General features: G+C 72.8%; 97 protein-coding genes, 1 tRNA gene and 1 pseudogene (1 of these 99 cut by a window edge). 50 read left to right on the forward strand and 49 right to left on the reverse strand.

Annotated features, from left to right (window positions below):
• Window positions 1-188: 188 nt before the first annotated feature.
• The 3 genes from ABZ924_RS00820 to ABZ924_RS00830 form a co-directional block, all read right to left on the reverse strand.
• Window positions 189-1496 carry an extracellular solute-binding protein gene (locus ABZ924_RS00820; protein ID WP_361901852.1) on the reverse strand — a complete coding sequence of 436 codons (1308 nt, stop codon included), beginning with the start codon at window positions 1494-1496 and terminating at the stop codon, window positions 189-191.
• Window positions 1497-1798: 302 nt separating this feature from the next.
• A complete protein-coding gene (locus ABZ924_RS00825; protein ID WP_361901855.1) occupies window positions 1799-2437 on the reverse strand; it encodes an SMI1/KNR4 family protein in 639 nt (212 codons plus the stop codon).
• A gap of 69 nt (window positions 2438-2506) precedes the next feature.
• Window positions 2507-2905: a DUF192 domain-containing protein gene (locus tag ABZ924_RS00830; protein ID WP_361901858.1), complete on the reverse strand. Its 399-nt coding sequence runs from the start codon at window positions 2903-2905 to the stop codon at window positions 2507-2509.
• A gap of 189 nt (window positions 2906-3094) precedes the next feature.
• Here ABZ924_RS00830 and ABZ924_RS00835 point away from each other — a divergent pair, with 189 nt between their 5' ends.
• Window positions 3095-3829: an A24 family peptidase gene (locus ABZ924_RS00835; RefSeq protein ID WP_361901861.1), complete on the forward strand. Its 735-nt coding sequence runs from the start codon at window positions 3095-3097 to the stop codon at window positions 3827-3829.
• 142 nt (window positions 3830-3971) lie between these two features.
• On the opposite strand, the gene mgrA is transcribed toward ABZ924_RS00835, so the two are convergent.
• Window positions 3972-5018, reverse strand: coding sequence for an L-glyceraldehyde 3-phosphate reductase (mgrA, locus tag ABZ924_RS00840; protein ID WP_361901864.1), 1047 nt, complete (start codon window positions 5016-5018; stop codon window positions 3972-3974).
• A gap of 129 nt (window positions 5019-5147) precedes the next feature.
• On the opposite strand from mgrA, the gene ABZ924_RS00845 reads away from it, so the two are divergent.
• From ABZ924_RS00845 to ABZ924_RS00865, 5 genes are all read left to right on the forward strand, one after another.
• Window positions 5148-5909, forward strand: a complete 762-nt coding sequence (locus tag ABZ924_RS00845) for an isoprenyl transferase (RefSeq protein ID WP_361901867.1) — start codon at window positions 5148-5150, stop codon at window positions 5907-5909.
• Between the two features lie 405 nt (window positions 5910-6314).
• Window positions 6315-7631 carry a PhoH family protein gene (locus ABZ924_RS00850; protein ID WP_361901870.1) on the forward strand — a complete coding sequence of 439 codons (1317 nt, stop codon included), beginning with the start codon at window positions 6315-6317 and terminating at the stop codon, window positions 7629-7631.
• Between the two features lie 407 nt (window positions 7632-8038).
• Window positions 8039-8755 carry a transglycosylase SLT domain-containing protein gene (locus ABZ924_RS00855; protein WP_361902358.1) on the forward strand — a complete coding sequence of 239 codons (717 nt, stop codon included), beginning with the start codon at window positions 8039-8041 and terminating at the stop codon, window positions 8753-8755.
• Window positions 8756-8870: 115 nt separating this feature from the next.
• Window positions 8871-10250, forward strand: a complete 1380-nt coding sequence (locus ABZ924_RS00860) for an AI-2E family transporter (RefSeq protein WP_361901872.1) — start codon at window positions 8871-8873, stop codon at window positions 10248-10250.
• A complete protein-coding gene (locus tag ABZ924_RS00865) occupies window positions 10234-10914 on the forward strand; it encodes a hypothetical protein (protein WP_361901875.1) in 681 nt (226 codons plus the stop codon). The genes ABZ924_RS00860 and ABZ924_RS00865 overlap by 17 nt, the downstream gene beginning before the upstream one ends.
• Before the next feature lie 109 nt (window positions 10915-11023).
• Here ABZ924_RS00865 and ABZ924_RS00870 read toward each other — a convergent pair whose 3' ends face one another.
• Window positions 11024-11563: an alkyl hydroperoxide reductase gene (locus ABZ924_RS00870; protein ID WP_361901878.1), complete on the reverse strand. Its 540-nt coding sequence runs from the start codon at window positions 11561-11563 to the stop codon at window positions 11024-11026.
• A gap of 3 nt (window positions 11564-11566) precedes the next feature.
• Window positions 11567-12121 (reverse strand): peroxiredoxin, encoded by a 555-nt coding sequence (locus ABZ924_RS00875; RefSeq protein ID WP_361901881.1) that lies wholly within the window; start codon window positions 12119-12121, stop codon window positions 11567-11569.
• A gap of 135 nt (window positions 12122-12256) precedes the next feature.
• On the opposite strand from ABZ924_RS00875, the gene ABZ924_RS00880 reads away from it, so the two are divergent.
• The gene (locus ABZ924_RS00880; RefSeq protein ID WP_361901884.1) at window positions 12257-13204 is read left to right on the forward strand and encodes a hydrogen peroxide-inducible genes activator; all 948 of its coding nucleotides are present in this window, start codon (window positions 12257-12259) and stop codon (window positions 13202-13204) included.
• A gap of 152 nt (window positions 13205-13356) precedes the next feature.
• Window positions 13357-14862 (forward strand): DUF2079 domain-containing protein, encoded by a 1506-nt coding sequence (locus tag ABZ924_RS00885; RefSeq protein ID WP_361901887.1) that lies wholly within the window; start codon window positions 13357-13359, stop codon window positions 14860-14862.
• 12 nt (window positions 14863-14874) lie between these two features.
• Here ABZ924_RS00885 and ABZ924_RS00890 read toward each other — a convergent pair whose 3' ends face one another.
• Together ABZ924_RS00890 and ABZ924_RS00895 are read right to left on the reverse strand one after the other, a co-directional pair.
• Window positions 14875-15216, reverse strand: a complete 342-nt coding sequence (locus ABZ924_RS00890) for an AT hook motif protein (protein WP_361901890.1) — start codon at window positions 15214-15216, stop codon at window positions 14875-14877.
• Window positions 15162-16070, reverse strand: coding sequence for an SPFH domain-containing protein (locus ABZ924_RS00895; RefSeq protein ID WP_361901893.1), 909 nt, complete (start codon window positions 16068-16070; stop codon window positions 15162-15164). The genes ABZ924_RS00890 and ABZ924_RS00895 overlap by 55 nt, the downstream gene beginning before the upstream one ends.
• 233 nt (window positions 16071-16303) lie before the next feature.
• On the opposite strand from ABZ924_RS00895, the gene ABZ924_RS00900 reads away from it, so the two are divergent.
• Window positions 16304-18553, forward strand: a complete 2250-nt coding sequence (locus tag ABZ924_RS00900) for a transglycosylase domain-containing protein (protein ID WP_361901896.1) — start codon at window positions 16304-16306, stop codon at window positions 18551-18553.
• Between the two features lie 115 nt (window positions 18554-18668).
• On the opposite strand, the gene ABZ924_RS00905 is transcribed toward ABZ924_RS00900, so the two are convergent.
• The 3 genes from ABZ924_RS00905 to ABZ924_RS00915 form a co-directional block, all read right to left on the reverse strand.
• Entirely contained in the window at window positions 18669-20720 is a 2052-nt protein-coding gene (locus ABZ924_RS00905; protein ID WP_361902360.1) for a SpoIIE family protein phosphatase, read from the reverse strand.
• A 695-nt stretch (window positions 20721-21415) separates the two neighbouring features.
• On the reverse strand, window positions 21416-22114 hold the full coding sequence (locus tag ABZ924_RS00910) for a DUF402 domain-containing protein (RefSeq protein ID WP_361901899.1): 699 nt from the start codon (window positions 22112-22114) through the stop codon (window positions 21416-21418).
• 115 nt (window positions 22115-22229) lie between these two features.
• Complete coding sequence (locus ABZ924_RS00915) at window positions 22230-23645, reverse strand: class II fumarate hydratase (protein WP_361901902.1); 1416 nt, start codon at window positions 23643-23645, stop codon at window positions 22230-22232.
• A gap of 107 nt (window positions 23646-23752) precedes the next feature.
• On the opposite strand from ABZ924_RS00915, the gene ABZ924_RS00920 reads away from it, so the two are divergent.
• Window positions 23753-25315, forward strand: a complete 1563-nt coding sequence (locus ABZ924_RS00920; RefSeq protein ID WP_361901905.1) for a ricin-type beta-trefoil lectin domain protein — start codon at window positions 23753-23755, stop codon at window positions 25313-25315.
• A 123-nt stretch (window positions 25316-25438) separates the two neighbouring features.
• On the opposite strand, the gene ABZ924_RS00925 is transcribed toward ABZ924_RS00920, so the two are convergent.
• On the reverse strand, window positions 25439-26194 hold the full coding sequence (locus tag ABZ924_RS00925) for a glycerophosphodiester phosphodiesterase family protein (RefSeq protein ID WP_361901907.1): 756 nt from the start codon (window positions 26192-26194) through the stop codon (window positions 25439-25441).
• A 124-nt stretch (window positions 26195-26318) separates the two neighbouring features.
• Entirely contained in the window at window positions 26319-27986 is a 1668-nt protein-coding gene (locus ABZ924_RS00930; protein ID WP_361901910.1) for a fumarate hydratase, read from the reverse strand.
• A gap of 149 nt (window positions 27987-28135) precedes the next feature.
• Here ABZ924_RS00930 and ABZ924_RS00935 point away from each other — a divergent pair.
• A pseudogene (locus tag ABZ924_RS00935) lies at window positions 28136-28824 on the forward strand (DUF1707 domain-containing protein).
• 236 nt (window positions 28825-29060) lie between these two features.
• Window positions 29061-29390: a WhiB family transcriptional regulator gene (locus ABZ924_RS00940; RefSeq protein ID WP_361902363.1), complete on the forward strand. Its 330-nt coding sequence runs from the start codon at window positions 29061-29063 to the stop codon at window positions 29388-29390.
• A gap of 124 nt (window positions 29391-29514) precedes the next feature.
• On the opposite strand, the gene glpX is transcribed toward ABZ924_RS00940, so the two are convergent.
• Window positions 29515-30546, reverse strand: coding sequence for a class II fructose-bisphosphatase (gene glpX, locus ABZ924_RS00945; protein ID WP_361901913.1), 1032 nt, complete (start codon window positions 30544-30546; stop codon window positions 29515-29517).
• A 213-nt stretch (window positions 30547-30759) separates the two neighbouring features.
• Between glpX and ABZ924_RS00950 the strand changes: the two genes are divergently transcribed.
• Window positions 30760-31278: a DUF4245 domain-containing protein gene (locus tag ABZ924_RS00950; RefSeq protein WP_361902366.1), complete on the forward strand. Its 519-nt coding sequence runs from the start codon at window positions 30760-30762 to the stop codon at window positions 31276-31278.
• Between the two features lie 168 nt (window positions 31279-31446).
• Here ABZ924_RS00950 and ABZ924_RS00955 read toward each other — a convergent pair whose 3' ends face one another.
• On the reverse strand, window positions 31447-32475 hold the full coding sequence (locus ABZ924_RS00955; RefSeq protein WP_361901916.1) for an ADP-ribosylglycohydrolase family protein: 1029 nt from the start codon (window positions 32473-32475) through the stop codon (window positions 31447-31449).
• Window positions 32476-32692: 217 nt separating this feature from the next.
• Between ABZ924_RS00955 and ABZ924_RS00960 the strand changes: the two genes are divergently transcribed.
• The 3 genes from ABZ924_RS00960 to ABZ924_RS00970 all read left to right on the forward strand — a co-directional run bounded on the left by ABZ924_RS00960 (window position 32693) and on the right by ABZ924_RS00970 (window position 39825).
• Window positions 32693-33424 carry a VIT1/CCC1 transporter family protein gene (locus ABZ924_RS00960; RefSeq protein WP_361901919.1) on the forward strand — a complete coding sequence of 244 codons (732 nt, stop codon included), beginning with the start codon at window positions 32693-32695 and terminating at the stop codon, window positions 33422-33424.
• Window positions 33425-33821: 397 nt separating this feature from the next.
• The gene (gene gltB, locus ABZ924_RS00965) at window positions 33822-38369 is read left to right on the forward strand and encodes a glutamate synthase large subunit (RefSeq protein ID WP_361902369.1); all 4548 of its coding nucleotides are present in this window, start codon (window positions 33822-33824) and stop codon (window positions 38367-38369) included.
• Window positions 38362-39825 carry a glutamate synthase subunit beta gene (locus tag ABZ924_RS00970; RefSeq protein ID WP_361901922.1) on the forward strand — a complete coding sequence of 488 codons (1464 nt, stop codon included), beginning with the start codon at window positions 38362-38364 and terminating at the stop codon, window positions 39823-39825. Before gltB ends, ABZ924_RS00970 begins: the two co-directional genes overlap by 8 nt.
• A 243-nt stretch (window positions 39826-40068) precedes the next feature.
• Here ABZ924_RS00970 and ABZ924_RS00975 read toward each other — a convergent pair whose 3' ends face one another.
• Together ABZ924_RS00975 and ABZ924_RS00980 are read right to left on the reverse strand one after the other, a co-directional pair.
• Window positions 40069-40503, reverse strand: a complete 435-nt coding sequence (locus tag ABZ924_RS00975) for a hypothetical protein (RefSeq protein ID WP_361901925.1) — start codon at window positions 40501-40503, stop codon at window positions 40069-40071.
• Window positions 40504-40550: 47 nt separating this feature from the next.
• Entirely contained in the window at window positions 40551-41528 is a 978-nt protein-coding gene (locus ABZ924_RS00980) for a helix-turn-helix domain-containing protein (protein WP_361901928.1), read from the reverse strand.
• A gap of 112 nt (window positions 41529-41640) precedes the next feature.
• Between ABZ924_RS00980 and ABZ924_RS00985 the strand changes: the two genes are divergently transcribed.
• The 3 genes from ABZ924_RS00985 (at window position 41641) to ABZ924_RS00995 (ending at window position 44945) form a co-directional block, all read left to right on the forward strand.
• Window positions 41641-42567 carry an NAD-dependent epimerase/dehydratase family protein gene (locus ABZ924_RS00985; RefSeq protein ID WP_361901931.1) on the forward strand — a complete coding sequence of 309 codons (927 nt, stop codon included), beginning with the start codon at window positions 41641-41643 and terminating at the stop codon, window positions 42565-42567.
• Window positions 42568-42779: 212 nt separating this feature from the next.
• Window positions 42780-44207, forward strand: coding sequence for a DUF1906 domain-containing protein (locus ABZ924_RS00990; RefSeq protein WP_361901934.1), 1428 nt, complete (start codon window positions 42780-42782; stop codon window positions 44205-44207).
• A gap of 330 nt (window positions 44208-44537) precedes the next feature.
• Complete coding sequence (locus tag ABZ924_RS00995) at window positions 44538-44945, forward strand: TipAS antibiotic-recognition domain-containing protein (protein WP_361901937.1); 408 nt, start codon at window positions 44538-44540, stop codon at window positions 44943-44945.
• A gap of 365 nt (window positions 44946-45310) precedes the next feature.
• Here the strand turns inward: ABZ924_RS00995 and ABZ924_RS01000 are convergent, their stop codons facing one another.
• On the reverse strand, window positions 45311-45853 hold the full coding sequence (locus ABZ924_RS01000; RefSeq protein WP_361901940.1) for a pyridoxamine 5'-phosphate oxidase family protein: 543 nt from the start codon (window positions 45851-45853) through the stop codon (window positions 45311-45313).
• A 36-nt stretch (window positions 45854-45889) separates the two neighbouring features.
• Window positions 45890-46645, reverse strand: a complete 756-nt coding sequence (locus tag ABZ924_RS01005; RefSeq protein WP_361901942.1) for a VWA domain-containing protein — start codon at window positions 46643-46645, stop codon at window positions 45890-45892.
• A gap of 768 nt (window positions 46646-47413) precedes the next feature.
• Between ABZ924_RS01005 and ABZ924_RS01010 the strand changes: the two genes are divergently transcribed.
• On the forward strand, window positions 47414-48178 hold the full coding sequence (locus tag ABZ924_RS01010; protein ID WP_361901945.1) for a class I SAM-dependent methyltransferase: 765 nt from the start codon (window positions 47414-47416) through the stop codon (window positions 48176-48178).
• Window positions 48175-48690: a hypothetical protein gene (locus ABZ924_RS01015; protein ID WP_361901948.1), complete on the forward strand. Its 516-nt coding sequence runs from the start codon at window positions 48175-48177 to the stop codon at window positions 48688-48690. The genes ABZ924_RS01010 and ABZ924_RS01015 overlap by 4 nt, the downstream gene beginning before the upstream one ends.
• 580 nt (window positions 48691-49270) lie before the next feature.
• Here the strand turns inward: ABZ924_RS01015 and ABZ924_RS01020 are convergent.
• Both ABZ924_RS01020 and ABZ924_RS01025 read right to left on the reverse strand, forming a co-directional pair.
• On the reverse strand, window positions 49271-50263 hold the full coding sequence (locus ABZ924_RS01020) for an acyl-CoA dehydrogenase family protein (protein ID WP_361901951.1): 993 nt from the start codon (window positions 50261-50263) through the stop codon (window positions 49271-49273).
• Complete coding sequence (locus ABZ924_RS01025; protein WP_361901954.1) at window positions 50263-51408, reverse strand: acyl-CoA dehydrogenase family protein; 1146 nt, start codon at window positions 51406-51408, stop codon at window positions 50263-50265. Before ABZ924_RS01025 ends, ABZ924_RS01020 begins: the two co-directional genes overlap by 1 nt.
• Before the next feature lie 153 nt (window positions 51409-51561).
• Here ABZ924_RS01025 and ABZ924_RS01030 point away from each other — a divergent pair, with 153 nt between their 5' ends.
• The 5 genes from ABZ924_RS01030 (at window position 51562) to ABZ924_RS01050 (ending at window position 56524) form a co-directional block, all read left to right on the forward strand.
• Entirely contained in the window at window positions 51562-52380 is an 819-nt protein-coding gene (locus ABZ924_RS01030) for an SDR family oxidoreductase (protein WP_361901957.1), read from the forward strand.
• A gap of 102 nt (window positions 52381-52482) precedes the next feature.
• Complete coding sequence (locus tag ABZ924_RS01035; RefSeq protein ID WP_361902371.1) at window positions 52483-53070, forward strand: TetR/AcrR family transcriptional regulator; 588 nt, start codon at window positions 52483-52485, stop codon at window positions 53068-53070.
• 45 nt (window positions 53071-53115) lie between these two features.
• Window positions 53116-54273 (forward strand): acetyl-CoA C-acetyltransferase, encoded by a 1158-nt coding sequence (locus ABZ924_RS01040; RefSeq protein WP_361901960.1) that lies wholly within the window; start codon window positions 53116-53118, stop codon window positions 54271-54273.
• A 200-nt stretch (window positions 54274-54473) separates the two neighbouring features.
• Window positions 54474-54677 (forward strand): cold-shock protein, encoded by a 204-nt coding sequence (locus ABZ924_RS01045; protein WP_008743912.1) that lies wholly within the window; start codon window positions 54474-54476, stop codon window positions 54675-54677.
• Between the two features lie 101 nt (window positions 54678-54778).
• Window positions 54779-56524 (forward strand): DEAD/DEAH box helicase, encoded by a 1746-nt coding sequence (locus ABZ924_RS01050; protein ID WP_361901963.1) that lies wholly within the window; start codon window positions 54779-54781, stop codon window positions 56522-56524.
• A gap of 92 nt (window positions 56525-56616) precedes the next feature.
• Here ABZ924_RS01050 and ABZ924_RS01055 read toward each other — a convergent pair whose 3' ends face one another.
• Genes ABZ924_RS01055 through ABZ924_RS01075 form a run of 5 tightly spaced genes read right to left on the reverse strand, consistent with a single transcriptional unit; the run spans window position 56617 to window position 61076 of the window.
• On the reverse strand, window positions 56617-57573 hold the full coding sequence (locus ABZ924_RS01055; protein ID WP_361901965.1) for a tyrosine-protein phosphatase: 957 nt from the start codon (window positions 57571-57573) through the stop codon (window positions 56617-56619).
• A 30-nt stretch (window positions 57574-57603) separates the two neighbouring features.
• Entirely contained in the window at window positions 57604-58680 is a 1077-nt protein-coding gene (locus tag ABZ924_RS01060) for a nitronate monooxygenase (protein ID WP_361901968.1), read from the reverse strand.
• Between the two features lie 4 nt (window positions 58681-58684).
• Window positions 58685-59428: a CoA-transferase gene (locus tag ABZ924_RS01065; protein WP_361901971.1), complete on the reverse strand. Its 744-nt coding sequence runs from the start codon at window positions 59426-59428 to the stop codon at window positions 58685-58687.
• Window positions 59425-60330 (reverse strand): CoA-transferase, encoded by a 906-nt coding sequence (locus ABZ924_RS01070; RefSeq protein WP_361901974.1) that lies wholly within the window; start codon window positions 60328-60330, stop codon window positions 59425-59427. Before ABZ924_RS01070 ends, ABZ924_RS01065 begins: the two co-directional genes overlap by 4 nt.
• Window positions 60327-61076, reverse strand: a complete 750-nt coding sequence (locus tag ABZ924_RS01075; protein WP_361901977.1) for an enoyl-CoA hydratase family protein — start codon at window positions 61074-61076, stop codon at window positions 60327-60329. The genes ABZ924_RS01070 and ABZ924_RS01075 overlap by 4 nt, the downstream gene beginning before the upstream one ends.
• Before the next feature lie 69 nt (window positions 61077-61145).
• Between ABZ924_RS01075 and ABZ924_RS01080 the strand changes: the two genes are divergently transcribed.
• Both ABZ924_RS01080 and ABZ924_RS01085 read left to right on the forward strand, forming a co-directional pair.
• A complete protein-coding gene (locus ABZ924_RS01080; protein WP_361901980.1) occupies window positions 61146-61925 on the forward strand; it encodes an SDR family oxidoreductase in 780 nt (259 codons plus the stop codon).
• A gap of 61 nt (window positions 61926-61986) precedes the next feature.
• The gene (locus ABZ924_RS01085) at window positions 61987-62889 is read left to right on the forward strand and encodes an SDR family oxidoreductase (RefSeq protein WP_361902374.1); all 903 of its coding nucleotides are present in this window, start codon (window positions 61987-61989) and stop codon (window positions 62887-62889) included.
• 56 nt (window positions 62890-62945) lie between these two features.
• Here the strand turns inward: ABZ924_RS01085 and ABZ924_RS01090 are convergent, their stop codons facing one another.
• On the reverse strand, window positions 62946-63425 hold the full coding sequence (locus ABZ924_RS01090; RefSeq protein ID WP_361901983.1) for a MarR family transcriptional regulator: 480 nt from the start codon (window positions 63423-63425) through the stop codon (window positions 62946-62948).
• Window positions 63426-63546: 121 nt separating this feature from the next.
• On the opposite strand from ABZ924_RS01090, the gene ABZ924_RS01095 reads away from it, so the two are divergent.
• On the forward strand, window positions 63547-65109 hold the full coding sequence (locus ABZ924_RS01095; RefSeq protein ID WP_361901987.1) for an MFS transporter: 1563 nt from the start codon (window positions 63547-63549) through the stop codon (window positions 65107-65109).
• A gap of 178 nt (window positions 65110-65287) precedes the next feature.
• Here ABZ924_RS01095 and ABZ924_RS01100 read toward each other — a convergent pair whose 3' ends face one another.
• The gene (locus ABZ924_RS01100; RefSeq protein WP_361901990.1) at window positions 65288-66175 is read right to left on the reverse strand and encodes a hypothetical protein; all 888 of its coding nucleotides are present in this window, start codon (window positions 66173-66175) and stop codon (window positions 65288-65290) included.
• A gap of 144 nt (window positions 66176-66319) precedes the next feature.
• On the opposite strand from ABZ924_RS01100, the gene ABZ924_RS01105 reads away from it, so the two are divergent.
• The 5 genes from ABZ924_RS01105 to ABZ924_RS01125 all read left to right on the forward strand — a co-directional run bounded on the left by ABZ924_RS01105 (window position 66320) and on the right by ABZ924_RS01125 (window position 73700).
• Window positions 66320-67093 (forward strand): serine protease, encoded by a 774-nt coding sequence (locus tag ABZ924_RS01105; RefSeq protein WP_361901993.1) that lies wholly within the window; start codon window positions 66320-66322, stop codon window positions 67091-67093.
• A gap of 390 nt (window positions 67094-67483) precedes the next feature.
• Window positions 67484-67810, forward strand: a complete 327-nt coding sequence (locus ABZ924_RS01110; RefSeq protein WP_361901996.1) for a chorismate mutase — start codon at window positions 67484-67486, stop codon at window positions 67808-67810.
• Window positions 67811-67854: 44 nt separating this feature from the next.
• Window positions 67855-70374, forward strand: a complete 2520-nt coding sequence (pepN, locus tag ABZ924_RS01115) for an aminopeptidase N (protein WP_361901999.1) — start codon at window positions 67855-67857, stop codon at window positions 70372-70374.
• 498 nt (window positions 70375-70872) lie between these two features.
• Window positions 70873-72294, forward strand: coding sequence for an aminotransferase class V-fold PLP-dependent enzyme (locus tag ABZ924_RS01120; RefSeq protein WP_361902001.1), 1422 nt, complete (start codon window positions 70873-70875; stop codon window positions 72292-72294).
• Window positions 72291-73700 (forward strand): SidA/IucD/PvdA family monooxygenase, encoded by a 1410-nt coding sequence (locus ABZ924_RS01125; protein ID WP_361902003.1) that lies wholly within the window; start codon window positions 72291-72293, stop codon window positions 73698-73700. The genes ABZ924_RS01120 and ABZ924_RS01125 overlap by 4 nt, the downstream gene beginning before the upstream one ends.
• Before the next feature lie 76 nt (window positions 73701-73776).
• Here the strand turns inward: ABZ924_RS01125 and ABZ924_RS01130 are convergent, their stop codons facing one another.
• Window positions 73777-75597, reverse strand: a complete 1821-nt coding sequence (locus tag ABZ924_RS01130; protein ID WP_361902006.1) for a 5'-nucleotidase C-terminal domain-containing protein — start codon at window positions 75595-75597, stop codon at window positions 73777-73779.
• A 130-nt stretch (window positions 75598-75727) separates the two neighbouring features.
• Between ABZ924_RS01130 and ABZ924_RS01135 the strand changes: the two genes are divergently transcribed.
• The 3 genes from ABZ924_RS01135 (at window position 75728) to ABZ924_RS01145 (ending at window position 78872) form a co-directional block, all read left to right on the forward strand.
• A complete protein-coding gene (locus ABZ924_RS01135; RefSeq protein ID WP_361902009.1) occupies window positions 75728-76435 on the forward strand; it encodes an SIMPL domain-containing protein in 708 nt (235 codons plus the stop codon).
• Window positions 76436-76568: 133 nt separating this feature from the next.
• Window positions 76569-77996, forward strand: coding sequence for a pyruvate kinase (gene pyk, locus ABZ924_RS01140; RefSeq protein WP_361902012.1), 1428 nt, complete (start codon window positions 76569-76571; stop codon window positions 77994-77996).
• A 168-nt stretch (window positions 77997-78164) separates the two neighbouring features.
• The gene (locus ABZ924_RS01145) at window positions 78165-78872 is read left to right on the forward strand and encodes a hypothetical protein (protein ID WP_361902015.1); all 708 of its coding nucleotides are present in this window, start codon (window positions 78165-78167) and stop codon (window positions 78870-78872) included.
• An 8-nt stretch (window positions 78873-78880) separates the two neighbouring features.
• On the opposite strand, the gene ABZ924_RS01150 is transcribed toward ABZ924_RS01145, so the two are convergent.
• From ABZ924_RS01150 to ABZ924_RS01170, 5 genes are all read right to left on the reverse strand, one after another.
• Window positions 78881-79072, reverse strand: a complete 192-nt coding sequence (locus tag ABZ924_RS01150) for a hypothetical protein (RefSeq protein WP_361902018.1) — start codon at window positions 79070-79072, stop codon at window positions 78881-78883.
• A 52-nt stretch (window positions 79073-79124) separates the two neighbouring features.
• Entirely contained in the window at window positions 79125-79898 is a 774-nt protein-coding gene (locus ABZ924_RS01155) for a MerR family transcriptional regulator (RefSeq protein WP_361902021.1), read from the reverse strand.
• A gap of 38 nt (window positions 79899-79936) precedes the next feature.
• Window positions 79937-80704 (reverse strand): helix-turn-helix domain-containing protein, encoded by a 768-nt coding sequence (locus ABZ924_RS01160; protein WP_361902024.1) that lies wholly within the window; start codon window positions 80702-80704, stop codon window positions 79937-79939.
• 94 nt (window positions 80705-80798) lie between these two features.
• Entirely contained in the window at window positions 80799-81545 is a 747-nt protein-coding gene (locus ABZ924_RS01165) for a transcriptional regulator (protein WP_361902027.1), read from the reverse strand.
• 111 nt (window positions 81546-81656) lie between these two features.
• Window positions 81657-81729 (reverse strand) — tRNA-Leu (locus ABZ924_RS01170).
• A gap of 126 nt (window positions 81730-81855) precedes the next feature.
• Between ABZ924_RS01170 and ABZ924_RS01175 the strand changes: the two genes are divergently transcribed.
• Window positions 81856-82482: a response regulator gene (locus ABZ924_RS01175; protein ID WP_361902377.1), complete on the forward strand. Its 627-nt coding sequence runs from the start codon at window positions 81856-81858 to the stop codon at window positions 82480-82482.
• 73 nt (window positions 82483-82555) lie between these two features.
• On the opposite strand, the gene ABZ924_RS01180 is transcribed toward ABZ924_RS01175, so the two are convergent.
• The 8 genes from ABZ924_RS01180 to ABZ924_RS01215 all read right to left on the reverse strand — a co-directional run bounded on the left by ABZ924_RS01180 (window position 82556) and on the right by ABZ924_RS01215 (window position 92353).
• A complete protein-coding gene (locus ABZ924_RS01180; RefSeq protein ID WP_361902030.1) occupies window positions 82556-83272 on the reverse strand; it encodes an ABC transporter ATP-binding protein in 717 nt (238 codons plus the stop codon).
• Complete coding sequence (locus tag ABZ924_RS01185; RefSeq protein ID WP_361902033.1) at window positions 83269-84384, reverse strand: ABC transporter ATP-binding protein; 1116 nt, start codon at window positions 84382-84384, stop codon at window positions 83269-83271. Before ABZ924_RS01185 ends, ABZ924_RS01180 begins: the two co-directional genes overlap by 4 nt.
• 5 nt (window positions 84385-84389) lie before the next feature.
• Window positions 84390-86114, reverse strand: a complete 1725-nt coding sequence (locus tag ABZ924_RS01190; RefSeq protein WP_361902380.1) for a branched-chain amino acid ABC transporter permease — start codon at window positions 86112-86114, stop codon at window positions 84390-84392.
• 5 nt (window positions 86115-86119) lie between these two features.
• Complete coding sequence (locus tag ABZ924_RS01195) at window positions 86120-87052, reverse strand: branched-chain amino acid ABC transporter permease (protein WP_361902036.1); 933 nt, start codon at window positions 87050-87052, stop codon at window positions 86120-86122.
• Between the two features lie 128 nt (window positions 87053-87180).
• Window positions 87181-88416, reverse strand: coding sequence for a branched-chain amino acid ABC transporter substrate-binding protein (locus ABZ924_RS01200; protein ID WP_361902039.1), 1236 nt, complete (start codon window positions 88414-88416; stop codon window positions 87181-87183).
• Window positions 88417-88953: 537 nt separating this feature from the next.
• A complete protein-coding gene (locus ABZ924_RS01205) occupies window positions 88954-89364 on the reverse strand; it encodes a hypothetical protein (RefSeq protein WP_361902042.1) in 411 nt (136 codons plus the stop codon).
• A gap of 187 nt (window positions 89365-89551) precedes the next feature.
• On the reverse strand, window positions 89552-90028 hold the full coding sequence (locus ABZ924_RS01210; protein WP_361902044.1) for a hotdog fold thioesterase: 477 nt from the start codon (window positions 90026-90028) through the stop codon (window positions 89552-89554).
• A gap of 54 nt (window positions 90029-90082) precedes the next feature.
• Complete coding sequence (locus ABZ924_RS01215) at window positions 90083-92353, reverse strand: FdhF/YdeP family oxidoreductase (protein WP_361902047.1); 2271 nt, start codon at window positions 92351-92353, stop codon at window positions 90083-90085.
• A gap of 137 nt (window positions 92354-92490) precedes the next feature.
• On the opposite strand from ABZ924_RS01215, the gene polA reads away from it, so the two are divergent.
• Entirely contained in the window at window positions 92491-95211 is a 2721-nt protein-coding gene (gene polA / locus ABZ924_RS01220; protein ID WP_361902050.1) for a DNA polymerase I, read from the forward strand.
• 93 nt (window positions 95212-95304) lie between these two features.
• Here polA and ABZ924_RS01225 read toward each other — a convergent pair whose 3' ends face one another.
• Window positions 95305-96162, reverse strand: coding sequence for a DUF4184 family protein (locus ABZ924_RS01225; RefSeq protein ID WP_361902053.1), 858 nt, complete (start codon window positions 96160-96162; stop codon window positions 95305-95307).
• A 232-nt stretch (window positions 96163-96394) separates the two neighbouring features.
• Between ABZ924_RS01225 and ABZ924_RS01230 the strand changes: the two genes are divergently transcribed.
• The 3 genes from ABZ924_RS01230 to ABZ924_RS01240 all read left to right on the forward strand — a co-directional run bounded on the left by ABZ924_RS01230 (window position 96395) and on the right by ABZ924_RS01240 (window position 98756).
• A complete protein-coding gene (locus tag ABZ924_RS01230; protein ID WP_361902056.1) occupies window positions 96395-97558 on the forward strand; it encodes a lytic transglycosylase domain-containing protein in 1164 nt (387 codons plus the stop codon).
• A gap of 78 nt (window positions 97559-97636) precedes the next feature.
• Window positions 97637-97780, forward strand: a complete 144-nt coding sequence (locus tag ABZ924_RS01235) for an SPW_0924 family protein (RefSeq protein ID WP_361902059.1) — start codon at window positions 97637-97639, stop codon at window positions 97778-97780.
• Window positions 97781-97793: 13 nt separating this feature from the next.
• On the forward strand, window positions 97794-98756 hold the full coding sequence (locus ABZ924_RS01240) for a DUF3068 domain-containing protein (protein ID WP_361902062.1): 963 nt from the start codon (window positions 97794-97796) through the stop codon (window positions 98754-98756).
• Here ABZ924_RS01240 and ABZ924_RS01245 read toward each other — a convergent pair.
• Both ABZ924_RS01245 and ABZ924_RS01250 read right to left on the reverse strand, forming a co-directional pair.
• Complete coding sequence (locus tag ABZ924_RS01245) at window positions 98746-101841, reverse strand: ATP-dependent helicase C-terminal domain-containing protein (protein ID WP_361902065.1); 3096 nt, start codon at window positions 101839-101841, stop codon at window positions 98746-98748. The genes ABZ924_RS01240 and ABZ924_RS01245 overlap by 11 nt on opposite strands.
• A 3-nt stretch (window positions 101842-101844) precedes the next feature.
• On the reverse strand, window positions 101845-102705 hold the full coding sequence (locus tag ABZ924_RS01250) for a class I SAM-dependent methyltransferase (protein ID WP_361902067.1): 861 nt from the start codon (window positions 102703-102705) through the stop codon (window positions 101845-101847).
• A 342-nt stretch (window positions 102706-103047) separates the two neighbouring features.
• On the opposite strand from ABZ924_RS01250, the gene rpsA reads away from it, so the two are divergent.
• The 4 genes from rpsA to ABZ924_RS01270 all read left to right on the forward strand — a co-directional run bounded on the left by rpsA (window position 103048) and on the right by ABZ924_RS01270 (window position 107000).
• Complete coding sequence (gene rpsA, locus ABZ924_RS01255; protein WP_361902070.1) at window positions 103048-104553, forward strand: 30S ribosomal protein S1; 1506 nt, start codon at window positions 103048-103050, stop codon at window positions 104551-104553.
• A 247-nt stretch (window positions 104554-104800) separates the two neighbouring features.
• Window positions 104801-105739 carry a PAC2 family protein gene (locus ABZ924_RS01260; protein WP_361902073.1) on the forward strand — a complete coding sequence of 313 codons (939 nt, stop codon included), beginning with the start codon at window positions 104801-104803 and terminating at the stop codon, window positions 105737-105739.
• A 102-nt stretch (window positions 105740-105841) separates the two neighbouring features.
• Window positions 105842-106456: a dephospho-CoA kinase gene (gene coaE / locus ABZ924_RS01265; RefSeq protein WP_361902076.1), complete on the forward strand. Its 615-nt coding sequence runs from the start codon at window positions 105842-105844 to the stop codon at window positions 106454-106456.
• Between the two features lie 154 nt (window positions 106457-106610).
• The gene (locus ABZ924_RS01270; RefSeq protein WP_361902079.1) at window positions 106611-107000 is read left to right on the forward strand and encodes a tetratricopeptide repeat protein; all 390 of its coding nucleotides are present in this window, start codon (window positions 106611-106613) and stop codon (window positions 106998-107000) included.
• A 144-nt stretch (window positions 107001-107144) separates the two neighbouring features.
• Here the strand turns inward: ABZ924_RS01270 and ABZ924_RS01275 are convergent, their stop codons facing one another.
• Window positions 107145-107402: a DUF6343 family protein gene (locus tag ABZ924_RS01275; protein ID WP_361902082.1), complete on the reverse strand. Its 258-nt coding sequence runs from the start codon at window positions 107400-107402 to the stop codon at window positions 107145-107147.
• Between the two features lie 178 nt (window positions 107403-107580).
• Between ABZ924_RS01275 and ABZ924_RS01280 the strand changes: the two genes are divergently transcribed.
• Both ABZ924_RS01280 and ABZ924_RS01285 read left to right on the forward strand, forming a co-directional pair.
• Complete coding sequence (locus tag ABZ924_RS01280; protein WP_361902383.1) at window positions 107581-110481, forward strand: DEAD/DEAH box helicase; 2901 nt, start codon at window positions 107581-107583, stop codon at window positions 110479-110481.
• Window positions 110478-111692 carry an SWIM zinc finger family protein gene (locus ABZ924_RS01285; protein ID WP_361902084.1) on the forward strand — a complete coding sequence of 405 codons (1215 nt, stop codon included), beginning with the start codon at window positions 110478-110480 and terminating at the stop codon, window positions 111690-111692. The genes ABZ924_RS01280 and ABZ924_RS01285 overlap by 4 nt, the downstream gene beginning before the upstream one ends.
• On the opposite strand, the gene ABZ924_RS01290 is transcribed toward ABZ924_RS01285, so the two are convergent.
• On the reverse strand, window positions 111673-112221 hold the full coding sequence (locus tag ABZ924_RS01290) for a hypothetical protein (protein WP_361902087.1): 549 nt from the start codon (window positions 112219-112221) through the stop codon (window positions 111673-111675). The genes ABZ924_RS01285 and ABZ924_RS01290 overlap by 20 nt on opposite strands.
• A 127-nt stretch (window positions 112222-112348) precedes the next feature.
• Between ABZ924_RS01290 and ABZ924_RS01295 the strand changes: the two genes are divergently transcribed.
• A complete protein-coding gene (locus tag ABZ924_RS01295; protein WP_361902090.1) occupies window positions 112349-113038 on the forward strand; it encodes a chaplin in 690 nt (229 codons plus the stop codon).
• A gap of 49 nt (window positions 113039-113087) precedes the next feature.
• Here ABZ924_RS01295 and ABZ924_RS01300 read toward each other — a convergent pair whose 3' ends face one another.
• Window positions 113088-113840: a DUF2293 domain-containing protein gene (locus ABZ924_RS01300; protein WP_361902093.1), complete on the reverse strand. Its 753-nt coding sequence runs from the start codon at window positions 113838-113840 to the stop codon at window positions 113088-113090.
• Between the two features lie 151 nt (window positions 113841-113991).
• Between ABZ924_RS01300 and ABZ924_RS01305 the strand changes: the two genes are divergently transcribed.
• Complete coding sequence (locus ABZ924_RS01305; protein WP_361902095.1) at window positions 113992-114393, forward strand: cupin domain-containing protein; 402 nt, start codon at window positions 113992-113994, stop codon at window positions 114391-114393.
• Here the strand turns inward: ABZ924_RS01305 and ABZ924_RS01310 are convergent.
• A protein-coding gene (locus ABZ924_RS01310; RefSeq protein WP_361902098.1) for a WGR domain-containing protein crosses the window boundary here: on the reverse strand, window positions 114357-114763 show its final stretch. 1039 nt of this gene lie beyond the right edge of the window; only the last 407 of its 1446 coding nucleotides appear in the window; its start codon lies off the right edge, out of view; its stop codon occupies window positions 114357-114359. The genes ABZ924_RS01305 and ABZ924_RS01310 overlap by 37 nt on opposite strands.

Below are 114763 nucleotides of genomic sequence, written 5' to 3' on the forward strand. Positions count from 1 at the left end.
AGGAGTGGTGAGAGGGGAGGCCTGCCGTCCCGCGCACCTTGTGGGTGCGCCGCGGGCGGCCGGCCGCGGCCTTGGATCAAGGGCCGTAGCAGCCATTCTGTCGCACCGGGTGGGCGGCGACAGGGGCGAAAGTCCCTTTCGCAGAGGGACGTTGGGCAGGGGACGCGCCCGTACGGAGGGCGCAGGCGTCAGTGCTTCTTCTTCTCGGCCTCGTTGGCCTTGGAGGCGATGTCCTCCAGGACGGCCTTCGGGTCGCCGTTCGGTTCCACGGCGCGGCCGATGTTGCGCTTGATGGTGTCGCTGACCGTCACCCAGGTCGGGTCGTTGACGGGGTAGAGCTGGGCGCCGCGCAGGGCGGTCAGGAACTGCTGGTCGTTGCCGTCGACGCCGCCGCCCGCGGGGGTGCGGGTGGCCGTGAGGGTCGAGGGCAGCAGGTGGTAGCGGCCGGCGAACTCCTTCAGGTTCTTGTCCTGGTAGATGAACTCCAGGAACTTGCCGATCTGCGTCCGCTTGCCGTTCTGCTTGAACGCCATCATCCAGTCGGCCACGCCCACGGTCGGCGGGGTCTCCCCGGCGCCGAGCGTGTCCGAGACCGGCATGGTCACGGCGCCGACTCCGATGCCCTTCGCGCGCGCCTCGTGCAGGAGCGAGGGGTAGCCGTTGACCATGCCGACCTCGCCGCGCAGGAACGCCGCGAAGGCGTCGGCGCGGTTGAGCTGGGACGGCGGGACCGGGCCGGTCAGCCCCGGGGCGACCAGGGAGTTCTTGATCCAGGTGAAGGTCGCGATGTTCTGGTCGGAGGCCAGGTTGTAGTTGCCGCTGCTGTCCGCGTAGCCGCCGCCGTTGCTGAGCTCCCAGATCATCGCCTCGGCGTGCGCCTCCTCCGGGCCCAGCGGCACCGCGACCGGCGTCGGGACGCCGGCGCCCTTGAGCTTCTTGGCGGCGGCCTGGAGGTCGCTCCAGCTCTTGGGCTGCCAGCCGCCCGCGGCGCCGCGGCTGATGACGCCGGCGTCGGCGAGGAGCTTCTCGTTGTAGAAGAGCAGGCGGCTGCTCGCCACCCACGGCAGGCCGTAGAGCGTGTTGCCGACCGAGCCGGCCTCGACGAGCGGCTGGAGGAAGTTCGCCTCGGTGCTCACCGAGAGGAGCTCGTCCGCGGAATACAGCTTTCCCTGGGCCGCGAAGTCGGAGTACGAACCCATGAGCGCGATGTCGGGTGCGTTTCCGGCCTTCACCATGCGGGAGACCTCGCGGTCGATGTCCGCCCACGGCAGGAGTTGGACCTGGACCTTGATGTCCGGGTTGGCCTTCGTGAAATCGGCCGACACCCTGTCCCAGAAAGCCTTGGAACTGGCGGCCTGGCTGTCACCGTATTCCGCGGCCACCAGACGCAGGGTGCCGCTGTCGCTCGCGCCTCCGTCGGAACCGCATCCGGCCAGCGGGATCAGCAGTCCGAGCACAGCCGCGGCCGCGGTCGTGCCGAAGATTCTTCGTTGCACGGGTGTAGTCCCCTGAATTTCTTTCGATTCCCGTCACTGCTTATGAGTCACTCCGGGCCGGGGTGTCCGTCCATGGCCCGTTGGCCGGAATTCTCTCCTGTGCGAGGGCGGTTGGTTCCATTGGGGCGGAACTTGTGGTGATTGCTCCAACCGGTGCTTTTCCGGCTGGTGTTTTCCGATATGTGATCGACAATTCTGACGCGCGTAGACATACCGAAAAGCCCGTTTCCGGCGGATGCGGGCCGGGAAACGGGCTGAGGGGGTGGTTCAGGTCAGGACGCGGGTCAGGGTCAGGGTCAGAGTCAGGGCCTGTCCTGGTCGGCGAACTCGCCCGCGTACGGATCCGGGTCGCCGGTCTCGGGGTTGCGGCCCTCCTGCCAGCGGCGCTGGGCCTTGCGCCAGTGCACGAAGCTGAGCCGGCCGCCGTCCCAGAAGGTGAGCCCGACGGGGCTCACGTCGAACTCGTCCGAGCACAGCCGCAGCAGGAACTCCGCCATGCCGTACGGGTACACGGCGAAGGCGTCGGCGGTGTGCCGGCCGATGACCAGGACCGGCCAGCGGTCCGGGTCGGGGTCCGAGGCCAGCCAGCACAGGATGTCCGCGCCGCCGGTCACGCCCCACGCGATGATCGACTCGGGGTCGGCGTCGAAGGCGGCGCGGCCGCCCTGAGAGGCCCACAGCTGGCGGGCGTTGTCGGTCTCCTCGGCCATCTCGGCCGGATCCCACTGGAGTCCGGGCTTGGGCAGCGGCAGCAGGATGCTCGCCTCGCCGTTGATGGAGCCCGCGCCGAAACGGCCCATGAACGCGACGTAGTCCGCGGGGAACCGGGTGTTCCAGACGGCCTCGGCCGCCTGCCAGTCGATGTCCTCGTCGGCGCCGTGCGTTGCGGGCATGAGCTGCTCCAACTGCTCCAGCGCCGCCACCCGCGTGTACTCCGTCATGCCGCCGCCCGCTCCCCTGACACCACCCCAGCCCAACCGCACCAACCTATCGCCGGGGGCGCGTGCCGCCTAGCGCGAGGTGAGACGGTTCGGGCTGCCGTCCGGGGGGTCCAGGCAGAGGGTGAGCGCGGTGCCGGTGCGCAGGCCCCAGGCGGCCATGGCTCCGGCCTCCGCCTCCAGGACGTGGCGGGCGCGCAGGCGGGGCCGGCCCAGGCGGTTCGGGGGCATCGTGGTCACGGCGATGACGCGGAGGGCGCGGTCGAGATGGGCGACGTCTATGGGGAAGCGCATGCCGAAGGTGTGGACGGAGGTGGCCGGGGTGAGGAGCAGGGCTCCGGTGAGGCCGGGGCGGCCCAGGAGGCCGCGGGTGCGGGCCCGATAGGAGGCGGCCACCTCGAGGGGGACCGCGGGGCCCTCGCCGCCGCCCGCCTGCAGCGTCCCTGTGCCGTCCCGCCACCGTCGTCGCATGCGCGCCACCCTAGGGCTGCGCCGGCGGGAGCGGAGCGGTTCCGGCCACCGGGCCGCTGTCGGCTGCCGCGCCGTGGGCGCCGGCGATGCCCTGCGGGGCAACGGCAGACGGCAGCGGCGCGGCCGGGTGGGCGGGCGTTGGGTCCGGGGGCCCGTGCCCGGTGGGAGCCGGGTGTTTACATTCGGGCGATGGGTTGGGTGCTGATCGTTCTCGCCGGGGGGTACGGGGCCGTGGCCGGGATGGCGGTGCCGCGGGTCGTCCACCGGCTCTCCGTCGGGGCGGGCGAGCCGTGGCGGGGCGGGTGTCCGCAGGGGCATCCCGTGGCGGGGTGGTGGGGCGCCGCCCGGTGTACGGGGGGCGGGGACGGGCCGGGCCACTGGTACGGGCCCCGCACCGGCCGCACCGTCCTGGCGGGCGCCGCCGTCTGCGCGGCCCTCGCCGCCGCCGTGGGGGCGCGGCCCGAGGCCGCGGTGTTCGTCGGGCTCGCGCCCGTGCTCGTCGTCCTCGCGCTCGTCGATCTGGCCGTGCACCGGCTGCCGGACGTGCTGACCCTCCCCCTGGCCGCCGCCACCGCCCTCGGGCTCGGCGCGGCCGCCCTCGCCCCCGGGGCCGGCGGCTCCTGGCGGCTCGCGCTGCTCGGCGGCGGCGCGCTCGGCGGCGCGTACCTGCTGCTGTTCCTGATCAACCCCGCCGGCCTCGGCTTCGGCGACGTCAAGCTGGCGCTCGCGCTGGGGGTCGCTCTTGGGTGGTACGGGTGGGGGGTATGGGCCCTCGGGGCCTTCGCGGGCTTCCTCTACGGGGCCCTGTACGGCCTCGGCCTGGTGCTTCAGGGCCCGGCAGGGCGGAAGCAGGCGTTCCCCTTCGGCCCCTTCATGGCGACCGGAGCCCTCACCGGATTGCTGCTGGGCGGTTTCGGAGCGTAATCATTCCGCGCTGATGCACGCATCACGCTTTACGAAGGGTTATGGTGGAACCCCCCCCTCGGGCCGGTCCGTATCCCCCCCACGGACCGGCCCGTTTTCCTTTTCCCCCGTTCCCCCCTCACCCCCGCAGCAAAAACGCAGGTCAGCCGCGCTGCCCGCGCTGCGCCCAGAGGTTGGTGCCCGGGGTCGACACGGCGAAGGAGTCGATCTCCTTCAGCTCCTCCTCCGACAGCGGCGCACCCGCCAGCGCGGCCACGTTCTCCTCCAGCTGCTTCACGCTCGACGCGCCGATCAGCGCCGACGTCATCCGCTCGTCCCGCAGTACCCACGTCAGCGCCAGCTGCGCCAGCGACTGCCCGCGCCGCGCAGCGATCTCGTTCAGGCCGGTCAGGCGGCGCAGCACCTCGTCGGAGAGCAGCTCGGGGTTGAGGGACTTGCCCTGGGAGGCCCGGGAGCCCTCGGGAATGCCGCGGAGGTACTTCCCGGTCAGCAGGCCCTGCGCGAGCGGCGCGAAGGAGATGCAGCCCATGCCGGCCTCCTCCAGGGTGTCGAGCAGCCCGTCCTCCTCCGTCCAGCGGTTGATCATGGAGTACGAGGGCTGGTGGATCAGCGGCCGCACGCCCATCTCGCGCAGGATCTGCGCCGCCTCGGCGGACTGCTCCGCGGTGTACGAGGAGATGCCGACGTAGAGCGCCTTGCCCTGCTGCACCGCGGACGCCAGGGCGCCCATCGTCTCCTCGAGCGGGGTCTCGGGGTCGAAGCGGTGCGAGTAGAAGATGTCGACGTAGTCCAGCCCCATCCGCTTCAGGGAGGCGTCGAGCGAGCTCATCAGGTACTTGCGGCTGCCCCACTCGCCGTACGGGCCGGGGTGCATCAGGTAGCCGGCCTTGCTGGAGATGATCAGCTCGTCGCGGTACGGGGCGAAGTCCTGCGCGAGCAGCTTGCCGAAGTTCAGCTCGGCCGAGCCGGGCGGCGGGCCGTAGTTGTTCGCCAGGTCGAAGTGGGTCACGCCGAGGTCGAAGGCGCGGCGCAGGATCGCCCGCTGGGTCTCCAGGGACTTGTCGTCGCCGAAGTTGTGCCAGAGGCCCAGGGAGATCGCGGGGAGCTTGAGGCCGCTGCGGCCCGTGCGGCGGTACTCCATGGAGTCGTAACGTGCGGGCTCTGCCCGATAGGGATTGTTATCAGTCACGATGTCCTCCCTATCACGGACTTGTGACAGACCGAGTTGGGTACCCGATCCCGCCGCGCAGTAATGTGGCGCCCTCGGGGGAGGGACCGCATTTCGCACGGGGGCATTGCACGGAGGGGCTGGAAGATCGTGAAGCTGCGCGACCTGGTGTACAAGCTCTATGCACGCCGGGTGGAAGGCCGCCTCGACCATGCTGCGTCGCCCAAGCACATCGGTGTGATCCTGGACGGCAACAGGCGCTGGGCGAAGGCGTCCGGAGGCACCACCGAACAGGGCCACCAGGCCGGTGCCGACAAGATCTCCGAGATGCTGGGCTGGTGCACCGAGACGGACGTCGAGGTGGTCACCCTGTGGATGCTGTCCACGGACAACCTGGACCGGCCGGAGGACGAGCTCCGCCCGCTGCTCAACATCATCGAGAACACCGTCCGCGGCCTCGCCGCCGACGGCCGCTGGCGCGTCCACCACGTGGGCAACCTCGACATCCTGCCGGCGCAGACCCAGACGGTGCTCAAGGAGGCCGAGCAGGCCACCCACGACATCAAGGGAATACTGGTCAACGTCGCCGTGGGCTACGGCGGCCGCCAGGAGATCGCCGACGCGGTCCGCTCCCTGCTGCTGGAGCACGCCGAGAAGGGCACCTCCTTCGAGGAGCTCGCCGAGATCCTCGACATCGACCACATCGCCGAGCACCTCTACACGCGCGGCCAGCCCGACCCGGACCTGGTGATCCGCACCAGCGGCGAGCAGCGCCTGTCCGGATTCATGCTGTGGCAGAGCGCGCACTCCGAGTACTACTTCTGCGAGGTGTTCTGGCCGGCCTTCCGCAAGGTCGACTTCCTGCGGGCGCTGCGCGACTACGCCGCCCGCCACCGGCGCTACGGGACCTGAGGCCGCGCGGGGGCGTCGGAGGGCGTCGGAGGGCACCGGCGTTTCTGACGCCTCCTCGGTCGGCCTCCCTGCGGCGCCCCTTCGGAGGGCTCCTCGTCCCACTCGTCACCCCCGGCACACCCTTCACCGCCGCAAGCCCTTCACCTGGGCTTCACCGAGCGTCCGTCATATGCCATGGCATGGCCGTGCCTGATCGGGGAATACCCCTTTCAGGTCGATGCCCGATCCACGGGTGTCGAGTCTCAGCGGGCGGCATGGGGCCGTCCGCCCGGGAGGCCCTTTGCACCAGGACGCACGTGCGGTTCGCACGGACGGAGTGGGAGGGCCGGAATCGGCCCCTGCAGGGGTGCCGATGACCGGTCCGGTCTTCATGGCCCGACCTCTTCCGAGGGGGTACGTCCTTCCGTGGTGACCAGCACAAAGCGCCGCCTGCCCGACAGGCGGACCTACGTCCTCGACACCAGCGTCCTGCTGGCAGACCCCAACGCGATCACCCGCTTCGACGAGCACGAGGTCGTGCTCCCGATCGTGGTGATCACCGAGCTGGAGGCCAAGCGCCACCATCCCGAGCTCGGCTACTTCGCCCGCCAGGCCCTGCGCCTGCTGGACGACTTCCGGGTCCGCAACGGCCGACTCGACGCCCCCATCCCGGTGGGCGACCTGGGCGGCAGCCTGCGTGTCGAGCTCAACCACTCCGACCCCGGCGTCCTGCCGGCGGGCTTCCGGCTGGGGGACAACGACTCGCGGATCCTCGCGGTCGCCCGCAACCTCCAGGCCGAGGGCTACGACGTCACGGTCGTCTCGAAGGATCTCCCGCTGCGCATCAAGGCCTCCTCCGTGGGGCTGCTCGCCGAGGAGTACCGCGCCGAGCTCGCGATCACCGACGCCGGCTGGACCGGCATGAGCGAGCTCGCCCTCTCCGGCGAGCAGGTCGACCTCCTCTACTCCGAGGAGCGGCTGTACGTGCCGGAGGCCTCCGAACTGCCCGTGCACACCGGGCTCGTCCTGCAGTCCGAGCGCGGCAAGGCGCTGGGCCGCGTCACCTCCGACGGCAGCGTGCGCCTCGTACGGGGCGACCGCGAGGCCTTCGGGCTGCACGGCCGCAGCGCCGAGCAGCGCATCGCGCTGGACCTGCTGCTCGACCCGGAGGTCGGCATCATCTCCATGGGCGGCCGGGCCGGCACCGGCAAGTCGGCGCTGGCGCTGTGCGCCGGCCTGGAGGCGGTGCTGGAGCGCCGCCAGCACCAGAAGGTGATGGTCTTCCGGCCGCTGTACGCGGTGGGCGGGCAGGAGCTCGGATACCTGCCCGGCGACCAGTCGGAGAAGATGAGCCCCTGGGCGCAGGCGGTCTTCGACACCCTCTCGTCCGTGGCCGGGCGGGAGGTCATCGAGGAGGTGCTGAACCGCGGGATGCTGGAGGTCCTGCCGCTCACGCACATCCGCGGCCGCTCGCTGCACGACGCGTTCGTGATCGTCGACGAGGCGCAGTCCCTGGAGCGCAATGTCCTTCTGACCGTTCTGTCCCGAGTCGGGGCGAATTCGAGGGTCGTTCTGACCCACGATGTCGCCCAGCGGGACAACCTGCGGGTCGGCCGGTACGACGGAGTCGTCGCCGTCATCGAGAAGCTGAAGGGGCATCCGCTGTTCGCCCACGTGACGCTGACGCGTTCCGAGCGCTCCCCGATCGCCGCCCTGGTCACGGAGATGCTGGAGACCCTGTAGTCGCAAGCAGGACCAAAACGCCCATAGCGGGATGGTGAGTTGGCGCCGCCCGGCAAAGGCCCGAGAGCCTAGCCGGGCGGCGCCGTGCTGCACAGGTCTTTGGCCGAACCAACCGCGACATGCCAGGTGTGACCTTTCCCACGCAACGCAGAATTGCCTTGCGGTGTCGGGGTCCGGCAGAGTCTGTTTTCCGTCAGGCCCCGCATACGGCACACCTGTACCTCCCGTTGGATCCTTGGGAAGTACAAGCAGCACCACAACTCCACAGTCGTTCGCCGTATGCCGCCCGAGCACCACGCGGCAGTCCCCGCAAGGGGGTTGCCCACGGGCCAGCGCCTCCAGTGACCGCAGCTCAACGGAGGCCAGTGTCGAGGGGCACTCTTGCGCCCGCCCGGTCACTGCGGACGCTGCTGGAAGGACATCGTGTGAGCCGGATCTCGGTCCGGGGATTTGCAGTGGCCTCGGCCACCGCGGTCACCACCGTCGGCGCAGTCGTGGGTGTTGCCGCAGGCGACCCCTCCTCGAACGATCTCGAGACCACCGCGTCCGGGGCGACCCTCCTCACTGACATTCCGGTCGGCGAGCAGGCCCAGGTCCAGAGCGCGTCCCTGACGCAGCAGGCCGACGCCATCGCCGAGGGCGCCGACACCGACGCCCGCCGCTCGGCCGAGGAGGCCGCGCGCGTCCAGGCCGCCGAAGACGCCAAGGCCAAGAAGGCCGAAGCGCAGAAGGCGGCGGACGAGAAGGCGAAGAAGGAGCGCGAGGAGAAGGAGCAGATCGCGAGCCGCTCCGCGACCCGCGACGCCTCCGACTTCGCGGTCCAGGGCTCCTACACGGTCGCGCAGGTGAAGGACATCGCCCGCCAGATCGTCCCGTCCGGGCAGTTCCAGTGCTTCTCGAACATCGTGAACGAGGAGTCCACCTGGAACTACAAGGCCGTCAACTCGTCCTCGGGCGCGTACGGTCTGGTCCAGGCGCTCCCGGGCTCGAAGATGTCCTCGGTCGCCTCCGACTGGCGCACCAACCCGGCCACGCAGATCCAGTGGGGCCTGAACTACATGAACGACCGCTACGGCAGCCCGTGCGGCGCCTGGAGCTTCCACCAGGCCAACGGCTGGTACTAGAAGCCGGCGGCCCGTACCGCTCAACCCCGGGGAGCCCCGCACCGTCCTACGGTGCGGGGCTCCTCGCGTGTACGGTCTGTCGAGGCGTGTCCACGGGCGGGGGGAAAGGATCGAGATGGGGAAGACCGCAGGCTGGCTCGGCCGGCTCGGGAGCAAACTGAGCCGGATGGAGGCCAGGCTCGCCGCACGGCGTGCCGTGGTCGAGGCCGAGACCGCCGGCGTCGGCCCGGCCCCCACGGTCCCACCCGTCCCGCCGGCCGCCCCCGTACCGCCGACCCCGGCGCCCGGGACCGCCGCCGCGGTGCCCGGCCACCCGCACGCGCAGCACCCCGGCCTGCCCGAGCGGCCGCACCCGGCCAGCGTGGTCCCGTGGGGCATGCGGGTCGCCGCCGAGGTCAGCTGGCGGCTGCTGATGCTCGCCGGGATGCTCTGGGTGCTGATGAAGGTGATCAGCGAAGTCCGCTTGGTCGTCCTCGCCTTCGCCGCGGCCCTGCTGGTGACCGCGCTGCTCCAGCCCTTCGTGGTCCGGCTGCGCCGGCTCGGCCTGCCGCGCGGCCTCGCGACCGCCGTGACCGCGGTCCTCGGCTTCGTCGTCATCGGACTGGTCGGCTGGTTCGTGGTCTGGCAGGTCATGGAGAACCTCGACGACCTCTCCGCCCGCGTCCGCGACGGCATCAACGAGCTCAAGCTCTGGGCACTGGACAGTCCGTTCCACGTGACCGAGAAGCAGATCAACGACATCGCGAAGAACCTCACCGAGACCATCGGCACCAACACCGAGCAGATCACCTCCGCCGGCCTCCAGGGCGTCACCGTCCTCGTCGAGGTGCTCACCGGCATGCTGCTGGCGATGTTCTCGACGCTGTTCCTGCTCTACGACGGCGCGCGCATCTGGGGCTGGGTGCTGGGCCTGGTCCCGGCCGCGGCCCGCCCGGGCGTCGCCGGCGCCGGTCCGCGCGCCTGGCGGACGCTGACCGCGTACGTGCGCGGCACCGTCCTCGTCGCGCTCATCGACGCCATCTTCATCGGACTGGGCCTGTACTTCCTCAAGGTGCCGATGGCGGTGCCGCTGGCCGTCTTCATCTTCCTGTTCGCCTTCATCCCGCTGGTCGGCGCGGTGGTCTCCGGGGCCCTGGCCGTGGTCGTCGCCCTGGTGACCCAGGGGCCGTGGACCGCGCTGCTGGTGCTGGGCGTGGTGCTGGCCGTGCAGCAGATCGAGGGCCACGTGCTGCAGCCGTTCATCCTGGGCCGGGCGGTGCGGGTCCACCCGCTCGCGGTGGTGCTGGCGGTGGCCGCGGGCGGGATGGTCGCGGGCATCGGCGGGGCCGTGGTCGCCGTCCCGCTGGTCGCCGTCACCAACACCGTCGTCGGCTACCTGAAGGCGTACTCGCGCGACCAGCTCCTGCACGGGGCCACCCCGATCGGACCGGGCCCGCACGGGGCGACCGCGATCGAGCAGGCCGCCCGGGAGGCCGGCAGTGATCAGCGAGCCTGAGCTGGCGGGGGAGTGGGACGGGGACCGGCCGCAGGAGCCGGCGCGTCCCGACCGGCCGGAGGCCGCCGTACCGGGGCAGCGCGCCCCGTGGCTGTGGGGGCTCGCCGGGGTGGTGCTGGCCTCGGCGGTGTGGACGACCGTACCGGCATTACAGGAACGTTCCTCTGCCGCGCCGCGCATCGAGTACCGGCACACCGAGAACCTGTGCAAGGACGGGCGGCTGAACACGCTCCTGAAGGTGACCGCGCCCGCCATGAGCGACCACCCGACCCACCGGGAGAGCCCGGCCCTGGACTGGTCGCACTGCGAGTACTTCACCGAGTGGGGCGAGGGGGGCACCTCGTACCAGATGCAGACGATGGTCGAGCTGCACAAGAAGACCGACCCGCAGGCCGAGTTCGGGACCGGGCCGGGCAGCTTCATGGACGCGCTCCAGGCGCCCGCCGACGTGGCGCAGGTGCCCGGGCTGGGGGAGAAGGCGCTGATGACCGGCCACTTCGCGGGCGGCGGGCCGCGGCTCCAGGTGCTCGACGGCGGCGCGGTGTTCACGCTGTCGGTGGGCTGGCTCGGGGACACCGACGGGGCCGCGCAGCCGGACGAGGACGCGGTCAAGACCGCGATGATCGAGGACATGCGGGTCCTGATGGGCCGGCTGCGCAAGTAGGCGGGGGCGGCCGTCGGGCAGCCGACCACGGGCGAGGGCCCCGCTGCCGGGAACGGCGGAGGGGCCCTCGTCGTCGTGCGCGTACGGGGCGTGCCCGTACGGGGCGGTGCTACTCGGAGGCGAGGGCGTCCTCGGCGTCGAGGGTCACCGCGACGGCCTGGATCACCGAGGCGATCTTGAAGGCCTCCTGGACCGTCTCGCGGTCGACGCCGGCCTTGCGCAGGACCTGCTCGTGCGAGTCGAGGCACTGGCCGCAGCCGTTGATCGCGGAGACCGCGAGCGACCACAGCTCGAAGTCGACCTTCTCCACGCCCGGGTTGCCGATGACGTTCATCCGCAGTCCGGCCCGCAGCGTGCCGTACTCCGGGTCGGAGAGCAGGTGGCGGGTGCGGTAGAAGACGTTGTTCATCGCCATGACGGCGGCCGCGGACTTGGCGGCCGTGTACGCCTCGGGCGACAGGGCGGCCTTCGCCTCCGGCTCCAGCTCACGCAGGACGCGTCCGGAGCGGGCGGCGATCGCGCAGGACAGGACCGTGCCCCACAGCTGCTGCTGCGAGAGGGTGTTCTGGTTGCCGATGACCGAGCCGAGGTTCAGCTTCAGGTCCTTGGCGAAGTCCGGTATCGCGGACTTGAGGGAGTCGAGGGACATCCGTCACTCACCGGCCAGCAGGGCGCCGGCGTCCAGGGTGTCCTCGCCCTTGTTCCAGTTGCAGGGGCACAGCTCGTCCGTCTGCAGGGCGTCGAGGACCCGCAGGACCTCCTTGGGGTTACGGCCGACGGAGCCGGCGGTCACCATCGAGAACTGGATCTCGTTGTTCTGGTCGACGATGAAGACGGCGCGCTGCGCGAAGCCGTCCTCGCCCTGCACGCCGCAGGCCTGCATCAGCTCGTGCTTGGAGTCGGCCAGCATCGGGAAGGGCAGGTCACGCAGGTCGGCGTGGTCCTTGCGCCAGGCGTGGTGGACGAACTCCGAGTCGCCGGAGACACCGAGGACCTGGGCGTCGCGGTCGGCGAACTCCTCGTTCAGCTTGCCGAAGGCGGCGATCTCGGTCGGGCAGACGAAGGTGAAGTCCTTCGGCCAGAAGAACACCACGCGCCACTTGCCCTCGTAGGTCTTGTGGTCGATCTGCGCGAACTCCTTGCCGGCCTCGAGCGAGACGCAGGCGGTCAGATCGTACGTGGGGAACTTGTCACCGACAGTGAGCACGTGCTCTCCTTGCGGACAGGAAACTGCCCCTTTTGGGCAGTTTCCATGAGGGTTGGACGGATCTCACATGCTGACACAGCTGCATTGATTGCGGAAATAGCTAGTCTTGTGGCGGGTGATCGGAGGTACCTATCAGTGGCTGTCGGTAATAGGGGAGCGAAGCAGGCGACGCTGGCGCAGCTGCGCGCGTTCGCGGCAGTCGCCGAGCACCTGCACTTCCGGGACGCGGCCGCCGCGATCGGAATGAGCCAGCCCGCGCTCTCCGGGGCCGTCTCCGCGCTGGAGGAGGCCCTCGGCGTACAGCTGCTGGAGCGCACCACCCGCAAGGTGCTGCTCTCCCCGGCGGGCGAGCGGATCGCCGGCCGGGCCCGGGCCGTGCTCGACTCCATGGGCGCCCTGCTGGAGGAGGCCGAGGCGGTCCGCGCCCCCTTCACCGGCATCCTGCGGCTCGGCGTGATCCCCACGGTCGCCCCGTACCTGCTGCCGACCGTCCTCGGCCTCTTCCACCGGCGCTACCCGGGCATGGACCTCCAGGTCCACGAGGAGCAGACGTCCTCGCTGCTGGACGGGCTGGCCGCCGGCCGGCTCGACCTGCTGCTGCTCGCGGTGCCGCTCGGCGTGCCCGGGGTCACCGAACTCCCCGTGTTCGACGAGGACTTCGTCCTGCTCGCCCCCCGCGACCATCCGCTCGCCGGGCGCCGGGACGTCCCGCTCGAGGAACTGCGCGGACTGCAGCTGCTGTTGCTCGACGAAGGGCACTGCCTGCGCGACCAGGCGCTGGACATCTGCCGCGAGGCGGGGCGCACCGACGGGGCCGACGTCACCACGACCGCCGCCGGGCTGTCGACCCTCGTACAGCTGGTCGCAGGGGGACTGGGCGTCACCCTGTTGCCGCGCACCGCGCTGCGCCTGGAGACCGCCCGCAACGAGTACCTGGCCACCGGGTACTTCGCCGAGCCGGCGCCCTCCCGGCGGATCGCCCTCGCCATGCGGACGGGCACCGCCCGGCAGGAGGAGTTCCGGGCCATCGCCGGCGCCCTGCGCGAGGCGGTGCGCCCGCTCCCGGTGTGGCCCGCCGAGTAGGTCGGGCCACCGGGAACGGGCGCGTCCTTGCAGGCCTGCGCGTCCCTGGGCCATTCGTAGGGACTCTGGGCCCGCGCGCGGCGGCTCGGCGCCCGGCTGCGGGGCGGCTGGCAGGTTGAGGGGGATCGGCCCAGCTTTTCGAAAGGCGCGCCATGCACGCACCCCCCACCGGGACCACCGGTACGCCCGCGCTCCCACCCCAGCAGTCCGGTACGCCGGCCCGCGCGGCCGCACAGGCCGCGGCGGCCGGGCCGCGCGCCCGGCGCCCCGCACCGCCGTGGTGGATGTGGGCGGTGGTCAGCGGGCTCTTCCTCGTCCACGCCACGCTGTCGCTGCGCCTGCACGAGCGGCTGGACTCGAACGCCTTCGACCTGGGCATCTTCGAGCAGGGCGTCCGCTCCTACGCGGAGGGCCACCTGCCCGTCTCCGAGGTCAAGGGGCCGGACTTCCCCCTCCTCGGCGACCACTTCTCCCCGGTCCTGGCCCTGCTGGCGCCCTTCTACCTGGCCTGGCCCTCGCCGCGGACCCTGCTCGTCGCGCAGGCGGCGCTGGTCGCGGTGAGCCCGCTGCCGCTGATGCGGTGGGCGCACAGGGCGCTGGGAACCGTCGCGGCCCTGGTGATCGGGGTGTGCTACGGGCTCTCGTGGGGGATCGCGAGCGCGACCGGCTTCGACTTCCACGAGTGGGTCTTCGCCGTCCCGCTGCTGACGTGCTCGCTGTGCGCCCTGGGCCAGGGGCGGCTGCGCTCCGCCGTGCTGTGGGCGCTGCCCATGCTGCTGGTGAAGGAGGACATGGGGAGCACCGTGGCCGTGATCGCCCTGCTGGCCGCCTGGCGCGCCGGCCCGGGCCGGCGGCGGTGGCTCGGGATCGCCGTGGCCGCGGGCAGCGTGGTGTGGATGCTGCTGACGCTGCTGGTGGTGCTGCCGGCGTTCAACCCGGCCGGCAACTACGCCTACACCGGTGATCTGGGCGGCTTCCCGCCCGGCGCGGGCGGCGGCATCGGCCATGTGCTCGAGAAGGTCACGATCGGCCTCGTCACCCCCGAGACCAAGGTGGCGACCACGGTGATGGTGCTGGCGCCGACCCTGTTCCTGGCGCTGCGCTCGCCGCTCGTGCTCGTGGCCGTTCCCACCGTGCTGTGGCGGGGGCTCTCGGAGGACTCGTCCCACTGGGGGACCGGCTACCACTACTCGCTCACGCTGATGCCGATCGTCTTCGCGGCCTTCCTCGACGCCCTCCTGCGGCGCGGCACCACCCCCGCCGGGCTGCGCCGCTACCTGGCGGGCGCGGCCGGCGTGTGCCTGATGCTGCTGCCGGCGTACAAGCTGGGGGAGTTGCTCAAGCCGGAGTTCTGGAAGACCGATCCTCGGGTCGCGGTGGCGCAGCGCGTGCTGGCCCGGATCCCGGACGGCGCCACGGTCCAGGCCTCGAACCAGCTCGTGCCGCACCTGTCCGACCGCACGAGCGTCAGCATGTTCGGCTGGGCCGCCAGCCGGCCCGATCCGCAGTGGATCGTGGTCGACACCGGCGTGCCCGCGGAGCTGCACTGGCCGCTCAACCCCCTGCAGGAGTGGGTCGCCCTCTCCGACCGGCGGGCCGCGGGCTACCGGACGGTGACCGAGGAGGGCGGCTTCGTCCTGCTGACCCGGACCCGCTGACCCGCAGCGGTTTCAGGACCCGGGAGTGGAGCGGGGCCGGCCGCGCGGCGGGATGGGGGCGGCCCCGCCCGGGAGCCGGCCGGCCTCGGACAGGGCCCGGCGCAGCAGGAACTCGATCTGGGCGTTCGCGCTGCGCAGTTCCTCCCCCGCCCAGCGGGCGAGGGCGTCGTACACCTGTGGGTCCAGCCGGAGCAGGACCTGCTTGCGTGCCTGCCGGCCCGCCGCGCGCGCCGCCCGCTCCCGCGGTGCGCGCTGCGGGCCCTCGGACTCCTCGGCGCCGGTCCCGGCGTCGGCGGGGCTCACTGGTAGAGGGTCCCGGTGTTGACGACGGGCTGGGCCGCGCGGTCGCCGCACAGGACGACCATCAGGTTCGAGACCATGGCGGCCTTGCGCTCCGGGTCCAGATCCACGATGTCCTCCTCCGTCAGCCGGTTCAGGGCCAGTTCGACCATGCCCACCGCGCCCTCGACGATCTGCTTGCGGGCCGCCACGACCGCACCGGCCTGCTGGCGCTGGAGCATCGCGGAGGCGATCTCCGGAGCGTACGCGAGATGCGTGAAGCGGGACTCGATGATCCGCACGCCGGCGGCTTCCACCCGCGCCTGCAGTTCGAGGGCGAGCTTCTCGGTGATCTCCTCGGCGTCGCCGCGCAGGGACAGGCCGCCCTCCTCGTGCGCGTCGTACGGGTACTCGATCGCGATGTGCCGGACCGCGGCCTCGGTCTGGGTCTCGACGAACTCGGTGAAGTCCTCCACCTCGAAGGAGGCCCGGGCGGTGTCCTCCACCCGCCACACCACGACCGCCGCCAGCTCGATCGGGTTGCCGTAGGCGTCGTTGACCTTCAACACCGCCGTCTCGTGGTTGCGCACGCGGGTGGAGATCTTCGTGCGGGAGGTCAGCGGGTTGACCCAGCGCAGCCCGTCGGTGCGGACCGTGCCGCGGTAGCGGCCGAAGAGCTGCACGACGCGGGCCTCGCCCGGCGCCACCATGTTCAGCCCGCTCATCGCCAGCACCGAGAAGGGGATCAGGAGGATGCCGGGGAGGATCAGCGACACCTGTGCGGCCGCGCCGACCGCGGTGGTGCCGACGGCTATGAGGGCCGCCCCGGCGACGGCCCCCGCCAGGCCGAGCAGCAGGGCCAGGCCGCCCCCGACGCTGCGCGCCGGGAACTCCCGTACGCCGGTCGACGTGTCTGCCGCATTTGCCATCTTCTGCCCCCGTTCCGGTCGGCGCCCGCCAGTCGAGCGCCTAGCAAAGTGATATCACTTTTCGCTGGGACCGCAACCCTAAGGGCTCGATGTGCGTCGGTTCCCTTGATGTGGGTGCTGATTCTCACGTCCGAATTGACCGGTATTGGCCTTGGTTGGCCAACCTTTGCCACATCCTGCGGTGTTAGCTTTCTGAGCTGACGTCGGGGGGGAAACCGAGCGGAGCGGGAGCGATGGGCCGAGCAGAAGCGCGTAAAGCGCAGCAGCAGCGCAGCGCGCGGCGGGCGCCGCGCGGGCGCGCGACGGGGAAGGGGCGCGCGGGCAAGCGGACCGGCATACGCCGCTTCTTCACCTGGAAGACGATCCTCGGGACGCTCTTCGGGATGTTCCTGCTCGGCATGGCCGCCCTCGTGGGTCTGTACTTCTACGTGGACCCGCCGGACCCGAACGCCGAAGCGATCCAGCAGAGCAACGTCTACAAGTACGCCGACGGCTCGATCATGGCCCGCGACGGCAAGATGAACCGTGAGATCGTCACGATCGACAAGGTTCCGAAGGAAGTCCAGACGGCCTTCATCGCCATCGAGAACAAGTCGTTCTACAAGGACCGCGGCGTCGACTTCCTCGGTGTCGCCCGCGGCCTGGTCAAGACGGCCACCGGCCAGGGCAAGGCCGGCGGTTCGACGATCACCCAGCAGTACGTCAAGAACTTCTACCTGACGCAGGACCAGACCCCCACGCGCAAGCTCAAGGAGCTGGTGATCTCCCTCAAGGTCGACCAGCGCATGGAGAAGGACGAGATCCTCGCGGGTTACCTCAACACCAGCTACTTCGGCCGCGGCGCGTACGGCATCCAGGCCGCCTCGCAGGCGTACTACGGCGTCGACTCCGAGAAGCTGACGCTGGAACAGGGCGCCTACCTCGCAGCCCTCCTGCAGGCCCCCAGCGACTACGACTGGGCGACCGCGGGCCCGAACGGCAAGCGGCTCGCCATGATCCGCTTCAACGGCGTCCTCGACAACATGGTCGAGATGGGCGAGCTCGACAAGGCCAAGCGCGACACCCTGAAGTTCCAGGAGCCCATCAAGCCCAAGGCCGCCCCCGGCCTGGAGGGCCAGAAGGGCTACCTGAAGCAGGCCGCCGACGCCGAGCTGCGCCGCCAGACCGGCATGAAGTCGGCCGAACTCCAGGCCGGCGGCTGGGAGATCACCCTCAACATCGACCCGAAGAAGCAGAAGGCGCTGGAGCAGGCCGTCCAGGACGAGCTGGAGTCCCAGCTCAAGCGCAACGACCGGCCCGTCGACGCGAGCGTGCAGGCGGGCGCCACCTCCGTCGACCCCAAGACCGGCGCGATCGTCGCCATGTACGGCGGTACCGGCCTGTCCGACCACTGGGCGAGCAACGCCCTGCGCACGGACTTCCAGCCGGGCTCGACCTTCAAGCCGGTCGTGCTGGCCTCCGCGCTGGAGAACGGATCGAAGACGCAGGACGGCAAGCCGATCACGCCGAACACGCTCTACGACGGCACCAGCAAGCGCCCCGTCGTCGGCAGCAAGATCCCGTTCAACCCGCAGAACCAGGACAACCGCAACTTCGGCGACCCGATGATCACGGTCCAGGAGGCCACCGACTTCTCGGTGAACTCCGTCTACGCCCAGATGATCGTCGACGTGAAGCCGCCGAACGCCAAGAAGACGGCCCTCCAGCTCGGCATGAAGGACCGCGACGGCTGGCCCGAGGACAAGCCGGCCATGTCGCTCGGCACCATGAGCGCCAACACCGTCGAGATGGCCGGTGTCTACGCCACCTTCGACGCCCACGGCAAGAAGATCACCCCCTCGATCATCAAGAGCGCCGAGCACCACGAGCGCGAGTTCAAGCCCGTCGAGGCCGTCGGCGGCCAGGCCATAAGCCGGGAGACCGCCGACACCGTCACCAAGGTCCTCACCGGCGTGGTCAACGACGACGGCGGCTCCGGCAACAAGGTCAAGAGCTCCGCCTACGAGGCCGCCGGCAAGACCGGCACCACCGAGTCCAACGTGGCCGGCTGGTTCACCGGCTACACCCCCGAGCTCGTCACCGTCGTGGCGATCTTCGGTGAGGAGCCCGGCACCGCCAAGCAGGTCACCCTGACCGGTACCGCCGGCGGTGGACGAGCCGGTGGTTCCACCTTCCCCGCCAGCATCTGGAAGGCGTACACGCTGGCCGCGCTCAAGGGCGTCAAGACCGGCGAGTTCGACCTCTCCGAGGCCAACATGGGCCCGACGATGGCCCCGCCGCGCACCGCCTCCCCGTCGAGCTCCGCGAGCCAGACCAGCCCGTCGCCGAGCGGCAGCCAGATCTCGCCCAGCCCGGACCCGAGCAAGGTCTCGCCGAGCCCGGACCCGAGCAAGAGCTCCGGCAAGCCCGACCCGACCAAGAGCCCGAAGCCCGACCCGTCCAAGTCGCCGAGCCCGCAGTTCCCGCCGCCGTTCAACCCGTAGGCCGGCCGGAGCAGGAAACGACACCGCCGCCCCGCAGCATCCGTGCTGCGGGGCGGCGGTGTCTTTCGGTGTCTTTCCGTGTCTTTCGGTCTTCCGTCTTCTGCCTTCTTCCGGGTCAGCGCCGGTCGTGGGACGGCGGCAGCGACAGCTCGAACCAGACGACCTTGCCGCTGCTCAGCCGGGTCGCGCCCCAGCGGCGGGCCATCCGGTTGACCAGGAACAGCCCGCGGCCGCCCTCGTCGGTCTCCCGGGCCCGGCGCTGCCGCGGCAGCTGCGGGGAGTCGTCGCCGACCTCGCAGCGCAGGACGTCCGTCCGCAGCAGGCGCAGGGTGACCGGCCGCTCCGCGTACCGCACGGCGTTGGTGACCACCTCGCTGACCAGCAGCTCCACCGAGTCCTCGAGCTCCTCCAGGCCCCAGCGGGTCAGCGCCCGCCGGGCGAAGCGGCGGGCCCGCCCGGGCGCCGTCTCCTCCGGGTCGAGGAACCAGTACGCCACGTCGCTGGGCGCGATCCCGTCGAAGCGGGCCGCGAGCAGCGCGATGTCGTCGTCCCGGTCACCCGGGCCCAGCATGTCGAGCACGTCGTCGCACAGGGCCTCCAGCGGCGGCGGGTGGTCCAGGCCGGTCAGCTGGGCGGTGGTGGCCAGCCGCTCGCGGAGCTGCTCGATGCCGGTCCACACGTCGCGCAGCCGCGACTCCACCAGGCCGTCGGTGTACAGCAGCAGCGTCGCCCCGGCCGGGGCGTCCAGCTCCACGGCCTCGAAGTCCACGCCGCCGACGCCGATGGGCGCGCCCGGCGGCACCCGCAGCACCTCGGCGCGGCCGCCCAGGTGCAGCAGTACCGGCGGCGGGTGGCCGGCGTTGGCGATGGTGATCCGGTGCGAGACGGGGTCGTAGACCGCGTACAGGCAGGTGGCCATGCGGTCGGAGCCCAGGCGCTGCGCCTGCTCGTCCAGGTGGTGCAGGACCTCGGCCGGCGGCAGGTCCAGCTGGGCCAGCGTCTGCGCGGTCGTGCGCAGCTGGCCCATGATGGCCGCGGAGGTCATGGAGTGGCCCATGACGTCGCCGACGACCAGGGCGACCCGGCTGCCGGGCAGGGGTATGGCGTCGTACCAGTCGCCGCCGACCCGGGCCGTCTCGGCGGCCGGAAGGTAGCGGGAGGCCAGCCGGACGCCGGTGGGCTGCGGGAGGCTGTCGGGGAGCATGGTGCGCTGGAGCTCGTCGGCGATGTACGCCTCGCGGCCGTACAGGACGGCCTTGTCGATGCCGAGCGCGGTGTGGGTGGCCAGCTGGGCGGCGACCAGCAGGTCGTTCTGCTCGAACGCGGGCCGCTCGGGGCTGCGCAGGAACACCGCCGCGCCGATCACGCGCCGGCGGCCGCGCAGCGGCGCGAGGATGGCCCGCCGGCCGCGCGGCAGCGGGTGCCCGTCGCCCAGCAGCTCCGGCAGCGCGTCCTGTGCCCCCGCGGCGGAGCCGAACACGGGCCGTACGCCGCGCAGCACCTCGGCGAGCGCCCCGCCGGGCAGGATCTCGCACAGCTCGGCCGCGGGCAGGTCGCCCTGGGGGCCGACCATCGGCAGCTGGCTGAAGTCGAGTTCGCCGGCGCCCCCCGCGGCACCGGCGGCCTCCGCCCCGGTCAGGTCGTCGATCGGCCGGAGCCGGTCGGTGCGGCGCAGCCTTAAAACGACCGGGCCGACGGGGCGTTCGTCGCCCACCGGCAGGGGGTCGCGCAGGTAGACGAGGATCGCGTCCGAGAAGGTCGGCACGGTGGCCCGGCACAGGCCGAGCACGATCTCGTCGAGGTCGATGCCGCGGGCGATGCGGCGGGTCGCCGCGCCGACGAAGCGCAGCCGGTCGCCCTCCCGGCGCGCGGCCGCCGCTCCCTCGCCGGCGCCGCCGGCCGCGGGTGCGCCGCCGCCCTCGGCCCCGGGCGCCGCGTCCTGGGCGTACTCCTCACCGTCGTCTACCGGCCCCGCGGCCGGACCGCCGTCGTCCGTCGTGCCGGCGGCGGCTGTGGAGTCGGCGGTGGCCCCGGCGGCGACGGCTGCGGCATCCGGTGCGGCCTCGGGTGCGGCATCGGCAGTGCCTGCCGTGGCTGCGGCCGTGGTGGTCCCGTCGACGGCGTCCTCAGGGGCGCCACGGCCCTCGTGGGTCCGGCCCGCGGGCAGCTCCGCGCCCCTGCCGGAGCCGCCGGAGGCGGTGCGGTGGCCGGCGCGGCGGGGGCGGCCCGTGGAGGCCGCGTTGCGGGCCGCCTCGGTGTCGCGCCCGCGGGCGGTGCGGCCGCGCCGGGGGCCGTCCTCCCGGTCCGCGGGGGCCGATTCGGTGCGGGGGCGCGGGAGCTCCGGGCCGGGGCCGCCGTCCGCGTGCGCGCGCGGCGGCTCCTCGCCGGACGAGGCCGTGCCGCGGACCGCCTCGGCGGCCGGCAGGGGAGCCTTCCCGTGGCCCAGTTCCTCCGCGCAGCGGCCGGAGGCACCGGTGGCACCGGTCTTCCCGTGGCCCCGCTCGCGCGCGTCGCCGCCGGAGGCAGCGGGCAGCCCGGGGCCGCCGTGGGCCGGTGTCGCGGCGGCCGCGGCAGGCTGCGGGCCCTCCTGCGAGGTGGGGTACTCCGTCACGCGTGGCATTCCGTCCGTTTGCGCTCGATGTGCGCTGCACTCAACTCGGTTCAGTCGCGGTATACCCGCTCAGCGGCGGGGGCACCATCGCCCCGCGTTCCGCGTCCCGCTCGTTACCTCTCCCCGCGCTGACCTCCGGTCAAGTCCCGCATATCGCACGACATTTACGGATGTGCGGTCGAGTGCAGCAGGCGCACCCCACCTTGCGGAGGGAGATATTACGGTTCAACCCCCGGGGCGCATCAAGGGTCTCATGAGGTCATATGCGCCGGGGTGCGGTCCCAGTCCTCGGGCAGAACCGGAACCTGCCATGCCGGATCGGGCCGCCAGTCCTGCCAGCCGTCGGAGTACGGAGCGCCCCAGGCCTTGATCACCTCCAGGGCGGCCCGTCCCGCCTCCTCCACGCGCCGCGCCTGCTCCGGGTCCATCAGGCCCGCGCGCTGCGCCTGCGCGAACTCGTCCTCGTCGCGCCACTTCCACGTACGGTCGGGGTACACGGAGATGTCCAGGAAGTGGTCGACCGAGTCGACCCCGCCCGCCCAGCGCGACCGCGGCTCCTCGAGGTTGACGTACCAGTTCTTGAACCGCCAGCCGTGCTCCCAGAACAGCCACACCGACCACGGGTCCCCGGGCCGGGCCAGCTTCAGCACCCCCGCGCCGAACCAGCGCGCGCGCACGGTGGTGCGCGGCGCGGTGTAGCGGGTCGCGAGCGGCTCCTCGTGCACGGGGGTGCCGTCGGCCAGGACCGGCTTGACGCACTCGGTGCCCGGCGCCATCCACACGGCCAGCAGGTCCTCGGTGTCCTGCACCACGGTGACCGGGCGGCAGATGTGGACCGCACCCGTCAGGTCCGGGGCGTGGTCGCGGTAGCGCCAGAGGATCTGCTCCCCGGCCCGCCAGCGGGTGCCCTGTCCTCCTGCGCCGCCCCCGCGGCCTGCCTCACCTGTCATGCGCAGATATTAGGGCTGAGGCCCCTGCGCCCGCTGCGGTGCAGGTCACGGAGGGTGTCCGGGGGCGGGAAACGACCGAATCCGGCCCCTGTCCGGAACCGGTCCGGAACGGTTTTCAGGGCCGCGTCATCCGCAGGACGTCCAGGGCCTCGTCGAGCTGCTCCAGGGTCAGCTCGCCGCGGTCGACGTAGCCGGACTCCAGGACGACCTCCCTGATCGTCTTCCGCTCCGCGAGGGACCGCTTGGCGACCTTGGCCGCCTCCTCGTAGCCGATGTACCGGTTCAGCGGGGTCACCACGGAGGGGGAGGACTCCGCGTACTCCCTGGCCCGCGCCGCATTGGCGGTGATCCCGTCGACGGTGCGGTCGGCCAGCAGCCGGCTCGCAGCGCTCAGCAGCCGGATCGACTCGAGCAGGTTCCGGGCCATCACCGGCAGCATCACATTGAGCTCGAAGTTGCCCGCCGCGCCCGCCACCGCGACCGTGGTGTCGTTCCCGGTCACCTGCGCCGCGATCATCAAGACGGCCTCCGGCACCACCGGATTGACCTTCCCCGGCATGATCGAGGAGCCCGGCTGCAGATCGGGCAGATTGATTTCGGCCAATCCCGTGCGCGGTCCCGAGGCCATCCAGCGCAGGTCGTTGCAGATCTTGGTGAACGAGACCGCGATCGTACGGAGCATCCCCGAGGTCTCCACCAGCGCGTCCCGCGCCCCCTGCGCCTCGAAGTGGTTGCGCGCCTCGGTCAGCGGCAGCCCGGTGGCGGCGGCCACCTCCGCGATCACATCGGCCGAGAACCCGGCGGGGGTGTTGATGCCGGTGCCGACCGCGGTGCCGCCGAGCGGCAGTTCGGCGAGCCGCGGCAGCGCCGCCTCCAGCCGCTCGATCCCGTAGCGCACCTGGGCGGCGTACCCGCCGAACTCCTGGCCCAGGGTGACCGGGGTGGCGTCCATCAGGTGCGTCCGGCCGGCCTTGACCACCTCGGCGAACTCGGCGGACTTGCGCTCCAGGGCGAGTTCCAGGTGGCGCAGCGCCGGGACGAGGTCGCGGGTGACGGCGGCGGTCGCGGCGATGTGGATGGACGAGGGGAACACGTCGTTCGAGCTCTGCGAGGCGTTGACGTGGTCGTTGGGGTGGACCTCCCGGCCGAGCCGCTCGGCGGCCAGGGTGGCGATCACCTCGTTGGTGTTCATGTTGGACGAGGTCCCCGACCCGGTCTGGAACACGTCCACCGGGAAGTGGTCGTCCCAGCGCCCCCCGGCCACCTCGGCGGCGGCCGCGGCGATCGCCTCGGCCATCTCCCCGTCGAGGACGCCGAGGCGGGCGTTGACCCGCGCGGCCGCGGCCTTGACCTGGGCGAGCGCCTCGATGTGGGCGCGTTCGAGGCGCTGGCCCGAGAGCGGGAAGTTCTCCACCGCCCGCTGGGTCTGGGCCCGCCACTTGGCGTGGACGGGCACCTTGACCTCGCCCATCGAGTCGTGCTCGATGCGGTGCCCGCCGAGGTCACCGCTGCTGTGCTGATCGTTCGTCATGTTCGTGTCCTCCTCAAAAAGTTGAGCAATTGTCTTGTTCGAAGTGTTCCCATCTCCCCTACCGATCAGTAAATACCCGGGGTAACACCGACATCGGGGAGGCGTGCATGACACGTGTGACCGGCAAACCCAGGCTCAGATGTACCGTCGCCGCGCTCGCGGCGATCGCGGCCGCCCTCGGGGGCGTCACCGCCGTCACCCCCATGGCCCAGGCGGCCACCGCCCCTGCCGGCGGCGCCGCCGTGGCCGCAGCCGGCGCCCCGGCGGCCGCCGTGCCGCTGTCGCCGGAACTGGAGGCCGTCCGCGCGGCCGAGGCCACCCGGATCTACGGCGACCCGGCCGTCCGCCCGATGGCCGAGCGCAAGACCGGGCTGATCTCCCTCGGCGACAGCGAGATCTCCGGCGAGGGCGTGGGGAACTACGACCCCGCCACCAACACCTCGTCCAACCAGTGCCACCGCTCGCCCGACACGGCGATCCACCGCACCGGCATCCCGGCCGACCTCACCTTCAACGTCGCCTGCTCGGGTGCGTACACCGGCAACATCCGCATCGGCGGCAGCAAGCAGTACGCCGACGAGCTGGTCCAGAGCGACAACCTCGCCGTCAAGGCCCGCAACACGCGCATCAAGATGGTGCTGCTCGTCGCCGGCGCCAACGACGACCTCCAGTTCGGCCCGGTCATGACCGACTGCGTCACCCGCTGGGTGCTCAGCCAGGGCACCTGCGAGCCCAAGTACGCCCCCGGCTGGCAGGCCCGCGTCGACGGCCTGAAGCCCAAGGTGGAGGCGACCGTCGGCGACCTGAAGAAGGTCATGCGCGACGCCGGGTATGCCGACACCGACTACAAGCTCGTCGTGATGGGCTACCCCAGCCCCATCGGCCCCGACTTCTACGACAACCCGAACTTCCCCGGCAAGCTCCCCGGCGGCTGCGCCGGCTACGACTCCGACGCCACCTGGGGCCGCAACCAGGCCGTGCCGGCCTTCGAGAAGGGCCTGCGGGAGGCCGCACGCAACTCCGGGGCCCTCTTCCTGGACGATTCGCGGCTCTTCCACGGCCACGAGGTCTGCATGGAGGACGCCTGGGCGCGCGGGCTCTACCTGGACCTCGGCGACCACTTCCCGTGGGACGAGAACACCGCCCGCCAGTCCTTCCACCCCAACTACCGCGGGCACGGCGCGTTCGCGTCCTGCCTGACCCAGTTCTACACCTCGGGCCTGCGCGAGGCCTCCTGCGCCGACCCCGCGAGCACCGGCGCCCCCGTCCTGCAGGCCGGCGCCTGGGACGACCTCTACGCCCCGCTGAAGAACGAGGCCACCGGCAACTGCCTCGACGCCAAGGGCGGCGCGAGCGCCAACGACACCGCCGTCCTGGGCTGGGACTGCCACGGCGGCCGCAACCAGGGCTGGTGGTACGACCCGGCCCGCCGGTCCGTGCACGTCGAGCTCACCCACGACCGCTGCCTGGACGTCCCCGGAGCCGACTACGGCGCCGGCACCGGCCTGATCCTGTGGAACTGCCACGGCGGCGCCAACCAGAGCTGGGTCCGCGACGGCGCCACCCTGCGGCCCGCCGCCGCCACGGGCATGTGCCTGACCGTGGCCTCCGCGCACGAGCCGGCGCGCCTGCAGCCCTGCAACGGCTCGCCGAACCAGCGCTTCGCGTAACGCCCCACCGCCCCACCACCCCCAGGGCCGCTCCGCCGCGGCCGAAGCCCCCACACCCGGCCGGTGATCCGGCCGGGTGTCCTGCTGTACGGGGCCGATCGGCGGACCGCCCCCTGCGGGCCCCTACAGCCCGTCGAGGTACTCCCGTACCTCCCGCGGCCGGTTCGTGATCAGCGTGTCCACACCGAGGCGCAGGCACAGCTCCACGTCCGCGATCTCGTCGACCGTCCAGACGCGGACCCGCAGCCCCTTGGCCTTCAGCCGCGCCACCAGCCCCGGATCCTTGCGCACGAGGTCGATGCCGGGGCCGGCGTGCCCCGCGAAGGGCGGCCGCGGCGGGCGCAGGCCCCGCTCGATCAGGTAGACGGCGGGCAGGCCGGGCGCCAGCCGGTTCAGCCGGACCAGCGCGTTGCGGGAGAAGCTCATCACCTCGACGCGGCCGTCGGAGCCGTCGGCGAGCCCGTGGTCCTTCAGCACCCGCACCAGCTCGGCCTCCAGGCGGCCGCCGGCGCGGGTCGGGTGCTTGGTCTCCACCGCGAGCCCCACCGGCCGGTCCGCGGCCAGGGCCTCCTTGAGCAGGTCCTCGAACAGCAGCACCTGCGCGCCCCGGTGCTCCTCGCCCTTCCAGCGCCCGAAGTCGAACGCGGCGAGCTGCTCGTAGGTCAGGGCGGAGACCACACCGCGCCCGTCGGAGGTCCGCTCCACCGTCCGGTCGTGCACGCACACCAGCCGCCCGTCGGCGGTCAGCCGCACATCGCACTCCAGCGCATCGGCGCCGTCGGCGATGGCCTGCCGGTAGGCGGCGAGGGTGTGCTCGGGGTGGTCGTGGGAGGCGCCGCGGTGGGCGATCACCCGGATGTCCGTACGCGTGGGGCTCATGGGTCCGAACCTTAACGGGCCCGGACCACGCCCCGGTGACCTGCGTACGACGCCGCGGTGACGGGCGCAACGGCTGCGCCCTCCGGCCCGAACGGACCGGAGGGCGCAGCGGGGCCGGGCGGGGTCAGCCGAGGCCGGGGCCGCGCACCGGGATGTGGGTGAAGGTCGGCTCGGGGGCGGGGTTCTGGAAGAAGTCGTTGCCCTTGTCGTCGACCACGATGAAGGCCGGGAAGTCCTCGACCTCGATCTTCCAGACGGCCTCCATGCCGAGCTCCTCGTACTCCAGGACCTCGACCTTCTTGATGCAGTCCTGGGCCAGGCGGGCCGCCGGGCCGCCGATCGAGCCCAGGTAGAAGCCGCCGTGCGTGCCGCAGGCGTCCGTCACCTGCTGCGAGCGGTTGCCCTTGGCCAGCATGACCTTGGAGCCGCCCGCCGCCTGGAACTGCTCGACGTAGCTGTCCATGCGACCGGCCGTGGTCGGGCCGAAGGAGCCCGAGGCGTAGCCCTCGGGGGTCTTGGCCGGGCCGGCGTAGTACACCGGGTGGTCCTTCAGGTACTGCGGCATGTCCTCGCCCGCGTCCAGCCGCTCCTTGATCTTGGCGTGGGCGATGTCGCGCGCCACGACCAGCGGGCCGGTCAGCGAGAGGCGGGTCTTGACCGGGTGCTCGGTCAGGGTCGCCAGGATCTCGTCCATCGGCTGGTTCAGGTCGATCGAGACCACGTCGGAGGACTCGGCCAGCTGCTCGTCGGTGGTGTCCGGCAGGAAGCGGGCCGGGTCGCGCTCCAGCTGCTCGAGGAAGACGCCCTCGGCGGTGATCTTCGCGACCGCCTGGCGGTCGGCGGAGCAGGACACCGCGATCGCGACCGGGAGGGACGCGCCGTGGCGGGGGAGGCGGACGACGCGGACGTCGTGGCAGAAGTACTTGCCGCCGAACTGCGCGCCGATGCCGATCTTCTGGGTCAGCTCGAAGACCTGCTGCTCCAGGGCCTCGTCGCGGAAGCCGTGGCCGAGGGCGGAGCCCTCGCGCGGCAGCTCGTCCAGGTAGTGGGCGGAGGCGTACTTCGCGGTCTTGAGCGCGTGCTCCGCCGAGGTGCCGCCGACCACGATCGCCAGGTGGTACGGCGGGCAGGCCGCCGTGCCGAGCGAGCGGATCTTCTCCTCCAGGAACTTCATCATGGAGGCCTCGTTGAGGACCGCCTTGGTCTCCTGGTACAGGAACGACTTGTTGGCCGAGCCGCCGCCCTTGGCCATGAAGAGGAACTTGTACGCGCCGCCGTCGGTGGCGTACAGCTCGATCTGCGCGGGCAGGTTCGAGCCGGTGTTCTTCTCCTCCCACATCGTCAGCGGGGCCATCTGCGAGTAGCGCAGGTTCAGCTTCGTGTACGCGTCGTAGATGCCGCGGGAGAGGGCCTCCTCGTCACCGCCCGAGGTGAGGACGTTCTGGCCGCGCTTGCCCATGACGATGGCCGTGCCCGTGTCCTGGCACATCGGCAGGACGCCGGCCGCCGCGATGTTCGCGTTCTTCAGCAGGTCCAGGGCGACGAACTTGTCGTTCGAGGAGGCCTCGGGGTCGTCGATGATGCGGCGCAGCTGCGCGAGGTGCGCCGGGCGCAGGAAGTGCTGGATGTCGTGGATGGCCTCTTCGGCGAGCTTGCGCAGCGCCTCCGGCTCGACCTTGAGGAACGTACGGCCGTCGGCCTCGAAGGTCGAGACGCCCTCGGAGGTCACCAGCCGGTAGGGGGTGGTGTCCTCGCCCAGGGGCAGCAGGTCGGTGTACGCAAACTCTGGCATGACGGCAGTCATCCTCTACTCGCAGACAGCGCTGACGACCAATTGGCAGCGCGGTCATCCAGCGTAGGACCTCGCCGGGGCGGTGTGTCTGTGAGGTAAGGCTCACCGGCGACTATCGCGATCTATCGTGTCTCGCTATGCTGGCGTGCGTGGACCTGGAAAAGCACCCCGCCGCCCCTGCCCCTGCGGCCTCCGCAGCACCCGCGGCCCCGGCCCCGGGGTTGCGCGCCTCCGACGCCGACCGCGACCGCACCGCGCAGATCCTGGCCGATGCCCTCGCCGAGGGCCGGCTGACCGCGGAGGAGCACTCCGAGCGGCTGGACACGCTGTACGCCGCGAAGACGGTCGCCGAGCTGGACGTGCTGGTACGGGACCTGCCCGCGCCCGGCGGACCCCACGCGGCGGCGGCGCCCCCGTACGCTCCCGGCCCCGCCCCGGCCGGCCCCGCCGGCCTGCACGCCGCGCCCGAGACGGTCGTCGCCGTGTGCAGCAGCTCCGCGCGCAAGGGCCGCTGACCCGCGCGGTCTCGGTCCTGGGCGACATCACCCTCGACCTCACCGAGGCCGTTTTCGAGCAACAGGTCACCGAGATCAACGTGACGTGCGTGCTCGGGAACGTGGAGGTCCTGGTCCCGGAGAACGTCACCTTGCGCGGCCACGGCAGCGGCGTCCTCGGCAATTTCGAGGTGCACGGCGAGGGCCGGCCCGGCGTCGACCCGAGCGCGCCGGTGGTGATCATCCGCGGCTTCGCCCTGCTCGGCAACATCGAGGCCAGGCCACGGTTCGGGGCCCGCCTGGTCGACCTGGCGCTGAAGCTGCGGGGGCGCCCGAAAAGCTAGGGTCCGCCCCGCGGACCAGGGCCGGACGGCTGGATTCCGCGTCGGATTTCGGTCGACTTCTCCTGGGGCGGCCCGGCCGCAGCACGCAGTGCATAGGGGCGCGTACAGCGGGTAGGGACAGGTGCATCGTCTCTCGCTTGCGTATCCGTCGTCAGGAGTAGACCGTGCAGCATCCGCCGCATCAGTCCCTGCAGGTAGCCGCCGTACAGACCCTTCAGGCGCGTCCGGCCGCCGCCGTGGCGAAGCCGCGGGTGCCGGCGAGGGAAGAGGACGGCCCATGGCATGCCGAGGCGGTGTGCCGCCGGGACGAGGCGGGGCTGTTCTTCGCCCCCTCCAAGGAGCCGACCGCGGCCAGGCTCTCGCGCGAGGAGGCCGCCAAGCGCGTGTGCGCCCGCTGCCCCGTGATGGTCGCCTGCCGAGAGCACGCCCTGCTCCAGCCCGAGCCGTACGGGGTCTGGGGCGGCCTGACCGCCGCCGAGCGCCGCGTGGTGCTGGCCCGCCGCCGGCGCCGGGCGGCGGAGCTGCGCCAGGCCCCCGCGGCCGGGACGATAGCCGCCGCGGGCTGAGGCCCGCAGAGAAGGCCACGAGAAAAGGCCACGCGAGAGGGGCGGTCCCGCCGCACACGGGAACCGCCCCTCTCGCTGTGCCGGCGTGCGCCGCCGGCCGGGTGCGCTCGTACCGGCTCCGCGCCTACTGCGCCCGGTCGAAGTCGATGGCGCTGTACGCGCGCAGCTTCGACAGGCGGTGCGTGGAGTCGATCTGCCGGATCGTGCCGGACTTCGAGCGCATGACCAGGGAGGACGTGGTCGCGGTCTCCGAGCGGTAGTGGACGCCGCGCAGCAGCTCGCCGTCCGTGATGCCAGTGGCGACGAAGAAGACGTTCTCGCCGGACACCAGGTCGTTGGTGGTCAGGACGCGGTCGAGGTCGTGGCCCGCGTCGAGGGCCTTCTGCCGCTCGGCCTCGTCCTTCGGCCACAGCTTGCCCTGGATGACACCGCCCAGGCACTTGATGGCGCAGGCCGAGATGATGCCCTCGGGGGTGCCGCCGATGCCCATGAGCAGGTCCACGCCGGTGCCCTCGCGCACCGCCATGACCGAGCCGGCGACGTCGCCGTCGGAGATGAACTTGATCCGGGCGCCGGTCTCGCGGATCTCCTTGACGATGCCCTCGTGGCGGGGGCGGTCCAGGATGACCACGGTGACGTCCTCGACGGCCATGTTCTTGGCCTTGGCGACGCGGCGGATGTTGACCGAGACCGGGGCGTTGATGTCGACGAAGTCGGCGGCCTCCGGGCCGGTGACCAGCTTCTCCATGTAGAAGACCGCGGACGGGTCGAACATGGTGCCGCGGTCGGCGGCGGCCAGTACGGCGATCGCGTTCGGCATGCCCTTGGCGTTCAGGGTGGTGCCGTCGATCGGGTCCACGGCGATGTCGACCTCGGCGCCGGTGCCGTCGCCGACCCGCTCGCCGTTGAAGAGCATGGGCGCTTCGTCCTTCTCGCCCTCGCCGATGACGACGACGCCGTTCATCGAGACGGTGGAGATCAGGGTGCGCATGGCGTTGACGGCGGCGCCGTCGGCGCCGAGCTTGTCACCGCGTCCGACCCAGCGGCCCGCGGCCATGGCTGCGGCCTCGGTCACCCGGACGAGCTCCAGGGCGAGGTTGCGGTCGGGGGCCTCGGGAGAGACTTCGAGCTGGGGCGGCAGGTTGTGCTCGGACATCGGAGCGCACCTTTCTGTACGACGACGGCCGGGAAGGTGAGGGTGCTGGAACTCTATCGCCACGTCGACAAACTGAGCAGGGCGGGTCACGTATGAGCGGATTATCGGTCAGTCGTTTGGCCTGAGCGGACGTCTTGCCCCTGCCCCGGAGCCCCGCGCCCACCCCGGCGGTGATCGCGGCCGGCCATGGGGGACGATGGTGGCGTGGCAGGTATGAAGGGCAAGCAGACGGTCTGGGACATGGTCCGGTCGCTGGCGGTGATCGGTGTCGTCGTGGCGGGGATCTACATCTTCGTCCCACATGACGAGAAGGCCGATCCGACACACGTGGTCGACTACCGGGTGGAGACGCTCACGGCCCGGCGCGCGGCGCCGTACCCGGTCGCGGCCCCGGCGGGGCTGGACGCCCAGTGGCGGGCGACGTCGGTGAGGTTCGACCGGAAGACGGCCAACGCCTGGCACCTGGGCTTCCTCGACCCCGAGGGCCAGTACGTGGCCGTCGAGCAGTCCAGCGACGTCTCGCCCAAGTACCTGGAGAAGGTCACCCAGCAGGCGAAGGCCACAGGGCAGACGCAGCAGGTCGGCGACACGGCCTGGGAGCGCTGGGAGGGCGAGAAGTACGACGCACTGGTCCGGCAGGAGCAGGGCCACGTCACGGTGGTGACGGGGACGGCCCCGTTCGAGGGCCTGGGCGCGATGGCGGCGGCGCTGGAGTTCAAGCAGGGCCGGTGAGCCCATGCCGCTGCCGCGGCGGCACATGCACGAAAGGCCGCGCGCCCCGGGGGGCGGGGGGGGGGCGCCGAGGGGCGGGGGGGGGGGGGGCCGGGCCGGCCGGCTGCGGGGGCTCGGGCGGCTTCGGGGCGGCGTGTCGGTCCGCCGGTGGGGGTGTCCTCGGGGCGGTCACCGGGCGGGCTCGGATTCCGGGGTGAGGAGGTCCGCCACGTCCAGGACGTGGTAGCCCCGCATCGACGGCAGGCAGCTGCCGCGGACCGGGCCGATCGCCGCGGCCCAGCCGGCGGGGATCGCCGCGACCCCGGACAGGGCCCCGGCCAGCGCCCCCGCCACCGCGGCCGTGGTGTCCGCGTCGCGCCCCATGTTCACGGCCGTCAGGACGGAGCCCGCGAACTCCCCGCGGCAGGCCGCGAACGCCCCGAAGGCCAGGCCGACCGCCTCCGGGGCCAGGTCGGTCCAGGGGTAGCCGCCGATCACCACCGCGGAGCGCACCGCCCGTTCCCCGCGCGGGGCGGCGGTGACCGCCCGGCGCAGGGAGCGGGCGGTCCAGGAGTCCGACGGGATCACCGAGAGGGCGGCGGAGACCACCGAGGCGGGCCCGGCGCCGGCCATGGCCGCCGCGACCCCGGCCGCGACGGCCTGGCCGCCGTAGATGCCCTCGCCGTCGTGGCTGACGCTGCCGTCGATGGCGACGAGCCGGGCCGCCTCGGCCGGCCGGCCCGCCGCGAACACCCCGAACGGGGCCGCCCGCATCGCCAGCCCGTCCGACCACGCGTGCCGGTGCTGCGCCGAGATCGGCGCCGCGAGCCCCCGCCGCAGGTTCTCCAGCGTGCCCCGCTCCGAGAACCCGGCCCCGCGGAACGGCCCGACGTCCAGGTCGGCGATCCAGTGGTGCCAGGCCCGCTCCACGTGCGAGACGGTCAGCGCCGACCCGTGCCGCGCCAGCAGCAGCCCCGAGAAGATCGCGTACTCGGTGTCGTCCGTCCCCGCCGGGTCGTCCGCGACGAACCCCTCGATCCGCCCCCACTTCGCCCGGATCTGCGACGGCTTCATGTTCTCCGCCGGTGCGCCCAGCGCGTCGCCCACGGCGAGGCCCAGCAGGGCGCCCCTGGACCGTTCCAGGAGGACCTGCGGATTGCATGCAGCAGCCAGCTCCACGGTGCGCCTCTCCACGTGACGGGGCCATCGTCGGGCCATCGTGACCCCTAGGGGGATTTGTGCCACGACAGACGGTTTGTCGCTCACCGCGAAACACCCCGCCCACCCCCTCGTCACCCGGTCGCCGATCCTCAAATGCCCAGGTAAGTACGGCCTTCCTTGCTGGCGGGCAACAGAAATCGTGCGTAATTTCGAGGTGTTCAGGGGGAGCGGAGCGCTCACGGCTCCCGTACGCGCATAAGGGGAGATACGCCGCATGTCCATCATCGACATCGAAGCACCGCTGCACACCGCCCACCGCGACAACCACACCCACCGTGACGTCAACGGCGGCTGGCTGCGCCCGGCCGTGTTCGGCGCGATGGACGGCCTGGTCTCCAACCTCGCGCTCATGACCGGCGTCGCCGGCGGCGCCGTCGCCCCGCACACCGTCGTCATCACCGGACTGGCGGGCCTCGCGGCCGGCGCCTTCTCGATGGCCGCGGGCGAGTACACCTCCGTCGCCTCGCAGCGCGAACTGGTCCTCGCCGAACTGGACATAGAGCGCCAGCAGTTGAGCAAGCACCCGGTCGACGAGATGGAGGAGCTCGCCGAGCTCTACGTCTCGCGCGGCGTCGAGCCGGCCCTCGCCCGCGAGGTCGCCATGCAGCTGTCCCGCGACCCCGAGCAGGCGCTGGAGATCCACGCCCGTGAGGAACTCGGCATCGACCCCGACGACCTGCCGTCGCCGCTGGTCGCGGCCGCCTCCTCGTTCGGCTCGTTCGCGCTGGGCGCGCTGCTGCCGGTGCTGCCGTACCTGCTCGGCGCCACGGCCCTGTGGCCCGCGGTGCTGCTCGCCCTGGCCGGCCTCTTCGCCTGCGGCGCGGTGGTCTCCCGGGTCACGGCCCGCTCCTGGTGGTACAGCGGCCTGCGCCAGCTGCTGCTGGGCGGTGCGGCTGCGGGTGTGACGTACCTCCTGGGAACCTGGATCGGCGCAGCCATAGGCTGACGGCGCTGCGGGTGAGACACTATGCAGCGCACAACATAACTAGTCTGCAGTATTCCCGTTACCCGGCGGTTTCGATTCCGTGTCCGCCGGGCATCAGACGAGAGCGTCCGGGCAACGATGCCCGCTGCTCGCCGGGACCTTCGCCCCGCCTCCTCGGCTGCCGGCTCCGCCGCGAAGGTTCCTTCTTTCTGCCTCGTGCAACGTCCACAGTGTCCGCATGCTGAAACGGCAATATCCGGTTCGCGGGATAGCGGTCATCATGTAACCTGCACGAAATTTCGCAGAGGGCCAACGTCGTCCCTCGGCTTGCTCCAATGCCACGACGACGACGGGAGAGCCGATGCGTTCCGCATCCACGCACTCCGCGACCGGCCCGAGCACCACCGCCTGGTCGCCCATGGACGGTCGCCCCGCCCAGCAGGGCCTGTACGACCCGCGCAACGAGAAGGACGCCTGTGGCGTCGGATTCGTGGCGAACCTCACCGGCGAGGCGACCCACACCCTCGTCGAGCAGGCGCTGACCGTACTGCGGAACCTCGAGCACCGAGGCGCCACCGGCTCCGAGCCCGACTCCGGCGACGGCGCCGGCATCCTGTCCCAGGTCCCGGACGCGTTCCTGCGCGAGGTCGCCGGGTTCGAGCTCCCCGCGGCCGGCGCGTACGCCGTCGGCATCGCCTTCCTCCCCGCCGACGGCACCGCACAGGCCGTCGCCGTGGAGCAGATCGAGGCCCTCGCCGCCGAGGAGGACCTGACCGTCCTCGGCTGGCGCGAGGTCCCGGTCACCCCGGACCTGCTCGGCAACGGCGCCCGCACCACCATGCCCGCCTTCTCGCAGCTCTTCGTCGCCGACGCCGACGGCGCCGCCGAGGGCATCGCCCTCGACCGCAAGGCGTTCGTCCTGCGCAAGCGCGCCGAGCGCGAGGCCGGGGTCTACTTCCCGTCGCTGTCCGCCCGCACCATCGTCTACAAGGGCATGCTGACCACCGGCCAGCTCGAGCCCTTCTTCCCGGACCTCTCCGACCGCCGCTTCGCCTCGGCGCTCGCCCTGGTCCACTCGCGGTTCTCCACCAACACCTTCCCCTCCTGGCCGCTGGCGCACCCGTACCGCTTCGTCGCCCACAACGGCGAGATCAACACGGTCAAGGGCAACCGCGCCTGGATGCGCGCCCGCGAGTCCCAGCTGGTCACCGACGCCTTCGGCGCCGGCGCCCTGGACCGGATCTTCCCCATCTGCACCCCGGACGCCTCCGACTCGGCCTCCTTCGACGAGGTCCTGGAGCTCCTGCACCTCGGCGGCCGCTCGCTGCCCCACTCGGTGCTGATGATGATCCCGGAGGCGTGGGAGAACCACACCTCCATGGACCCGGCCCGCCGCGCCTTCTACCAGTACCACTCCACGATGATGGAGCCCTGGGACGGCCCGGCCTGCGTCACCTTCACCGACGGCACCCAGGTCGGCGCGGTCCTCGACCGCAACGGCCTGCGCCCCGGCCGCTACTGGGTCACCGACGACGGCCTCGTCGTGCTCTCCTCCGAGGTCGGCGTCCTCGACATCGACCCCGCCAAGGTCGTCCGCAAGGGCCGCCTGCAGCCCGGGAAGATGTTCCTCGTCGACACCGCCCAGAAGCGGATCATCGAGGACGACGAGATCAAGGCCGAGCTCGCCGCCGCCGCCCCGTACGCGGAATGGCTCGAGTCCGGCGAGATCGAGCTGACGGACCTGCCCGAGCGCGAGCACATCGTGCACACCCACGCCTCGGTCACCCGCCGCCAGCAGACCTTCGGCTACACCGAGGAAGAGCTGCGCGTCCTGCTCGCCCCGATGGCCCGCAGCGGTGCCGAGCCGATCGGCTCCATGGGCACCGACTCGCCGATCGCGGCCCTGTCCGAGCGCCCGCGCCTGCTCTTCGACTACTTCACCCAGCTCTTCGCCCAGGTCACCAACCCGCCGCTGGACGCCATCCGCGAGGAGCTCGTCACCTCGCTGCTGTCCTCCCTCGGCCCGCAGGGCAACCTGCTGGAGCCCACCGCCGCGTCCTGCCGCAGCGTCACGCTCCCCTTCCCGGTGATCGACAACGACGAGCTGGCCAAGCTCATCCACATCAACGCCGACGGCGACATGCCCGGCATGAAGGCCGCCACCCTCTCGGGCCTGTACCGGGTCTCCGGCGGCGCCGAGGCACTGGCCACCCGGCTCGCCGAGATCCGCACCGAGGCCGACGCCGCCATCGAGGCCGGCGCCCGCCTGATCGTCCTGTCGGACCGCCACTCGGACGCCGAGCACGCGCCGATCCCCTCGCTGCTGCTCACCGCCGCCGTGCACCACCACCTCATCGCCACCAAGCAGCGCACCCAGGTGGGCCTGCTGGTCGAGGCCGGCGACGTCCGCGAGGTCCACCACGTCGCCCTGCTCATCGGCTACGGCGCCGCCGCCGTCAACCCCTACCTCGCCATGGAGTCCGTCGAGGACCTGCTGCGCGACGGCACGTTCATCGAGGGCATCGAGCCCGAGAAGGCCATCAAGAACCTGATCTACGCCCTCGGCAAGGGCGTCCTGAAGGTCATGTCCAAGATGGGCATCTCCACCGTCGCCTCCTACCGCGGCGCCCAGGTCTTCGAGGCCATCGGCCTCGACGAGGAGTTCGTCGAGACGTACTTCCAGGGCACCGCCACCAAGATCGGCGGCGCCGGCCTGGACGTCATCGCCAAGGAGGTCGCCGCCCGCCACGCCAAGGCCTACCCGGCCTCCGGCATCGCCCCGGCGCACCGCGCGCTGGAGATCGGCGGCGAGTACCAGTGGCGCCGCGAGGGCGAGCCGCACCTGTTCGACCCGGAGACGGTCTTCCGCCTCCAGCACGCCACCCGCAACCGCCGGTACGACATCTTCAAGAAGTACACCGACCGGGTGAACGAGCAGTCCGAGCGCCTGATGACGCTCCGCGGCCTGTTCGGCTTCAAGTCCGACCGCCCGGCGATCTCCGTGGACGAGGTCGAGCCGGTCTCCGAGATCGTCAAGCGCTTCTCCACCGGCGCCATGTCGTACGGCTCCATCTCCAAGGAGGCGCACGAGACCCTCGCCATCGCCATGAACCAGCTGGGCGGCAAGTCCAACACCGGTGAGGGCGGCGAGGACCCGGACCGCCTCTACGACCCGGCGCGCCGCTCGTCGATCAAGCAGGTCGCCTCCGGCCGCTTCGGCGTCACCTCCGAGTACCTGGTCAACGCGGACGACATCCAGATCAAGATGGCCCAGGGCGCCAAGCCCGGCGAGGGCGGCCAGCTGCCCGGCCACAAGGTCTACCCGTGGGTCGCCAAGACCCGGCACTCCACCCCGGGCGTGGGCCTGATCTCCCCGCCGCCGCACCACGACATCTACTCCATCGAGGACCTGGCCCAGCTGATCCACGACCTCAAGAACGCCAACCCGGCCGCGCGCATCCACGTGAAGCTCGTGTCCGAGGTCGGCGTCGGAACGGTCGCGGCCGGTGTGTCCAAGGCCCACGCGGACGTCGTCCTGATCTCCGGCCACGACGGCGGTACGGGCGCCTCCCCGCTCACCTCGCTCAAGCACGCGGGCGGCCCCTGGGAGCTCGGCCTCGCCGAGACCCAGCAGACCCTGCTGCTCAACGGGCTGCGCGACCGCATCGTCGTCCAGACCGACGGCCAGCTCAAGACCGGCCGCGACGTGGTCATCGCCGCGCTGCTCGGCGCCGAGGAGTTCGGTTTCGCGACCGCGCCGCTCGTCGTCTCCGGCTGCGTCATGATGCGCGTCTGCCACCTGGACACCTGCCCGGTCGGCATCGCCACCCAGAACCCGGTCCTGCGCGAGCGCTTCTCCGGCAAGGCCGAGTTCGTGGTGAACTTCTTCGAGTTCATCGCGGAGGAGGTCCGCGAGCTCCTCGCCGAGCTGGGCTTCCGCTCCATCGAGGAGGCCGTCGGCCACGCCGAGCTCCTCGACACCAGCGCGGCCGTCACCCACTGGAAGGCCCAGGGCCTCGACCTCGAGCCCCTCTTCCACGTGCCGGACCTGCCGGAGGGCGCCGTGCGCCACCAGGTGATCGAGCAGGACCACGGCCTGCAGAAGGCCCTGGACAACGAGCTGATCGAGCTCGCCGCCGAGGCCCTCGGCGCGGCGAGCGCCGAGGAGGCGCGGCCCGTCCGCGCCCAGGTCGCCATCCGCAACATCAACCGCACGGTCGGCACCATGCTCGGCCACGAGGTCACCAAGAAGTTCGGCGGTGCGGGCCTGCCCGACAACACCATCGACCTGACCTTCACCGGCAGCGCCGGCCAGTCCTTCGGCGCCTTCCTGCCGAAGGGCGTCACCCTCCGCCTGGAGGGCGACGCCAACGACTACGTCGGCAAGGGCCTCTCCGGCGGCCGGGTCGTGGTCCGCCCGGACCGCGGCGCCGACCACCTCGCCGAGTACTCCACCATCGCCGGCAACACCATCGGCTACGGCGCCACCGGCGGCGAGATGTTCCTGCGCGGCCGCACCGGCGAACGCTTCTGCGTCCGCAACTCCGGCGCCCTGGTCGTCTCGGAGGGCGTGGGCGACCACGGCTGCGAGTACATGACCGGCGGCACGGCCGTCGTCCTCGGCGAGACCGGCCGTAACTTCGCGGCGGGCATGTCCGGCGGCGTCGCGTACGTCGTCGACCTCGACCGGGACAACGTCAACGTCGGCAACCTGGAGGCCGTCGAGGCCCTCTCGGACGACGACAAGCAGTGGCTGCACGATGTGGTGCGCCGCCACGAGGAGGAGACCGGCTCGACCGTGGCCGCGAAGCTCCTGGCTGACTGGTCCGTCTCGGTGGACCGCTTCAGCAAGATCATCCCCACCACGTACAAGGCAGTGCTCGCCGCCAAGGACGCCGCTGAGCGGGCCGGACTCTCCGAGTCCGAGACCACCGAGAAGATGATGGAGGCGGCGACCCATGGCTGACCCGAAGGGCTTCCTCACCACCCCGCGCGAGACCGCCTGCTCCCGTCCCGTGGCCGAGCGCCTCAAGGACTGGAACGAGGTCTACGTCCCCGGCTCCCTCCTGCCGATCATCAGCAAGCAGGCCGGCCGCTGCATGGACTGCGGCATCCCGTTCTGCCACAACGGCTGCCCGCTCGGGAACCTGATCCCGGAGTGGAACGACTACGCGTACCGCGAGGACTGGAGCGCGGCCGCGGAGCGGCTCCACGCCACGAACAACTTCCCGGAGTTCACGGGCCGCCTGTGCCCGGCCCCGTGCGAGTCGGCGTGCGTGCTCGGCATCAACCAGCCGGCCGTGACGATCAAGAACGTCGAGGTCTCGATCATCGACAAGGCGTGGGACAACGGCGGGGTCGCCCCGCAGGCCCCCGAGCGCCTCTCCGGCAAGACCGCCGCCGTCATCGGTTCCGGCCCGGCGGGCCTCGCCGCGGCCCAGCAGCTGACCCGGGCCGGCCACACCGTGGTCGTGTACGAGCGCGCCGACCGCATCGGCGGGCTGCTGCGGTACGGCATCCCCGAGTTCAAGATGGAGAAGGTGCACATCAACCGCCGCATCGAGCAGATGCGCGCGGAGGGCACCAAGTTCCGCACCGGCATCGAGGTCGGCCGCGACATCACCGCCGGCGACCTGCGCAAGCGGTTCGACGCGGTCGTCATCGCGGCCGGCGCCACGATCTCGCGCGACCTGCCGGTCCCGGGCCGCGACCTGAACGGCATCCACTTCGCGATGGAGTACCTGCCGCTCGCCAACAAGGTCCAGGAGGGCGACTTCGTGGCCCCGCCGATCACGGCCGAGGGCAAGCACGTGGTCGTCATCGGCGGCGGCGACACCGGCGCGGACTGCGTCGGCACCGCCCACCGCCAGGGCGCTCTCTCGGTCACGCAGCTGGAGATCATGCCGCGCCCGAACGAGGAGCGGAACACGGCCACCCAGCCGTGGCCGACCTTCCCCATGCTGTACAAGGTCACCTCGGCCCACGAGGAGGGCGGCGAGCGGGTCTACTCCGTCTCCACCACCCACTTCGAGGGCGACGAGGACGGCAACGTCCAGGCCCTGCACCTGGTCGAGGTCGCCTTCGAGGACGGCAAGCTGGTCCAGAAGCCCGGCTCCGAGCGGGTCATCCCGGCCCAGCTGGTCACCCTGGCGATGGGCTTCACCGGCACCGACCAGTCCAACGGCCTGGTCGAGCAGTTCGGCCTGGACCTGGACGAGCGGGGCAACATCGCCCGTGACGCCTCGTACGCGACCAACGTCGACGGCGTCTTCGTCGCCGGCGACGCGGGCCGCGGCCAGTCCCTGATCGTGTGGGCCATCGCCGAAGGCCGCTCCGCGGCCCGCGGCGTGGACCGCTACCTCACGGGCTCCAGCACCCTCCCGTACCCGGTCAAGCCGACGGACCGAGCCCTGACGGTCTGATTCCGCACGCCGGACCCGCACCGCTCGGCCGCAGGCGGCCTCCCGGCCGCGCCGCGAAGCGGCTCATGTCGCGGCGCCCGGCTGCGCCGGCCTCCGGCCGTCGGTGGGCGGGCCCGGGGCTGACGCACCACCCCTCCCTGTGCGGAGGACCCCTCATACGGTCCGTACAACGGCGTGCGGAACTCCGACACGGCGCCCGTCATGTCCCCGACCAGGGATGACGGGCGCCGTGGCGTTGTGGGGCTACTCGGGCTGGACGACAGTGGCGGCCCAGCGGAGGGTCGGGGTCGAGGTGGTGACTCCGGCGGCGAAGCCGCCGTGGAGGCCCGTGCCCAGGGGGACGGTGATGCGGGACGGGCCGTCTGCGGGGCAGTCCAGCGTGAAGGGGGCCGGGTTGCGGTCCGGGTGTTCGTCGAGGGTGAAGGACACCGTGATGCTGCCGCCGCCCTCGCAGGCGAACGTGGTGTACGTGTCCAGCGACGGGGCGAGGCCGCCCGAGACGAAGCCGCTGGACCCGGTCATCTCCGGCACCCAGATCAGCCCGTCGGGGCCCGGGTGGGGGAGGAGTTCCTCCTGCGCGGCCGCCTGGCCGGCTCCTGCCGTCAGGGTCAGCGCCATGGCCGCCACCGCTGCAGCGGCGGCCGTGACTGCTGTGCGTACCTGGAACGTGTGCCTCATGGGATCCCCCCGGAGTTTGTCTCGCTCGTGCACGACTCCGCTCCACGCTAGGCGCCGGCACCGACAACGCGGGCGGCGGTGCGGTAGGCGGTGGGGGTGAGGCCGGTGTGGCGTTGGAGGTGGGTGCGGAGGGAGTCCGCCGTGCCCAGGCCGCTTCGGGCCGCCACCTGGTCCATGGGAAGGGTCGTGGTCTCCAGGATCTGCCGGGCGCGGTCCAGGCGCTGGTGCAGGAGCCACTGGAGCGGGCTCAGACCCGTCTCCTCGCGGAAGCGGCGGGTCAGCGTGCGGACGCTCGTGCCGGCGTGCCGGGCCAGCTCCGCCAGGGTGGTCGGCTCGTCCAGCCGGGCCAGGGCCCAGGCGCGGGTGGCAGCGAGCGAGGTCCCGCGCTCGGGCGGCAGCGGGGTCTGGATGAACTGGGCCTGCCCTCCCGGGCGTACCGGCGCAGCCACCACCAGCCGGGCCGCGGCGTTCGCGACCGCCGCCCCGTGGTCGCCGCGCACCATGTGCAGGCACAGGTCGATCCCCGCCGACATCCCCGCCGAGGTCAGCACCCCGCCGTCCTCGACGAACAGCACGTCGGGGCGTACGTCGACCTCCGGGAACAGCCGGCGGAACTCCTCCGACATCATCCAGAACGTCGTCGCGCTCCGTCCGTCGAGCAGGCCGGCCTGCGCCAGGACGAACGCCCCCGTGCAGATGGAGGCGATGCGCAGCCCCCGCGCGGCGGCGGCCCGCAGCGCCTCCAGCGCCCGGGGATCGGGGGCGGTGCGCGAGCCCGTCCCCGTGACGATCACCGTGTCGGCCCGCTCCACCGCCTCCAGCCCGTGCGACACCACCACGTCCATGCCGCCCATCGCCTTCACCACCCCCGGCTCCGGGGTGCACACCGTCACCTCGTACGCGGGCCGGCCGTCGACGTGCGTTGCCAGGCCGAAGACCGCGCTCGGTATCGACAGGTCGAAGGCGGTCACGGGCGGGAGGGCGATGACCGCGACGCGGTGAGGCCGCCGCACATTTGTCGTCATGGCTCGAACCTCCGGAGTCCTGGCATTCCGGCCACTACTGTACGGGGCGGTCGCGTACGAGGGTTGGGAGCCTGAGGATCGAATTGCTTTAATTCACAAGGGAGTTATCGGTATGGCTCTGCATGTCATCGTCGGCGCCGGTGCGATCGGCACCGCCACCGCCCGTCTGCTCGCCGCCGCCGGGGAGCAGGTCCGGATCGTCACCCGCAGCGGCAGCGGGCCCGAGCACCCGCTCGTCGAGCGGGTCGCCGCCGACGTCACCGACACCGGGGCCGTCGCAGCTCTGCTCGACGGCGCGCGCACCCTCTTCAACGCCGCCGCCCCCGCCTACCAGCACTGGCGGACCGCCTTCCCGCCGCTCGCCGCCTCGCTCCTCGCCGCCGCCGAAAAGGCCGGCACGGACCTCGTCATACTCGGCAACGTGTACGGCTACGGGGACGTACCCGCTGCCGCCGCGCTTGCGCCCGGGCTTCCCATGCGGCCCGTCTCCGACAAGGGCCGCATCCGCGCCGCCATCTGGCAGGAGGCGCTCGCCGCGCACGAGGCCGGCAGGGTGCGGGTCGCCGAAGTCCGCGCCTCCGACTTCCTCGGCGCGACCGCGGTCGGCCTCCTCCCCCTCATGGTCGTGCCCGCCGTCCTCGCCGGCGAGGAGGTGGCGGCCCCGGTCGCCCTGGACGCCCCCCACGCCTGGTCCTACGTCGACGACGTCGCCCGCACCCTGATCGCGGTCGCCGCCCGGGAGGACACGTGGGGTCGGGCCTGGCACGTGCCCTCCACCTCCGAGCTGTCCCCCCGGGACCTGATGGCCCGCCTGGCCGAGATCGCCGGGGCGCCCGCCCCCCGCCTGCGGACCATGACCCCGCAGGAACTGGCCGCAGCCGTCGCCGCCGACGAGCTGATGGCCGAGCTCCCCGAGATGGCGTACCTCTACGACCGCCCGCTGCGCCTGGACGCCTCCGACACCGAGCGCCTGCTCGGCGTACAGGCCACCGCACCGGAAACCGTGCTCCGCGAGCTGGTGCCCGTCGGGCCGCGGTGAGGCAGGAGTGCGCGGGCACGCCGTCCGTCGTACGGATCGGTCCCGGGTGCCTCGACGGGCCCGAGCCGGTTCGCTCGTGCGGGTGATGCGGGTGCGGCCGCCGGCGGGCGGGGCGGGTGGACCCGCCGCTTGGCGATCCAGGCCGTACGGGCCACGTGGCGGTTGGAAACCGTGCAGTTGAGGGCGGTTCGGCTCTGGTAACAGTGGGGCGCATGCCCTCCCGAACCCTGCCGTCGCCGTCGTTGTCCGTGTCCTGTGCTCTGGTGGCCGCGGTCCTGGTGGGGACCGCCGCGCCGGTCTCCGCAGAGGACGGCTCCGGGCGGACCGTCGACTACCGCGGCCTGCGCCTGGCCGTCCCCGGCGGGTGGAGGGTCGTCGACCTCGACCGGCATCCCGACGCCTGCCTGCGCCTCGACCTGCCCACCCTCTACCTCGGGCACGCCGGCACCCAGCGCGAGTGCACCGGCCGCGCCGTCCGCACCCGCGCCGACACCCTCCACCTGGAGCCCCTCGCCGGAGCCCCGCCGCGCGCCGACATCCCGACCGTACGGGTCGACGGGGTCGAGGGCGGCGGCGTACCGGCCCTGCCGGAGAGCGACAGCCACGAGGTCCGCTACGCCCTGCAGCGCCCCGGGCTGATGGCGACGGTCTCGTACGGGGGCACCTCCGACGCCGTACGCGAGCTGCTGGCCCGCGCCCGTACGGCCCCCGCCGCAGCCGCAGGCGGCACTGGGCACGCCACCCCCGCCCCGGCCGAGCCCGCGGTGGCCGCCGGCCCCGGACCGCAGCCCGCCGCCGCCCCGCAGTCCTTCACCGGCACCGGCTTCGACACCTGCACCGCCCCGACCCAGAGCGCCATGGACGCCTGGCGGACCGCATCCCCCTTCGGCGCCGCCGGCATCTACATCGGCGGCCGGGCCCGCGCCTGCGCCCAGCCGCAGCTCACGGCCGGCTGGGTGAAGCGGCAGACCGAGGCGGGCTGGCACCTGATGCCGCTCTGGGCGGGCCTGCAGCCCTGGCACAGCTCGACCACCGGCCTGTCCACCGACCCCTCCACCGCCGACGACCAAGGCCGGGCCGCCGCCGACGGGGCCGCCCAGGCGGCCGGGGCACTGGGCCTGCCCGAGGGGACGGTGCTCTACAACGACCTGGAGAGCTACACCGACCGCCGGACCTGGGACCCGCCGGTCGTGGCCTACCTCACCGCCTGGACGGTCCGGCTGCACGAGCTGGGCTACCGCGCCGGCGCCTACGTCCCGGCGGGTTCCGGGGCCCGGGCGCTCGGCCTCCACTACGACCAGGCCCCGCAGGCCATGCCGGACGTGCTGTGGGCGGCCTCCTGGAACGGCCGGGCGGCGGTCGCCGACGCCGACATGGGCCTGCCCGAGGGGACCCGCCAGTGGGCCGGGCGGCGCCGCGCCCACCAGTACCGGGGGGACCACCAGGCCGCGTACGGGGGCGTCACGCTCACCATCGACCGCAGCTGGATCGACGTCGACCCGGCCGAGCCGGCGGCCGGCCCGGCGGCCGGCCCGGCGGCCGGCCCGGCGGCCGACCCGGCCGTCCCCGCGCTGCCCCCGATGCCTGCGGTGCCGGGCCTCCCCGTCACCCCGAAGTGGCCGCTGACCCTGCCCGGTTAGGAGCTGTCCGACTGATCACCGATGGCATGCTCCGGCCGCTACTCGACGGCCGAGCTCGTCCTGCGGCGCGAGTTCGCCGCGGGAATCCCGGCCCGCGCAGTTGAACGGCTGGACGCTCCGCTCCGACGGCTCGCCGTTCGAGCTGCGCCTTTCCGCCGCCGACTGACCGGGACGGAGCGCCGGAGGGTCCAGAAATTGGTTTGCCGTCCCGGTGGCTGTGTGTCATCGTCCGGCCTGGACCGGCAGTTGATCACCGATGGTCGGTCGATGTCGATGTAGGCGGTCTCTCGGGTCCACCGGAGAGGCGACGCAACAATGGGAAGCGGTGCCGTGGGGAACAGCTACGAGGACGAGTGTCGCCGGTCGTTGGCCGAGGAGCAGGCGAAGAGCCTTGCCGAGACCAACGACTGGGAACATGTGGACAGGGAGCGGGTCCACCAGGACTGGGACGTCCTGTACCGGGAGATCACGGCTTTCCTGGACGGCGGCTCCCTGCCCGGGGACCAGCAGGTCCAGGAGCTCGTCCGCAGGCACTTCGACATCGTCTGCCGGTTCTACACCCCCTCCAGGGAGGCTTACGTCGGCATGTCGCTCTTCTACGCCGAGGACGAGGCCATGAGGGCGTTCCACGATTCCTACCACCCCGGGTTGGTGGAGTTCCTGGGCGCCGCGATCAACGTGTTCGCCGAGCAGGGGAGCGGGTTCGCCCCCAGCGCAGGCGCCGAGGTTTCGGCGTAGTCGGGCGACACGGGCCAGGACATGCGTGGGCGGGTGCGCCCGGACGGGGATCCGGGCGCACCCGCCGAGGGATCGGAGGTCAGGCCCAGGGGCTGAGACGCCCCTAGTGCTGTGGCCGGAAAAGTTTGCCGGGTCGCGGCGTCCGGTGCGGTGCATCGCAAGGCGGAGGGCCTCGGCTCGTACTGGACGTACTTGCGAGGGCCGACAACGCGGCGAGGTGCCGTGCCTGGGGGCACCTCCCAGCGGTAGCCGGGGGAGCGTCGTGACCCGGTGAACCTTTGCGGTCACAGCACTAGGCACCCGCGGGACCGGCTGCATCGTCCCGCTCGTCACGGAAGTCCAACCGTGGTCGCCATGGACAGTTCCTAGGCGTTGCCGCCGTCCTCGCCCCCGTCCCCGCTCTCGTCCTCGCGCGGCGGCTCGTCGTCGTTGCCCCGGCGGAACGTGTGCAGCCCGCGCTCCGGCGTCCACGTGCGGACCACGAGCTCCTCGCCGTCGATGCCGATGTGGACGACCTCCGTCAGGTCCGCGTGGAACACATGGGACGGGGACGGGTGCTCGGCCTGCGTCTCCTCCGCGTACCGGTGCAGCTCGGGCGGGTCCACCAGCTCGATCGCCCGCCCGGAGATCCGTACGTCGCCCTCGGCCATCGCGTCGTCCGGGCCGGGGTTGCTGTGCAGCGCGAAACGCGGGTCGCGCTGCAGGTCCCGGGCCTTGAGCGAGCCCGCCATCATGGCGAGCCACAGCTCCCCGCCGCGGAACTCGACGTTCAGGCCGGTCAGCCGCGGGGAGCCGTCCTTGCGGAGAGTGGCGAGGACGTGGTGGGGGAACGCGGCGAAGCGGGCTCGGACGGCCGCCGCGAACTCCGGTTCCCGTTCCTCGAACGCTGCCCAGTTGTTCGTCGTCATACGTCCATCAAAGCGCGTGCGGCGTGCGGCGGCCGGTCAGGCGCGCACGATGCCCGCCGCCCGCGCCGCCGCCAGCCAGGCCGGGAACTCCCCGACCAGGCGGTCGTACAGCACCTGGTCGAGCACGGTCCGCGGGTCCGGGCCGGCGTGGAAGTAGCCGGCGTTGTCCACCACCCGGGACTGCGGCACGGGCAGTTCGTCGAGCCGGCGCAGGAAGTCGAACTGGTTGCTGCGGGTGTCGCCGAAGCCGACGAACTGCCAGAAGAGGGGCAGCCGGGCCGCCTTGCACAGGTACCGCTCCGCGGCGGGACGGCTGAGCGGGCCGCCGTCCGTCTGGAAGACGACGAGGGCGGGTTTCGCCGTGCCGGAGTCCAGGTAGTGGTCGATGACCGCGTCCATCGCGGCGTGGTACGAGGTCTTGCCCATGTGGCCGAGGCGGGAGGCGATCTCCGCGACGCGGCCTTCGTGGCCGGCGAGGGAGATCTCCTCGACGGCGTCGACGTCGGTGGAGAAGAACACCACCGGGACGCGGCCGTCGTCGTCCAGGTGCGCGGAGAGGCCGAGTACGCGGTCGGCGAAGGCCTGCACCGTGCCGTCGCGGTAGTACGGGCGCATCGACCCGGAGCGGTCCAGGACCAGGTACACGGCGGCCCGGCCGCCGTGCAGCCCGTGGCGGCGCAGGGAGGCGCCGGCGCTCTTGTAGAGGTCCACCAGCGCCGGCGCCGTCCGCTCGACCTTGCGCAGATCGATCGCACTGCCGTTGCCGCTGCCGTCGCCGTCGCCGCCCGTCATGGCCCGAGGGTACGCGAGCCCGCGCGGCCCCCGCCCCGAGTTCCCCGAGGCCGCGGCGAGAGCCACTGCCCGGCGAAGCCGACTCCCCGGGGCTCCGCCCCCGGGCCCCGCGCCTCAATCGCCGGCGGGGCTGGATGTGGCGGGCCTCCGTCGCCGGCGTCGGGGGGAGCGCACTTCGGTATCGCCGGTGTCCCGGGGGGAGGTCTGCTGTCGGTGGGGCCGGGTTGCCGGGGCTCCGCCCCAGGCCCTGCGCCTCAATCGCCGGCGGGGCTCAAAGATCGGGGCTCCGCCCCGGCCCCGCGCCTCAAACGCCGGCGGGGCTGGATGGTGCCGGCGGCGCTGGGTAGTCCGGCGGGGCTGGGTGGTGCCGGCGGGGCTGGGTAGTCCGGCGGGGCTGGGTGGTGCCGGCGGGGCTGGGTAGTCCGGCGGGGCTGGGTGGTGCCGGCGGCGCTGGGTAGTCCGGCGGGGCTGGATGGTGCCGGTGGGGCTGGCATTGCAGCGCAGCGGCACGTCCAGCGCGCGCGGGGGCAATTCCAGCCCGCGCGGCGTTTGAGCGCACCGGGCGCGGAGCGCACGGAACGGGGTCCGGGGCGGAGACCGCAGCCGGGCGATCCAGCCCCGCCGGCGTTTGAGGCGGGTCGGGTCCGGGGCGGAGCTCCGGGATACGGAGAAAGGGCGGGGCGGGGACGGGCTCCGCGCAGCGGCAGACGGATCCGGTCCGGGGGAACGGGCTGGTCAGGCGGGCGGAAGATCGCGAAGAATGGCCGCATGACCTCCGCCCCCGGCCCCGCCCCCGGAAACCCGGTTCGCGCCCGTTCCTTCGACGCCGCGGCCCAGCTGTACGCGGCCCACCGCCCCGGCTACCCCGGCGAACTCCTCGACGCCGTCGAGGAACTCGCCGGCCGCCCGCTCCGCGGATCCCGCGTGGCCGACGTCGGCGCCGGCACCGGCATCGCCACCGCCCTCCTGCACGCCCGCGGCGCCGACGTCCTCGCCGTCGAACCCGGCGACGGCATGGCCGCCGAGTTCCGGCGCGCCCACCCGGACATCCCGATCGTGCGCGGCGACGGGGACCGCCTCCCGCTCGCCGACGCCGTGTGCGACTTCCTGACCTACGCCCAGGCCTGGCACTGGACCGACCCCGACCGGTCCGTCCCCGAGGCCCGGCGCGTCCTGCGGCCCGGCGGGGCGCTCGCCCTGTGGTGGAACGACCTGGACACCACCGTCCCGTGGATCGCCGAGCAGGACGCCCGCCTCGCCGCCTTCTTCGGCCAGACCGCGGCCCCGGACCCGCACCCCGTCCGCAGCGTGCCCGCCGAGCTCGCGTTCACCACCCGCCGGGTGCGGTGGTCTCGGCGCATCCCGCTCGAGGCACACCTGTCGAACCATGCCAGCCACTCGGCGTTCCTGCTCCTGGGCGCGGCCGGCACGCGGGAGTTCATGGACGCCGAACGGGACCGGCTGAGCCGGCTCTTCCCTGACGGAACGGTCGAGGAGCGGTACGTCGTCACCGTCAGCGTGGCCGTCGTATGAGACGGGCGGCGGCCCTGCCCGCCCCGCTTGCCGTGCTCGCCGTGCTCGGCCTGCTCGGCGGCGCCGGGCTGACGGGGTGTGCGGCCGAGGCCGGGGCCGAGGCCGGGGCGGGGGTGCGGTACTCCGCGGACTACGCGAAGCACGAACCGCTGCGCGTGGAGGGCTACCCCTCGGCCGGGTCGCTGAAGGTGGTCCAGGAAGTCGTCTGGCGGACCGGGGACGGCGAGGCGGGGGCGCTGGCCGCGCTGGGGAGCAGCGACAGCTCGGCGGGGGAGCGGGAGCGGGCCGCGACGCGGTGGGTGGCGGAGTACCGGCGCGGCGCCGGGGGGCCGGTCACGGCGTCGTTCTGCGGGCCCGGGGACGAACGGCAGGTGGTGACGCTGCGGTTCGGGGCGACCGGCCAGACCAAGGTCCTGCACGTCGGCCTCGACGGCCCCGGCGGGGATTCCGGCTGGCGCGTCCGCCTCTTGGCCGACGAGGCCCCGGAGTCGCCGCCGGCCGCCTGCCCGTAACAGGGCGTCGGGCCTTGCCCCCTCCCGGTGCAACGCCTCAAACGCCGGCGGGGCTGGATGTGCCGCCCCCGGCACGGCGGTCTTCGAAGCAGGGGCCACCTCAGCCCCGCCCCCGGAGTCAGCCTCGCCGGCGTTTGAGGCGCGGGGTGTGGGGCGGAGCCCCGAGGAACCCGGCTCCGCCGGGCCCCGGGCTCTGCCCGGACCCTCCCCCAGGCTCCGTCCGGGGGGACCCCCACTCAATCGCCGGCGAGGCTGAATCTGCCGGACCCCGGCTCAGGTGGCGGCGGAGCCGGCTGGGCTTCTGGGGCTCTGCCCCAGACCCCGCGCCTCAAACGCCGGCGAGGCTGGAGATTGCCGACCCCCGGCTTCGAAAGCCGGCGAAGTGGGAGCTGGGGAGGCCAGCTTCGAAGGGTGGCGGGGCTGAGTGGGCCGGGCGTCGGCTTCGAAAGCGGTGCGGCGGGGGCCCGGGGATTGGCGGAGTCGGCGAGGTCAGGCGGGGGCGGGTGGGAGGACCGTGGCGCGGCAGGCGGCCAGGGTCAGGCGGGGGCGGGTGGGAGGACCGTGGCGAGGCAGGCGGCGGTCAGGCGGGGGCGGGTGGGAGGACCGTGGCGCGGCAGGCGGCGGGGGTGCCCCAGGCGTTGCGGAGGGGGCGGGCCTTGCGGAGCCACAGGGACAGGTCCAGTTCCTCCGTGTAGCCGACCGCGCCGTGGACCTGGAGTGCGGTCAGGGCCGCCGCGTAGGCCGCCTCCCCGGAGCTCAGCTTCGCCGCGGCTATCTCGGCCGGAGCCAGGGAGAGCGCTGCCGACCAGAGCAGGGGGCGGGCGAACTCCAGGGCCAGGTACGTGTCCGCCAGGCGGTGTTTGACCGCCTGGAAGCCGCCGATCGGCATGCCGAACTGCGTGCGCTGCTTCGCGTACTCCACCGTCCGCTCCAGCAGCGTCTCGCCGACCCCCTGGCACTGGGCGGCGGTCAGCAGCCGGGCCCAGTCCGCCGCGGTCCGGGCGGCTGCGAGGACGTGCGGGCCCACCGCCAGGAGCTCCCCCGCGTCGGCCCTGGCGAGGGACAGCCTGCGGGTCGGGTCCGTCGAGCGGATCGCAGGGCCGGCTGCCGCGCCCGGGGTCACGCGGAGTTCGCCCGCCGGCGTCACCGTGAAGCGGTGCGCGGCGGCGTCCGCGTCCAGCATGTACCGGCCACCGCCCGGCACCGCCAGCGTGGCCATGGCCTCGCCCGCCACCAGGGCCGGAACGAACCGCTTGGCCAAGGCCCCGTCCCCCAGCCGACCCAGCAGCACCGCGGCCGCGGCCGTCTCCACCACCGGACCCGGCATCCCGGCCCGGCCCACCTCCGCCATAGCCACGGCCAGCTCCACCGGCAGCAGCCCGGCCCCCTCGTACGCTTCCTCCGCGGCCGGCGCGAACAGCCCGGCGGCCGCGAGCCGCCCCCACAGGGCCCGCCCCGGCGCATGGTCCCCGGCCGCCCAGGCCCGTGCCGCGGCCGGTACCTGCGCGGCGCCCAGCAGCCCGCGCAGCGTGCGGGCGAACTCCGACTGCTCCTCGGTCGGCAGGAATCGCATCAGCGGCGGCCCTTCGGCAGGCCGAGCAGCCGCTCGGCGATGATGTCGCGCTGGATCTCGTTCGTGCCGGCATAGATCGGCCCGGCCAGGGAGAAGAGCCACGGCTCCGCCCATGCCCCGTCCGCCAGCTCCGCGTCCGCGCCCAGCAGGTCCAACGCCGTCTCGTGCAGGGCGATGTCGTACTGCGACCAGAACACCTTGTTCAGGCTGGACTCGGCGCCGATCCGCGTCCCCGCCGCGATCCGGGCCGCGCCCGCCCAGGTGAACAGCTCGTACGCGCGCGCCCCGACCACCGCGTCCGCGACCCGGTCCCGCAGCGCCGTGTCCGCCGGATCCCCGACGGCCCGCCACAGCTCCAGCAGCCGGCCGGCCGCGGCCAGGTACCGGCCGGGGGAGCGCAGGGTCAGCCCGCGCTCGTTGCCGGTCGTCGACATGGCGATCCGCCAGCCCTGCCCCGGCTCCCCGATGACGTCCTCGTCGGGTACGAACACCTCGTCGAGGAACAGCTCCGCGAAGGCCGGCTTGCCGTCGAGCCGGCCGATGGGCCGCACCGTCACGCCCGGCGCCCGCAGGTCGAACATCAGGTACGTCAGGCCCTGATGGGCCTTGGCAGCCGCCGGATCCGTGCGGAAGATGCCGAACGCCCGGTCCGCGAACGCCGCCCGCGAGGACCACGTCTTCTGCCCGGACAGCAGCCAGCCGCCCCCGGTGCGCTGGGCCCGCGACCGCAGCGAGGCCAGGTCGGAGCCGGCCTCCGGCTCGGACCAGGCCTGCGCCCACACCACCTCGCCGCTCGCCATCGGCGGCAGGACCCGCGCCCGCTGCTCGGGGGTCGCGTACTCGAAGAGGGTCGGCGCCAGCAGGCTGATGCCGTTCTGCGAGACCCGGCCCGGCGCGCCCGCCGCCCAGTACTCCTCCTCGAAGACCAGCCACCGCTCCAGGTCCGCGCCCCGGCCCCCGTACTCCTCGGGCCAGGACACCACCGACCAGCGGTCCGCGTGCAGCTGCGCCTCCCACGCACGGTGCGCGGCGAAGCCCTCCGCCGTCTCCAACGAGGGCAGGGGGGCCGGCGGGACGTGGCGGGCGAGCCACTCCCGGGCCTCGGCCCGGAAGGCCTCGACCTCCGCCGTGTGGGTCAGGTCCATCGGTGCTCGCCTCCGCTTCCCTAACAAGTGTTTGGTAGGTTAACTTGCGACTGTCGGCGAGTCGAGACGAATGCCAAGAGCCATGGGTCATGAGCCATGGGTCATGAGCCAAGGCCACGTGGCATTCGCAAGTAGGCAGAGGAGGCAGCTGCGTTGGACGCCACAGTCCCCGCCACAGTCCCCGCCCCCGTCCCCGGACACGGGCTGCTGCGGGGCCGGTCCGCCGTCATCACGGCCGCCGCCGGAGCCGGGATCGGCGGGGCCACCGCCCGCCGCTTCCTCGAGGAGGGTGCCCGCGTCGTCCTCGGCGATGCCCACGCCCGCCGCCTGAAGGAGACCGAGGAGGCGCTCGCCGCCGAGTTCGGCGCGGACCGGGTCACCTCCCTGCCCTGCGACGTCACCGACGAGGCCCAGGTGCAGGCCCTGTTCGCGCACGCCGAGCGCACCCACGGCCGCCTCGACGCCGTCGTCAACAACGCCGGGCTCGGCGGCACCGCCCCCCTCGCCGACATGACCGACGAGCAGTGGGGCAGGGTGCTCGACGTCACCCTGAACGGCACCTTCCGCTGCACCCGCGCCGCCCTGCGCTCCTTCCGCGCCGCCGCCCCCCGCGGCAGCGGCGGTGGCGGCGGCGTCATCGTCAACAACGCTTCCGTCATCGGCTGGCGCGCCCAGGCCGGCCAGGCCCACTACGCCGCCGCCAAGGCCGGGGTGATGGCCCTGACCCGCTGCGCGGCGCTGGAGGCGGCCGAGTTCGGCGTGCGGGTCAACGCGGTGGCCCCCAGCCTCGCCATGCACCCGCACCTGGCCAAGGTCACCAGCGAGGAGCTGCTGCAGGAGCTGACGGCCCGCGAGGCCTTCGGCCGGTACGCCGAGCCGTGGGAGGTCGCCAACGTCATCGTCTTCCTGGCCAGCGGCTACTCCTCGTACATGACCGGCGAGACCGTCTCCGTCAGCAGCCAGCGCGCCTAGGCCGAGAATGGGCACGTGCCAACGAACAAGCCGACCAGCAAGCCGACCGGCAAATCGACCAGCAAGCCGACCGGCAAAGCAGCCGAGTCCGGCAAGAGTGCCGTGACGCCCCCGCCCGAGCGGCGCCGCGAGCTCCTCGACACCGCCGCCGAGGTCTTCGCCGCCCAGGGCTACAACGCCACCACCGTCCGCAAGATCGCCGACGCCGCCGGCATGCTCGCCGGCAGCCTCTACTACCACTTCGATTCCAAGGAATCGATGCTCGACGAGATCCTCTCCACCTTCCTCGGCGAGCTGTGGGAGGGCTACGACGCCGTCCTCGCCGCCGGCCTCGGCCCGCGCGAGACCATCGAGGCCCTCGTCACCGAGTCCTTCCGCGAGATCGACCGGCACCGTGCCGCCGTCGCGATCTACCAGAAGGAGTCCCGCCACCTGGCCGCACAGCCCCGCTTCCGCTACCTGTCCGAGTCCCAGGAGAAGTTCGAGAAGGCCTGGCTCGGCACGCTGGAGCGCGGGGTCGCCGACCGGGTCTTCCGCGCCGACCTCGACATCCGCCTCACCTACCGGTTCGTGCGCGACACGGTGTGGGTGGCGGCGTCCTGGTACCGGCCCGGAGGGCAGCACAGCCCCGAGGAGATCGCCCGCCAGTACCTGTCGATGGTCCTGGACGGGATCGCCGTACGCAGCTGACCGACCCGGGCGCGACCCGCGCCCCACCCGTCGAAGGAGCCCCCGATGCCCGAGGCCTACATAGTCGAAGCGGTACGCACCCCCGTCGGGCGGCGCGGGGGAGGCCTGTCCGGGGTCCACCCGGCCGACCTGGGCGCGCACGTCCTGACCGCCCTGGTCGAGCGCAGCGGGATCGACCCGGCGGCCGTCGACGACGTCGTCTTCGGCTGCCTGGACGCGGTGGGCCCGCAGGCCGGGGACATCGCCCGCACCGCCTGGCTGGCGGCCGGCCTGCCGCAGGAGGTGCCGGGGGTGACGGTGGACCGCCAGTGCGGCTCCTCCCAGCAGGCCGTCCACTTCGCGGCGCAGGGCGTGCTCTCCGGCACCCAGGACCTCGTCGTCGCGGGCGGCACCCAGAACATGTCGATGATCCCGATCGCCTTCGCGTCCCGGCAGGCGGCCGAGCCGCTCGGCCTGACCGAGGGCCCGTACGCGGGCAGCAGCGGCTGGCGCGCCCGGTACGGGGACGCGCCCGTCAACCAGTTCCACGGCGCCCAGCTGATCGCGCAGAAGTGGGGCATCTCCCGCCGCGACATGGAGGAGTTCGCCCTGCGCTCGCACCGAAGGGCCGTACGCGCCCTCGACGAGTGCCGCTTCGCCCGCGAGACCGTCCCGTACGGGGACGTCACCGCCGACGAGGGCCCCCGCCGGGACACCACCCTGGAGAAGATGGCCGCCCTGAAGCCGGTCCTGGAGGGCGGCACCATCACCGCGGCGGTCTCCTCGCAGGTCTCCGACGGCGCGGCGGCGATGCTGATCGCCTCGGAGCGGGCCGTCGCCGAGCACGGCCTGCGGCCGCGGGCCCGCATCCACCACCTGTCGGTCCGCGGCGAGGACCCCATCCGCATGCTGTCGGCGCCGATCCCCGCCACCGCCCACGCCCTGAAGAAGACGGGCCTGTCCCTGGACGACATCGACCTGGTGGAGATCAACGAGGCCTTCGCCCCCGTCGTCCTGGCCTGGCTGAAGGAGACCGGGGCCGACCCCGACCGGGTCAACGTCAACGGCGGCGCGATCGCCCTCGGTCATCCGCTGGGCGCGACCGGGGTGAAGCTCATGACCACGCTGCTGCACGAGCTGGAGCGCACCGGCGGCCGCTACGGCCTGCAGACGATGTGCGAGGGCGGCGGGCAGGCCAACGTGACCGTCATCGAGCGCCTGTAGCCGGGCGAGGGGGCAGGGCTCGCCGCGGGCCCCGCCCCCGGCGGGCTCCCGGCCGCGACGAGGTGTGCTAGCTTTAAGAGCGTTGCAGTTGTGGTACCCATGAACCTTATGTGCGCCTGACGGGAATGTTCCTCAGGCGCTTTTATTGTTTTTCGCCGGAAAACCGGTTGGGGCCCTGCCGCCTATTATGGAGATTCATCATGGCACTTGGCACCGTGAAGTGGTTCAACTCGGAAAAGGGCTTCGGCTTCATCGAGCAGGACGGCGGCGGCCCCGACGTCTTCGCCCACTACTCGAACATCGCCACCCAGGGCTTCCGTGAGCTCACCGAGGGTCAGCGCGTTTCCTTCGACGTCACCCAGGGCCAGAAGGGCCCGCAGGCCGAGAACATCCTGCCTGCCTGACGCATCCAGCATGCCGGGGTCCGCACCGCGAGGTGCGGGCCCCGGCTTGTCTGCTGTCTCGACCTTGTCATACCTGCCGGTTTTCAGGAGGGCCTTACCGCATGACCAGCTCCAGCTCCGCACGTCCCGGCCGCCGACCCGCCCGGGGCCGAGGTGCGGCACAGGGACGTCCGAAGACTGGCGCCGAACGACAGCGGTCCGCGCCGGCCCCCGCCCGGCCGCAGGAATTCACCATGCCCGAGCCCGTGGTCCCGCCGCTGCCGCCGACCGCCGCCTTCGAGGACATGGACCTGCCCGAGGCGCTGCTGAAGACCCTCGCCGCCCAGGGCGTCACCGAGCCCTTCCCCATCCAGGCCGCGACCCTGCCGAACTCCCTCGCCGGACGCGACCTGCTCGGCCGCGGCCGCACCGGCTCCGGCAAGACCCTCGCCTTCGGCCTGGCCCTGCTCGCCCGCACCGCCGGCCGCCGCGCCCAGCCGAAGGCGCCGCTCGCGCTGGTCCTCGTACCGACCCGCGAACTGGCCCAGCAGGTCACCGACGCGCTCACCCCGTACGCCACCGCCGTCCACCTGCGCCTCGCGACCGTCGTCGGCGGCATGTCGATCAACCGGCAGGCGGGCGCGCTGCGCCGCGGCGCCGAGGTGCTCGTCGCCACGCCGGGCCGGCTGAAGGACCTCATCGACCGCGGCGACGCCGTCCTCGACCAGGTCTCGATCACGGTCCTCGACGAGGCCGACCAGATGACCGACATGGGCTTCATGCCGCAGGTCACCGCCCTGCTCCAGCAGGTCGAGCCGGGCGGCCAGCGGCTGCTGTTCTCGGCGACCCTGGACAAGAACGTCGACAAGCTCGTCAAGAAGTTCCTCAGCGACCCGGTCGGACACTCCGTCGACCCGTCCGCCGGCGCGGTCACCACCATGGAGCACCACGTCCTGTACGTGATGGACGAGACCGACAAGAAGGCCGTCGCCACGCGCATCGCGGCCCGCGACGGCCGCGTGATCATGTTCGTGGACACCAAGCGCGGCGTCGACCGCATGGTCAAGCGGCTGCTGGCCGACGGCGTGCGCGCCTCCGGCCTGCACGGCGGCCGCTCCCAGCCGCAGCGCAACCGCACCCTGGACTGGTTCAAGACCGGCGAGGTCACCGCGCTGATCGCCACCAACGTGGCCGCCCGCGGCATCCACATCGACGACCTCGACCTCGTCGTCAACGTGGACCCGCCCACCGACCACAAGGACTACCTGCACCGCGGCGGCCGCACCGCCCGCGCCGGCGAGTCCGGCAGCGTGGTCACCCTGGTCCTGCCCGACCAGAAGCGCGACATGTCCCGCCTGATGGCGGACGCCGGGATCTCCCCGCAGACCGCACAGATCAAGTCCTCCGACGAGGAGCTGGCCCGGCTGACCGGCGCCCGGCAGCCCTCGGGCGTCCCCGTGGTCCTCGAGGTGCCCCAGCCCACCCCGCCCAAGCCGCGCAGCGGCGGCGGCAGCGGCCGCTCCGGCTCGGGCGGTGGCGGACGCCGCCGCTCCGCAGGCGCCGGCCAGGGCGGCCAGGGCGGCCAGACCGGGCAGGGCGGCGGCCAGAGCGGCCGCGGCGGCTCCCGTACCGGCGCGGCCGGCGGCGCCCCCGCCTCCGGCGGCCGCGGCCGCCGCTCCGGGGCCGCCGGTTCCGGGCAGGCGCCCGCCTCCTCCGGTGCGGGCCAGTCCCGGCGCGGCCAGGGCTCCGGCTCCGCCGGGCAGTCCCGTCGCGGCGCCGGCGGCTCCGCCTCCGGCGGCGGCGCGGCCGCGGCCTCGGCGCGCAGCCGGGTCGGCACGGCCGGGCAGGGCCGCCGCCGGGCGGTCTGACCCCCCGCCCCTCGCGGGCGTACGGATGACGGGGCCGGGCGGCGCGTGCAGCGCCGCCCGGCCCCGTGCCGTTCCCGCCGATCCCCCAGCCCCTAGCGGACCAGCTTGCCCTGGAGCTTCGACAGCGTCCGCAGGTCCAGGCCGAGACCGTCCGTCAGATAGCCGTAGAAACTGCCGTAATCGGCCTCCAGCTGCGCGGTCGCGGCGTCCAGGTAGTCCCGGCGGACCTCCTGGAGCGGGATCAGCAGGTCCGGGTTCTGCATCCGGCCCGACTGCTTCAGACCCGCGCGCACCTGGGCGTCGTACGCCGCCCGGAAGGTGTTCGAGGCCAGGTAGTCGCTCTCGGCCGTCTCCTGCGGCACGGCCAGCGCGCGCAGCAGGACGTAACTCATCCACCCCGTCCGGTCCTTCCCCGAGGTGCAGTGGTAGAGCAGCGGACCCTGGCTGCCGTCAGCGATCTCCCGCAGGGTCGCCGCGAACTGCGCCCGGTTCTCGGGGTTCGTCACGAACGTGCGGTAGACGTCGCGCATGTAGGCCTCGGCCCGCCCGCCGCCGAGCATCTGCTCCTGCTTCACGGGGTCGCCGCTGGATATCACGGTGACGAGCGTGCCGTACAGGCCCAGGTCGCTGATCGGGCGGGAGGTGGGGGAGAGCCCCGGCGGCAGCCTGTCGGCCCCGTCGTACTGGAGCTCCATCGGGATGCGGAAGTCCACGGCCTTCGTGAGGCCCAGACCGGCGACGGTGGTGATGTCCGCCGCGGTCAGCCTGCTCAGTGCGTCGGAGCGGTAGACCAGCCCCTGGCGGACCTGTCCGCCGGTGTACGTGCGGTACCCGCCGAGGTCGCGGACGTTGACGGCGCCTTGGAGGGGGATCTGCCGAATCGTTTCCGCAGTGGCGGTGGAGGTGGCGGCGCCGGCGGCGGCCGACCGGTGCCGGTGTTGCGGGAGGGACGCCGGCGCCGCGGCGTACGCGGCGCTCGGCACGGCCGCGGCGGCGAGGGCGGTACAGGCGAGGACCGCGCTCACCAGGCGGTTTCGGGCACGTCTCATCGGTGGCGACTCCTAGGGCGTCGGAAGGGATCACCCTGGTGGTGGCAGGGTGGCGGACCCGTGCAGCTGTTCCAGTCGTGCCAGCACGGCGTGTGCTTCGGCCATGACGCGGCCGACGAGCTCCGCGCACGACGGCAGATCCTCGATCACCCCCGCGACCTGGCCCGATGCCATGACACCGAGGTCCGTACGGCCCTCGACCATGGACGCCTTCAGGAGCATGGGCGTGTTCGCGGCGAGCAGGACCTGGCTCCAGGACAGGTCCTTGCCGTGTTTCATCGCGAGCCCGTCGCGCACCATCCGCGGCCACGACAGCCCCGACACCTTCCGGAACGCCGCCGCGTGCCGCACCGCCCGCAGCAGCGCCCGGGCCCGGCCCGCCCGCTCCAGCGAGGCCACCAGCTCGGTGCGCAGCATCCGGTGCGGCAGCCCGTCGACGGCCGTCGTGACGGTGACGTCCTTGACGCCGGCCGCGAGGTAGCGGGCCTTGACGGCGTCCGGCACGGTCGAGTCGGACGTCAGCAGGAAACGGGTGCCCATCGCGATGCCCGCCGCCCCGTACGACAGCGCCGCGACCAGCCCGCGCCCGTCGTGGAAGCCGCCGGCCGCGACCACCGGGATGCCGACGGCATCGACGACCTGCGGCAGCAGCACCGTCGTCGCCACGTCCCCCGTGTGCCCGCCGCCCTCACCGCCCTGCACGATCACCGCGTCCGCACCCCAGGCCGCGACCTTCTCGGCGTGCCGGCGCGCCCCGACCGACGGGATCACCACCACGCCCGCTTCCTTCAGCCGGGCGATCAGCTCCGCCGACGGCGCCAGCGCGAACGACGCGACCCGGACGCCCTCCTCGACGATCAGCCGGGCCCGCTCGGACGCGTCCCCGGCGTCCGCCCGCAGGTTCACCCCGAACGGAGCGTCCGTACGGGACTTGACCTCCCGCACCGCCGCCCGCAGCTGCGGCAGCGTCATCGTCGCCGAGGCCAGGATCCCCAGGGCGCCCGCCTCGGCAGCCGCCGTGACCAGCCGCGGCCCGGCCACCCAGCCCATCCCCGTCTGCACGATCGGATACCGGATCCCGACCAGGGCGGTCAGTGCCGTCTCCACCGCCTCAGCCCCGCACTTCCCGCTCGCGCAGGCCCGCCGGGTCGAGCACCTCGCGGATCAGGCGCAGCTCCTCGCCCGTCGGCTCGCGCGTGTAGGGCACCGGGTCGGGCTCGGCCAGGGCGAACCCCGTGGCCGCACGCACCTGTTCGACCGTGACGCCCGGGTGGAGCGAGGCCAGCCGCATCGACCGGTCGGGCGTCGCGAAGTCGAACACCCCGAGGTCGCTGACCACCCGCGGCAGCCGGTGGAACCGCGTCACCCCGGCCGCCGCGGCCCGGTCGTACCCGACCCCGCTGACCATGTCGACCCGCTCGACGAACACCCGGGGCGAATGCCGCGGCACCCAGTAGCTCACCGGGTTGTTGAGCGTGTTGACCGGCGCGCCCCGCACCCCCAGGAGCTGGCGGGAGGGCCGCTCCCAGTCGCCGATGCAGGAGATGTTCTGGTTGCCGTACCGGTCGAGCTGGCTCGCGCCCATCATCACGTGCCGCCGGCCGCCGGTGACCATCGTCAGGTGGCGCCGGTACGGGAGCCAGCCCTCCACCTCTCCGTCCGGGCCGACCAGCATCGCCTCGCCGTCGGTCAGCAGCAGCCCGGGGGAGAAGGTCCGCCGCGCGAGCCGGGCCCCGAGGGAGGGGATCAGGCCCATCGGGCTCGCGAGCACCTCGCCGTCACCGCGCCAGGCCTCGGCGCAGGCGATGACGCAGTACTCGGCGCGGGTCGCGGTTTCGGTTCCGGGTGTGCTCACCGCTGCTCCTCCTTCTGCTGCTCCTCGTGCTCGTGCTGCTCCTCGTGCCAGGCGCGGACGGCGCTCTGGTAGGCGTGCTCGTCCGGCCCGGACAGGAAGCGGGCGGCGAACCCGGGCCAGGGGGTGGTGGCGTACAGCTTCTGGAAGGCCTCGTCGCGCCCGTAGTCGGGCACGCAGGAGGTGAAGTGCGCGCCGTTCGGGGTCTCGACGACCCCGGTGACGCTGTGCCGGCTGACCAGCAGGGACTGCGGCGGTCCGGCCTTGGCGAGGTCGGCGGTCTCCACGAGCTGCTCGCAGGAGACGTACGCGGTGTCGGCGGCCTCGCAGAACAGGTCGTCGAAGTACGGGTCGGTGCCCAGGTACTGGCCGTTGCCGAGCCGGTCGGCGCGGCTGAGGTGGACCAAGGCGGCGTCCATCCGCAGGGCGGGCACCGCCACCAGCTCCTCGCCGTCCTCGTACGGGGAGGTCACGGTCCGCAGCTGCGGATTGACCCGCATGACGTCGGAGCCGAGGCCGGCGCGGACGGGCAGGAAGGGCAGCCGGTTGGCGGCGGCGTGCAGGCCCCACATGAACATGGCCTCGTCGAGCTCGGTCAGGGTGAGGGCGCCGCTCTCGCGGGCGGCCCGGAAGTGCGGCTCCAGCGGGATCGAGTCGAGCGTGGCGAAGGGGGCCACGAGGTGGCGGATCCGGCCGGCGGCCGCGAGCAGGCCGACGTCGGGGCCGCCGTACGAGACCACGGTGAGATCGGTGATCTCGGAGCGGAGCAGTGCCCGCACCAGGGCCATCGGCTTGCGCCGGGAGCCCCACCCGCCGATGCCCAGGGTCATCCCGCTGCGCAGCCGCCCGACGACCTCCTCGGGCGTCATGCTCTTGTCGGCGGTGGCGGATCCGGTGCCGGTCATCGGGGGCCTGCCTCTCCGAAGGTGTCGCGGACCCGGTCGGCCACGCCGCTGAGGTTGGCCTCGAAGGTGAACCCCTGCTCGAAGCGGTAACTGCGGCGCACGTCCACCGGGTCGATGCCGTTGATGGCCGCCTTGGCCAGCCGCAGCAGGTACCCGTCCTTGCGCGCGATCTCGGCGGCGAGCGCGAGCGCGGCCGTGCGCAGCTCCGCCCGCGGCACCACCTGCCAGACCGAGCCGTGCGCGTGCAGCTCGGCGGCGGTGGCGGTGCGCGAGGTGTAGTACAGGGTGCGCATGAGGTGCTGCGGGACCAGCCGGGCCAGGTGGGTCGCGGCGCCGAGCGCGCCCCGGTCGAGCTCGGGCAGGCCGAAGACGGCGTCGTCGGAGGCGACGACCGCGTCCGCGTTGCCGGCGAGCCCGATCCCGCCGCCCAGGCAGAACCCGTGCACGGCCGCGACGACGGGCACCTCGCACTCGTACACGGCGGCGAAGGCCTCGTAGCAGCCGCGGTTGGCGCCGATCAGCCGGGAGTGGCCGGTGTCGCGCTGCATCTCCTTGATGTCGACGCCGGCGTTGAAGCCGCGGCCCTCGGCGGCCAGGACGACGCAGCGGTTCTCGGGATCGCGGCCGGCCGCGCGCAGGGCGTCGGCGAGCTCGTACCAGCCCTGGACGGGGAGGGCGTTGACGGGTGGGAAGTCGACTGTGACGAGTGCGATGCCCTTGCCGGGGTTCGAGGTGGAGACACCCATGACCGGATCAGCTACCTTTCCACCAAACGTTTGTTAGGTGAGGTTGTCAGGTGAGGAAGGTAGCAGTCCATGGAGCTCGACGGGAGGGTTCTCGACGGGAGGGTTGCCGTCGTCACCGGCGGGACGCGGGGCGTCGGAGCCGGCATCGCCCGCTCGTTCCTCCAGGCGGGCGCGGAGGTCGTCCTGTGCGCCCGCCGCCCGCCGCAGGAGCCGGTCGCTGCCGCCGGGCGCGAGGCCTCGTACCTCCCGGCCGACCTGCGCGACCCGGCCGCGGCCGAGGGCCTCTTCGAGTCGGTGGCCCGCCGCCACGGCCGGCTCGACTGCCTGGTCAACAACGCGGGCGGCACCCCGTACCGGCCGCTGGGGGAGGGCGGCGCCGAGCGGCACGCCCGGGTGGTCGAGCTGAACCTGCTGGCCCCGATGACCGCCTCGCTGGCGGCGTACCCGCTGCTGCGGGCGGCGCGCGGCTCGGTGGTGATGATCGGCAGCGTCAGCGGCACCCGGCCCTCGCCCGGCACGGCGGCCTACGGGGCGGCGAAGGCCGGACTGGAGCACCTCGCCCGCTCCATGGCGGTCGAGTGGGCGCCCGAGGTACGGGTGAACACGCTGGTGCTCGGCATGGTGCGGACCGAACTGGCGCACCTGCACTACGGGGACGAGCAGGGCATCACCGCGGTGGCGGCCACGGTCCCGCTCGGACGGCTGGCGGAGCCGGCCGACGTCGGAGCCGCGGCGGTGTTCCTGGCCTCGCAGCAGGCGCGGTACGTGAGCGGGGCGAGCCTGCTCGTGCACGGCGGCGGGGAGCGGCCGGCGTTCCTGGACGCGGCAACGGTCAACAAGGAGGCCTGAGATGGGCACGGACACGAACACGGGCACGGACACGGGCAGGGGTGCGGGTGGGGGCGAGGGGATGGCGCAGGGGCGGGTCGTCGCGGTGACGGGGGCCGGGCGGGGGCTCGGGCGGGCCCATGCGCTGGCGTTCGCGGCGGAGGGCGCGAAGGTCGTCGTCAACGACCTCGGGGTGGGCCTGGACGGGCTGCCCGGCCCGGACGGCCCGGCGGCGCAGGTCGTCGCGGAGATCCGCGCGCGGGGCGGGGAGGCGGTGGCGCACGGCGGGGACATCGCCACCGGGCAGGGGGCGGCCTCGCTGGTCGACTGCGCGATCAGCGCGTTCGGCCGGTTGGACACCCTGGTCAACAACGCGGGCTTCCTGCGCGACCGGATGCTCGTCAACCTCACGGAGGCCGACTGGGACGCCGTGCTCCGGGTCCACCTCAAGGGCCACTTCCTGCCCCTGAAGCACGCCGCCGAACACTGGCGCGCCGAGGCCAAGGCGGGCCGGCCGGTCGCGGCGCGCGTGGTGAACACCTCGTCGGGGGCGGGCCTGGCCGGCTCCGTCGGGCAGAGCTCCTACAGCGCGGCCAAGGCCGGCATCCTCGGGCTGACCCTGGTCGCGGCCGCCGAGCTGGGCCGGTACGGGGTGCAGGTCAACGCGATCGCCCCGGCGGCCCGGACGCGCATGACCGAGGAGGTGTTCGCGCAGACCATGGCGGCGCCGGGGGCGGGGGAGTTCGACGCGATGGCCCCGGAGAACGTGTCACCGCTGGTGGTGTGGCTCGGCAGCGGGGCCTCGGCCGGGGTCACGGGGCGGGTCTTCGAGGCGGAGGGCGGCCGGATCACCGTGATGGAGGGCTGGCAGCGCGGCCCCACCGCCGAACGGGGCGCCCGCTGGAGCCCGGCCGAGGCGGGGGAGGCGGCCGCGAAACTGCTCGCGGCGGCCAGGGCCCCGCACCCGGTGTACGGGGCGTCGTAGCCGCTCGCCGCGGCGGCCGGTGGCGGGGCCGGGCCCGGGGCGCCGGCCCCGGCCGGTCAGGGGGATTCGGCCAGGCGGGCCGCCGCGCGGAGCTGGCGGGTGTTCGAGCCGCGCAGGAAGCGGATCACCGTCTCCAGCTCCTCCGTGGTGAACTCCTCGCACAGTTCGGCGACCTCGCGCGCCCAGTCCTCGAACACCGGCCGGATCGCGTCGAGCCGCTCCGGCAGGGCCTCCACCAGCACCCGCCGCTTGTCCGTCGGGTGCTTGACCCGGCGGACGTAGCCCTTGCGCTCGAGCCGGTCGACCAGGCCCGTCACCGAGGCCGGGGCCAGCCCCGAGTACTCGGACAGCTCCTTCGCGGTCAGCGGCCCGCGCCGCTGCAGCAGGTCCAGCGTCTTGGTCTCCGTCGCGCTCAGGCCCTGCCGGGCCGCGGCCGCCTCGTGGAAGACGATCGTCGCCGCGCTCGTCTCCCGGCCCGTGCGGTTGAGCTCGGCCAGCACCTCGGCCCGGCGCTGGTTCTCCTTCTCGTCGCTCATGAGGACACCGTACCAACTCTTTAGTTCGCTCGAACGAAAGAGTTGCGATCAGCCCTGCCTCCATGCCAGTCTTTCGTTCGGACGAACGAAAGACTTTCCGCGAGGACGGCTGGAGGCCGCCATGACATCGACACCGACACCCACGTCGACACCGACACCGACACCGACATCGACACCGAGCCCTGCTCCTCATCCGCGCCGCTGGGCCGCGGCCGTCGTCATGATGGTCGCCGCCCTGATGGACCTGCTCGACGTGACGATCGTCAACGTCGCCATCCCCTCCATCGGCCGCGAGCTGCACGCCTCCGAAAGCGCCCTGCAGTGGCTCGTCTCCGCCTACCTCCTCGGCTTCGCCGCCACCCTGATCGTCTCCGGCCACCTCGGCGACCGCTACGGCCGCAAGACCCTCTTCCTCGCCGGAACCGCCGGCTTCGGCCTCGCGAGCCTCGGCTGCGGCATCGCCCACAGCCCCGGCCAGCTCATCGCCGCCCGCGCCGTGCAGGGCGTCATGGCCGCGCTGCTGATGCCGCAGGTCCTCGGCTCCTTCCGCACCCTCTTCCACGGCAAGGAGCGCGGCGCCGTCTTCGGGATGTACGGGGCCGTCGCCGGCTTCGCCTCCGCCGTCGGACTGCTGCTCGGCGGCCTGCTCACCGAAGCCGACCTGTTCGGCTGGGGCTGGCGCTCGGTCTTCCTCGTCAACGTGCCCGTCGCCATCGCCGCGCTCGCGGCCGGAGCCGTCCTCGTCCCCGCCACCCGCGATCGCGGCGCCGGCCGCCCCGACCTGCTCGGCAGCCTCGTCCTCGCGGGCGGCCTGATCGCGGTCGTGCTGCCGCTCGTGCAGGGCGAGGCGAACGGCTGGCCGCTGTGGGGCTGGCTGTGCCTGGCCGCCGGCGTCCTCGCCGTGGCCGGCCTCGGCGTGGTCGAGGCGCGCCGCCGCGGGGCCAGGGTGCCGCTGCTGCCCGCCCGCGCCTTCCGCCTCCCCGCCTTCTCCGTCGGCCTCGCCGTCCAACTGCTCTTCGCCGTCGGCATGCAGGGCTTCTTCCTCGTCTTCGCGATCTGGCTGCAGGGCAGCCAGCACTACACCCCGATGCAGGACGGCGTCCTCACCGTCGCCTTCTCGGCCGGCGGCTTCCTCACCGCGCCCGCCGCCGATGCGCTCGCGGTGCGCTTCGGCCGGCTCGTACTGGCCGCCGGGGCGCTGATGATGGCGGGCGGCTTCGCCGCGGTCTGGTACGCCGTCTGGTACGCCGTCCCCTCGGCCGGGGCTGTCGGGGCTGTCGGGGCTGTCGGGGCTGCCGGGGCCGCGGGGGTCGGCCCGGTCGGGGCCTGGCCGCTCGTGCCCGGTCTGCTCGTCGCGGGCGCAGGGCTCGGCTTCCTCGTCGTACCGCTGGTCAACGTCGTCCTGTCGGCCGTCCCCGCCGACATCGCGGGCGGTGCCTCCGGGATCTTCTCCACCGCCCAGCAGTTCGGCGGAGCCCTCGGTGCGGCCGTCATCGGCAGCGTCTTCTTCGGAGCCCTCGCCGACGGCGGACCCACCCACGCGCTGACCGCCGCGATGCCGTGGGTCTGCGCCGGGTTCCTGGTGTGCGCCCTGCTCTGCCTCGCGCTGCCGCGCACGGCCGTCTCGCCGGAAGGCGAAGCGGAGGCGGAAACGGAAGCGGTGGGGCAGCCCGCGGCGGCGTGACGCGCCCCCGGCCGCGAAACGGCCCCGGCCCCCTGGCGAGGGGTCGGGGCCGGCCCGGCATTCGTGCGATGGAGTATCACTACCCACGCCGGCCACCGCCTGAACCGCGCCCCCGCAACGAGTTGCGCCCCCGCGCCGGCAGGCCCCCCACCCGCTGCCGCCCGCCGCCCTGCGCGGCCTACGTGTCGCAGTCCAGGACCGTGCGGCACAGGCCGCAGCGGGCCCGCAGGGGTCCTGCCACCGGCAGGCGGAGCCGCTGTTCGCACACCGGGCAGCAGAAGCCCACCTGCAGTTGCCCGCCGCGGCGTTCGAAGCGGTATCCGGCTCCGGGGGCGGCGGTCCCGGCGGCGCGGTCGCGCAGGTAGCGGCGCCGCTCCGCACGGTCCGCGGCGGCGAGCGGCGCCCGGCGCAGGTCCCGCTCCGCGAGCGCGCGCCCGCGCACGTAGGCCTCGTACGCCTGCGGGCTGGTGAACCAGGCGGACAGGTCCTCCCCGAGCAGCAGCCCGCGCTTGCCGAGGACGTAGCCGAACTCCTCGGGGGTGAGGTAGCCGAGCTTCTGGCTGCCGAGGCGGTCCTCGCGGTAGGCGTCCAGGAGCAGCCAGCCGATGCCCAGGTAGGCGGCGGCGGTGTCGGTGAGGATCTCGTCGTCGGCGGTGAGGGGGAAGCGCAGGCCCAGCCGGTGCAGCAGGACGTGCGTGACCTCGTGGGCCAGGGCGGCCGCCAGATCGCGGCGGTGGGTGCGGAAGCGGTCGTTGACCTCGATGAAGTACTCCGGCCCCGCCGCCAGTTCGACGGTGGCCGCCTCCGGCATGGAGCGGAACGCGACCACCATCCGGGCGTCGGGCAGCCCCAGCGCGGCCACGACCGCCGAGGCCACGCGGTGCGCGCCGAGGTGGAGGTCGTCGGCGGCGGTGAAGGCGGCGTCGGCGGGGGAGAGGGGGACGGCGTAGGGGCGCAGCCCGTCGGCCGGCAGCCGCCGCAGCAGGGCGGGGATCGCGGCGCGGACGGTCGCGAGGTGCGGAAAGCCGTGCTCGACCGGGCCGGGCGCGGACGCGGCCCGCCTCATTGTGCACGCCCCTCGGTACCCGGCGCCCCAGGTTGTCCGAAAAGGCGTCCTTGAGCCCCCGCCGACCAAGGGTATGACATGTACAAGTCATTCACCCGATGACGCCGCACCGCCCAACCCCCCACGAAAGGCAGTGTGTTGACCATGTCCACCCTCGCCACCCTCCTCAAGCGCACCCTCGCCGTCGGCGCCGTCGCCCTCGCGGCCGTCAGCCTCCAGCCCGGCAGCGCCGGCGCAGCCCCCGCCCCCGTCGTCGGCGGCACGCGCGCCGCGCAGGGCGAGTTCCCCTTCATGGTCCGGCTCTCCATGGGCTGCGGCGGCGCCCTCTACACCCAGCAGATCGTCCTCACCGCCGCCCACTGCGTGAACGGCTCCGGCAACAACACCTCCATCACCGCCACCGCCGGAGTCGTCGACCTCAACAGCTCCAGCGCCATCAAGGTCAAGTCCACCAAGGTCCTCCAGGCCCCCGGCTACAACGGGCAGGGCAAGGACTGGGCCCTGATCAAGCTCGCCAAGCCGGTCAACCTGCCCACGCTCAAGATCGCGGACACCAAGGCCTACGACAACGGCACCTTCACCGTCGCCGGCTGGGGCGCCGCCCGCGAAGGCGGCAGCCAGCAGCGCTACCTGCTCAAGGCCACCGTCCCGTTCGTCTCCGACGCCGCCTGCCAGACCGCGTACGGCAGCTCCCTCGTCCCGGCCGAGGAGATATGCGCCGGGTACGACCAGGGCGGCGTCGACACCTGCCAGGGCGACTCCGGCGGCCCCATGTTCCGCCGCGACGACACCAACGCCTGGATCCAGGTCGGCATCGTCAGCTGGGGCGAAGGGTGCGCGCGGGCCGGCTACCCGGGCGTCTACACCGAGGTGTCCACCTTCGCCGCGGACATCAAGGCCGCCGCGGCCGGCCTCTGACCTGCCGCCCACGCCCTTCCGGTCCCCCGACGGTACGGGGCCGGAGGGGCCCGGCATCCGGCCCGCCCCCCGGCCCGGTGCCGGGCTCGCCGCCCCCTGCCCGAAGGTCCGGGCGGGGGCGGTGGTGCGGGGGCCCCGGGCCCCGCCGGGCAGCACGGCCCAGGCATCGTGATCACCACCTCCGACCTCGACGGGCACGTCGCGCGGCGCTCCACGGCGAAGCATCCGCCGCCACCCGGAAGGACGCCACCCCCGCGCCCCGGGTTGCCCGGCCCGCACCCCGGCCCGGGCTGCCGCGGCCCCGGCTGCCGCGGCCGGAAAACGTCCATGCCGTCTCACTGGACGACTGCCCCCACACCCGCCCCCGCCTGCCACGTAAGCTCAACCACCATGAACAACAGCCACCCCGACGCGCCCGACGAGAACGTCACCGCAGAGCTCGCCCGCCTGCGCGACAGCATCGACAACATCGACGCCGCCGTGGTCCACATGCTCGCCGAACGCTTCAAGTGCACCCAGCAGGTCGGCCACCTCAAGGCCAAGCACCACCTGCCCCCCGCCGACCCCAACCGCGAGGCCAGCCAGATCGCCCGCCTGCGCCAGCTCGCCGAGAACGCCAAGCTCGACCCGGCCTTCGCCGAGAAGCTCCTGAACTTCATCATCGCCGAAGTGATCAGGCACCACGAGACGATCGCTGCGCGCGAAGACGAAGACTAGGAAGACCCGAGGGCCCGGCCCGCCCTTCGGGCAGCATGGGCCCCATGTCCGCACTGACGCGCAACGAAGCGCACACCCGAGCCCGGCTCCTCGACGTCCACCGGTACACGGTCACCCTCGACCTCACCGGCGGCGACGACACCTTCGACTCCACCACCGTCATCCGGTTCGCCGCCCGCACCGCCGGCGACACCTTCGTGGAGCTGAAACCGGACGAACTGCGCTCCGCCCACCTCGACGGCCGGCCCCTCGACCCGGCCGCCCTCACCGGCAACCGCCTGGCCCTCACCGGCCTCACCGAGGGCCCCCACGAACTGCGCGTCGACACCCGCATGCGCTACTCCCGCACCGGCGAAGGCCTGCACCGCTTCACCGACCCCGCGGACGGCGAAACGTACGTCTACACCCAGATGTTCATGGACGACATCCAGCGCGTCTTCGCCGCCTTCGACCAGCCCGACCTCAAGGCCGTCTTCACCTTCACCGTCACCGCCCCCGCCCACTGGACCGTCCTCGCCAACGGCATCACCCGGCGCACCGGCACCCGCGACGGCGACGGCGCCGGCATCTGGACCTCGTCCCCCACCCCCGTCATCTCCACCTACCTCGCCGCCGTCGCCGCAGGCCCCTGGCACAGCATCCGCACCGAGCACGCCGGCCTCCCCTTCGGCATCCACTGCCGCAAGTCCCTCGCCCCCCACCTCGACGCCGACGCCGAGGAAATCCTCTCGATCACCACAGCCTGCTACGACCGCTACCACGAGAAGTTCACCGAGCCCTACCCCTTCGACTCCTACGACCAGGCCTTCGTCCCCGAGTTCAACGCCGGCGCCATGGAGAACCCGGGCCTGGTCACCTTCCGCGACGAGTTCGTCTTCCGCTCCGCCGTCACCGACTCCGAACGCCAGCGCCGCGGCATGGTCATCGCCCACGAGATGGCCCACATGTGGTTCGGCGACCTCGTCACCCTCCGCTGGTGGGACGACATCTGGCTCAACGAGTCCTTCGCCGAGTACATGGGCTACCAGACCCTCGCCGAAGCCACCCGCTTCACCGGCACCTGGACCGAATTCGGCATGGAGCGCAAGCCTTGGGGATACGACGCCGACCAGCGCCCCTCCACCCACCCCGTCGCCCCCGACGCCGACGCCGTCCCCGACACCGACAGCGCCCTGCTCAACTTCGACGGCATCTCCTACGCCAAGGGCGCCTCCGCCCTGCGCCAGCTCGTCGCCTGGCTCGGCGAGAAGGACTTCCTCGCCGGCATCAACACCCACTTCGAACGCCACAAGTTCGCCAACGCCTCCCTCGCCGACTTCGTCGACTCCCTCGCCGCCCACACCGACCGCGACGTCCACGCCTGGGCCGACGCCTGGCTGCGCACCACCGGCATCGACACCCTCACCCCCCGCATCGAGGAGAGCCACGGCGGCTGGACCCTCACCGTCGACCACCACGGCACCCGCCCCCACCACATCGCCGTCGGCCTCTACGACCGCGACCCCGACGGCACCCTCGCCGCGCGCGGCCCCCTCACCCTCGACGTCCCCTCCGACGAGGTCCTCTCCGCCGACGGCCCCCGCCCCGCCCTCCTCGTCCTCAACGACGGAGACCTCGGCTACGCCAAGGTCCGCCTCGACGACACCTCCGTCGAAACCGCCCTGCGCAACCTGTCCGCCATCCCCGACCCGCTCACCCGCGCCGTCGTCTGGAACTCCCTGCGCGACATGGTCCGCGACGGCGAACTCGAACCCGCCGCCTACCTCGCCACCGCCGAGGCCCACCTCCCCGACGAGCCCGACCTCGCCATCGTCCAAGGCGTCCTCGCCTTCGCCCGCCGCCACATCGCCGACCGCTACCTCGCCCCCGACGAGCGCACCGCCGCCCTCACCGCCCTCACCGCCACCGCCCGCGCCCTGCTGCGCCGCACCGAGGACGGCACCGACCCCGGCATGCGGCTCGCCGCCGTACGCGCCCTCATCGACAGCGCCACCCAGCCCGACACCCTCACCGCCTGGCTCGACGAGGACACCGTCCCCGGCGGCCCCGAACTCGACCCCGAGCTGCGCTGGCGCATCCTCGCCCGGCTCAGCGCGCTCGGCGCCGTCGGCGAGAGCGACATCGACGCCGCCCTGGCCGCCGACCCCAGCGCCACCGGCGAGGAAGGCGCCGCCCGCTGCCGCGCCGCCCTGCCCACCGCCGAGGCCAAGGCCGCCGCCTGGACCCGCCTGTTCCACGACGACAGCCTCTCCAACTACCTGTTCACCGCCACCGCCCAGGGCTTCTGGCAGCCCGAACAGGCCGACCTCGTACGGGACTACGTGCCCCGCTTCTACCCCGAGGCCACCGCCCTCGCCACCCGGCGCGGGCCGGCCATCGCCGAAGCCGCGGCGCGCCACGCGTTCCCCGTGCACGCCATCGATCCCGGGCACCTCGAAGCGGGCCGGGCCTGCCTCGCCGACCCCGACCTGACCCCGCGGCTCCGCCGCGGACTCGTCGACCAGCTGGACGACCTCGCCCGCGCCCTCCGCATCCGCACCCCGAACCACCCCACCACGGCCTGACCCGGCCGACCCCTGGCGCCGCCTGGCGCCGCCTGGCTGCCGCTGCGCGGAGCCGTTCCCCTCCCCGCCCCTTCCCGAAACCGGGCTCCGCCCGGACCGTTTCCGGGCGCTTCGCGCCCGGTGCGCTCAAACGCCGCGCGGGCTGAAATCAGCCCCGCCGGCGTTTGAGGCGCGGGGTCTGGGGCGGAGCCCCAGGCGGGGTGCGGGGCGCAGCTCCGCAGCGGGGGCCGGGGCCGCAGGCCACGGTTTCTGGGGGCACCTCCCAGCGGTAGCTGGGGGAGAAGGGGCGGGGAGGGGAAACGGCTCCGCGCAGCGGAACCACCGCACGCCGCGCCCCCCGACACCCCCGGACGACAACCCCGGAGGCGGTTACCCCATTCGGGGCGGATCGTTGTACCCGGCGGGTGCCCGGGCCGCCACCGCGGCCAACCACACCCCCCCGCCAGGTGCCCCGCACAACAGGGCCGGCCCCCGCCACCGACCCACCCCGAGGACACCATGACCGCGCCGCCCGGACCCCCGCCCCCACCCCGGCCCACAGCCCCGCCCACGGCCCCGCTCGCCGGCGGCCACACCGGCGCCGACGCCCTGCGCCCCCTCCTCGACACCGTCCTCGACGCCCTCGCCACCGGCGCCCGCGCCCGCGGCGGCCCGCTCCCCGCCGGCGGCCCCGACGCCGTCACCGCCCGCGTCGCCGCCGCGCTCGGCGACGTACTCCCCGCCCACGGCACCGGCGCACAGGACGCCCTGCGCACCCTCGTCCACGCCCTCGCCGAAGGCGCCGCCGACCCCGCCGAGCCGCTGTGCGCAGCCCACCTGCACGGCCCGCCCCTCGCCGTCGCCACCGCCGCCGACCTCGCCGCGAGCGCCCTCAACCCCTCGCTCGACTCCTGGGACCAGGCCCCCGCCGCCTCGGCGATCGAAACCCTCGTCACCCGCGCCCTGGCCGCCGAGTTCTACCCCGCCGCCGCCACCCCCGACGCCGTCGTCACCACCGGCGGCACCGAAGCCAACCAGCTCGCCGTCCTCCTCGCCCGCGAACGCCACGGCCCCGCCCTCACCGTCCTGCACGGCGAGAACGCCCACCACTCCGTCCCCCGCGCCGCCTGGCTCCTCGGACTGCCCGCCGCCACCGCCCTGCCCACCCCCGCCGGCGTCCTCGACCCCGCCCGCCTCGCCGACGCCCTCGCCGCCACCCCCGGCCCCGCCCTCGTCACCGCCACCGCCGGCACCACCGACGCCGGCCTCATCGACCCCCTCGACGCCATCGCCGACGTCTGCTCAGCCCACGGCGCCGACCTCCACATCGACGCCGCCTACGGCGGCCTCCTCGCCCTCAGCCCCCGCCACCGCCCCCGCCTGGCCGGCCTCCACCGCGCCCACTCCCTCACCATCGACCTGCACAAACTCGGCTGGCAGCCCGTCGCCGCAGGCCTCCTCGCCGTCCCCGACACCCGCCTGCTGGCCCCCCTCGCCCACCGGGCCGACTACCTCAACCCCGCCGACGACACCGAAGCGGGCCTCCCCGACCTCCTCGGCCGCTCCCTGCGCACCACCCGCCGCCCCGACGCCTTCAAGATCGCCGTCACCCTGCGCGCCCTCGGCCGCGACGGCCTCGCCCACCTCATCGACCGCACCTGCGACCTCGCCCACCACCTCGCCGCCCGCCTCGACGCCCACCCCGACTTCGAACTGCACGCCCCACCCACCCTCACCACCGTCCTCTTCCGCCCCACCCACGCCGACGACAAGACCCTCGCCGACCTGCGCCGCACCCTCCTGCACGCCGGCCGCGCCGTCCTCGGCCGCGCCACCGCCGACGGCCGCCTCTGGCTCAAGGCCACGCTCCTCAACCCCCACACCACCCCTCAGGACCTGGACACCCTCGTCACCCTCCTGGAAGGCAGCAACCGCCGATGACCGCGCCCCTCGATGCACCCCACGACCTCGTCGGAATCGGCATCGGCCCCTTCAACCTCTCCCTCGCCGCCCTCGCCCACGGCCTGCCCGCCCAGGGCGCAGGCGAACTCGACACCGCCTTCTACGACGAACGCCGCACGTTCCGCTGGCACCCCGGGCTCCTCATCGAGGGCACCACCCTCCAGGTCCCCTTCCTCGCCGACCTCGTCACCCTCGCCGACCCCGCCAGCCCCTGGAGCTTCCTCAACTACCTCAAGGACAAGGAACGCCTCTACCCCTTCTACTTCGCCCAGCAGTTCCACATCCAGCGCGCCGAGTACGACGCCTACTGCCGCTGGGTCGCCGACCGCCTCCCCGGACTCCACTTCGGCCACCAGGTCGACGCCGTCCGCTGGAACCACGAACACGACCTCTTCGAAGTCGACTTCACCCAGCTCGACCCCGGCGGCGAAGCCGAAGCCCTCGGCCGCACCCACACCCGCCACCTCGTCCTCGGCATCGGCACCGCCCCGTACGTGCCCGAACCCCTGCGCCCCCTCGTCGAGGCCCCCACCGTCCCCGTCATCCACTCCGCCGACTACCTCGACCACCGCGCCCGCATCGTCGGCGCCGACCACGTCACCGTCATCGGATCCGGCCAGTCCGGCGCGGAGATCTTCCTCGACCTCCTGCGCGCCCGCCCCGCCGGCCGCGAACGCCTCACCTGGCTCGCCCGCACCCCCTCCTTCGCCCCCATGGAGTACAGCAAGCTCGGCCTCGAGCACTTCACCCCCGACTACACCCGCTACTTCCACTCCCTGCCCGAGGCCGTCCGCGACCGGCTCATCCCCGCCCAATGGCAGCTCCACAAGGGCATCGACGCCGACACCATCGCCGCCATCCACCACGAGCTCTACGCCCGGACCCTCCACGGAGGCTGGCCCGACGCCGTCCTCACCCCCGGCGTCACCGTCCGCACCGCCGGCCGGGTCGCCACCACCAAGGTCGAACTCCACCTCGAACACGCCGAGCAGAGCGCCCGCTCCCGCCTCACCACCGACGCCGTCGTCCTCGCCACCGGCTACCGCGAACGCCCCCTCACCCAGCTCCTCGCCGGCCTCGACCCGTACGTGCGCAGGGACTCCTCCGGCCGCCCCCGCATCGACGAACGCCACCGCATGGTCCTCGACCCCAGCGTCAGCGGCAGCATCTTCGTCCAGAACGGCGAACGCCACACCCACGGCGTCGGCGCCCCCGACCTCGGGCTCGCCGCCTGGCGCAGCGCCGCCATCCTCAACACCCTCACCGCCAAGAACCCCTACCCCGAACCCACCCGCACCTCCTTCACCACCTTCGGCCTCGACCACCGCCAACCCGCCCGCCCCCGCCCCACCGTCGAACTCCGCCCCCTCGTCGACCACCCCTGAACACCCCGGACCCCCCCGCAACGCACGAGGGCGGGGCCCGCCCCAGCGGACCCCGCCCCCTCGCACCGCGAACCGACTAGAACACCGGCACGCCGGCCCGCGTCAGACGCCAGTCCACCGACGCGAACTGCGCCGGGTCGACCGTCCCCTTCGCCTTCACCCACTGGATGATCGTGTTGCGGATCTCGTCCGAGTTCGCCCACAGCTGCTTCGCCTGCGGCACGTGCGGGAACGCCCCGCCGCCCGACGCCCGGTAGTTGTTCACCGCCAGCACGAACCGCGCCGCCGGATCCACCGGCTTGCCCTGGAACGACAGCCCCGAGATCCGCGAACCCTTCGGCTGCGCGATGTCGATGTCGTACGACAGCCCGTACACCGCGTCGTAGTTGTAGTCCGGAGTCGCCTCCGCGTTCGTGATCTTCGCCGGATCCACCACCTCACCCGGAGCCGTCTGCACGAAGTACTTCGCCGAGTACTCCAGGTAGTCCTTCAGCTGCGCACCCGTCAGCAGCCGCGCCTCCAGCGTGTTCTCGAACGGGTACAGGCCCGCCGCATCCTTGATCGTCACCTGCCCCGCCGGAATCACCGCCGTCCGCGAAAAGCACGACGCCTGCGACAGCACCGGCAGCGCCGCCCACTCCGTACCGGCCAGCGCCCCCTTCACCGTCTCCGCCTGCACGTGGTTGATCAGATCGATGATCGCGACGTCCTTCACCGGCCCGTCCGCCGACGACATCGCCTGCGTGGAGGTGCCGATCACCTGGTTGACGTACGCCACCACCTTGCGGTGCTCGTCCGACAGCAGCCGCACGATCTTCGGGTCCTCGTCGACCGTGTTGGAGTTCAGCACCCGCGCCGCCACCTTCGCCACCGACCAGCGGCCCTTCTCCCACGTCAGCTCGAAGTCGAACAGCGTCAGCCGCTGCCCCCACTTCAGCGGCTCCGACAGCACCACGTCCTTGCCGGTCGCCTTGTTCTTCACCCGGTACTCCGGGATCTCCGTGTGCGCGTGCCCCACCAGGATCGCGTCGATCCCCGGCACCTGCTCCGCCACCAGACCCGCCGCGTTCTCGATGTACGGCAGCTGGTCACCGTACGACGACGTGCCGCTCGACCCCGAGTGCGCCGACACGATCACCACGTCCGCGCCCATCGACCGCAGCCGCGGCACGTACTTCGCCGCCTGCTCCTCCAACCCCGGGAACGTCATCTTCCCCTGGACGTTCGCCTTGTCCCAGATCGCGATGCCCGGGTTCGTCAGCCCCAGCACCGCCACCTTCACGTCCCGCCCGTGCGGCGTGCGCAGCCGGTGCATGCTGTACGGAGGGAACGCCGGCTGCAGCGTCTTCGCATCCAGCGCATTCGCGCCCAGCAGCGGGAAGCGGCACTGCTCCTGGAACTTGCGCAGCACCGGGATGCCGTAGTTGAACTCGTGGTTCCCGAGCGCCGCCGCGTCGTAGCCGATCGCGTTCATCGCCTGCGCCATCGGGTGCACCGGACCGCGCCGCGCCGTGATCGGGTCGACCTTCGCGTAGTAGTACGACAGCTGCGTGCCCTGGATGGTGTCACCCGCATCGATCAGGAGGGTGTTGCAGCGCCCCTTCTCCGCGCGCACCCGCTCCACCAACGTCGAGATCTTCGCCAGGCCGACGTCGTTGTGTGCCTTGTCGTCGAACTCCTTGTCCGTGAAGTAGTCCCAGTTGAAGACGTTCCCGTGCAGATCGGTCGTCCCCATCACCGTGAACGCGTACGTCCGCGGCGCCTTGGAACCGGTGCCGGAAGCAGAAGCGGCAGGTGCATCAGCCGCCGCGGCCGGGGTGGCCGCGGCCCCCGCCAGAGCCACGGCCGCGCCGGTGGCCGCCGTGGTGCCCAGAAACGTCCTGCGGTCGAACGCCATGTACATCTCCCCTGTTGAAGCCCGTTACAACGCGCGTAGATTCTGACTGATGGGTAACAAGCGGCAACACCCCCGCCAGGTTTCGAAACGATGACCACACCGCAGCGCACGGCAGTGCGACAGTGAATCCATGACCACCCAGGACGCACCCCACCAGCCCTACGGCACCCCCGAGGTCCCCCGCGTCGCCGTCCGCGGCGAGGCCCGGCTCGAAGTCGAACCCGAGATCGCCCGCATCGGCATCACCGTCAGCGCCCGCGGCACCGACCGGCGCACCGCCCTCGAAGACCTCACCCGCCGCAACACCACCGTCCTCGAACTCGTCAAGAGCTACGGCGAAGCCGTCGAGAAGCTCGAAACCGGCGCCTTCTCCATCACCCCCGAACTCACCCGCCACGGCCGCGCCGAACGCATCCGCGCCTACCACGGCCGCGTTCACGTCACCGCCGAACTCAGCGACTTCACCGCCCTCGGCGAACTCACCACCCGCCTCGCCGACCTCGAACTCACCAGCGTCGACGGCCCCTGGTGGGCCCTGCGCCCCACCTCGCCCGCCCACGGCGAGGCCCGCCGCCAGGCCGTCCTCGAAGCCGTCCAGCGCGCCCGCGAGTACGCCGCCGCCCTCGGCGCCGAACTCGCCGCCCTCGTCGAGCTCGCCGACGTCGGCGCCGAGAACGCCACCCCCTACGCCGCACGGTCCGCCGGCACCGGCATGCGCTCCATGGCCTTCGCCGGCGACGCGGAATCCGCCGCCCCGCCCCTCGACCTCGAACCGCAGCGGCAGACCGTTTTCGCCCAGGTCAACGCCCGCTTCACGATGACGCCGCCGCAGCTCTGAAACACCCGCGGGGGTGCTCATCAGAGCACCCCCGCGCACATTCAACAATTGTCAACAACCTTTTGCCCAAAGGTTGTTGAGTGGTCACCCGGAACCAATTACCTACCCAACAGTAGGGGCATACGCTCGCCCCATGCGCCGAGCAAAAATCGTATGTACCCTGGGCCCCGCCACCGACTCATACGACCAGATCAAAGCCCTGGTCGAAGCCGGAATGGACATCGCCCGCCTCAACCTCAGCCACGGCACCTACGCCGAACACGAGGAGCGCTACCAGCGCGTACGCAAGGCCTCCGACGAGACCGGCCGCAGCGTCGGCATCCTCGCCGACCTTCAAGGCCCGAAGATCCGCCTCGGCCGCTTCACCGAAGGCCCCGTACTCCTTGAACGCGGCGACACCTTCACCATCACCGTCGAAGACGTCCAAGGCGACCGCCACACCTGCGGCACCACCTACAAGGGACTCGCCGCCGACGTCACCACCGGCGAACGCATCCTCGTCGACGACGGCCGCGTCAGCCTCGAAGTCACCGCCGTCGACGGCCCCCGCGTCCACACCCGCGTCATCGAAGGCGGCATGGTCTCCGACCACAAGGGACTCAACCTCCCCGGAGTCGCCGTCTCCGTCCCCGCCCTCTCCGACAAGGACATCGACGACCTCCGCTGGGCCCTGCGCACCGGTGCCGACGTCATCGCCCTCTCCTTCGTCCGAAGCGGCCGCGACATCGAGGACGTCCACCGCATCATGGACGAGGAAGGCCGCCGCCTCCCCGTCATCGCAAAGGTCGAAAAGCCCCAGGCCGTCGAGAACATCGACGAAATCGTCGCCGCATTCGACGGCATCATGGTCGCCCGCGGCGACCTCGGCGTCGAAATGCCCCTCGAACAGGTCCCCATCGTCCAAAAGCGCGCCATCAAACTCGCCAAGCGCAACGCCAAACCGGTCATCGTCGCCACGCAGATGCTCGACTCGATGATCGAAAACTCCCGCCCCACCCGCGCCGAAGCCTCCGACGTCGCCAACGCCGTCATCGACGGCACCGACGCCGTCATGCTCTCCGGCGAAACCAGCGTCGGCAAATACCCCGTCGACACCGTCAAAACCATGTCCCGCATCGTCGAAGCCGCCGAAGAGGACATCCTCGCCAAGGGCCTCCCCCCGCTCACCGAACGCAGCAAACCCCGCACCCAGGGCGGAGCCGTCGCCCGCGCAGCCGCCGAAATGGGCGACTTCCTCGGCGCCAAATTCCTCGTCGCCTTCACCCAGAGCGGCGACACCGTCCGCCGACTCTCCCGCTACCGCTCACCCATCCCCCTCCTCGCCTTCACCCCCGACCCCGCCACCCGCTCCCAGCTCAACCTCACCTGGGGCGTGGAAACCTTCCTCGGACCCCACGTCGACTCCACCGACGCGATGGTCGCCCAGGTCGAGGAGGAACTCCTGCGGATCGGCCGCTGCGTACGCGGCGACGTCGTCGTCATCACCGCCGGCTCCCCGCCCGGAGTCACCGGCTCCACCAACCTCGTCCGCGTCCACCACATCGGCGACGCGGTCCGCTAGCCGGCCGCCCCACACCGCCCCACACCGCCCCCGCCCGGACCGCACACCGGCCGGGGGCGCCGTCGTGCACCGGACCGGAATACCTGCGTCACCACCTCGCCCCACGGCACAATCCAGGGAGCCGACAACGCAACACCCGCACCCCCCCCACCCCACTTGGAGCAGCCGGTGTCGTCGCACGAAGCGCAGGGCCAGGGACCTCAAGGACCGCAGGACTCCCGGGAAACCCCCATATCCCTCACGCCGCAACAAGCGGCCACCGGCGTCGTGATCACCGTCCCCCTTCCCGACGGCACCACCGCCACCCTCCGCATCCCGCCCGCCCGCAACGGCGACCTCGTCCGCGCCCGCATCGGCGACCGCGAAGTCCTCCTCCGCGTCCAGATCGCCGGCGCCCCCGCCCAGACCCCCGCGAAGACCAACCCCCTCGGATGCCTCCTCGGCTTGGCCATAGCCATCGCAGTCATCGCCGGCATCGTCGCCCTCAGCAACAACGACGACGACGACCACAAGCGCCCCATCGCCGTCCCCACCTTCTCCTACTCACCAGCCCCGCTCCCCTCCCTGAACCTCAACCTCGACCCCACCACCGCAGCCCCCGAACCCAGCCCCTACGACGAGGGCACCTGCCTCAACGGCAGCCTCCCCGACTCCACCACCGCCACCCGCGTCACCGGCGTGAAGGAAGTCCCCTGCTCCGCCTCGGACGCCCACTACCGCGTCATCCAGCGCTTCTCCTTCACCAAGGACATGAACCGCTGCAACACCAACCCGGACACCCAGTACGCCTTCTCCCACAGCTACACCCGCAACGGCGTCCCCATCAACGAATACGTCTACTGCCTGGTCGGCCTCGGCTCCTACGCCCGCCCCTGACCCTGAGCTCACACCAGCGACCGCGCCGGCCCCAACCGCACGAACGTCACGGCCGCATGCACCACCACCGCAACCGGCAGAGCGACGAACACCCCGTCCGGCATCGCACCGAGCACGGCCAGAAAGCAACACACCAGAACAGCCAGGAAAGTGGGCACTGCCGAAAGGAAGGCGATCCGCACCCGGACACGACGACTCACAGCACAACTCCTCAAACCCATCGGACAACAGTGGAAAGGACAAACCGGGCCCTCAGGCCCCCGCACTCCGGCGAACGAGATCCACATACGCGGCCAGCTCCCGCCACTCACCAGCCTCGGCACTGACCGGCTCCCCGGACATCGCAGCCGGATCCTCCTGCCAAGCACCCCGCACACCGGCCGCGATACCGGCATCCCCGCCCGTGAACAACACGCTCAGCTCATCCATACGGGCCACCAGCCGCCGCACCGCCGGATCCGCGGCAGGAGCCCCGGCCACCCGCAGCCGGTCCACCCGCCGGTACAGCTCGGGCCACTCCACCTCCATCAGGTAGTGCGCCGCATCCCCCAACCCGGCCGCCCGAGCCCGCAAAACCCCCACCTGATCGGGATCCAGATGCCGACGCAGCACGTCCTCCCGCTCCGGACCGGCACCACCGATCGCCCGCAACGCCTCGACCAGCGCATCCGCACTCGGAGCCTGGCCGGCCGACAACCGCTCGCCCAGCCCCACCAGCCGATCCCGCAACACCCCGAGCGCGGCAAGGGAAGCCTCGACGCTCGCCAGGTGATCACGAACTAGCCGCACCGGATCCACCCCCCTGTCGAGGCAGACGGAAATCGACTCCAGACCCAACCCCAGGCCGCGCAGCGCCAGCACCTGGTACAGCCGCACCAGATCCCCCTCGGAATACTCCCGATGCCCGCCCGCGGTGCGCCGGGACGGACTGAGCAGACCTATGGCGTCCCAATGGTGCAGCGTGCGGACGGTCAGACCGGAGGCCGCAGCGAGCGGCCCCACTCTCCAGGAGATGGATGCGTTCATGGATCCACCATGCATCCTGACGCCGCGTGAGGATCAAGTCAGTGCTTCGCCCCGACATGAAGGTCCATGAGGGCCACGCACCCCTTCCGCGCGACGGACACGTTGTACGGCTCCCCACCCCGAGCCAACACCGTCCACCGCACCCCCACCTTGGTCAGCGTGTCGGTACAGAGCCGCCGGATGTCCTCGGACGTGTTGGTGAAGAAGTACCGCGGGTACTCGTACCGCTTGCCGTTGCGGACGGTCCAGTTCGTGGTGCGGCAGCCGTCGGAATGTATGAGCCCCCGGATGAACTCCCAGGGGTGCGCGTCCACGACCTCCTGCTGCCATCCCTCCAGCACGATCCGCCGCTCGTTCTTCTTGCCCGGCCCGTGCTGAGGGAACAGGCATGTCCAGTGCTGCGTGTACGACTTGACCTCCACGCAGCCGCCGCGCTGCCTCCGGCTCACCCTCGGCATGGGCATCACGCGGCGCATGGCCTCCTCGGCGGCATCGATGAGGCCGGGCCACGCCGTTCCGCAGAAGACGGAGAGGTGGTGCTGCTTGTACTTGGAGATGATGTGGCCGTCGCCGAGGTAGAGGCCCAGCAGGTAGGCGTACGCGGCGCGGTCGAAGGCGCGGCCGGTGCACACGGGACAGTCCGTGGGCCGCACGTACGTCTCACCCCGACGCTTGCGGTCCTCGTGCCGCCACCAGCCCACGGTGCCGCGCGGCACCCCGAGCCGCTCGGCGACCTCGGCGTTCCCCATGCCGCCGCGTAACAGAAGAAGTGCGGATTCCCGCACGGAAGGATTGTGCTGCTCCATGTCATCACCGTGTGCCATGGTCGGTATCTCTGGGTAGCAAATGCCGAACATTCATGCGAATGAGGGCGTCCGCTTTCCCGCTCGCCACCCGGCTCTAGTACTTCGGTCCGATGTGAAGGTCCATGTGTGCGACAGATTCCTTGCGGGCGATGGAGATGTTCTGGCGATTGGCCTGCCGCCAGGCCACGCCGAGGCGGTCCAGGGTGGCGGTGAGCAGGGAGGTGATGTCGGCTGACTTGTTGGTGAAGAAGTAGCGCGGGTACTCGTACCGGCGAGGGGTCCCGCCGACCACCCGCGTGGTCCAGTTCGTGACGCGGCAGCCGTCGGAGTGGATCAGACCCCGCACGAACTCCCATGGGTGGGCCTCGACCAAGGCCTGCTGCCAGGGCTCCAGCCGGATGGTCCGCTCGTGCTTCTTGCCGGGGCCGTGCTGCGGGAACAGGCAGATCCAGTGACGCCCATAGCTGGTGACGGCCACGCAGCCGGTCCGCTGCAGCAGATAGACCGGGGCGTCCGGGCGCACGGCCAGCATGGCTGTGCGGCATTGTTCGATCAGCCCTGGCCAGGCGTCCGCGCACGCGATGCGGAGGTGATGGCCGCCGCGCGGATGGGGGCTGATGCAGCCGTCACCCAGATAAAGGCCCAGCAGGTAGGCGTAGGCGGCAGGGTCGGCGGGGCCGGAGCACGTGGCGGCTCTTGTCAGGCGGGGAAGCGGTTCGATGCGGGTTTGCCAGGCGCGGAGAGCGGATCGGGATATGCCGGTTTCGGTGCTCACCGAGTTCAGGCTGCGCCCCTGGGCGACGAGTGCGAGTGCCCGGCGACGAGTGGCCATGTCGTACATGTGCGCGACAATGACGCATATGGGTGGTGCAGGCGCTGGCATTTCGCTGCCGTTCCCCGAAACGAGGGAAGGTCACGCAAATTTCACGTGACCTTGAAAGCGAAGGAGAAGTACCCCGGGTCGGATTCGAACCGACGCTGTATGGGTTTTGAATCCATGGCCTCTACCGCTGGGCTACCGGGGCCCCTTCGAAACGAAGGATACCTAAGACCCTCCGTGTCACAAACATACAGGAGCTAGGTAGTCTCGTGGGAGCTTAACCGCCTTGCACCGAGGAGCATCCGTGACCGCCGAGCACGAGTCGACGCCCATGCCCGACGCCGACCAGTCGCACGTTCCGCCGCTGACGACCCGCGTCGTCATCGCCGAGGACGAGGCGCTCATCCGTCTCGACCTCAAAGAGATGCTCGAGGAGGAGGGCTACTCCGTGGTCGGCGAGGCCGGGGACGGGCAGACCGCCGTCGAGCTGGCCCGCGAGCACCGGCCCGACCTGGTGATCCTGGACGTGAAGATGCCCGTGCTCGACGGGATCTCCGCGGCCGAGAAGATCGCGGAGGAGTCCATCGCCCCGGTGCTGATGCTCACCGCGTTCTCGCAGCGCGACCTGGTCGAGCGGGCCCGGGACGCCGGGGCCATGGCGTACCTGGTGAAGCCGTTCAGCAAGAGCGACGTCGTGCCGGCCATCGAGATGGCCGTGTCCCGGTTCGCGGAGCTGCGGGCGCTGGAGAAGGAGGTCGCGGACCTCTCGCAGCGCCTGGAGACGCGCAAGCTGGTGGACCGGGCCAAGAGCATCCTGCAGACGCAGTACGGGCTGACGGAGCCGGCTGCGTTCCGCTGGATCCAGAAGACGTCGATGGACCGCCGCATGTCGATGCAGCAGGTCGCCGAGGCGGTCATCGAGGACGCCGAGGAGAAGAAGAACGCCGCCAAGGGGTAGTTTCCCCCGGCGCCCGAAACGCAGTGAGGCCCGCCACCGGGTTCGGTGGCGGGCCTCGTGGCGTTCGGGAGGGTCAGTCCTCGCCGAGGTAGGCCTTGCGGACGTCCTCGTTGTGGAGGAGGTCCTGGCCGGTGCCGGAGAGCACGATCTTGCCGATCTCCATCACGTGGGCCTGGTCGGCCAGGGAGAGCGCGGCCTGGGCGTTCTGCTCGACGAGCAGGATGGTCATGCCCGTGGACTTGAGCTCGGAGATCGTGGACATGATCTTCTGCATCATCAGCGGGGAGAGGCCCATGGAGGGCTCGTCCAGCATGAGCAGCTTGGGCTGGGACATGAGGGCCCGGCCCATGGCGAGCATCTGCTGCTCACCGCCCGAGAGGGTGCCGGCGGCCTGCTTGCGGCGTTCGCCCAGGATGGGGAACATCTCGTAGGCGCGCTGGATGTCCTTTTCGATGCCCTCCTTGTCGGTGCGCAGGAAGGCGCCGAGCTGGAGGTTTTCGGCGATCGTCAGCCGGGGGAAGATGTGGCGTCCCTCGGGGGAGTGGGCGAGGCCCAGGGAGACGATCTTGTGGGCGGGGACGGAGGCCAGGGGCTGTCCGTCGAAGGTGACGCTGCCCGAGCGGGGCTTGATGAGCCCCGAGAGGGTGCGCAGGGTGGTCGTCTTGCCGGCGCCGTTGGTGCCGACGAGGCAGACGATTTCGCCTTGGTTGACTTCGAAGGAGATTCCCTTGACGGCTTCGATCTTGCCGTAGGCGACCTTGAGGTCTTCGACCTTGAGCAGTGCGGTCACTTGGCCTCTCCGTCCGTGCTGGTGGTGCTGGTGGTGCCGGTGGTGCTGTCCGTGTCCGCGTCGGTTGCGGCCTCGGTCTCGGCTTCGGTTGCGGTGTCGGTGGTGTCCGACGTGTCCGCCTCCGCCTCCGCTTCGGCCTCGGTCTCCGCTTCGGCCTCGGCAGCCGGCTCGGCCTCCGCTTCGGTCTCCGCTTCGGCCTCGGCAGCCGGCTCGGCCTCCGCCTCCGCGGCCGGGGCGGCCTCGGCTGCGGCGTGCTGTTCGGCGGCCTCGACCTCGGCGACCTCGGCGGCGCCCGGGTCGCCCTCGAAGGGCTCGCCGAGGTAGGCGGCGATGACGCGCTCGTCGCCCTGGACCTCGGCTGCGGTGCCCTCGATGAGCTTCTCGCCCTGGACGAGGCAGGCGACGCGGTCGCAGAGGTTGAAGATGAAGCGCATGTCGTGCTCGATGACGAGGACGGCGATGCCCATGTCGCGGATGGCGAAGATGAGTTCTTCGGCAGCGCGGGTTTCCTGCGGGTTCATGCCGGCGGTGGGCTCGTCGAGGAGCAGGAGGCCGGGGTCGCTGGCGAGGGCGCGGGCGATCTCGAGCTTGCGCTGCTCGCCGTAGGGGAGGTTCTTCGCCAGGTGCTGGGCCTTGTGCTCCAGGCCGATGAACTCGAGGAGTTCCATGGCGCGGGCCTCGGAGGCGGCTTCGGCCTTCTTGAAGCCGGGCAGGCGCAGGAGGGCCGACCAGAGGCCTTCCTTGGTCCGGGTGTGGCGTCCGACGAGGACGTTCTCCAGGACCGTCATGTTGGAGAAGAGGCGGATGTTCTGGAAGGTGCGGGCGATGCCTGCCGTGGTGACGAGGTGGGGCTTGGGCGGCAGGACGGTGCCCTTGTAGCTGACGGTGCCCTCGGTGGGGACGTACAGGCCGGTGAGGCAGTTGAAGAAGGTGGTCTTGCCGGCGCCGTTGGGGCCGATGAGGCCGACGATCTCGCCGGAGTTGACCTGGAGGTCGACGCCCTTGACGGCGGTGAGGCCGCCGAAGCGCATGGTGACGCCCTTGGCTTCGAGGACGGTCTCGCCGGCCGGGGCGGCGGCGGGCGCGGTGGTGGTGTCGGTGGTGGTGGTCATGGCTGTTACGCACCCGCCTTGGCGGTGGCCAGGTCCGCGGGGGCCTGGTCAGCGGTGTCGTCGTGGTACTCCAGCTGCGCGCGCTTGTTGGCGATGAGGCCTTCGGGGCGGAAGCGCATCAGGATGATGAGGGCGATGCCGAAGCCGAGGAGCTGGTAGTCCTGGAGGAAGGACAGCTTGGCCGGGATCAGGAAGAGGAGTGCGGCGCCGAGGATGGGGCCGCGGATGGTTCCCATGCCGCCGAGGATGACGGCGGCGAGGAGGAAGGCCGAGTTCGGGGGCACGGGGCCGGCGAACTGGTACATCTCGGGGACGACGGTGTGCTGGACGTGGGCCTGCACGGTGCCGGCGAGGCCGGCGAGGGTGGCGCCGAGGGCGAAGGCGATGAGCTTGACGCGGAAGCCGTTGATGCCCATGGCGGTGGCGGCGGTCTCGTCCTCGCGGATGGCGACCCAGGCGCGGCCGATGCGGCTGTTGCCGGCGCGGCTGAAGACCAGGACGACGACGACCATGACCAGCAGCATCAGCAGGTAGTAGTTGGCGTAGGCGCCGACGGTGAGGCCGCCGATGGAGAGGGGTTCGGCGAAGTTCCACCCGAGGATGTTGAGGTCGGGGATGTTGGTGATGCCGTTGGGGCCGTTGGTGATCTGGGGGCCGGAGACGCCGTCGAGGTTGCCCATGGCGATGCGGAAGATCTCTCCGAAGCCGAGGGTGACGATGGCGAGGTAGTCGCCGCGCAGGCGCAGGGTCGGGGCGCCGATGATGACGCCGAAGACCAGCGAGGCGACGGCGCCGGTGAGGACGGCGGCCCAGAAGGGGAACTGCACGTGGAAGGCGGAGGAAGCGCTTCCGGAGACCAGGGCGGCGGTGTAGGCGCCGACGCCGAGGAAGGCGACGTAGCCGAGGTCGAGGAGGCCGGCGAGGCCGACGACGACGTTGAGGCCGAGGGCGACGGTCGCGAAGATCAGGATGTTGACCGCGATCAGCGTGTAGGTGTCGCCGCTCTGCTGGGTGAAGGGGAAGGCGACGGCTGCGGCGAAGGCGGCGATGACCGTGATCTGGCGGTTGTTCGCGGTGATCTCGGAGAGTCGCTGGGTGAGCCCGGACTTCATGAGGCCGAAGGAGGCGAAGGCGACGAGGATCAGGTACGCGGTGAAGAGCTGCGGTTCCTTGTCGTCGGTGCCGATGCCGAAGGTGACCACGTAGAGGCCGACGGCGAAGACGGCGACGATGATCAGGATTTCGGCCCAGGAGGACAGCTTCTTCGCGGGGGCGGCCTTGCGGGTGTCGTCGGGGAGCTTGTGCGCGGCGAGGGCCGGGACGAGGCTGCCGACGAGGGCGACGTAGGCGCCGGGTTCGAGGTGGACGAATCCGCCGAGGACCCAGGCGATGGCGAGGACCGTGTAGAGGGTGGTCGCGAAGGTGCCGAGGGAGAGGATCCAGATCGCCTTGCGCGAGCCGGCGGGGGTGAGCCAGCCGAGGCCCTTGATGCCGAGGGCGGAGAGCGCGTGCAGGGCGGTGAGGACGGCGCCGACCAGGGTGAGGAGCTGGAGCTGGGCGGGGTTGCCGTTGATGGTGAGGTTGCCGGGGAACTCGGTGGTCCAGGTCCAGGCGAGGAAGGTACTGACGACGGCGAGGAGGCTGCCGCCGATGACCGCGTAGAGCAGCGCGGTGCGGGAGGTGGCACCGGAGGCTTCGGCGTCGAGCGGGAGGGTGGCTTCGTTGGTCATGGTGGTCACGCCCTATCCGCGACGCGCTGTCCGAGGAGGCCTTGCGGCCGCACCAGGAGGACGACGATGAGGAGTACGAAGGCCCAGACGTTGGACCAGGCTCCGCCGCCGAGCTGCTGCATGCCGGGGATGTCTTCGATGTAGGCGATGGAGAGGGCTTCGGCGAGGCCGAGGACGACACCGCCGACCATGGCGCCGTAGATGTTGCCGATGCCGCCGAGGACCGCTGCGGTGAAGGCCTTGAGGCCGAGGATGAAGCCCATCTCGAAGTTGATCTGGCCCTTGTCGAGGCCGTAGGCGACGGCGGCGACGGCGGCGAACGCGGCACCGATGGCGAAGGCCATGACGATGATGCGGTCGGTGTTGATGCCCATCAGCTTCGCGGTGTCGGGGTCCTGCGCGGTGGCCTGCATGGCGCGGCCGCTGCGGCTCTTCTGGACGAATGCGCCGAGGGCGAGCATGCACAGGGGGGCCAGGACGAGGACGAAGGCGTCGGCGCGCTGGATGGAGAGGCTCGAGGTGATCTTGAAGGCTTCGCCGGTGAACTCGGGGAAGCTGACGGCCTTCTTGGCGTCGGGGTAGAAGCCCCAGACGAGCTGCTGAAGGACGATGGAGAGGCCGATCGCGGTGATGAGCGGGGCCAGTCGGGGGGCGTTGCGCAGGGGGCGGTACGCGAAGCGTTCCGCCGCGGTGGCGACGGCTACGGAGGCGATCGCGCCACCGATGATCATGAGCGGAATCGCCACCAACAGGGAGGTCCCGCTCGGGAGAACGGCGTAGGTGGAGACGGCGCCGAAGCCGCCGATCATGAAGATCTCGCCGTGGGCGAAGTTGATGAGCTGGACGATGCCGTAGACCATGGTGTACCCGATGGCTATGAGGCCATAAAGGGCACCGAGGGCAAGGCCGTTGGCCAGCTGTTGCGGCAGTTCGTGCACCGCAGGGCCTCCGATGTGCGTGTCGGATGTGAGTCCGCGCGAGGGCGCTGTTTGCGCCCTCGCGCGGCGTGGTTCATGTGGAGAGGTTCAGGCCGTGGGGGCCTGGGTTTTCGGGTGGTGCTGGGCGACTACTGGTTGAAGGTGTCGCTCTTGACGTCGATCCACTTGCCGCCCTCGACCTTGTAGACCGTGAGCTGCTTGTTGGTGGTGTCGCCGAACTCGTCGAAGGCGACCTTGCCGGTGACGCCGTTGAACGAGACCTTGCCGAGGGCCTCGACGACCTTGGCGCGGGCGTCGGAGGGGAGCTTGCCGTTGTTGGCGCTGACGACGGCCTTGACGGCCTGGATGACGGCCCAGCCGGCGTCGTAGGAGTAGCCGCCGTAGGCCGCGTAGGGGTCCTTGTAGCCGCCGGCCTTGTAGTCCTCGATGAACTTCTTGGCGGTGTCGAGCTTCTCGACGGGGTAGCCGATCGAGGTGGAGAGGTCGCCCTCGTTGGCCTCGCCGGAGGCGGTGATGAAGGCGGGGTCCTGGATGCCGTCGCCGCCCATGAGCGGGATGTTGGCGCCGGTCTTCTTGATCTGGTCGGCGAGGAGGCCGCCCTCGGGGTACTGGCCGCCGAAGTAGACGGAGTCGGCGCCGGAGGCCTTGACCTTGTCGGCGGTGGAGGAGAAGTCGGTCTCCTTCACGGTGACGTGGTCGGTGCCGACGACCTCGCCGCCGAGCTTCTTGAACTCGTCGGAGAAGATCGCGGCGAGGCCGGCGCCGTAGGTCTGCTTGTCGTCGACGACGAAGACCTTCTTCTTGCCGGCGTCCTTGAAGAGGTACTGGGCGGCGAACTTGCCCTGGACCACGTCGGTGGCGGCGGTGCGGAAGTAGGTCTTGAAGGGGCGCTTGGGCTCGCCCTTGCCCCAGTTGTCGCCCTGGCTGAGCGAGGGGTTGGTGTTGGCGGGGGAGACCTGGGCCAGGTTGGCGGCGGCGAAGACGCCCTGCATGGACTGGGAGACGCCGGAGTTGAGCGGGCCGACGACGCCGATGACGTCCTTGTTGCCGACGAGCTTGGTGGCGTTGGCCTGGCCGGAGGCGGGGACGGCCTGGTCGTCGAGGCCCTCGACCTTGAACTCGATGCCGGGGACCTCGTTGGTCTTGTTGGCCGTCTTCGCCGCGAGGTCGACGGAGTTCTTGATGCCCTGGCCGAGGGCCGAGAGCGAGCCGGTGAGGGGGGCGTCCACGCCGATGACGACGACGGTCTTGGAACCGTCGGCCTTGTCGCCGGTCTTCGCCTCGTCGCGCGATCCGCAAGCGGTGAGGGTCAGTGCTCCCGTGGTGATCACGGTGGTGAGGACGAGCAGAGAACGGTGTCGCACGTTTCTTCCTTTCCCTGGCGCGGCCCCCTCGTTGTCGAGGTGCCGATAGGTCGCCGGGCCGCACTGGGATTTCCACGGCCGTGCTGGGGGTTGCGCACTGTGGCGCGGTGACTGGCCGTGACTCTAGGCCGAGGTGGCGAGTGCGGGGAGCGGAGAAAGGAGGATGTGACTGTCTTGTTATGCCAAGGCCAAGAATGCCTGGTGGGAGTTCGGACAGATCGGGCGTTTGGCGACTTCGGTGAACGTCCGCATGGTGAGAATTCCCTGCTCCTCTAAGGGGCTTGGGGGCCTCATGGTGCTGTCATAGATCAAATCCGGCCGAATGTCGCAGCGCGTGTCCGAATCGATCCTCGGGGTGGCTTTCCGCGCCGGAAAAAGGGGATTCTGTAGGGCGTGGGCATTACTGACGGTAATGACGCTTCTTGATCCACTTCGCGCTATTGGATCTTGGGTGGGGCGTCGTGAGCGCCTGCGACCTGCGGCGGGGCCGTACGGCGGCCGGTGCCCGGAAGGCGGACACGGTGATCGGGATTCCGGTCACCCGGCCGGGCTCGGCAGCCGCCAGTTCTCCGAGCTCCACGTGGCCCCGTTCTGCTCGGCGCAGCGCTGCGCCACGAACCGGTCGACCAGCTCAAGTGCCTTGTCCAGTCCATGAGTTCGCTCCTCGGCGCGGCCTGCGGCGACGGCGTCCTCGTGGATCGCGTACTGCTCGTTCGACAGGCCCTTCTGCTCCCAGTCCAGGCCGGCCCACTTACTGCCCTTCAGGGTCTCTTTCGCCCAGTAGGCCACCAGACTCGTGCATATCCGGGCAGGCGAGGACGGGCCGGGTGCCGTTTCCCGGGGGGATTCGGTGGCGGGTGCGGTGCAGGCGGTGCCTGCGGACAGGGCGAATGCCGCGAGGAGGGCGGCGGCGCCGTAGCGGGTCGTGCGGGGTGGCTGCGTACCCATGTCCGGGACGGTAGGCCGTCACCTTCGGTGACACAACGGCCGGGACGGGAACGGGTGCGGACTGGCGGATTCCGGGCGGTTGCGTACGGGTCGGGGCGCGGCCGGGCAGCACCGCAGGCCCGGACCCTGCCCTCTGCGGGGGCGGGGTCCGGGCCTGCGGGGCCGGAGCCCGGGGCTCCGGGCAGGGTCAGGCGTCGGCGGCAGGGGCGGCCGCGCCGTCGCGCAGCAGGCAGGTCAGGCGGGCGCTGCAGACCCGGCGGCCCTGCTCGTCGGCGATGACGATCTCGTACGTGGCGGTGGAGCGGCCGCGGTGCACGGGCGTGGCCGTGCCGGTGACCAGGCCGGAGCGGACCCCGCGGTGGTGGGTGCAGTTGAGGTCCACGCCGACGGCGATCTTGTCGATGCCGCCGTGGAGCATCGCGCCGACCGAGCCGAGGGTCTCGGCGAGGACGGCGGAGGCCCCGCCGTGCAGCAGTCCGTAGGGCTGGGTGTTGCCCTCGACGGGCATGGTGCCGACCACGCGGTCCGCGGAGGCCTCGAGGATGCGGATGTCCATCCGCTCGCCGAGGTGGCCCGCCGAGAACAGCGCGGGCAGGTCGATGCCCAGGGCTGCGTACTCGTCGAGGACCTCCTGCGGGAACTTCACAGCGTGCTGCTCGCCCATGGGCCGGCTCCGTTCGTCAACGCTCGTTAACCATCTTGTCCTGCCGTCGTTCTATCAGGCCGGTTCGAAGCGCACGACGACGGACTTGCTCGCAGGGGTGTTGCTGGTGTCCGCGGTGGAGTCGAGCGGGACCAGCACGTTCGTCTCGGGGTAGTAGGCGGCCGCGCAGCCTCGGGCGGTCGGGTAGTGCACGACGCGGAAGCCGGGGGCGCGCCGCTCGACGCCGTCCTTCCACTCGCCGACCAGGTCGGTGTACGCGCCGTCGGCGAGGCCGAGCAGGGCCGCGTCCTCGGGGTGGACCAGGACGACGCGGCGGCCGCCGGTGATCCCGCGGTAGCGGTCGTCGAGGCCGTAGATGGTGGTGTTGTACTGGTCGTGGCTGCGCAGGGTCTGCAGCAGCAGCCGGCCCTCGGGGAGCTCGGGGTACTCCACGGGCGCGGCGGTGAAGTTCGCCTTGCCGGTCTTCGTGGGGAAGCGGCGCTCGTCGCGCGGGGCGTGCGGGAGGCGGAAGCCCTCGGGGCGGGCGGCGCGGGCGTTGAAGTCCTCGAAGCCGGGGACGACGCGGGCGATCCGGTCGCGGATGGCGCCGTAGTCGCGCTCGAACTCCTCCCACGGGGTGGCGGAGGCGTCGCCGAGGACGGCGCGGGCCATGCGGGCCACGATCGCCGGCTCGGAGAGCAGGTGCGGGGAGGCGGGGGCGAGGTTGCCGCGGGAGGCGTGGACCATGCCCATGGAGTCCTCGACGGTGACGAACTGCCGGCCCGAGGCCTGGACGTCCTTGTCGGTGCGGCCCAGCGTCGGCAGGATCAGGGCGCGCCGGCCGGTGACCGCGTGGGAGCGGTTGAGCTTGGTGGAGACGTGCACCGTCAGGGAGGCGCGGCGGATCGCGGCCTCGGTGACCTCGGTGTCGGGGGTCGCGCCGACGAAGTTGCCGCCCATCGCGAAGAGGACCTTGGCCCTGCCGTCGCGCAGGGCCTCGATGGAGCGGACCACGTCGTAGCCGTGGTGGCGGGGCGAGGCGATGCCGAATTCCCGGTCCAGGGCGTCGAGGAAGGCGGGGGCGGGCCGCTCGAAGATGCCCATGGTGCGGTCGCCCTGGACGTTGGAGTGGCCGCGCACGGGGCAGACGCCGGCGCCGGGGCGGCCGATGTTGCCGCGCAGCAGGAGCAGGTTGACGACCTCGCGGATGGTGGCGACGCCGTGCTTGTGCTGGGTCAGGCCCATCGCCCAGCAGACGATGGTGCGCTTCGAGGCCAGGATCATGGCCAGGGCGCGCTCGATCTCGGGGCGGGTCAGGCCGGTGGCGGTGAGGGTCTCGTGCCAGTCGGCCTCGGCGGCGGCGGCGCGCAGCGCGTCGAAGCCGTGGGTGTGCTCGGCGATGAACTCCTCGTCGAGGGCGCCTTCGGTCTCGATGACCAGCTTGTTCAGGAGGCGGAAGAGGGCCTGGTCGCCGCCGATGCGGATCTGCAGGAACAGGTCGTTGAGGGCGGTGCCGCGGAGCATGCCGAGCGGGGTCTGCGGGTTCTTGAACCGCTCCATGCCGGCCTCGGGCAGCGGATTCACCGAGATGATCTTCGCTCCGCCCGCCTTGGCCTTCTCCAGGGCGGAGAGCATGCGCGGGTGGTTGGTGCCCGGGTTCTGCCCGGCGACGATGATCAGGTCGGCCTGGTGGAGGTCCTCCAGGGTGACGCTGCCCTTGCCGATGCCGATCGTCTCGTTCAGGGCCGAGCCCGAGGACTCGTGGCACATGTTGGAGCAGTCGGGCAGGTTGTTCGTGCCGAATTCGCGGGCGAAGAGCTGGAACAGGAACGCGGCCTCGTTGCTGGTGCGGCCCGAGGTGTAGAAGAGGGCCTCGTCGGGGGAGGCCAGGGCGCGCAGCTCCTCGGCGATGATCGCGAAGGCCCGCTCCCAGCTGACCGCCTCGTAGCGCTCGGCGCCCTCCGCCAGGTACACGGGCTGGGTGATGCGGCCCTGCTGGCCCAGCCAGTACCCGGAGCGCTCGGCCAGGTCCGCGACCGGGTGGGCGGCGAAGAACTCCGGGGTGACCCGGCGCAGCGTGGCCTCCTCGGCGACGGCCTTCGCGCCGTTCTCGCAGAACTCCGCGGTGTGGCGCTTGTCTCCCTCGGGCCAGGCGCAGCCGGGGCAGTCGAAGCCGTCCTTCTGGTTGACCTTGAGCAGGGTGCGGGCGGTGCGGGCCAGGCCCATCTGCGCCTGCGCGATCTGCAGGGTGTGCTTGATCGCGGGGAGGCCGGCGGCGGCGTGCTGCGGGGGTCCGACCTGCGGCGCGTCCTGGACGGGATCACCTGCGGGCGGCTTGGCGGCCATGTCGCTCCCCTTCGAGCAGTCGAGCAGTGCGCCGCGGCCCGGGGCCGCGGCGCATTCGCGTACGCGTCCGATCCTGTCACGCCCGGGCGACATCGCCGACTCCGGAATTGTCGGCGGGGCCGCCTAGGATCGGGGGCGTGGCAGAGAACGCATCGAAGAAGACCGACCAGACGACCGCAGCGGACCGCCCCCGCCTGATGCTCATGGACGGGCACTCCCTGGCGTACCGGGCGTTCTTCGCGCTGCCCGCGGAGAACTTCACCACGGCCTCCGGGCAGACGACGAACGCCATCTACGGCTTCGCGTCGATGCTCGCGAACACGCTGCGCGACGAGGCGCCCACGCACTTCGCGGTGGCGTTCGACGTCTCGCGCAAGACGTGGCGCTCGACGGAGTTCCCCGAGTACAAGGCGAACCGCTCCAAGGCCCCCGACGAGTTCAAGGGGCAGGTCGAGCTGATCGGCGAGCTCCTGGACGCGATGAACGTGCCGCGGTTCGCCGTCGACGGCTTCGAGGCCGACGACGTGATCGCGACGCTCGCCACGCAGGCGGAGGCGCTCGGCTTCGAGGTGCTGATCGTCACCGGAGACCGGGACTCCTTCCAGCTCGTCTCCGAGCACACCACCGTGCTGTACCCGACCAAGGGCGTCTCGGAGCTGACCCGCTTCACCCCGGAGAAGGTCGAGGAGAAGTACGGGCTGACCCCGCAGCAGTACCCGGACTTCGCGGCGCTGCGCGGCGACCCGTCCGACAACCTGCCCGGCATCCCGGGCGTGGGCGAGAAGACCGCCGCCAAGTGGATCACCCAGTTCGGGTCGTTCGCGCAGCTGGTGGAGCGCGCCGAGGAGGTCAAGGGCAAGGCCGGGCAGAACTTCCGCGACCACCTGGAGGCCGTGAAGCTCAACCGGGTCCTGACCGAGATGGTCAAGGACGTCGAGCTGCCGAAGACCCCGGCCGACCTGGCCCGCGCCCCCTACGACCGCTCCGCGCTGACCGGCGTGCTGGACGTGCTGGAGATCCGCAACGCCTCGCTGCGCGAGCGGCTCCTCGCGGTGGACCCGGGCGCGGAGCAGGAGCAGGCCCCCGCCCCGGCGGCCGGCGTCGAGCTCGACGGCACGGTGCTGGGTGCGGGCGAGCTCGCGCCGTGGCTGGAGAGCCACGCGGGCGGCCCCCTCGGCGTGTCCACCGTGGACAGCTGGGCGCTGGGCCAGGGCAATGTGAGCGAGGTCGCACTGGCCGCGGCCGGCGGCGCGGCCGCCTGGTTCGACCCGTCCGAGCTGGACGAGGCCGACGAGAAGGCCTTCGCCGCCTGGGCCGCCGACCCGGCCCGGCCCAAGACCGTGCACAACGCCAAGGGCCTCATGCGGGTCTTCCCCGAGCACGGCTGGAGCCTGGCCGGCGTCACCATGGACACCGCGCTCGCCGCTTACCTGGTCAAGCCGGGCCGCCGCTCCTTCGCCCTCGACGTGCTGTCGGTTGAGTACCTGGGCCGCGAGCTGCAGCCCCCGGCCGTCGACGGCCAGCTCGCCTTCGGCGCCGACGACAGCGCCGAGGCCGATGCGCTGATGGCGCAGGCCCGCGCCGTCCTCGACCTCGGCGAGGCCTTCACCGGCAAGCTGGCCGAGGTGGGCGCCGTCGAGCTGCTCCACGACATGGAGCTGCCGACGTCCGAGCTGCTGGCCCGGATGGAGCGGGCCGGCATCGGCGCCGACCGCGACCACCTGGAGGCCATGGAGCAGCAGTTCGCGGGCGCCGTGCAGCAGGCGGTGAAGGAGGCGCACGCGGCGGTGGGCCACGAGTTCAACCTCGGCTCGCCCAAGCAGCTCCAGGAGGTCTTCTTCGGCGAGCTGGACCTGCCGAAGACGAAGAAGACCAAGACCGGTTACACCACCGACGCCGACGCCCTGGCCTGGCTCGCCACGCAGACCGACCACGAACTGCCGGTGATCATGCTGCGGCACCGGGAGCAGGCCAAGCTGCGCGTCACCGTCGAGGGCCTGGTCAAGACGATCGCCGCCGACGGCCGGGTCCACACCAGCTTCAGCCAGACCGTCGCCGCGACCGGCCGCCTGTCCTCCACCGACCCCAACCTGCAGAACGTGCCGGTGCGCACCGACGAGGGCCGCGCCATCCGCCGCGGCTTCGTCGTCGGCGAGGGGTACGAGTCCCTGATGACGGCCGACTACAGCCAGATCGAGCTGCGCGTCATGGCCCACCTCTCCGAGGACGAGGGCCTGATCGAGGCCTTCGCCTCCGGCGAGGACCTGCACACCACCGTCGCTTCCCAGGTGTTCTCGGTGGAGCGCTCCGAGGTCGACGCCGAGATGCGCCGCAAGATCAAGGCCATGTCGTACGGGCTCGCGTACGGGCTCTCCGCCTTCGGCCTTGCCCAGCAGCTGGGCGTGGAGCCGGCCGAGGCGCGCGGCCTGATGGAGACCTTCTTCGAGCGGTTCGGCGGGGTCCGCGACTACCTCCAGCGCGTGGTCGACGAGGCCCGCGCCACCGGGTACACGGCCACGATCTTCGGCCGCCGCCGCTACCTGCCCGACCTCAACAGCGACAACCGCCAGCGCCGCGAGGCCGCCGAGCGGATGGCGCTGAACGCGCCGATCCAGGGCACCGCCGCCGACATCGTCAAGGTCGCCATGCTCCGCGTGGACAAGGCGATCGCCGACGCCGGCCTGGCCTCGCGGATGCTGCTCCAGGTCCACGACGAAATCGTCCTGGAGATCGCCCCCGGCGAGCGGGAGCGGGTGGAGGAGCTGGTCCGCCGCGAGATGGCCCATGCCGTCGAACTGCGGGCCCCGCTGGACGTCTCGGTGGGCGTCGGCCCCGACTGGGAGTCCGCGGCCCACTGACGGCCGTCTGCGACCCGACCCCCGTCGGCCCGGTTTCCGGGCCCGGCGGGGGTCGGTGCGTTGCGGAGCGGGGACGGGCGTGGCGGGCGTTTCTTACGGGGTGGGGACGGGCGTACGGGTCTCCTCGGGCGCCCGGTGGCCGGCGCCCCGGTGGCGGAGCCGGACCAGGACCCCGTACACCACCAGGGCCACGGCGAGACCGGCGCCCGCGCCGAAGCAGACGGTGGGGACGATGTCGAGCGGCGAGCGGATCCGGTCGTAGAAGGTGAAGAACCGCATCACCCGCAGCGTGGTCCCGACCGCCATGCCCGCCGCGAGCAGGACGGCCGCGTACAGGATCCCCGCACGCCCGAGCACCGGCACGGCCGAGGGCGCCGGCCGGCCGGGCTGCCGGCGCAGCGCGGTCACCGCGAACCAGAGCAGGAACCCGGCCGCCAGCGCCGACGACCCGTACTGCACGTACGTGTACAGCGGCAGGCCGAAGGCGATCGGCTCGCCCAGCCACGGCAGCGCGTTCGTCCCCCACCGGTCCATGTGCGTGAAGCTGTCCCACACCACGTGGGTCAGGGAGCCGGCCACAGCCGACAGGTAGAACCACAGCGCGAGCACGGCCGGCCGGCGCCGGCCGCCGCGCCAGCGCTCGCCGCGGACCAGGGCGTGGACGCGGCCTTGGTGCGCCCGCGGCACCAGCGCCACCAGCGGCTCGCGCAACAGTACCCAGCAGGCCGCCAGCGCGGCGGTCAGCACGGCGTCCGCGGTGAACACGCCGGCCAGGGAGTGCGTGAACGCCCCGTACCGCATGACGCCCGAGACCACGGCGTCCCCGAAGTAGAAGGTGTCCGGCGCGAACGAGCCGAGGACGAGCGCCGACGCGACCAGAGGACCGCGCGGCCGCCCGGACCGGCGGACCGCCGGCAGGACTGCGGCGGCATGGCTGAGAGTGAACGGCACGGCACCTCGCGGGGAACTCGGAGAGGATCGGAGGAAGTCGGGTCACACTTCCCTTACTTCGGGCCAATGCGCCCCGAACGGTCCCGACAGTATGCGCGAGCTGCACAGGACGTGGCGAAGTGGTGAAGCCCGGGCGCTGACCGGTGCAGGATGAAGGGAGCTGACGTAGGGTCACGCCGACGTCGAGGGGGAGGGGACCCGGCCCATGTCGGCTCGGATATCGAAGCGTGGCGTGCGTGCGCTCGCCAGGGGCGCGGCGACCGCCGTCGTGTCGGCGCTCGTGGCCGCCGCGCTGACCGCCTCTCAGGGCCCGTACCCCGACCGGATCGCCGCTGCCGGCGAGAGCGGCGCCGGCGCGCAGGCCGCCCCGGCCCCGGCGGGCGCGGCCGGCGGGGACGGTGCCTGGTCCGCGGAACTCCCGCCGCCGTCCGGCCCCGAGCCGTCCGCGACCCCGCTTCCCGACGGGGCCGGGGGCGAGCCGCCCGCCGCGGGCGCCGCCGCCGCCAACCAGCCCGTCGCCATGGGCGGGGCGGAAGGAGCGCAGGGGATCCCCGCGACCGTGCTGGCCGCGTACCGGCTGGCGGAGCAGCGGACCGGGCAGAGCGATCCGGGGTGCGGGCTGCGCTGGCAACTGCTCGCGGCGATCGGGAAGGTCGAGTCCGGGCACGCGGGCGGCGGCCGGGTCGACGCCGCGGGCACCACGCTGCAGCCGATCCTGGGCCCCGTCCTCAACGGCAACGGCTTCGCCGCCATCCGCGACACCGACGGCGGGGCCTACGACGGGGACGCGGTCTACGACCGGGCGGTCGGGCCCATGCAGTTCATCCCGTCCACCTGGGCGGCGTGGGGCCAGGACGCCGACGGCGACGGCCGCCGCAACCCGAACAACGTCCACGACGCGGCGCTCGCGGCCGGGCGCTACCTGTGCGCGGGCACCCGGGACCTCCGGGTCGGCGCGGACCTGGACCGAGCGGTGCTCTCGTACAACCGGTCCGCGGAATACCTGCGGACGGTGCGGTCCTGGTTCGCTTACTACCTCAAGGGCGCGCACGAGATCCCGGACGGCGCGGGCGCGGGCACCCCGGCGAAGCCGAGCCCGAAGCCGACTCCCACGTCGAAGCCGAGCCCGACGCCCACGCCGACGCCGACGCCTCCGCCGAGCCCGACGCCCACGCCTCCGCCGAGCCCGACGCCGACGCCGAGTCCCAAGCCGACGCCGACTCCTACGCCGACGCCTACGCCCACGCCGAAGCCGACGCCCACGTCGACCCCCAGCCCGAAGCCGACGGCCACACCGACGCCCAAGCCCAGTGGGAGCCCGAGCGCGAGCGCGAAGCCCGGCCCCGGCGCGGGGGTTGCGTCGCCGGCGCCCTCCGCATCCGTACGAACGCCGTAGGCGAACGGTTCTCATCTCGGCCGCGCATTGCTACGGTGCCTCCGCCCTGACGCTCCATCAGATCCAGGAGGTACCGGCATGCGCGCATTCGCCGCCGCCGCCATCGGGCTGGCCGCCGCGCTGGCCCTCGTCCTCGCCGCCACGGCGCTCGGGGCGCCCGAAGGCACGACCTCGCCCAAGCCGCTGCTCACCACCGCGCCCACCGCGCCCGGACAGGAGTAGGGGAGGCCCGGCCGTGCGACGCAGAGCGAGCCTCGTCCTCCTCGCCGCGGCGGTGTTCTGCGCGGCCCTCGCGCCGCTGCTGCGCTGGTACGCGTACCCGCGGCTCGCCAAGATCCCGCCGAACCAGTACCAGGAAGTGGTGCTGGAGGCCAAGGACGCCACCCTCCTCGACTACACCGGCGGCATGCAGCCGAAGAAGGTCGACAAGGTGACGATCATCCAGACCCTCAAGGGCAACGTCGAGGCGTCGAGGGAGATCGAGGCGAGCGCCGGCAAGGACGTGGTGGTGTGGGACACCCTGACCCATATCGTCGGCCCGGACGGGAAGATGGTCTCGCAGATCCCCGAGCGCTACATCTTCGACGCCCACACCCAGGCCCCGGTGCACGCCACCGGGGAGTCGGTGGACGGGGACCCGGTCCGGCGCGAGGGCATCGAGTTCAAGTGGCCGTTCTTCACCGAGCCGCGCGACTACCTCTACTTCGACGCGCAGACCCGCACCTCCGCGCCCATCCACTACGTCGGCCCGCGCCGCTTCAAGGGGATGGACGTCTACTACTACGAGCAGGACGTGCCCTGGACGAAGGTCTCCCTGCCGAAGAAGATGCCGATCGAGGGCATCGACCCGGCGACCTTCGAGCAGAGCACCGGCACCGGCCTCTGGTACCGGACCAAGGCGATGTTCTGGGTCGACCCGGTCACCGGCGCGCCCGTCAACGCCGAGCAGGTCATCGAGCAGGAGATGCGCGGCGGCATCGCGGCCGGGGCGCCGGAAGGGCGGCTGACCGTGTTCGCCGGGCACGTCAGGATGCGGGAGGACTACGGCCGGCACACCCTCGCGCTGGTGAAGTCCAACCGGACGAAGGTCCTCGCGCTGCACACGTACGCGCCCGCCGGGCTCGCGGCGGGCGGACTCGTCCTGCTCGGGCTGGCGCTGTGGCTGGAAGCCCGCGGCCGGCGCGGCCCTACCGCCTGAGGCGGGCGTTGGTGTGCCGGGTCGCCTCGGCCGTCGAAGGGTCCTCCGGCCAGGGGTGCTTGGGGTAGCGGCCGCGGAGCTCGGCGCGGACCGCGCGGTAGCCGCCCTGCCAGAAGGAGGCCAGGTCCGCGGTGACCGCGGTGGGGCGGCCCGCCGGTGACAGGAGGTGCACCAGTACGGGTACCCCCGCCACCCGCGGGGTCTCGGCCAGGCCGAACAGCTCCTGGAGCTTCACGGCGAGGACCGGCTGGTCCGCGGAGTAGTCCACCCGGATGCGGGAGCCGCTCGGCACCTCGATCCGCTCCGGGGCCAGCTCGTCGAGGCGGGCGGCCTCGCCGGTGGCCCAGGGCAGGAGGCGGCGCAGGGCCTGCCCGGCGTCGACCCGGGCGAGATCGGCGCGGCGGCGGGCGGTGGAGAGCTCCGGCTCCAGCCAGTCCTCCGGGCGGGAGAGCAGGGCCTCGTCGGAGACGTCCGGCCAGGGGGCGCCGAGGGTGCGGTGCAGGAAGGCGAGGCGCTCGCGCAGCGCCTCGGCCTCCGGGGACCAGCGCAGCAGCGCGGCCGGGCCCTCGGCCGCGAGGCCCTCCAGGAGGGCGGCGCGGACCAGGGCCGGGTCGGGGGAGGGGAGGGGGCGGGTGCGCAGGGGGATGGCGCCGAGGCGGTCCGCTGCGCGGGCCACGACGTCGCCCGCCTCCCAGTGGACCTCCTCCGCGGAGGTCCGCAGGTGCTCGGCCGCCGCCAGGGCCGTCTGCTCGTCGAGGACGGCGGCGAGCCGGATGCGGGCGTCGGCGGATCCGGCCCCTGGTGCGCGGTCGGCGACCGCGATGGCCAGCCAGGGGGCGTCCCCGAGCCGGGACCCCTCGCCCGGGCCGGCCCCCGTCCCGGAGGCCATGAGGTACTGGCCGGGCCCGCGGCGCCGCGCCACGCGCTCCGGGAACGCGAGCGCGGCGACGACCCCGGCGACGTGGTCGTCGGCCGGACCGTGCCGCCCGCCTTCGCCGGCCGGAGCCTGATGCTCCCCGCCCCGCCCTTCCTCCGTTCCCCGGACTCCGCCCGGCCCGGTTCCGGGGGCTCCGCCCCCGCACCCCCGCGCCTCAATCGCCGGCGGGGCTGGGTATGCGGAGCCCGGCCCGGTTTCGGGGGCTCCGCGCCCGGACCCCCGCGCCTCAATCGCCGGCGGGGCTGGGGGTGTCGGCGGGGCCGGGGGAGTCGGCGGGGTCGGCGGATTCAGCCCCTCCGGCGTTTGAGGAGCGGGGTCCGGGGCGGAGCCCCGGGGGTTCGGGCGCGCAGCGCCCGGCGGGCGGCGGCCGGGGTCGCAAGCCCCGGTTTCGGGAAGGGGCGGGGTGGGGGACGGCTCGGCGGCGGCCAGCGCCGCGGCGGCCAGCCGCCTGGCCTCCGCCCGCCAGCGCGCCGCATACGCGTCGCCCCCGCTCCGCGCCGCCCGCCACGCCGCGACGAGGTCGTCCCCGTACGCCCGCGGCGCCTCCTCGCTGAGCAGCGCCACCACCTCGGCGACCCGCCGCGCCACGCCGGCGGCCCCGTCACGGCCGGGCGCGCCGGAGCCGGCCGCCGGACGTTCGCCGGAGCCGGCCGGGCCGGCCGCCGGACGTTCGCCGGAGCCGGCCGGGCCGGCAGCCGTACGAGTGCCGGGGCCGGATATCTGCCGACCAGGGCCGGGCGCGCCGGCGCCGGCCGCATCGGCGGTCGCCGTCAGGGTGGACGGGCCGTCCAGGAGGGCCCGGGAGAGGCGGGGGTGGAGGCCCAGGCGGGACATCACGGTGCCGCGCGGCGTGACGCGCCCCGCCGCATCCACCGCGCCGATCGACGACAGCACCGACCGCGCCGCGGCCATCGCCCCCGCCGGCGGCGGATCCAGCAGCGCGAGCCCCGACGCATCGGGGTCGCCCCAGCAGGCGGCCTGCAGGGCGAACGCGGTCAGGTCCGCCAGCTTGATCTCGGGCGCCGGGAAGGCCGACAGGCGGCCGTGCTCGGCCTCGGCCCAGCAGCGGTACACCACCCCCGGCGCCTCCCGCCCGGCCCGCCCGGCCCGCTGCCGGGCGGCGGCCCGCGAGGCCCGCACGGTGGTCAGCGTGCCGAGCCCCCGCGCATGGTCGGTCCGCGGCTCCCGCGCGAGCCCGGAGTCCACCACGACCCGCACACCGGGCACGGTCAGGCTGGACTCGGCGACGGCCGTGGCGAGGATGACCCGCCGGCGGCCCGGGTGCGCGGGCGTGAGCGCGGCGTCCTGGACGGCGGCCGGGGCCCGCCCGTGGACCTGGAGGAGGTCGATGCCGGAACCGGCACCGGACAGCCCGGCGAGGAGGGCCGCGACCCGCGCGATCTCCCCCACGCCCGGCAGGAAGCACAGCACGTCCCCCTCCCGCTCGGCCAGCGCCCGCCGCACCACCGCGGCCACGTGCGCCAGCTGCGCCGGGTCCACGCGCATCCCGTGCGGCGGCCGCACGGGCCGGGCCGGCGGGGCCCAGACGGTCTCCACCGGGTACGACACCCCGGCGGCCTCGACCACCGGCGCCCCGCCGAGCAGCCCGGCCCAGCCTTCCGCGTCGGTGGTCGCCGAGGCCGCGACCAGCCGCAGCTCCGGCCGCAGGGTCTCCCGTACGTCCAGCAGGAAGGCCGCCACGGTGTCGGCGTCCAGATGCCGCTCGTGGCATTCGTCGAGGACGACCACGTCGACCCCGGCCAGCTCCTGGTCGCGCTGGAGCCGCTGCAGCAGCACACCGGTGGTGACGACCTCGACCACCGTGCGGGGCCCGGCCGTCCGCTCCCCGCGCACGGTGAAGCCGACCCGGCCGCCGACCTGCTCGCCCAGCAGCCACGCCATCCGGCGCGCCGCGGCCCGTGCGGCGATCCGCCGCGGCTCGGCGACCACGACCCGGCGGCGCGGGCCGTCGCCGACGAGCCCGGCGAGGACCAGCGGCACCAGCGTGGTCTTGCCGGTGCCGGGCGGGGCGCACAGCACGGCGGTGCCGCGGCCCGCCGGGCCGTCCAGCGCGGACAGCAGCGCGGGCACGGCCTCGCGTACGGGCAGGGCGTCCAGGGCGGCGGTGCGTACGGGCGGGGCGGCCACGGCTCAGACCCCGTCCGCCCGCTCGCACACGAAGATCGCGGTCCCGGGGATCAGGTGGCCGCGCAGCGGGGACCAGCCGCCCCACTCCTGGCGGTTCCAGGCGGGCCACTCCGGCTCGACCAGGTTGAGCAGCCGGAAGCCGCCGGCGACGACGTCGCGGACCCGGTCGCCGAGGGTGCGGTGGTGCTCCACGTACACGGCGCGCCCCTGCTCGTCCTGCTCGACGTACGGGGTCCGGTCGAAGTAGGAGGCGGAGACGGACAGCCCCTCGGGGCCGGGCTCGTCGGGGAAGGCCCAGCGGATCGGGTGGGTGACGGAGAAGACCCAGCGGCCGCCGGGCCGCAGCACCCGGTGGACCTCGCGCATGACGTTGACCGGGTCGGCGACGAAGGGGACGGCGCCGTACGCGGAGCAGGCGATGTCGAAGGAGCCGTCGCGGAAGGGCAGGCGCCCGGCGTCGGCCTCGACCAGCGGCACGGCGCCGCCGTCGATGCGCAGGGCGTGCTGGAGCTGGCGGTGGGAGAGGTCCAGGGCGACGGGGCGGGCGCCCCGGGCGGCGAGCCAGCGGGAGCACTGGGCGGCGCCGGCGCCGATCTCCAGGACGTCCTTGCCCTTGAGGGAGTCGGCCGGGCCGAGGAGGGCGGCGTCGGCCTCGTCCAGGCCCTCGGGGCCCCAGACGAAGCGGTCGTCGCCGAGGAAGGCGCCGTGCTCGCTCTGGTACTCGTCGGCGTTGCGGTCCCACCAGCCGCGGTTGGCCCGGCTGCTCTCCGCGTCGTCGGCGTCACGGCGCGTGGCCTCGGCGTCGTCCACGGCGCCGTCGGGTGTGTCGTACGCGTCTTCGGGGACGTAGTCCTCTTGGTTCATGGGGCCCGTCGTCGTAGTCTGCGGAAGAGGTCGGGAGGGCCATCGGGGTCCGCCCGCCCATGAATTGTGCCGGGTGTGCGGCGATCCGCCCGGGGTGTGCCCCTTCGCGCATTGACCCTGCCCGGCTGCCCCCGTATGCTACAAGTTGCGCTGCGAGCCTGTGCTCCTCAGACCTAGCAGGCTGCGCTTGCATCTGTTGATGTCCCCTCGGTTCTCGAGGCCCCTGCCGCTTTGGGCGGCTCCGGGCTTCTTTGGCTGTCCGGCTTCTTCGGCAGGTGCCGATAAGGGCTCCCGGCGTAGCAGTACCTACGACTTCATGTCCGTACCGGAGCCCTTTCCCACATGACGAGCAGCACCGAGACCACCGCCACCACTCCGCAGGTTGCGGTCAACGACATCGGTAACGAGGAAGCCTTCCTCGCCGCGATCGACGAGACGATCAAGTACTTCAACGACGGCGACATCGTCGACGGCGTCATCGTGAAGGTCGACCGGGACGAGGTCCTGCTCGACATCGGTTACAAGACCGAAGGCGTCATCCCGAGCCGCGAGCTCTCGATCAAGCACGACGTCGACCCGAACGAGGTCGTCAAGGTCGGCGACGAGATCGAGGCCCTGGTCCTCCAGAAGGAGGACAAGGAAGGCCGCCTGATCCTCTCGAAGAAGCGCGCCCAGTACGAGCGTGCCTGGGGCACCATCGAGAAGATCAAGGAAGAGGACGGCATCGTCACCGGTACCGTCATCGAGGTCGTCAAGGGTGGTCTCATCCTCGACATCGGCCTCCGCGGCTTCCTCCCGGCCTCCCTGGTCGAGATGCGCCGTGTCCGCGACCTGCAGCCCTACGTGGGCAAGGAGCTCGAGGCCAAGATCATCGAGCTGGACAAGAACCGCAACAACGTGGTCCTGTCCCGCCGTGCCTGGCTCGAGCAGACCCAGTCCGAGGTCCGCCAGACGTTCCTCACCACCCTGCAGAAGGGTCAGGTCCGCTCCGGCGTCGTCTCCTCGATCGTCAACTTCGGTGCCTTCGTGGACCTGGGTGGCGTCGACGGTCTGGTCCACGTCTCCGAGCTGTCCTGGAAGCACATCGACCACCCGTCCGAGGTCGTCGAGGTCGGCCAGGAGGTCACCGTCGAGGTCCTCGACGTCGACATGGACCGCGAGCGTGTCTCCCTGTCGCTGAAGGCGACGCAGGAGGACCCGTGGCAGCAGTTCGCCCGTACCCACCAGATCGGCCAGGTCGTTCCGGGTAAGGTCACCAAGCTGGTTCCGTTCGGTGCGTTCGTCCGCGTGGACGAGGGCATCGAGGGTCTGGTCCACATCTCCGAGCTGGCCGAGCGCCACGTGGAGATCCCGGAGCAGGTCGTCCAGGTCAACGACGAGATCTTCGTCAAGGTCATCGACATCGACCTCGAGCGTCGCCGGATCTCGCTGTCCCTCAAGCAGGCCAACGAGTCCTTCGGTGCCGACCCGGCGTCGGTCGAGTTCGACCCGACCCTGTACGGCATGGCCGCGTCCTACGACGACCAGGGCAACTACATCTACCCCGAGGGCTTCGACCCCGAGACCAACGACTGGCTCGAGGGCTACGAGACCCAGCGCGAGACCTGGGAGCGCCAGTACGCCGAGGCGCAGGTCCGCTTCGAGCAGCACCAGGCCCAGGTCATCAAGAGCCGCGAGGCCGACGAGGCCGCTGCTGCCGCGGGCGAGTCCGCCCCGGCCGCCGGCAACGCCGGTGCGGGCATCTCGGGTGGTTCCTACTCCTCGGAGTCGGACGAGACCTCGGGCGCCCTGGCCTCCGACGAGGCCCTGGCCGCGCTCCGCGAGAAGCTGGCCGGCGGCCAGAGCTGATCGCAGGACCGCAGCACCACTCGCACCCCGGTGTGAGCTGAGCTGAACGCAAGGCCCGTCCCCGCAAGGGGGCGGGCCTTGCTGCTGTTCGCGGTGCGCGGGTTTGCGGTCGCGGGTTCACGGTGTCGCGGGGTTTGCGGTGCGGGTTCACGGCGCTCGGACCGCGTTCCTGTGAATGCCGCCGAACGGGGAATGGCCCGGCCCCCTCGCACGTTCTTCGGAGAGATCGCGAGGAGGAGTGGTGACGGTGCTTGATCCACAGGGTTTGTACGAATGGGACGCCAAGGGCCTGGCGGTGGCGGACTTGGCGCTCGCCCAGGACTCGGCCGGGCTGGTCATGCTCTACCACTTCGAGGGGTACATCGACGCCGGTGAGACCGGAGAGCAGATCGTCGAGCGGCTCCTCGACACCCTGCCCCACCAGGTGGTGGCCCGCTTCGATGCGGACCGCCTCGTCGACTACCGGGCCCGGCGCCCCCTGCTGACCTTCCGGCGCGACCACTGGACCGAGTTCGAGGAGCCCCGCATCGAGGTCCGCCTCGTGCAGGACGCCACCGGCGCGCCGTTCCTGCTGCTGTCCGGCCCCGAGCCCGACGTGGAGTGGGAGCGCTTCGCCGTCGCCGTCCGGCAGATCGTCGAGCGCCTCGGCGTCCGCCTCTCCGTCAACTTCCACGGCATCCCCATGGGCGTCCCGCACACCCGCCCCGTGGGCATCACCCCGCACGGCAACCGCACCGACCTCATGCCGGGCCACCGCAGCCCGTTCGACGAGGCCCAGGTGCCCGGGAGCGCCGAGTCGCTCGTCGAGTTCCGCCTCGGCCAGGCCGGGCACGACGTGCTGGGCGTCGCGGCGCACGTACCGCACTACATCGCCCGCTCCCCGTACCCGGACGCGGCGCTGACCGTGCTGGAGGCGATCACGGCCGCGACCGGCCTGGTTCTGCCGGGCGTGGCGCACGCGCTGCGCACCGAGGCGCACCGCACCCAGACGGAGATCGACCGGCAGATCCGCGAGGGCGACGACGAACTCGTCTCCCTGGTCCAGGGCCTGGAGCACCAGTACGACGCGGCCGCCGGGGCCGAGACGCGCGGCAACATGATCGCCGAGCCGGCGGAGATCCCGTCCGCGGACGAGATCGGCCGGGAGTTCGAGCGGTTCCTCGCCGAGCGGGAGGGCGAGGGGTAGGTTCCCGGGCCCTTGGGTCCGCGGGTCCGGAGTTTCGGCCGGGGTGGCCTTGTGCCGCCCCGGCCGTACACGGTTGCGGGCGCAGGGTCTAGTCTGCTGGGCATGCTGAGGGTTGGCCTGACAGGCGGAATCGGTGCCGGCAAGAGCGAGGTCTCGCGGCTGCTGGCAGGGTACGGGGCGGTCGTCGTGGACTCCGACCGCATCGCGCGGGAGGTCGTGGAGCCCGGCACGCCTGGCCTGGCGGCCGTGGTGGAGGCCTTCGGGGAGTCCGTTCTGACCCCCGAGGGGACGCTCGACCGGCCCCGGCTGGGGTCGATCGTCTTCGCCGACCAGGACAGGCTGAAGACCCTCAACGCGATCGTGCACCCGCTGGTCCGGGCCCGGTCCGCCGAGCTGGAGGCCGCCGCCGGGGACGACGCGATCGTGGTGCACGACGTACCGCTGCTCGCCGAGAACGGCCTGGCGCCGCTGTACGACCTGGTCGTCGTGGTCGACGCGGCGCCGCAGACGCAGCTCGCCCGGCTGACCGCCCTGCGCGGGATGCCCGAGGAGGAGGCCCGGGCCCGGATGGCCGCACAGGCGACCCGCGAGCAGCGACTCGCCGTGGCCACCCTGGTGATTGACAACGACGGTCCCCTGGAGGCCCTGGAGCCCCAGGTGCGCACCGTGTGGAAGGAGCTCACCGCCCGGGCGGCCGCCGCTGCCGCGCAGGCCTGACGGGCCCGGCGGGTCGGGCCGGGGGCGGGACGGGGTGTACGCGGCAGGTGCCCTTGGGGCGGGTGCGGTGCATGCGCCCGGAGTGGCGGCCGCCGTGGAATAGCGATCCCGGGCCGGTGCGTTGAAAAGCGCCGGGAAAGGGAAGGAGCAGACCGTGTCCGACACCACGCCGCAGGCCTCGTCCTCCGGTGCGTCCCCGGCGACGCACGTCATCGACTTCCGTGCCGCAGAGCAGCTGCTGGCCGCGCGCGACCCCCACGGCGCACTCAAGCTGCTCGACTCGGTCATAGCCGCCCACCCCGAGAGCATGTCGGCCCGGCTGCTGCGCGCCCGGGCGTTCTTCGCCTCCGCCCAACTGCGCTCGGCGGCCGAGGAGTTCGAGCACATCCTCGAGCGGGAGCCGGACAACGCCTTCGCACACTTCGCGCTGGCCCGCACCCACGAGCGCGCCGGCCGGCCCGACCGGGCGCGCCGGCACTTCCGGCTCGCCGCGGCGCTCGATCCGCAGCCGGACTACGTCGCGGCCGCGCGCTTCGACGCGTAGGGCCGCTCCGGTGCGCGGGGCTGCTTCTTCGGTACCCGGGGTCGCGTCGGCGCCCGGCCCCGCGTCGGCGCCCGGCCTCGCTTCGGCGCCCGGCCCCGCTTCGGCGCCCGGCCCCGCTTCGGGGCGCGGGATCGCCCGGGGCGGTCAGCGGTGGGGCGGCTCGTACGGGGGGATGTCCGGGCCGGGCTGGTAGTGCGGGCCCTGGTGGATGTGGTGGAGCACCACGGCCAGGTCCACGGTCGCGATCACCGCGATCGCCCCGCAGGCCGCGGCCCACCCGGGGTGGTCCGTCAGGGAGAACAGCGCCGTGCCCAGGGCCGCCCACAGCAGCCCCCACAGACTCAGCCAGAACCGAAGCCGCAGCGCACTGCGGGCGGTCACCGGCTCGTTCCCGGAACGCATGGCCTCATCGCCTCACCGTGTCCAGCCCCTTCCTCCATGGTCCCACCGGCGGCCCGAAGCCCCGAATGCCCAGCTCAGCGTCGATGTCAGTGGCCGCGCCTAGACTCGGCGGAGGGACGCGAGGTCCCTGAGGAAGCCGGTGAGAGGCAGCGAAGGGGGCACGGTGACAGCACAGCCGTTGCAGCCGCCGCAGCACGCCCTCCCGCAGCACGCCCTGCTGCGGCATCCCGCCGTCTTCCTGCCCGACCCCGTCCCGCGCCGGGGCCGCATCGCCTTCTGGTCCGCGGAGCCCGAGCCCCTGCCCGAGGTGCCGGGCGGGACCGTGACGCGGATCGACGTGGTGCGCCCGTACGGCAGCGCGGGGCGCACCCGGACCGTCCCGGCCGTGACCTTGCCCGTCGGTGACGCCCTGGCGCTGCTCGCCCGCGCCCCGCACGGCGCCGCCGCGCATCCGGCCACCCGCGCCTGGGGCACCGCCGCCCTGCACGCGCTGGCCCTCGTCGCGCGCGGCCGCCTGCTGCCCGGGCTCACCGCCGAGGACGTCGACGCCTGGCGCGCCGGCCCCCTCGACCCCGACGACATCGTCCACCTGCGGGCCGTCGCCGCCGCCCTGCCGTACGAGGGGTACGCCACGCCGCTGCCCGGCCGGCGGCCGCTCCAGCTGCCCGAACCGGAGGCGCTGGTGCGGGCGTTCCTCGACGCCGTCGCCGACTGCCTGCCCCGTACGCCGGCCGCGCCCGTCGCCGCCGGGCTGCCGTTCGCCGCGCAAGAGCCGCAGCGGGTGCCGCAGATGCGCGACTGGGCCGCGCAGGTGGCATCCGGCGCCGATTCCGGCGTCGGGATCTCGCTGCGGCTGGACCTGTCCTCGTTCCGGCTCTTCGACGCGGACGGGGCCGACGGCAGGCCCGAGGACGGGGCCGAGAACGGGGCCGAGGACGGGGCCGGCGCCCCGGAGGAAGGGGTGGAGCTGCGGCGGGCCGGTGCCGCCGTCGTCCAGGTGCACAGCCTGGCCGATCCGACGCTGCTCACCGACGCCGCGCCGCTGTGGGCCGGCGCCGCCCCCGCCGGCTTCGGGCCGCGCGCCCGCATCGACGCCGTACTGGCCCTGCGCCGGGCCGCCCGTGTCTGGCCGCCGCTGCTGCGCCTGCTGGACCGGCCGGTCCCCGACGTCCTCGCCCTGTCCGACCCCGAGCTCGAAGACCTGCTGGGCACGGCCGCGCCCCGGCTGGCCGCCGCCGGGGTCCCCGTGCACTGGCCGCGCGAACTCGCCCGCAGCCTGTCCGCGACCGCCGTCGTCCGGTCCACCGCGCCGGGCTCGGCCACCGACGGCACCGCCTTCTTCGACGCCGACCACCTCTTCGCGTTCTCCTGGGAGCTCGCGCTCGGCGGCGACCGGCTGACCCCGGGCGAGATGGACGCGCTCGCCCTCGCCCACCGGCCCATCGTGCGGCTGCGCGACCAGTGGGTCCGCGTCGACCCCGAGTTGGTGCGCAAGGCCCGCAAGCGGGACCTGGGCCTGCTGGACCCGGTGGACGCGCTGGCCACCGTACTGACGGGCGCCGCAGAGATCGACGGAGAGCAGGTGGAGGCGGTCCCGGTCGGGGCGCTGGCCGCGCTGCGGGAGCGGCTGACCGGCGAGCTCGCCCCGCTGCCGCCGCCCGCCGCCCTCAAGGCCACCCTGCGCGACTACCAGGCCCGCGGCCTGGCCTGGCTGGACCTGATGACCTCGCTCGGCCTCGGCGGCTGCCTCGCCGACGACATGGGGCTGGGCAAGACCGTCACCCTGATCGCGCTCCACCTGCACCGCGACCGGCCCGAGCCGACGCTCGTCGTGTGCCCGGCCTCGCTGCTGGGCAACTGGCAGCGGGAGATCGAGAAGTTCGCGCCCGGCGTCCCGGTGCGCCGCTTCCACGGCGCCGACCGCAGCCTCGAGGGCCTCGCCGGGGGATTCGTGCTCACCACGTACGGGACGATGCGCGCCAGCGCCGCCCGGCTCGCCGCGCAGCCCTGGGGCATGGTCGTCGCCGACGAGGCGCAGCACGTCAAGAACCCCCACTCGGCGACCGCGAAGGCGCTGCGCACCATCCCGGCGCCGGCCCGGGTGGCGCTGACCGGCACCCCGGTGGAGAACAACCTCTCCGAGCTGTGGGCGCTGCTCGACTGGACCACGCCCGGACTGCTGGGCCCGCTGACCACCTTCCGGGCCCGCCACGCCCGCCCGGTGGAGCACCAGCAGGAGGAGGACGGGGGCAACGAGGCGGCGGTCGCCCGACTGGCGGCGCTCGTACGGCCGTTCCTGCTGCGGCGCAGGAAGTCCGACCCGGGCATCGCCCCGGAACTCCCCCCGAAGACGGAGACCGACCATCCGGTGGCCCTCACCCGCGAGCAGGCGTCGCTGTACCAGGCCGCGGTGGACGAGGCGATGGCCGTGATCGAGGGCAGCGAGGGCATCGCGCGGCGCGGGATGATCATGAAGCTGCTGGCGTCGCTGAAGCAGATATGCAACCACCCCGCGCAGTACCTGAAGGAGGAGCAGCCCCGGATCCCGCACCGCTCGGGCAAGCTCGCCCTGCTGGACGAGCTGCTGGACACGATCCTGGCGGAGGGCGGCTCTGTGCTGGTGTTCACCCAGTACGTGACGATGGCCCGGATCATCGAGCGGCACCTGTCGGCGCGGGGCATCTCGCACCAGTTCCTGCACGGCGGGACCCCGGTCGCGCGCCGCGAGGAGCTGGTGGACCGCTTCCAGTCCGGCGAGGTCCCGGTCTTCCTGCTGTCGCTGAAGGCCGCCGGGACCGGGCTGAACCTGACCCGGGCCGGGCATGTGATCCACTTCGACCGGTGGTGGAACCCGGCCGTGGAGGAGCAGGCCACCGACCGTGCGTACCGCATCGGCCAGGACCAGCCCGTCCAGGTCCACCGGATCATCGCCGAGGGCACCGTGGAGGACCGGATCGCCGAGCTGCTGGAGGCCAAGCGGGCGCTGGCCGAGGCCGTCCTCGGGTCGGGCGAGGCGGCGCTGACCGAGCTGACCGACCGCGAGCTCGCCGACCTCGTCTCCCTGCGGAGGCCCGCATGATCACCGCGCGGGACGACCGGCGCCGCACCTTCGAGACCGTGCCCGCCGGCGCGGAGGCCGCCAGCTGGTGGGGCCGGGCCTGGGTGTCGGCCCTGGAGGCCGCCGCCCGCGATGCGGCCCGGCTGGCGCGGGGGCGGGCGTACGCCGCCGAGGGGCACGTCGACGCGGTCACCGTCACCCCCGGCCGGCTCGTGGCCTACGTCCGGGGCAGCCGAGCCCGCCCGTACCGCACCGAACTGCTGCTGGCGCCCTTCGGCGACGCCGAGTGGGCCGAGCTGCTGGAGACCGTGGCCGGCGACCCGGCGGCGCTGGCCGCGCTGCTGGAGCGGGAGGTCCCGCAGGCGCTGGCCGGGACGGTCCTGCCCGGCCCGGGCGAGCTCGTCCCGCGCTGCTCCTGCCCCGATGTGGCCCGCCCGCCGTGCAAGCACGCCGCCGCCCTCTGCTACCGGGCGGCCCGCCTCCTCGACGAGGACCCGTTCCTGCTGCTGCTCCTGCGCGGCCGCGGCGAGCGGGAGCTCCTCGACGAGCTGACCCGCCGCAACGCCGCCCACGCCGCCCGGGAGCAGCCCGCAGCGCAGTCGACGCTCCCCGGAGTCCCGGCGCGCGCCGCGCTCGCCCGGCGCGTGCTGCCGCCGCTGCCCGCGCCGCTCCCGCCGCCCGCGGCCCCCGGGTTGCCGCCCGCCTGCCCGGCCGACCCCGGCGATCCGGGCGCCCCGGACCCGCTCGCCCTGGACCAGCTCGCCACCGATGCGGCGGCGCGCGCCTTCGCCCTGCTCACCACCGGCGAGGACGCCGTCGGCGGGCTCACCCTGTGGCAGGACGCCGTCCGGCTGGCCTCCGCGCACCACACGGCGGGCCTCACCGGCGCCGCCCGCGCGCTGTTCCGGGACCTGGCCCGGGCCACCGGCCGCACCACCACCGACCTGGCCCGGGCCGCGGCGGCCTGGCGGCAGGGCGGTTCGGCCGCGCTCGCCGCGCTGGAGGAGCCCTGGGACCCGCCGGCCGGGCCCTTCGACCGGGCCCGCCCCGCGCTGCTCGCCGCCGACCTCGGGCCCTTCCGCCCCGAGCGCAACCGGCTCACGGCGCGCACCCGGCAGCTCCGGCTCGGCCGTGACGGCCTCTGGTACGCCTACGAGTCCCGCCCGGACACCGAGGACTGGTGGCCCACCGGCACCCCGTCCCCGGACCCGGTCACCGCCCTGCGGGGCTGACGCCGGCCGCCCAGGCGTCCAGCGCGGCGAAGTCGCGGGCGCGCAGGCCGTGGCGGGGGTGGATGCGCAGCAGCAGGGCCGGCGCCGGGTGGTGGGCCTCGACCCAGGCCCGGTCGCGCGGGTTGATCATGTCGTCGACCCATGCGAAGGGGCGGCCCGCGGCCCAGTCGAGCAGCGTTCGGGTCTTCCAGGACAGCCCGTCGGGATCGCGGGCGAAGAGTTCCGGCCACTCGATGACGGGGAGGTCACCGGGGAGTCCGATGTGCGGGGCGATCAGGGTGTTGGCCTCGTGCATCCAGGTGGTGGCCCAGGCCAGCTCGAAGGGCAGCGCGCGGAGCCGGGCGCCGTGGGAGGGGTGCAGGAGGACCCGCACGCCCCGCCGCGCCGTGCGGGAACCGGGGGTGCGGTAGGACATCCAGACCGTGGGGTGCATCCGGTGGCTGGTGTATCCGCGCAGCCCGGCGAGGCGGGAGCGGAAGGGGTTGAGGGGGCCGTCCACGTCGAGGAGGAGCAGCGGGCGATCGGTCATGGAGGAGGCCCTACCCAGTACACGATGGAGTGAAATGCCTATCTGCTCTATAACCCGAATGGGCTTAACGCGTTGGTTCCGGTGCGGGTGCAGCACCCGTGAACTCCTCCGGAAAGCAGGGAAACTGATGCGTCACAGTCGCCGGAACGGCTTGATCGCGGCGGTGGTTGCGGGCGGTGGCCTCGCGGTCGCGGGTGTGGGCGGGTTCGCGTACGCCGATGCGGAAGCGGGCGGCACGGCCGAGCGGTCGCCGGGCCTGCTGTCCGGGAACCTGGTGCAGCTGCCGGTGCACGCGCCGGTGAACGTGTGCGGCAACACGGTGAGCGTCGCCGGGCTGCTCAACCCGGCCGCCGGGAACCGCTGTACGAACGAGGCGGGCGGGAGCGGCGCACCATCCGGGACGTCGTCGTCCCAGCCCGCCACACCGGGGTCGGCCCACGGGGGCGGTGCCCACGCGGGAGGAAGCGGAAAGGATTCGCCGGGGGTGCTGTCCGGCAACGGCATCCAGCTCCCGGTCGACCTCCCGGTCAACATCAGCGGCAACGCGGTGAGCGTCGTCGGGGTCGGCAACGGCGCCTCCGGCAACACCTCGGTCAACGGCGAGACCCCCGGCACCGCCAAGCCGCCGCAGCAGCCGGTCCGGCCCCCGGCCACCCAGCCCCCGGCCACCCAGCGCCCGGTGACCCCGCCCGCCCCGCAGCAGCCCGGTCCCGCCCTCGCCCACACCGGCGCCGAGGGCCTCGGCTACCTGCTGCCCGGCAGCGGCGCCCTCCTCCTCGGCGGTGTCCTCCTCTACCGCCGCTTCCGCACCCAGTAGCCGCGCCACGGGGCAGTGGCGCCGGCCCGGCACGCCCAACCCGCCCCGCTCAGGCCGCCGCTGCGGCTCCCGTCTCCGGCCCGCGCCCGTGTCCCCGCCCGGGCTCGGATTCCGGCTCGGGGCCGGGCCCGGGCTCCGGGTCCGCGGGCGGCGGGGGCAGGCGCCAGGCGTCGAGGATGGCGTCGATGCGGGGCGCCAGGCGGGCCCGGGCCGCGAACCGCGGGACGCCCGACATCAGCAGCGCGTCGTACTCGGTGTCGGTGTGCCGTACCGCCGCCCGGACCGCCACCGAGACCGCTGCCTCGTCCAGCGCCCGGCCGGCCGCCGTGCGCCCCACCCGGCCGCTGCCGCGGACCGAGGCGTGCGCGGCGATGGCCCGGGCCCGCTCCGGCGGGCAGCCGGGGAAGAGCCTGCGTATCTCCGCGGCGAAGGCCGCCGTGAACCGGACGTCCTGCGCCGTGCGGCGCAGGCGGTCCCGCTCCCGCCGGCGCGCCCGCGCCTCGGCGTCCGCGAGACAGGCCCGCTCCGCCCGCGCCAGGGCGGGCTCCTCCACCAGGAGGCCCTGGCGCTCGTAGCGGCGGCGGCGCCGGTTGAAGCGGACGACGACCGCGGACAGCGAACTGGCCTCGCGCGCCCGCCGGGTGAGGGCCGCGTCCCCGCGCGGCAGGTAGACCAGATGCCCCAGGTCTGCGCAGTCCAGGCAGCGCGGAACCCCGGCCTCGCGCACCAGGTGCCGCAGCGGGCCCCGACGGCACCGGGCGCAGTGGATCTGCTTCACCGACTCGAAGACGACCAGGCTCATGACGTGGTGATACCGCTGTCCGGCCCCTTTATCACCTTTCCGGCGCCGGCGCCTGACGTTCCGCCAACTCTCCCTCGATGTCCGGATGTCCTCCTACCGTGACTGCGGGGGCTGCGGTATGGCCGTGGCGCCCGTGACGAAGGGGGAAGACATGGGTGGACGGCAGGCCGTGACGGCGACGGCGCATCCTCCGATACCCGCGCCGGCCGATGCCGCCGCACACCTCGCGGGCCGCGAGGTGGTCATCGAGCCCGGCGGCAGCACCGGCTGGCACTACCACCGCGTCCCGCTCATCGCCCTGGTCAAGTCCGGGACGCTGACCCGCATCCTGCACGACCGCACGGTGGTCGTGCACCCGCCCGGCAGCAGCTTCGTCGAACCCGCAGGCCTGCACCACGTCCACCTCGGCCGCAACCTCGGCACCGTCCCCGTCGTGCTCTACGTGACCAGCACGCTCGCCGAAGGCGAACCGTTCTCCCTGCCCGCCGGCCCTCCGCCCCCCGGACCCCGGCCCGCTCAGACCAGGCGGCGTATCTCCCCGCGCACCCGGTAGAACCCGCCGGACGCCGCATGCAGCCCGTCCACCACGTACCGGGCGCCCGGCTCCCGGATCCCCCGCGGGAACTGCACGTTCCACGAGGGCTCGAAGCCGCCCGAGACCACCTGCACCCGCAGCCGGCCTCCCTGCTGCACGCACTCCACGACCACGCCGTCCGCCGGGGCCGCGGCCACCGAGACGCTCGCCACCGCCGCTGCCGACGCCGCCGGCCGGGCCACCGGCAGGGCCGCCGCGGACTTCACGTCCACCGCGACCGGCACCGTGCCCTGCTGGGCCGCGGCGATCGCCGCCTCGCTCGCGTCCACGCACACCAGCGAGCCGTCCGTGGTCACCAGGTACAGCCGCTCGTCCAGATACTGCATCG

The organism is Streptomyces sp. NPDC046876, assembly GCF_040645035.1.
Lineage (GTDB): Bacteria > Actinomycetota > Actinomycetes > Streptomycetales > Streptomycetaceae > Streptomyces.

Coding starts and splice junctions, on each gene's coding strand:
- rpsA (WP_361902070.1), top strand. CDS start 103,048: ATGACGAGCAGCACCGAGACCACCGCCACCACTCCGCAGGTTGCGGTC.
- ABZ924_RS00870 (WP_361901878.1), bottom strand. CDS start 11,563: ATGTCCCTCGACTCCCTCAAGTCCGCGATACCGGACTTCGCCAAGGAC.
- ABZ924_RS01130 (WP_361902006.1), bottom strand. CDS start 75,597: ATGGCGTTCGACCGCAGGACGTTTCTGGGCACCACGGCGGCCACCGGC.
- ABZ924_RS01175 (WP_361902377.1), top strand. CDS start 81,856: ATGCCCGACGCCGACCAGTCGCACGTTCCGCCGCTGACGACCCGCGTC.
- ABZ924_RS00825 (WP_361901855.1), bottom strand. CDS start 2,437: ATGACGGAGTACACGCGGGTGGCGGCGCTGGAGCAGTTGGAGCAGCTC.
- ABZ924_RS01135 (WP_361902009.1), top strand. CDS start 75,728: ATGACCACCCAGGACGCACCCCACCAGCCCTACGGCACCCCCGAGGTC.
- ABZ924_RS01235 (WP_361902059.1), top strand. CDS start 97,637: ATGCGCGCATTCGCCGCCGCCGCCATCGGGCTGGCCGCCGCGCTGGCC.
- ABZ924_RS00930 (WP_361901910.1), bottom strand. CDS start 27,986: ATGCCAGAGTTTGCGTACACCGACCTGCTGCCCCTGGGCGAGGACACC.
- ABZ924_RS01055 (WP_361901965.1), bottom strand. CDS start 57,573: ATGAGACGTGCCCGAAACCGCCTGGTGAGCGCGGTCCTCGCCTGTACC.
- ABZ924_RS01000 (WP_361901940.1), bottom strand. CDS start 45,853: ATGACGACGAACAACTGGGCAGCGTTCGAGGAACGGGAACCGGAGTTC.
- ABZ924_RS01275 (WP_361902082.1), bottom strand. CDS start 107,402: ATGCGTTCCGGGAACGAGCCGGTGACCGCCCGCAGTGCGCTGCGGCTT.
- ABZ924_RS00920 (WP_361901905.1), top strand. CDS start 23,753: ATGACACGTGTGACCGGCAAACCCAGGCTCAGATGTACCGTCGCCGCG.
- ABZ924_RS01285 (WP_361902084.1), top strand. CDS start 110,478: ATGATCACCGCGCGGGACGACCGGCGCCGCACCTTCGAGACCGTGCCC.
- ABZ924_RS01005 (WP_361901942.1), bottom strand. CDS start 46,645: ATGACGGGCGGCGACGGCGACGGCAGCGGCAACGGCAGTGCGATCGAT.
- ABZ924_RS01305 (WP_361902095.1), top strand. CDS start 113,992: ATGGGTGGACGGCAGGCCGTGACGGCGACGGCGCATCCTCCGATACCC.
- ABZ924_RS01080 (WP_361901980.1), top strand. CDS start 61,146: ATGGAGCTCGACGGGAGGGTTCTCGACGGGAGGGTTGCCGTCGTCACC.
- ABZ924_RS01125 (WP_361902003.1), top strand. CDS start 72,291: ATGACCGCGCCCCTCGATGCACCCCACGACCTCGTCGGAATCGGCATC.
- ABZ924_RS00970 (WP_361901922.1), top strand. CDS start 38,362: ATGGCTGACCCGAAGGGCTTCCTCACCACCCCGCGCGAGACCGCCTGC.
- ABZ924_RS01075 (WP_361901977.1), bottom strand. CDS start 61,076: ATGGGTGTCTCCACCTCGAACCCCGGCAAGGGCATCGCACTCGTCACA.
- ABZ924_RS01015 (WP_361901948.1), top strand. CDS start 48,175: ATGAGACGGGCGGCGGCCCTGCCCGCCCCGCTTGCCGTGCTCGCCGTG.
- ABZ924_RS01045 (WP_008743912.1), top strand. CDS start 54,474: ATGGCACTTGGCACCGTGAAGTGGTTCAACTCGGAAAAGGGCTTCGGC.
- ABZ924_RS00900 (WP_361901896.1), top strand. CDS start 16,304: ATGGGCCGAGCAGAAGCGCGTAAAGCGCAGCAGCAGCGCAGCGCGCGG.
- ABZ924_RS00950 (WP_361902366.1), top strand. CDS start 30,760: ATGAAGGGCAAGCAGACGGTCTGGGACATGGTCCGGTCGCTGGCGGTG.
- ABZ924_RS01190 (WP_361902380.1), bottom strand. CDS start 86,114: ATGACCAACGAAGCCACCCTCCCGCTCGACGCCGAAGCCTCCGGTGCC.
- coaE (WP_361902076.1), top strand. CDS start 105,842: ATGCTGAGGGTTGGCCTGACAGGCGGAATCGGTGCCGGCAAGAGCGAG.
- ABZ924_RS01215 (WP_361902047.1), bottom strand. CDS start 92,353: ATGGCCGCCAAGCCGCCCGCAGGTGATCCCGTCCAGGACGCGCCGCAG.
- ABZ924_RS00985 (WP_361901931.1), top strand. CDS start 41,641: ATGGCTCTGCATGTCATCGTCGGCGCCGGTGCGATCGGCACCGCCACC.
- ABZ924_RS01095 (WP_361901987.1), top strand. CDS start 63,547: ATGACATCGACACCGACACCCACGTCGACACCGACACCGACACCGACA.
- ABZ924_RS01295 (WP_361902090.1), top strand. CDS start 112,349: ATGCGTCACAGTCGCCGGAACGGCTTGATCGCGGCGGTGGTTGCGGGC.
- ABZ924_RS01090 (WP_361901983.1), bottom strand. CDS start 63,425: ATGAGCGACGAGAAGGAGAACCAGCGCCGGGCCGAGGTGCTGGCCGAG.
- ABZ924_RS01210 (WP_361902044.1), bottom strand. CDS start 90,028: ATGGGCGAGCAGCACGCTGTGAAGTTCCCGCAGGAGGTCCTCGACGAG.
- ABZ924_RS00980 (WP_361901928.1), bottom strand. CDS start 41,528: ATGACGACAAATGTGCGGCGGCCTCACCGCGTCGCGGTCATCGCCCTC.
- ABZ924_RS01025 (WP_361901954.1), bottom strand. CDS start 51,408: ATGGACCTGACCCACACGGCGGAGGTCGAGGCCTTCCGGGCCGAGGCC.
- ABZ924_RS01185 (WP_361902033.1), bottom strand. CDS start 84,384: ATGACCACCACCACCGACACCACCACCGCGCCCGCCGCCGCCCCGGCC.
- ABZ924_RS00910 (WP_361901899.1), bottom strand. CDS start 22,114: ATGACAGGTGAGGCAGGCCGCGGGGGCGGCGCAGGAGGACAGGGCACC.
- ABZ924_RS01040 (WP_361901960.1), top strand. CDS start 53,116: ATGCCCGAGGCCTACATAGTCGAAGCGGTACGCACCCCCGTCGGGCGG.
- ABZ924_RS01160 (WP_361902024.1), bottom strand. CDS start 80,704: ATGGAGCAGCACAATCCTTCCGTGCGGGAATCCGCACTTCTTCTGTTA.
- ABZ924_RS00885 (WP_361901887.1), top strand. CDS start 13,357: ATGCACGCACCCCCCACCGGGACCACCGGTACGCCCGCGCTCCCACCC.
- ABZ924_RS01010 (WP_361901945.1), top strand. CDS start 47,414: ATGACCTCCGCCCCCGGCCCCGCCCCCGGAAACCCGGTTCGCGCCCGT.
- ABZ924_RS00955 (WP_361901916.1), bottom strand. CDS start 32,475: ATGGCCCGACGATGGCCCCGTCACGTGGAGAGGCGCACCGTGGAGCTG.
- ABZ924_RS01120 (WP_361902001.1), top strand. CDS start 70,873: ATGACCGCGCCGCCCGGACCCCCGCCCCCACCCCGGCCCACAGCCCCG.
- ABZ924_RS00830 (WP_361901858.1), bottom strand. CDS start 2,905: ATGCGACGACGGTGGCGGGACGGCACAGGGACGCTGCAGGCGGGCGGC.
- pyk (WP_361902012.1), top strand. CDS start 76,569: ATGCGCCGAGCAAAAATCGTATGTACCCTGGGCCCCGCCACCGACTCA.
- ABZ924_RS00960 (WP_361901919.1), top strand. CDS start 32,693: ATGTCCATCATCGACATCGAAGCACCGCTGCACACCGCCCACCGCGAC.
- ABZ924_RS00915 (WP_361901902.1), bottom strand. CDS start 23,645: ATGACGAACGATCAGCACAGCAGCGGTGACCTCGGCGGGCACCGCATC.
- ABZ924_RS01165 (WP_361902027.1), bottom strand. CDS start 81,545: ATGTACGACATGGCCACTCGTCGCCGGGCACTCGCACTCGTCGCCCAG.
- ABZ924_RS01050 (WP_361901963.1), top strand. CDS start 54,779: ATGACCAGCTCCAGCTCCGCACGTCCCGGCCGCCGACCCGCCCGGGGC.
- ABZ924_RS01020 (WP_361901951.1), bottom strand. CDS start 50,263: ATGCGATTCCTGCCGACCGAGGAGCAGTCGGAGTTCGCCCGCACGCTG.
- ABZ924_RS01100 (WP_361901990.1), bottom strand. CDS start 66,175: ATGAGGCGGGCCGCGTCCGCGCCCGGCCCGGTCGAGCACGGCTTTCCG.
- ABZ924_RS01300 (WP_361902093.1), bottom strand. CDS start 113,840: ATGAGCCTGGTCGTCTTCGAGTCGGTGAAGCAGATCCACTGCGCCCGG.
- ABZ924_RS01070 (WP_361901974.1), bottom strand. CDS start 60,330: ATGACCGGCACCGGATCCGCCACCGCCGACAAGAGCATGACGCCCGAG.
- ABZ924_RS01085 (WP_361902374.1), top strand. CDS start 61,987: ATGGCGCAGGGGCGGGTCGTCGCGGTGACGGGGGCCGGGCGGGGGCTC.
- pepN (WP_361901999.1), top strand. CDS start 67,855: ATGTCCGCACTGACGCGCAACGAAGCGCACACCCGAGCCCGGCTCCTC.
- ABZ924_RS01155 (WP_361902021.1), bottom strand. CDS start 79,898: ATGAACGCATCCATCTCCTGGAGAGTGGGGCCGCTCGCTGCGGCCTCC.
- ABZ924_RS00895 (WP_361901893.1), bottom strand. CDS start 16,070: ATGGCAAATGCGGCAGACACGTCGACCGGCGTACGGGAGTTCCCGGCG.
- ABZ924_RS01205 (WP_361902042.1), bottom strand. CDS start 89,364: ATGGGTACGCAGCCACCCCGCACGACCCGCTACGGCGCCGCCGCCCTC.
- ABZ924_RS00860 (WP_361901872.1), top strand. CDS start 8,871: ATGGGGAAGACCGCAGGCTGGCTCGGCCGGCTCGGGAGCAAACTGAGC.
- glpX (WP_361901913.1), bottom strand. CDS start 30,546: ATGTCCGAGCACAACCTGCCGCCCCAGCTCGAAGTCTCTCCCGAGGCC.
- ABZ924_RS00990 (WP_361901934.1), top strand. CDS start 42,780: ATGCCCTCCCGAACCCTGCCGTCGCCGTCGTTGTCCGTGTCCTGTGCT.
- ABZ924_RS00925 (WP_361901907.1), bottom strand. CDS start 26,194: ATGAGCCCCACGCGTACGGACATCCGGGTGATCGCCCACCGCGGCGCC.
- ABZ924_RS00975 (WP_361901925.1), bottom strand. CDS start 40,503: ATGAGGCACACGTTCCAGGTACGCACAGCAGTCACGGCCGCCGCTGCA.
- ABZ924_RS01290 (WP_361902087.1), bottom strand. CDS start 112,221: ATGACCGATCGCCCGCTGCTCCTCCTCGACGTGGACGGCCCCCTCAAC.
- ABZ924_RS01105 (WP_361901993.1), top strand. CDS start 66,320: ATGTCCACCCTCGCCACCCTCCTCAAGCGCACCCTCGCCGTCGGCGCC.
- gltB (WP_361902369.1), top strand. CDS start 33,822: ATGGACGGTCGCCCCGCCCAGCAGGGCCTGTACGACCCGCGCAACGAG.
- ABZ924_RS00835 (WP_361901861.1), top strand. CDS start 3,095: ATGGGTTGGGTGCTGATCGTTCTCGCCGGGGGGTACGGGGCCGTGGCC.
- ABZ924_RS01250 (WP_361902067.1), bottom strand. CDS start 102,705: ATGAACCAAGAGGACTACGTCCCCGAAGACGCGTACGACACACCCGAC.
- ABZ924_RS01110 (WP_361901996.1), top strand. CDS start 67,484: ATGAACAACAGCCACCCCGACGCGCCCGACGAGAACGTCACCGCAGAG.